We start from the raw sequence: 115,343 nt of genomic DNA, 5'->3' as shown, positions 1-115,343 counted from the left end.
GTGCATTTCTGCAGGAAAGCGATTATATTCCAACACAGATGGAGACGCAGAATTCTATTATGAAGAAAAGGACCGGAGAAGTGAGACTGCCATCAGATCATAAGATGAAAAAATAAATTCTTAAAAAACAAATCATGATAATAATGTGATGATATCACAGAAAACAAATAAAATTCAGATTATAATAAAGCCATAAAAGAAAAAACGAGGAGGACTGTAAAATGTCTGCTATTAATATCAATAAAAATAATTTTCAGAATGAAATAATGGATTCCGAGAAAACCGTTCTTTTAGACTTTTGGGCTCCTTGGTGTGCTCCTTGCCGCATGGTAGTACCTATTGTAGAGGAGATTGCAAGTGAGCGTAGAGATATTAAAGTTGGAAAGATTAATGTAGATGAAGAGCCTGAACTGGCAAATAAGTTCAGTATTATGAGCATTCCGACTTTAGTGGTTATGAAGAATGGGAAGATTGTACAGCAGGTTTCAGGGGCGAGACCTAAGAATGCGATTTTAGAAATGCTTTAAGGAGGTGCGCTAATGGGCTTTTTTGATTTCTTTAAACAGGCGAATATTAATCAAGGAATAGAGGAATATAAAAGGACTGCCGGTGCAGTTCTGCTGGATGTACGTACTCCGCAGGAATATCAGGAAGGGCATATACCAGAAAGTAAAAATGTGCCGTTACAACAACTTAACAATATTGTTTCAGTAGTGAAGAATACAGAAATACCGCTGTTTGTATACTGTTATTCCGGAGCCCGAAGTCGTCAAGCAACTGGGATGTTGCAACGAATGGGATATTCTAAAGTAAATAATATTGGTGGCATTGCTGCTTATTCAGGAAAGGTGGAAAAATAAGATGAAGGTAATAATCGTAGGCGGTGTAGCCGGAGGAGCTACAGCTGCAGCAAGAATACGAAGATTGGATGAACATGCAGAAATTACTGTGTTTGAAAGATCTGGATACATATCCTATGCGAATTGTGGGCTTCCATATTATATTGGAGACGTGATCACAGACCCGGAAGAACTTACACTACAGACACCAGAGAGTTTTTTTAAACGCTTCCGTATTAACATGAAAATTCATCATGAAGTTATTTCCATACATCCGGAACGTAAAACGGTTTCAGTGAAAAATTTAGAGAATGATGAGATATTTGAAGAAAACTATGATAAGCTGATCCTCTCTCCGGGGGCAAAGCCAACACAGCCAAGACTTCCCGGAGTAGGTATTGATAAACTTTTTACACTTCGTACTGTAGAAGACACTTTTCGGATAAAGGAATATATAAATAAGAATCATCCAAAATCGGCTGTATTGGCAGGTGGCGGTTTTATTGGTCTGGAACTGGCAGAAAATTTGAGGGAGCTTGGCATGGATGTTACGATTGTCCAGCGGCCTAAGCAGCTGATGAACCCTTTTGACCCGGATATGGCATCCATGATCCATAATGAAATGAGAAAGTATGGGATAAAACTGGTACTGGGCTATACAGTAGAAGGATTTAAAGAAAAAGACAACGGAGTGGAGGTTCTGTTGAAAGATAATCCATCCCTTCAGGCTGATATGGTGGTGCTGGCAATCGGAGTTACACCAGACACAGCATTAGCAAAAGAAGCTGGTCTGGAACTTGGCATCAAGGGAAGTATTGTAGTGAATGACAGAATGGAAACTTCTGTACCGGATATTTATGCAGCAGGTGATGCCGTTCAGGTAAAACATTATGTTACGGGTGATGATGCGCTGATCTCTTTGGCCGGACCAGCCAATAAACAGGGAAGGATCATTGCTGATAATATTTGCGGCGGTGATAGCCGTTATCTGGGCAGTCAGGGAAGCTCCGTTATCAAAGTATTTGATATAACAGCAGCCACTACAGGTATCAATGAAACAAATGCTAAAAAGTCAGGATTAGAGGTAGATACAGTAATTCTTTCTCCTATGAGTCATGCCGGTTACTATCCAGGTGGAAAAGTGATGACCATGAAGGTGGTTTTTGAAAAGGATACGTATCGCTTGCTTGGTGCTCAGATTATAGGATATGAAGGCGTTGATAAACGTATCGATGTGCTTGCAACAGCAATCCATGCAGGGCTGAAGGCAACTCAGCTGAAAGATCTGGATCTTGCATATGCACCGCCATACTCCTCTGCCAAGGATCCTGTAAATATGGCAGGATTCATGATAGACAATATAGCAAAAGGTACCTTAAAACAATGGCATCTGGAAGATATGGATAAGATTTCTAAAGATAAAAGTGTTGTATTGCTGGATGTGAGAACTGTAGGTGAATTTAACAGGGGGCATATGGATGGATTCAAAAATATTCCTGTAGATGAACTGAGGGAACGCATCAATGAAATTGAGAAAGGAAAGCCTGTTTATCTGATATGCCAGAGTGGGCTGCGAAGTTATATTGCCAGTCGTATTCTGGAAGGAAATGGATATGAAACATACAACTTCTCCGGCGGATTCCGCTTCTATGATGTAGTGGTTAATGACCGTGTACTGATCGAAAGGTCATATGTATGTGGTATGGATTATTAGAAATAAACAAAATATTTTACGATTTTCACGTAGTATAAAAGGATTCCCCCATTTATTAGAATGACTTTCATAATTCTGATAAATGGAGGATTCTTTAGATGTTATAGAAAAACAGGTTTATGATCTTTGTAGTGTTTCCAGTTTTTTCGAATCAAGGATGGTGATTTTGCCGCGTGAGAGTTTGACGAGACCTTCGCCTTGAAAGTATCGAAGCATTCGAGTGATAACTTCCCTGTGGGAACCAAGATGGTTGGCGATAGTTTCGTGAGTAATTTTTAATTCATTTGTTTCTTCGATAGAGGTCTCTTCTAAAAGAAATGAAGCAACTCGCTTATCCAAACTCTTCCACATGATCTGTTCAATCAGCCACATGACATCAGAAAAACGGGTAGCCATTAACTCATTGGTATAGTTTGCGACGGGAGCCGATTCCTTCATGATGTCCTTATAGATTTCAGCAGGGATGATCCAAAGATCAGTATCTTTTTCTGCTTCAATGGTTACTTCAAATTGAATGGACTGCATGATACATGAGGCGGATAAAAGACACATATCCATATCGAACAAACGGTAAAGTGTAATTTCCCGTCCTTCATCTGAAAGTATGTAAGTTCGAAGCTGCCCGGATTTAACCAGTAATAATCCAGTACAATCCAGGTTTCCGTTGTGAATGATCGTTCCTTTTTTTACATCCCGTGTAATCAAATTGTCTGAAATTACTTTTTTCTGTACTGTATTTAAGTCATTCCATAGTGGAAAATAATTTTCGAAGCTCATAACAGTTATCTCCTTTACGAACATAGTATACTTACTTTTTTAAGATGCGTCAATTACATAATTGACATATGCCATAAATAAAAATATACTGACTATAGTACATGACTGTTGTGAATATGAGGGAGGGATAAATAATGCAGGGAGATGTCAGTTTTACATTTTTGGACCGAATCGAAGAAGTAGAACTGAATATTGTAGATAGACGATGGCAGTCTGCACTGGCATTGGCATTGACTTTGCCAGATATTTGCGGAGGTATTGCTTTCCCGGAAATTGTTAAACATTATCGAGATGGCCGGGTTATGCTGGATCGGAAAAAGAATCCGACCCGTGATGTGGGAACCCAGTATATTCGCTGGTTTGATGAATATGCAGGGGACTACTTTAAACTATCTCAATTCGATGAAAAGCCATATATTTGCGGAGAACGCTGTTGGCAGCTTCGATGTGAATATCTTCATCAAAATAAAGGATTTTTGAATGATGAAAATAATATACGCTTTCATCTTGGACTAAACTGTGGAATGTCAGTTTGTCAGTTGGACAGTATGAACATACAGGAGAACGGAAACGATATTCGTATAGACATAGAACAGTTTTGTCTGAGGATGTGCAAGGCAGCAAAGAGTTATTATGATAAAGTTCATTTGGAAAAAGACTTTAGTCTCTATAATACACCAGTTTTGGATTTTATTCAGGTAACACAAAAAAAGAAAGCTGCTTCTATTATTGCGCTGGTCTGTGGCAGTGAACGTTATGCAAAAGGATTAAAAGAAGCATTGCAGTTTATTTCAGAGCAGATCATGCTGTTTTATACACCGGAAAGCGCTAAAACAAAATTAGACAGACATAAGCCGGATCTTTGGATTGTTACCGAAGATATGACGAGCCAACCGAATCAGCCATGGCGTGCGGACAGGACAACACCTGTAATTTTAATCACAGGCAATCCTGATGCTGTTGAAATTAAAAAGAATTCAGGAAAACTAACTGTTCTTTCTATGCCATTATCAATAGTTGATTTGCGGAAAACCGTCGAAATATATGTGTCGTGAGGAGAAGTTTATGCTGTACATAATACTATTATTTGTAATTGTATATTTGATGATGCTTATGCGGAGACAGAAAGAAAAGATGAGTGAAATTAAAATACAAATAGATCAACTGCAAGCACAACATGATCGATTGCAGAAAGAAAGGGATCAGTTACAAGAACGGATGAATCATCTGGAAGAGCAACGAGAACACTTGCAAATGCAAACAGACCAGGCATTTCGGAGTGCTGATGAAATCGAGAAAATTTGCGATGAGATATGGCATCATGCTAATACCATTCACCTTTACTCTTCGTTAGCTGAAGAAGAAAGCAAATCTATAACAATGAAAGAAAAACAAAAAGAAATTATTCGAACAACTGAGGAAATTCTAAACATCATATATAAATATAAAGGTAATGTATAATAAAAATATGTCATTGTAATGATTAGCGTTCAAGGTAAATTCTTATGTAATAATATCACAGAAGGATTTACCTTTTTCAGGTACAATAGAGATACAAAATTTGAAAGGGGAACAAAGCATTGGCAAAAAGAGTGGCAAGTGTCGATAAAAAAAGATGTGTTGCCTGCGGAGTATGTGAAAATACTTGTCCGCTGGCAGCGGCCAAGGTTTACCATGGATGTTATGCTGTGGTAGAAGAAACAGTGTGTGTAGGATGTGGAAAATGTGCAAAGTCCTGTCCGGCAGGTTGTATTGAAATGAAAGAGAGGACAGCGATGTGAAGAAAAAGAAACATTGGTATGATTATTTATGGATATGGGCAATCCTTTATTTTGCTCTCGGTTTTTTTAGTATTTTGTTCGCTTGGTTTGGGATGATTGATTTCCTGTTGCCGTTAGGAATAGCAATATTCGGTGGAAATAAATTTTTCTGTAATCATTTGTGTGGACGTGGCCAGCTTTTTAGTAAGCTTGGTGGAGATTTAAAATGCTCAAGAAATAAACCAACCCCGCGATGGATGAGTTCAAAATGGTTCCGATACGGCTTTTTGATATTTTTCCTTACAATGTTTGGAAATATGGTATTTCAGACATATTTAGTTGGTGCCGGAGCATCATCCTTGCGTGAAATCATCAAATTATTCTGGACCTTCCGTGTTCCGTGGGGATGGACATACACTGCCGGAACAGTAGCTGATTGGGTGGCACAGTTTAGTTTTGGACTTTATAGTTTGATGCTTACATCTTTGTTGTTAGGGTTGATCGTAATGGTGTTATATAAGCCACGAACCTGGTGTACATTTTGTCCAATGGGAACAATGACGCAGGGTATCTGTAAATTAAAAAATAATGAAAAGAAGTAATACTATAAGGCGATTTATAAAAGGCATATGTCAAAAACATTATTGACATATGCCTTTTATAGGACTATTATATAAGAAAAGCGAGAAAGGAGCAGTTTATGCCGAGACCAGTAAAATGCAGAAAAGTCTGTCATTTCCCCAATGTTTTAGAATTTCTTCCGGCAGACGATACTGACAAAAAAACACCCATTGTTCTGACGGTAGATGAGTACGAGACAATCCGTCTTTTGGACAAGAAAGGTTATAGTCAGGAGCAGTGTGCAGTATCTATGCAGATTGCAAGAACAACAGTTCAACGGATTTACGAGATTGCTAGGAAGAAAATAGCAGATGCACTCATTGATGGGCATCCGCTTAGAATCGAGGGCGGGGATTTCAGAATTTGTGACGGTCAGAGTAGCGACTGCAGCTTTGGAGGATGTTACAACCAGGAAATTTACAAAAAATATGCAGCAGAAAAAGGAGAAGGTATCATGAGAATAGCAGTAACATATGAAAATGGACAGATTTTCCAGCACTTTGGACACACAGAGACATTTAAGATTTACGATGTAGAGGAAGGAAAAGTAGTACATTCAGAAGTAGTAGATACGAATGGAAGCGGACATGGTGCGTTGGCAGGAGTTCTTAATGCCTTAAATGCCGATGTCTTGATCTGCGGCGGAATCGGAGGAGGTGCCCAGACCGCATTAGCGGCAGCAGGCATCAAGCTTTTCGGAGGAGTTTCCGGAGATGCGGATGAAGCAGTAGAAGCTTTTATCAATGAAACACTTGAGTATAATCCGGATGTGAAATGTTCTCATCACGAGCACAACAACGGGGAAGGACATACATGTGGCGAGCATGGATGTGGAAGCCACAGTTGTCATTAAGAAGTGAGATTGCCATCGGATCATAAGATGAAAAAATAAAAGGTATTGATCTATAAAGAGGGAAGGGAACCCGCATCATCAAATTTGCTTGTGATGTCGGGTTCTCTTTTTATTTGCATAATGATATACTTTTATTGTGGTTAGAAAAATAAAGCATGTACAAAACTCATAGGAGAAAGATGTATACTTATGACAACATTTGGTGATAAAATTAGGAAGTTGCGAAAAGAGAAAAAAATGACTCAACAAAAGCTGGGTGATATGGTGGGCGTTTCTCATAGAACAATTCGATCTTGGGAAGTTGAAGGACGATATCCGAAGCAGAGTAGTTTATATCAAAAACTGGCAGATGCATTTCAGTGTCAGGTTTCTTATCTTATGAATGATAATGAAACCGTGTGCTTGGGTAATGATGAGCCAAGTGAATATGCTGGTGCTAAACAGGCAAGGCAGATTCTTGAACAGGTAGCTGCTTTATTTGCCAGTGGAACTATGACCAATGAGGACAAAACTATTTTCATGGATGAGATGACGAGACTTTATCTGGCATCAAAAAAGAACAGAAGAAAATGGTAAGAAGAAATGAACTGTTTTGTTTTCTTGCTTGATAGAAAAGAAGAATAGAACGTATAATAGTGTTAATGATCCAGAGAAGATTGCTCTGGAAATAGAATTATTCGTACCAGTGGTGCGAGTATAGAGTAGGAGTGAAAGAATGGTAGAAGATACTATGTTTTCCGGGGAATCGAAAAATATTGAGTACAAGGTATCCTTACCTGATAAAAGTGAAAAGTACATGAAGACAATCGTAGCTTTTGCCAATACACAAGGTGGCAAGCTGATTGTTGGAGTAGATGATAAAACACACCAGATTGTTGGTGTGGAAAATGATGTGTTGTTTCAGCTGATGGATGGAATTGCCAATGCAGTTTCTGATTCCTGTGTGCCACAGATCATTCCTGATATTGAGCCACAGACAGTAGACGGGAAAACGGTCATTGTTGTATCAGTAGAAGCTGGAAAGAACAGACCGTATTATCTAAAATCAAAGGGAAAAGATAATGGCACTTATATCCGTGTAGCAGGTACATCAAGACAGGCATTTCCGGAGAAGATAAAAGAACTGGAAATGGAAGGGGCCAGAATCTCATGGGATGAGCTTACTTGTGTGGGTTATCCTGTTTCAGAGGAAGCAACAGAGAAACTTTGTCAGGATATTGAAAAGTTCCGGAAGAAAGCAGGAATGTCAGAACATTCTGTAAAGAAAGAGCAGCTGATAAACTGGAAAATTTTGAAGCAGAGCGAGGGACAGCTTCTGGCAACGAATGCCTATGCGTTGCTGACATCAGATTATTTTTCATTCTCCAAAACACAATGTGCGGTATTCAAGGGAACAGATCGTGCAATGTTTCTGGATAAGAGAGAATTTACAGGACCAATCTATACACAAATCGAAGAAGCAGTAGATTTTGTATTGAGAAATATTCGGCTTGGAGCAACAATTGACGGATTGGTGCGAAAAGAGAAATATGAGTTACCACCGGAAGCAATCAGGGAAATGATTATTAATGCCCATTGTCACCGCAACCTATTAGATGAATCCTGTATTCAGGTCGCAGTTTATGATGACAGATTGGAGGTGACATCTCCGGGTGGATTATATAACGGATTAACTTATGAGGAAGTCATGAATGGTCATTCGAAGATCAGGAATAAAGGCATTGCCAATATATTCAGTCAGATGGGACTTGTAGAGGCATGGGGAAGCGGAATAAAAAGAATCCTTAATGCTGCAGAAGAGTATGGACTTCCAAAGCCGAGATTTCAGGAATTTGATAATATGTTTCGGGTAGAGTTGTTCCGAGTCAATCCAATAACTGACCAAGCTAACCAAGCTACTAACCAAGCTAACCAAGATTTAGAGAGATTAGACCAAGTGGAAGATGAAAATGTACTGAGTGAGAAAGAAATAGAAATTCTGAATCTTGTACGTATGCAACCTTCAATCACGCAGAAAGAAATGGCTAATGCGTTAGATTGGAATCTTGCTAGTGTGAAGTATTATATAACCAAATTGAAGGAAAAGAATTATCTGAAGAGGCAGGGAAGTAGCCAAAAAGGGAAATGGGTGATATTAACAAAACGAGATTGACACTTGTATCAATTCGTGTTAAACTATGAAATGTAAGGAGGAGAGAAAGATGCCTAGAAAACCATCATTAGACGGCAAAGATTCTAGTCTGAGAATTAGGATGTCACCAGAGCAAAAAGAAAAGCTAGTATCTTATGCAGAGAGACATTATCAGACTATGAGTAATGTAATATTCCAGGCGTTGGACATTCTTTACGCAAGAGAAGAACAACAAAATAATAAAGAGTAAAATGGAGTTATTTTGGAGTTTATTTCTTCATAAGCGGTGCGAAAAACACAAAAACAGAACGCACGTTCGAAATATAAACCTCTAATAACAGCCTTTGCGTGTCATGAAACGCAGTCCGCAAAGGAGTTTGAGTAAACCGAAATGCTTTAAGAATCCAGTATTTATGCGGGCTTGCGGCACTTCAAGAAGTCTTTTGATAACAAATTGATAACAGTTGCATGTGAGCCATTGTTCTTGTAATCCAGTGGTTTTAGGGTTAGAGAATGATTGACAGGTGGTTGTGCAACTAATAAATCCATATTTATCTAAAAAGCCCTTAGCTGTGGGTAAAAATTCATAGCTAAGGGCTTTTTGACGTCTTTATTTATCCGGCTTGAGGTGGTCTTGGAACATTTCGACCAGAGGGTCGCTAAGTGCCTGTGACGGAACTTTTGCCCATGTTTGCGAGGTATCAAACTCTGGGTAATGGTAACGCCACTTATCATATTCGTCCTTGCTGATTTCTTCAGAAGATAGCTTGTCGGCCTGCTCTTTCCAGGCATACAGCATTTTCCGGAGTTCGTGAGCGTCTTTGCCTTTGGAAGTATCGACTTTCAGACAGATTGCTCTGTCTGATGATTCACTGACAGTCAGACCGTACAAATCTTCAAGGGTAAACAAAGTGTGCATCAGTCCAATATAACTGTCAATGTCAGGCACATCGAGGGCATGAGGGAAAACATCAAGAGCCTGTGCCAGTGCGGCAGTAAGTTCCGCTTTCGGTTTTCTTGTTCCTGTTTCGTATTGTGCTAAACGTACATCGGCACTTCGCTCAGGAAAGCCGACAATTGTACCAAGATATTTTTGTGCCATTCCACGCAAAATGCGGAAAAAATGTTTTCTCTCTCCAATATTTAAAAGGATTGTGTTTGGAGCGGGGGATTGAGGTAGAAACAAGTGTCGGAGACACTTTTTTATATCGGTAATATTGAACAACAGTGATGAAGGTTTGCCCTGATTCGCAGGTTTGATGCCAATCTACTTGCTTTAGAAATTGTTGCACCGGTAACAGTGATGATAGAGATTGCAGACAGGGAGCCTGACAGGACGGACGAAATGTGGACGCAGATAGGTGCGCATCTGCGATCACCTTTGACGGCAGCAGAGTAAAGAATGAGGATTCCTATCAGTTGGACATCAAAACCATGAACTGCACAGACACCCACACTCTGGAGTTGGGACAGGGCGACACGATCAAAATTCAATTTGAGACGGTGAAGGGCAATCTGTCCATGAAGATTACGGCGCCGGACGGAACTGTGCTTTACCAGGGAGACGGAACAGTGAAGGAATTTACCGTGGAGGCTCCTATGGACGGCGCCTATCCCATCGTCATTGTGGGGCAGAAGGCAAAGGGCAGCATACATATTGATGTGGAAAGAGTCCCAGAAGCTGTGGAGCCGGAGGTGACACAGGAACTGGAGCTTGAGCCTGAGCCGGATTCTGTGACTTTGACAGCGGATGATCTGGTGGGCCCATGGCATTTGGCAGATGATGAAAAAGACAATGCCACCGCTATTGAAGCAATCTCCAGTGCTATAGAGTAAACCGGAAAACTCCGTCTCCAATGCCTCAGTTATCATACATATTTCGAAATTCTGTAGGTGTGCACTGGTTCATTTGTTTGAACATCCTGAGAAATGCAGACAGACTGGAGAAACCGGACTGAAGTGCCACATCTGTTACAGCCATCTGAGGATCCAGCAGAAGTGTCTTAGCGTAGGCAATACGTTTCTGATTCAGATATTTATAAAAAGAAGTATCGGTATACTGCTTGAACAGCCTGGAAAAATGAAACTTACTGAATCCGGCCAGATTTGCTGCATCCTCCAGAGTCAGATTTTCTGCAAAATGTTCATTGATATAATCTGTGATAAAAATAAATTTTTCTACATATTCTTTTTGACGGGAACTGGTCAGATCTTTCTGCTTCTGGGTGAAGGTTTTATGGCTTCTGCCTATACACACCAGTATTTCCAGAAATTTGGAAAAGATGGCGGCTTCTGCATAGTGCGAAGCATTAAAATATTCTTCTTTAATATCCAGCATAAGCTGATGAACTCTTTCATGAATCAGAGGATATTCCTCCGGCGTAATAAGCAGGGCCGGGCTTATGATAGAGGTAAGAAGATTCAGCTCTTTAATGGAAATTTTATTTAATCCCGGCTGGAAAATAATACGTTCCCCTGTTTCCGGAGCAAAAAGCTCATGAATCATGCAGGGACAGATGACCAGGATATCTTTTTCACGCAGATGATAGTCCTTTTCGCCGCATACAACCCGGTAAGAATTGACAGTGGGCATGATGATTTCAAAGGAAGTATGCCAGTGGGGCGGATAATTTTCATATTCATCATTATAGTAGAGGCAGATCTGGGTATCTGTGCGATAATCTACGGTCTCGTGAATACCGGTCAGATTTTTAATCATGAAGCATTCTCCTTTTTGAAAATGATGTACGATTATGGTGTGTCGAATTATTGCTTTTTGAGTGTAAAAAATTGCTTCTTGTTCTACTTTTAATATATCAAGAAAATATGCGATATGCAAGGAATAACTGGTGAAAAATACATCGTTGCGTCTATGAGAATATGATGCGATGAGAAAAAGTGCATAAAAATGTATAATATTTATTGTGAAAATTGAACATATTGTTCTTGAGACGATAAAAAAATAGCAAGAATTGATAGTTACAAGGCAATAATTACAGAGAAAAAAAGAATAGTCTTTGATATAGTTAAATTATCAGATAACAAGCAAATAAAATAAAAGAAGGAGGTTCATTATGAACAAAAAAAGATTACTTTCTGTATTATTGTCAGCAGCTATGGTGGCCGGAACTATGACCATGGCTGTACCGGTAGCAGCAGAAGAAACAGAAGAAATTACATGGATGTTCTGGGATGATCTGGAAGCTACAGAGGATCTTATTTCCAAGGGCTATAAAGAGGTCATTGATCGTTTTAACACTGAGTATGAAGGACAGTATCATGTAACTCCGATCACAACCAATCTGGAAGAATATGATGGAAAACTGAATGCGCTGATCGCAGCCGGACAGACACCGGATGTTTATATCTGTAATCCTGGCCCGAATATGGACGTATATGTAAATGCAGGAGCAGCAGCAGATCTGACCGATATTCTTCAGAATCAGGAAGCAGACTGGTATGCAAGCTTCACAGATGGCATTTTTGAGAGAATGACATATGATGGAAAGATTATGGCGGTTCCGACCAACTTTGCAGCAGCCTGTGTTTACTATAATACAGAAATGTTTGCAGCAGCAGGTGTGGAAGTTCCTGCAACCTATGATGAACTGCTTGAAGTGTGCCAGAAACTCCAGGAGGCAGGTTATACTCCGATTTCCTGCTCCGCAGGTACTGCATGGTGTCTCTCTATGATCGCAGGTTATCTGTGCGACCGTCAGGGTGTTGATTTACAGGCAATTGCAGATCATACAGCAAACTGGACAGATGAGAATTGTATAGCAGCAGGCGAAAAATTAAAAGAGCTTTCCCAGTATTTCCAGCCGACAGCAGCAGGTGATTCCAATGATCAGGCTACAGCAGCTTTCTATAATGGTGAAGCAGCAATGCTTGTTCAGGGTTCCTGGGCTATTGCACAGATTAACGGCAACAATCCTGAATTTGAGGAAAAATGTGGTGTATTCCAGTTCCCTGGAATCGAAGGCGCAAACGATCCGAACCGTATGATCGTTAAGACAGACAACCTGTTAATGAGCTCCACAACAGAACATCAGGATGCAGCGATTGCATTAATGAAGATGTTTACAGATGAGACAGCTCAGAAATACACTGCAGAGGTTGGAGGTAAATTCCCGATCATCAAAGATCTGGAAATCAACTATGACAAAGCTCCGGCACAGTTAAAATATGTTCAGGATATTATGGCAAATGCTACAGGCACATTTGGATTCTATAATGAATCTCTTGTATCTGTAGAGGCAGGCGACTGCTTTGACAATGCTATGGTAGATATTTTCCTTGGAAATCAGACTCCAGAGGAAGCCTTCCAGACTGTTCAGACATTCTATGAAGATAATGTCTGGGAATAACAGAAATTAATTGATTCAGGACGGCTGCTGTGGAACAGGCATGTTCTGCAGCAGCTGTATTATATTTTGTCATAGTACATTGCTCGGCATTTTTCTATGGCAAAATAAAAAGAAAGATGTACAACAATAGACGGAAGGAGAGATTGTTATGGATAAAATTTTACGAGACAAAAAAGCCATATGTATTTTTGTAGCGCCAGCTTTGGCTATGTTTGTTCTGGTGCTGGTCATCCCCGTTATCCAGATGCTTTATTATTCATTATGCGATTATGCGGCTTTGACACCGCCTTCATTTGTGGGCCTGGCAAATTATAAAAAATTGTTTTTTAAAGATTCTACATTTAGAATTGCTCTGAAAAACTCGATTTTCTTTATGATTTTTTCAGCAGTTACGCAGCAGGTAATCGGACTTTTGCTGGCAGTTATGCTGACCAATATTCCCAAAGGACGAAATCTGTTTAAAAATATTTATTATTTGCCCTGTGTGCTGTCTTCTGCAGCATTAGGTCTTCTGTGGGCATTTTTGTTTAATCCTAAAATCGGTATCAACAATCTTCTTGCAAAATTTGGTATTGAAGGACCTTTATGGTTAATGGAATCCAAAGGATTTATTGTACTTCCTATGTGGGTTATCGCATTTGTGGCTCTCTGGCAGTATGTAGGACAGAATATGATGCTTTATATGGCACAGATTACAGGAATTTCCCGTGATGTGTATGAAGCTTCTTATATAGATGGTGCATCCAAGGTAAAAGCGTTTCGTTATATTACCCTGCCTCTTATTAAACCGATGGTGATTACTTCTCTTTCCCTGAATTGTATCGGTTCTCTGAAGTTCTTCGATCTGGTTTATAATATGACTCAGGGCGGACCGAACCACCGTACCGAGGTGCTTGCAACAGAACTTTACGCAGAAGGCTTTAATTACTTTAAATATGGTTACGCCAGTGCCATTTCTGTTGTGCTTCTGGTAATGTGCCTTGTGGTTACGCTTCTTGTGAAAAAAGTAATTAAAGTAGAAACATACGAAAGTTAGGAGGGGAGAAGATGAGTAAGACTGTGGTAAAATCGAATAAAAATAATATCAAACCCATTACTATGGTAATCTACATTTTTCTGATCATACTGGCAGTGATTTATCTGGCTCCGCTTCTCTGGATGTTGTCTGTATCTTTAAAAGATAATGCAGGAGTGATGGCCGCTCCGTTTGCTCTGCCGGAAGTATTTCATTTTGAAAACTATGTACAGGCATGGACACTTGGAAAACTGGGACAGGCTCTGATAAACTCTGTGCTGGTCTGTGGTGTTACATTGATCGTCAGCATGTTTTTTGGAGCAATGGCAGCTTTTGCAATTGCGAGAATGCGTTGGAAATTTTCAGAAGCAATGCATACGTTTTTCCTGATCGGTATGATGGTGCCTGTACATTGTATTCTGATTCCGCTTTTTGTGCGTTTTGCAAAACTGGGGTTAACAAATTCAAGATTTGGATTAATGATACCCTATATTACTTTTTCACTTCCGATGACTATTTTCCTGCTTACCGGATTTTTTAAGAGTATGCCGGGAGAACTTTTTGAGGCGGCTGCCATTGACGGCTGCGGAATTTACGGATGCTTTTTCAGGATTGCGCTTCCTTTGTGCAGAACCGGATTTTTCGTATCAGGTCTGATGACTTTCATTGGAAACTGGAATGAACTTCTTCTTGCAATGGTATTTATTTCCGACCCTATGAAAAAGACATTGCCTGTTACTCTGACTTACTTTGTTGGCCCTTACGCAACAAACTATGTACAGATGTTTGCAGCGATTATTATCGCTATTGCGCCTACGGTCATCGTGTATTGTATGTTCAGCAACCAGATTGTAGAAGGTCTGACTACAGGAGCAGTAAAAGGATGATAAAAGACTTCTGAGAAAATATAATGAGGGAGGTTTCAACTATGAATCGGGAAGCTGCAAGAAAAAAAGCACAGGAGCTGGTCAGCCAAATGACTGTGGAAGAAAAGGCAAGTCAGCTTCGTTATGACGCACCGGCGATCAGGCGTCTGAATATTCCTGCCTATAACTGGTGGAATGAAGGGCTTCATGGAGTGGCCAGAGCCGGACAGGCAACGGTTTTTCCTCAGGCAATCGGACTTGGAGCAACCTTTGATCCTGATTTGTTATATGAGATGGCAGATGTAGTTGCTACAGAAGGCCGGGCGAAATACAATGCATATTCCGCAAAAGAGGACAGGGATATTTATAAAGGACTGACCTTCTGGTCTCCCAATGTAAATATTTTCCGTGATCCCCGATGGGGAAGAGGACATGAGACATACGGGGAAGATCCGTATCTGACTAAATGTCTGGGCGTTTCTTTTGTCAAGGGACTGCAGGGCCAGGGGGAAACCATGAAAGCGGCAGCCTGCGCGAAACATTTTGCCGTGCATTCAGGTCCTGAGGCGCTTCGCCACGAATTTGATGCAGAAGTTTCCAAAAAAGATATGGAGGAAACTTATCTTCCTGCATTTGAAGGCCTTGTGAAGGAAGCGGACGTAGAGGCAGTGATGGGAGCGTATAACCGTACCAACGGAGAGCCCTGCTGCGCAAGTCCGTCTCTTCAGAAAATTCTTCGTGAAAAATGGGGATTCCAGGGACATTTTGTTTCGGATTGTTGGGCAATCCGCGATTTTCATGAAAATCACATGGTTACCAATACAGCACAGGAATCCGCAGCTCTGGCAATTAACAATGGATGTGATCTGAATTGCGGAAATACCTATCTTCATATCCTGAAGGCCTATCATAATGGTCTGGTGTCAGAGAAAGTCATTACTGAGGCTGCAGTGCGTCTCTTTACTACTCGTTATATGTTAGGGTTGTTTGGTGAAAGTGAATATGACAGCATTCCCTATACAGAAGTGGAGTCTCCTGCCCATCTGGCGCTGGCTGAGCATGCTGCAGAAGAAAGTTTTGTACTTCTGAAAAATAACGGAATTCTTCCTTTGAAGAAAGAAAATCTGAAAACCGTAGGCGTGATCGGCCCTAATGCGGACAGCCGTAAGGCTCTGATTGGAAATTATCACGGAACAGCCTCCAGATATGTGACTGTACTGGAAGGGATTCAGGATTATCTGGGTGAGGATGTGCGTGTGCTGACTTCTGCAGGCTGTGATCTGTACAGAGATAAGACAGAGGCTCTTGCTTTTACACAGGACAGGCTTGCAGAGGCCAAAATCGTAGCGGATAACAGTGATGTGGTAATTCTCTGTGTGGGTCTGGATGAGACCCTGGAAGGAGAAGAGGGAGATACAGGAAACAGCTATGCTTCCGGTGACAAAGAAACTCTGGAGCTTCCGAAAGTGCAGAGAGAGCTTATGGAAGCAATGGCAGAATCAGGGAAACCGGTGATTCTTTGCCTGATGGCAGGCAGCGATATTGATATGAGCTATGCAGCAGAGCATTTTGATGCTGTAATGGTTCTGTGGTATCCTGGAGCACAGGGCGGGAAGGCAGCAGCAAAAGTGCTGTTTGGAGAAACTTCACCTTCCGGAAAACTTCCGGTTACTTTCTATGAATCACTGGAAGAACTGCCGGATTTTACAGACTATTCCATGAAGGGAAGAACTTATCGTTATCTTGAAGGAAAAGCACAGTTCCCATTTGGATATGGACTGACTTATTCTCATGTTGAGGTGACAGCAGCGAAGGTTGTTATAACTGAAGATGGACCAGCAGTAGAGGCAGAAGTGGAAAACAAAGGAACTTTTGATACCAGAGAGGTTGTTCAGGTTTATATGAAGAATCTGGATTCTCCTTACGCAGTGAAAAATCCGGAACTCGCAGCATTTACCGGAGTATTCCTGAAAGCAGGAGAGAAAAAGACCGTGACACTTCCCCTTTCTTCCAGAGCATTTACAGTGGTAGATGAAGATGGAGTAAGAAAAGAAGACGGAAACCGTTTTGCCATTTATGTAGGATGCAGTCAGCCGGATGAAAGAAGTATAGAGCTTACCGGTGTACGTCCTGTGGAAATCGTGTACCAAAGAGAAGAGGCGAAGGTCTGATGAAATTTGAATTATGTTATCCTGACTGGAAAGAAAAAGCAGTGACCTTCAGTTACGATGACGGACAGATTTATGACAGGCGTCTGGTCGGCATTTTTGACAGATATCGTCTGAAAGCAACTTTTCATTTAAATTCGGGTACTTTGGATGAGGAAGGATATGTTACTTCTTCGGAACTGAAGGAATTATATAAAAATCATGAGGTTGCCTGTCACGGAGTTCATCATGAATATCCGACACATCTGGCCAGAGAAATGCAGATCGGCGAGTTCTGGGAGGACCGTCTTTTTCTGGAAGAGAAATGTGGCAGGATTATCAAAGGATGCTCCTATGCTTTCGGGGAATATGATAAAAGTGTGATTGAGACTTTGAAAACACTTGGATTTATATACTGCAGAACAGTGGAATCTACCGGAAATTTCAGAGTTCCGGAGGATTTTATGAGATGGACGCCATCCTGCCACCATAATGACGCTTTTGATGGTATGGCAGAGAGATTTTTGAATACGCCGGAATATATGAAGCTTCCTTTATTGTACGTATGGGGGCACAGCTTTGAATTTGAACGGGAGCAGACCTGGGATAAGATGGAGGAATTCTGTCAGCAGATTTCCGGAAAAAAAGATGTGTGGTACGCCACAAATATGGAATATGTGAATTACATGACGGCAGCAAGGCAGCTTATGTTTCGTGCGGATCGAAGCCAGGTGGAAAATTTATCGAAAATACCGGTTTATGTGAAACTGGATGGAGAACGCCGGATATTGTAATCCGGCGTTTTCGCTATTCTGAAATATGGCAGTTATGAAGGTGCGGAACAGTTATGGAATTTTTGTGATGGAGGATGTAATTATGGCTAAATATAAAAATCCTGTCCTTCGTGGGTTTTACCCGGACCCTTCTATTTGCAGAGTCGGGGATACATTTTATATGGTAAATTCTACATTTGCATATTTTCCGGGGGTTCCTGTTTTTTTCAGTAAAAATCTGGGGGATTGGAAACAAATTGGAAATGTGTTGGATAGAAAGTCACAGCTTCCTCTGGAGAATTGCGGGCATTCGGAGGGAATCTATGCGCCTTCGATTCGTTATTCTGGTGGAAAGTATTATCTGATCACTACAAATGTAGGGGCCGGGGGGAATTTTGTTGTTGCGGCTGAACATCCGGAAGGCCCCTGGTCTGAGCCCCACTATCTGGGAGAGGAAGCGAAGGGAATTGACCCAAGTTTATTTTTCGATGAGGATGGTACCTGTTGGTATATCGGACAAAGGCAGAATTCCCGTGGAAGTGCCTATTTCGGGGACTGTGAGATCTGGATACGGAGGATGAATACGGAGAAGTTTGTACTGGAGGGGGAAGAGTATGTGGTGCTCTATGGATTCCAGAAAAAAGCCGTTTGGCCTGAGGGACCCCATCTGTATAAAAAAGACGGATATTATTATATTTTACATGCAGAAGGCGGAACGGAAGAAAACCATTGTGTGGTTGCAGCCCGCAGCAGAAAGGTGACGGGACCTTATGAGTATTGTCCCTTTAATCCGATTCTGACGCATCGTCATCTGGGAAAAAAGGCGGCTGTTACCTGTGTAGGTCATGGGGATCTGGTAGATGACGGTCATGGAAACTGGTATATGGTGGTCCTTGGATGCCGTCCGCAGAACGGATATACCCTTCTTGGCAGAGAAACATTTCTTGCCAGGGTAGAGTGGGAGAATGACTGGCCTGTGGTAAATCCTGGAGTAGGAATGCTGGAGGAACTGGTAGAGATTCCGGGAGAGTTGGAAAATGAGCCAAAGAAACCTGATGGCTCAGAAAAGATATATCATTTCCGGGAAAAGAAGCTTCCATTGGAATTTGTTATGCTCAGAAATCATTCAGACGGGGCGATTACTCTGGATGAAAGAGAGGGATATCTGCGCCTGAACATGGAACAGGCAACTTTAAAAGAGAAAAAGGCTCCTTCATATGTGGGAATACGTCAGCAATCCAGAGATTTTTGTGTGAAAACAGAAATGGAACTGCATTGCAGCAAAGAAAAAGACTGTGCAGGGCTTGTATATTTGCAGGATAATGAGAATCATATTCGCTTTGAGATTTCTGAGAGAAATGGGAAAAAGTATTTTTGTGTAATATCCTGTCAGAAAGGAGCAGACAGGGTGTCTGGAGAGATGATTTCTGAGGGGGATACTGGCAACAGGATTTTCCTTTGTATAAAGGTGAATGGACTGCAGGCATCCTTTTACTGGAAAAAGGCGCAGAACAGGGAAAAAGGAAGCTGCCTGAAGGACTGGAACTGTGTTGCCGAAAATGTGGATATTCGTCATATGAGTACAGAAATAGCCGGTGGGTTTACCGGATGTACGGCAGGAATGTATGCTTCTTCTAATGGGGAAAAAAGTGACGGGTATGCAGATTATGATAGCTTTACCATTTGGAAGGATGTCCGATAACATCGACGGCCTGTAAAATGACATATTGCATAAAAAACAGAACGATAAATGATGAAATATCTACAAAAAATATCTTGCGTTTTTGGGGAAATGGGTGTAAAACATATACATCCTTTAAATAGTTAAAGCATTGAAAGGGACACATCACGAGAAGATACCTGATTTCAGAGAACCGCTGTATGGTGTGAAGCGGCAGAAAGCCTTTTGGTGACATCACCCCGGAGCTTCCTTTTGAACGCAGATATGCCAGTAGATGAGGACGTATTCTCCACGTTACAGGAGAAACCGTTACATAAGATTGTACAGGATATGTATTCTTTATGACGGTAATGAGAGGCTGCAGCTGCCTGTAGCAAGCAGAGTGGTACCACGGAAAATTCCGCCTTTGCAATCCCGGGATGGGACTGTAAGGGCGTTTTTTATATATATTTTTACTTGAAGAAAGGAAGAGACATCATGAGTGGAATTTTGATGATGGTAATCGCCATCGTAGTTCTTGGAGGAGCATATCTTCTGTATGGACGTTATCTTCAGAACAAATGGGGAATTGATCCCAAGGCAAAAACTCCTGCCTATGAACTGGAGGACGGAGTGGATTATGTACCTGCTGATACCAATGTGGTATTTGGTCATCAGTTTGCATCTATCGCGGGCGCAGGCCCGATCAACGGACCGATCCAGGCAGCAATTTTTGGCTGGCTTCCGGTTATGTTATGGATCCTGATCGGTGGTGTATTTTTTGGAGCAGTGCAGGATTTTGCTAGTATGTATGCATCTGTAAAAAACAAAGGACGTACCATTGGATACATCATTGAAGAATATATTGGTAAGCTGGGAAAGAAACTGTTCCTGCTGTTCTGCTGGCTGTTTTGTATTCTGGTAATCGCTGCATTTGCAGATGTTGTTGCCGGTACTTTTAACGGATTTACTGCAGACGAAGCTGGCGTAGTATCCAAAATAACCGCAAACGGTGCTGTTGCAACGACTTCTATGCTTTTTATTCTTGAGGCAGTGGCACTGGGAATGATTTTGAAATATGCAAAACTGAATAAATGGGTTAATACGGCGATTGCAATTGTTATGCTGGTGGCTGCAGTTGCACTGGGTCTGAAATTTCCGGTATATCTGGAGCGCGGAACATGGCATATCATTATTTTTGCGTACATACTGATTGCATGCGTTGTCCCTGTATGGGCTCTGCTTCAGCCGCGTGACTACCTGAACAGTTATCTGCTGATTTTTATGATCGTTGGCGCTGTAATTGGTGTATTTGTTGCAAATCCTTCCTGTAATCTGGAAGCTTTCAATGGATTTAATGTAGATGGACAGTACCTGTTCCCGATTCTGTTTGTAACCATCGCATGCGGTGCAGTTTCCGGTTTCCATTCACTGGTATCTTCCGGTACTGCTTCCAAGCAGGTAAAAAATGAAAAGAGTATGCTGCCGGTATCTTTCGGTGCCATGCTGATGGAAAGTATGCTGGCAATTATTGCTCTGATCGCTGTCGCATCTTTCGGAAAGGGAGAAGCTGCTGCTCAGGGACTGACTACGCAGCCACAGATTTTTGCCGGAGCTATCGCAAATTTCCTGTCAGTTGCAGGACTTCCTCATGATCTGGTATTTACTCTGATCAACCTGGCAGTTTCCGCATTTGCGCTGACTTCTCTGGACTCTGTAGCACGTGTCGGACGTTTGTCTTTCCAGGAATTTTTCCTCGATGATGATGTGGACGAAAGCGATATGAGCCCATTCCTGAAAGTTGTAACCAATAAATATTTTGCAACAGTAATTACTCTGGTACTGGCATATCTGCTGGCAAAAGTGGGATATGCGGAAATCTGGCCGCTGTTCGGTTCCGCAAACCAGCTGTTATCTGTTCTGGCACTGGTTGCCTGTGCAGTATTCCTGAAAAAGACCAAACGTCAGGGATGCATGCTGTGGATTCCAATGGCATTCATGATGGCAGTTACTTTTACAGCATTGTCCATGACTATTGTGAAACTGTCCAGGGCATTCATGACTACCGGTCTCAGTCTTGGAAATACCCTGCAGCTGATCTTTGCTGTACTGCTTCTGATCCTCGGTGTGATCGTTGCTGTACAGGGTGTTAAAAAACTGCTGGAAAAAAAGGATAGCAAAAAAGCTGTCGCATAAAAACTGACTTTTATTCGCGAAGCCGGTACAGCACCCGAAATTCTTTCGGGGTTGTGCCGGTCTTTTTTTTGAACATGGCAATGAAATGGCTGGCATCTTCAAAGCCTGTCTGATGGGCAATGGTCTGGATTTCCATCCGCGGGTGCGTGATCAGCAGTTCTCTGGCCTTGCTGATGCGGAAAGAAGTCAGATATTCATAGGCGGAACAGCCCAGAAAACGTCCAAAAAGGCGTGACAGATACTGGGGAGTCACATAAACTTTCCGGCTGAGTTCCTGCACGGTCAGCCGGGAATGATAATTCGTTTCGATTTCTTTTATTGATGGGAGAATATATTGTTCATACAAAGGGTCGTTTTTCGGATCACTGGAATAAAAGCCATCCACGAACTGCATGAGGAGACTGTAGCAGTCAATAGACAGAGAACGGTCATTCAGTCCGGGAGCTGTATATTTCCTGACAGCATCATTGATGATCAGACTGATCTGACGCCCCTGGTCACTGTCTGTGGAGATTACCGCTCTATTTTTCAGAAGCTGTGGTATGGTGCTCTCTGCAGTTCCTGTAATGGTGGCAAAGGATGTGATCCATTCCTCCGTTTCGCCGGAGTAGGAGTGGCTGATAAACGGGGCAATGAGAATGCCTTCCCCTTCATGCAGGATATAGGTCTGATTTTTGATCTCAATTCTGCCGCAGCCCTGTTCTGTCTGCAGAAAATGGTAGAGCGGATATCCTTTGGGGCGGGATACCTGTTCCTGTTTCCACTGATTTCCGATAGAATCAAACGCAAAAGGCTCATGGACGGGTGTGCTGCGAAAATAAATGGGCATAAGTTCACCTTGTTTCGAAATGTTATATTATTTAGTTTAACATATTATACATCCGATTGTCCAGACATTGTATAATGGGGAATAAAAAACGGTATCTGTGAGAACAACATGCTGCAAAATTTAAAAACAGCTTATTTCAAAGTATCATGATTTCGAATATCGATGAAATATCGAAAAAATACAGAAGTATACGAATGCAGTACCAGAAACGAAAGGGGAACTTATCATGAAAGGAAAATTTAAACGAATTTTATACGGTGGAGATTACAATCCGAACCAGTGGACGAAGGATGTCTGGGATGAGGATATGAGAATTTTCAGAGATGCCAGAATCAACTCAGCAACCATCAATGTATTTTCCTGGGCGAAGATTCAGCCATCGGAAGAAGAATATAATTTCAGTGAACTGGATGAAATCGTGGATATGCTGAGCAGAGAAAATTACGATATTGTTCTTGCAACATCCACAGCTGCGCTTCCTGCCTGGATGGTAAAAAAATATCCGGAAGTGGCAAGAACGGATTACGAGGGAAGACATCATAAATTCGGTCAGCGCCACAATGCCTGCCCCAATTCCCCTGTATATCAGAAATATGCCGGCGCTCTGGTGAAGAAGCTTGCTGAGCGTTATGCAGCCAATCCGCATGTGACCTGCTGGCATGTGAATAACGAATATGGCGGCGAATGTTACTGTGAAAATTGTGAAAAAGCCTTCCGTGTATGGCTGAAAAAGAAATACAAAACCATTGAGGCTGTGAATCAGGCATGGAACCTGGAATTCTGGGGCCATACTGTTTACGATTGGGATGAGATTGTACTTCCCAATGTACTGGGCGACGGGATGGAGAAGAAGTCTGTGTATGCTGCCAGAGTAGATACTGCATTTGCCGGACTGTCCATTGACTACCGAAGATTTATTTCCGACAGTATTCTGGAAAACTATAAAATGGAGCGTGATATCATCCATTCTTATGCTCCGGATACCGTGGTCACCACCAATCTGATGGGTACCTACAAAGGTCTCGACTATTTTAAATGGGCAAAAGAGATGGACATCGTTTCCTGGGATAATTACCCGAGCTATGATACTCCGTGGAGTTTTATCGCAATGAGCCATGACCTGATGCGCGGACTGAAGGACGAACCGTTCATGCTGATGGAACAGACTCCGAGCCAGCAGAACTGGCAGATGTACAATTCTCTGAAAAAACCTGGTCAGATGCGTGCCCAGAGTTACCAGACCATGGCACATGGTGCAGATACGATTCAGTTTTTCCAGCTTCGCCGCAGTGTGGGAGGATGCGAAAAATTCCATGGTGCGGTCATTGCGCATGCGGGAACGGAAAATACCCGTGTTTTCCGTGAAGTAAAGCAGCTGGGAGAGGAACTGGAGCATCTTAGTGATACAACACTTGGATCTGTCAATGAAACAGAGGTCGGAATTATTTTTGACTGGGATAATTACTGGGCTCTGGAATACACCAGCGGACCGAATGTAGATCTGATGTACGTGGATCAGATTCATCAGTATTATCAGTATTTTTATAACAAAAACATCGGTGTCAGCATGATTCCGTTTGATGCGGATTTCAGTAAATATAAGATGATTGTTGCACCTGTTCTTTATATGGTCAAAGAAGGAATGAAGGAAGCACTTGAGAATTATGTGAAAAACGGCGGGGTGCTTGTGACAACTTATATGAGTGGAATTGTTGGAGAATCGGACAATGTATATCTCGGTGGTTATCCCGGACCGCTGAAAGATCTGGCCGGCGTATGGGTGGAAGAAGTGGATGCCCTCGCTCCGGAACAGTTTAATAAAGTAGTGTTTGATGACGGAAGTGAAGCGAAATCCAGAATCGTGAGTGATTTGATGCATCTGGAAGGTGCAGAGTGCCTGGCGAAATATGAAAGTAATTTTTATGCAGGAACACCTGCAGTGACCAGAAATCATTTCGGCAATGGGCAGGTTTACTACATCGGAACAGACATGGAAGAAGCGGGCGTTGCCAGGGTGCTTGGAATGGCTGCCGCAGATGCAGGAGTAACTCCTGTGATTGGCGAAGAAACGGAACTTGAGGTGACCTGCAGAAAAGCAGATGATTGTAAATTCTACTTTGTCATGAATTTCAGAGATGAGGAAATAGAGATTCCGTCCTGTCTGGCAGGAAACACAGATGCCCTGACAGGGGAAACAGTCAAAACTGGTGAAATACTGAAGAAGTATGATGTGCGGATTATCCGTGCTGTTGGGGACGGGAAATAGTGGAATTTTGTTTGTCCCCAGTGGCCTCTCCTTGTTGAATTTCGCATGCAAATCCGATATACTGCATTCATAAAACGGATGACAGACCAAATGCATACTGCACAATGGTGAAAAGCATCAAAACATCCGGCACGTCAGAAGGGAGATTTTTTATGAATGATAAAACAAGATATGAAATCCTGAAACACAGAGAAATGATGAAAGGATATTCGCCTGCAGACGCTGGTCTGGAACCTACTGACCAGGAGCAGAAACTGCCTTTTCCGGCACCTGTGAAAGAGGGAAAGGGGAGCAGTGTGCTGGAACTCCCGTTGGATTTTGAGGACATTGTGCAGGAGAAAAACCTGTTTGAACTGATACAGGAGAGAGAAAGCTGCCGTACATATAAAGATGAGAACCTGACTCAGAAAGAACTGTCATTTCTTCTGTGGGCGACACAGGGAATTCGTCATTTTGCCGGAAAAATGAAGCAGGTAACATTACGGAATGTACCGTCAGCAGGCTCCAGGCATGCTATGGAAACATATCTGTTTATTCATCAGATAGAGGGGATTCCGGCCGGAATCTATCACTATCTTCCATCCGGACATAGTCTGGAATTATGGGAGGACAGACCGGATTATATGGAAGAACTGACGGAAGCACTGGCAGGTCAGAAATTTGCCGGAACTGCTCCGGTAACCTTTGTCTGGAGTGTGATTCCCTATCGGACAGAATGGCGTTATGGGATGAAAGCACACAGATATATGCTGATGGATGCAGGACATGTTTGTGAGAATCTGTATCTTGCCTGTGAAGCAATTGGATGCGGAACCTGTGCAGTGGGAGCGTATAATCAGGATCTTCTGGATGATTTGCTTGGTTTCCCGGGAGGACCTTCCGGTGAAATGGATGATGAATTTGCAATCTATGTTGCTCCGGTTGGAAGAAAATAAATAGTATTTGACATATCCCCACGGACTTTTTTGGACCGATGCAGAGTATTAACACATTTTCTCTGGAAAATTGTGCTAATGTCAAGAAAATTGTTGAACATTAGCACAATGTGTAGAATCCGGAGGAAATATGAAGATTTACGATTATCAGGGAAAGAAGAATGTGAGTGGAGAACAGATCCGGAAATTTCGCAGAAAAAACAGACTATCCCAGAGTGAACTTGCAGCGAGACTGCAGGTGAAGGGAGTTGTAATGGAACGGGACAGCATCAGCAGAATTGAAAGCGGAATGCGTTTCGTGGCAGATTATGAACTGTATATTTTTGCAGAGGTTCTTGGAGTGGAAGTCGGAGAACTTCTGGAAATACAGGATAAGGAAAAATAGAAAAGCTGCAGGATAATATACGATGATGTATGTTATTCTGCATTTTTTATTTCCATGAAGAGATGAACCGCAATCGTTTTATTGCTTTTTTCATTATCTGGATTGGTATTGGATTTACGGTATATGAAAAAATCATGCTGATGCGTACAGCCGTATGCGGCGATTAGAAAGGAATATTGACTTGCCGCAGGGGGAGTGCTAAAATAGAAATAATTAAAAAAGGGGAGCTTGTGGAAGCAGGCTGAGAGTAAGCTGTATCGCTTTGACCCGTAACCTGATTTGGATAATGCCAACGTAGGGAGTTAATAAAGATTTCATTAACTGCAGTGTGTGATTTGGCATACTGCAGTTTTTTTTATATTACAGGAAAGCGCTCCGCATTTTCGTGTAATATAAAAAAACTCCGGGCGGGAGTGCACTGCAACGAAGAGGAAATATCATGATAAAAATTCCGGATAACCGGCAGTGATCAGAGCATGACTGCAGGCAATGATTGGTGAGTACCGGATTTTTATATAAAAATGAAGAATACAGAAATGTAAAAGGCAGATTGGGGGCACCACCTTCTGTCAGAAAAAAGGAGGACAAAACAATGTCAGATTACACAACACAGATGGGCGCCGCAAAACAGGGAATCATTACTCCACAGATGAAAATTGTAGCAGAGAAAGAACACTGGGATGCGGAAGAATTAAGAAAACTGATTGCAAAAGGAGAAGTCATCATTCCGTGCAATAAGAATCACAAAAGCCTGAGCCCCAGCGGCGTAGGCGCAAAACTGACGACAAAGATCAATGTAAATCTGGGTGTTTCCCGTGACTGGAAAGACGTCGATATGGAATATGAAAAAGTTCGTTCCGCAGTGGAAATGGGCGCAGAAGCGATTATGGATCTGAGCTCCTACGGTGATACCAGAAGTTTTCGCCGCAAGCTGACAGAAGAATGTCCGGCGATGATCGGAACCGTTCCTATTTATGATGCAGTTGTGTATTACCACAAAGCACTGGGCAAAATTACTTCAGAAGAGTGGATCGACATTGTGCGCATGCATGCGGAAGACGGCGTGGATTTTATGACTATCCACTGCGGTATGAACCGCGCTACTGCAGAGCGCTTTAAGAAAAACAAGAGACTGATGAATATTGTTTCCAGAGGCGGGTCCATTATGTTTGCATGGATGGAAATGACCGGAAAAGAGAATCCGTTCTATGAACATTATGATGAGATTCTGGATATCTGCAGAGAGTATGATATCACAATGAGCCTTGGAGATGCCTGCCGTCCGGGATGTCTTGCAGATGCCACAGATACTGCCCAGATTGAGGAGCTGATTACTCTTGGAGAACTGACAAAACGCGCATGGGAAAAAGATGTTCAGGTGATGATCGAAGGACCGGGACATATGCCGATGAACCAGATCGCAGCCAATATGGAAATCCAGAAGACACTCTGTCATGGTGCGCCGTTCTATGTACTTGGGCCTCTTGTAACAGATGTGGCACCGGGCTATGATCATATTACATCAGCCATCGGCGGAGCCATTGCGGCAGCTTCCGGTGCAGCATTTCTGTGCTATGTGACTCCTGCGGAACATCTTCGTCTGCCAAACGCAGCTGATGTAAAAGAAGGAATCATTGCAGCCAAGATTGCAGCTCATGCTGCAGATATTGCCAAGGGAATTCCGGGTGCAGCAGACTGGGACTATCAGATGAGTGAAGCCAGAAAACGTCTTGACTGGGAAGAAATGTTCCGTCTCAGTATGGATCCGGAGAAAGCAAGACGCTACCGTGCGGAGGCAAAACCGGAAAAAGAAGATACCTGCAGTATGTGCGGTAATTTCTGTGCTGTAAAGAATACCAACCGTATTCTGGATGGAGAAATCGTCACGATTTTTGATGAATGATATATAAGGAAGGAATCTGCTATGGAAATTGCGGAAATGCTGGATGAGATCAAACAAAAAGCTCTGTCTGATAAAAATCTGAGAAATGAATTTCTTGCTACCAGGGAGGATGCACATCCGGTTGCAGCATTTTGCAGAAAATGTCGGGAACTTGGGTATCCGGTCTATGATATGGATCTGATCAATGCCGGGGAGGAATTTTATGCGGCAATGAAGAGGAGCACTAACGGCGGCGGAGAGAATTCCCCTATGCTGGAAGGTGAAGATGATTTTTACGAATTGTTCTTTGCCGGCTTGGAAGACTGACGATTTCTTCTGTCATACATATAAGGGTAACTGCTTAAAAGGTCATGATTTTCCTGTTATTGTGGAAAATATGACCTTTTTTCGCGAAAATCAAATAAGAATATGTCCGATATTTTTCTGTATAAAATAAAAAAGTACATTTCATGTTCTTGAATTTTTTACACGTTTCTTGATTTTTTACTATGGAGAAAAAGTCTGCTGAAAACTAAAATAAAAGAATCAGGAACGATAACAAGTTATTATCAAATGTAAAGGAGAGGTAGAACATGAAAATGAGAAAACTTACAGCAATGGGATTAGCAGCAGTAATGGCAGCTTCCATGGTTCCGGCAATTCCGGTAATGGCTGATGATGCGGCAGGAAAAGTTTACTATCTGAACTTCAAACCGGAACAGGATGAAGCATGGCAGAATCTGTCAAAGGCTTACACTGAGGAAACAGGCGTAGAGGTAACCGTAGTTACTGCAGCTTCCGGTCAATATGAGACAACACTTCAGTCTGAAATGGCTAAGAGCGATGCTCCGACTCTTTTCCAGGTAAATGGTCCGGTGGGCTTGAAAAACTGGAAAGATTACTGCTATGATCTGAAAGATTCCGATATTTATTCTCAGCTTACATCTGATTCTTTTACTGTAAAAGACGGAGATGCAGTTGACGGAATCGCATATGTAATCGAGTCCTATGGTCTGATTGTAAATAAGACTCTTCTTGAAAAAGCAGGATATTCTCTGGATGACATCAAGAGCTTTGACCAGTTGAAAACTGTTGCAGATGACATTCAGGCAAGAAAAGATGAACTGGGAATCAAAGGTGCATTTACATCCGCAGGTATGGACGGATCCTCTGACTGGAGATTTAAGACCCATCTTGCAAACCTTCCGATCTACTATGAATACAAAGCAGACGGAGTGGAAGATACAGATGCAATCAAAGGCACCTATCTTGATAACTATAAGAATGTGTTTGATCTGTACATCACAGATTCCACCTGTGATCCTGCAGAACTTTCTGCAAAAACAGCTGACGACTCCAGAAATGAGTTCGTAAACAGTGAAGCAGTCTTCTATCAGAATGGTTCCTGGGAATACGGTGAACTTTCCAAGACATTTGCAGATGACGAACTGGCTATGATTCCGATCTACTTCGGTGTTGATGATGAAAACGAAGGCCTTGCAACCGGTACAGAAAACTTCTGGTGCGTAAACAAAAATGCAGCTGAAGAAGATATCCAGGCTACACTTGATTTCATAAACTGGTGTGTAACTTCCGAAGCAGGAACAAAAGCTATGGCAGAAGACATGGGATTCACAATTCCTTTCAAAACCGCACAGGCTTCCAGCAACATTTTTGTAACACAGGATGCTGAGTATACAGCAGCAGGACTTACTCCTGTATCATGGAATTTCACAACTATGCCGTCTGAAGAGTGGAAAAACGCTCTTGGCACTGCTCTTACCGGATATGCAGCAGGAACCGGTGACTGGGATGCTGTTGTAAGTGCATTTGTTGACAACTGGGCAACAGAAAAAGCTCTGTCTGAATAATTAATTTCGTCATACCTCAGTTTCAAAGGTGAATCACAAAGGGGAGGCAGAAAATCCTGCCTTCCCCTTTTATTGGAAAAGGAAAGAAGAGGAAAACTATTATGGTAGGAAAAACAATAAAAAAATGGTGGCCAATATTTATCCTTCCGACACTGGCTGCATTTATTATCGGCTTCCTCTGGCCGTTTATATGGGGAATTTACCTTTCATTCTGTAAGTTTACAACGGTGCAGGATGTAACATTTGTCGGATTATCCAATTATCAGAAAATCCTGCTTGATTCCACATTCAGTCACTCTTTCTGGCTGACAGTTGCCTTTGCGTTCCTTAGCAGTCTTACGATCAATGTTCTGGCATTTGCCATTGCACTGGCTCTGACCAAAGGATTCAAAGGGACTAACGTATTTCGTACTGTATTCTTTATGCCGAATCTGATCGGCGGTATTGTACTGGGTTATATCTGGCAGACATTGATCAATGGTCTGCTTTCCAAATGGGGACAGCCGCTTCTGGCTCTTTCCGCGAGAAACGGATTTATCGGTATGCTGATTCTGCTTATGTGGCAGCAGATCGGTTATATGATGATTATTTATGTGGCAGGTCTGAATAATGTATCTCCTGATCTGATCGAAGCCGCTCAGATCGATGGAGCAACTTCCGGTCAGATCTTGTTTAAAATCAAAATTCCGATGATTATGCCGTCTGTTACAATCTGTACATTCCTGACGCTTACTAACGGATTCAAGATGTTCGACCAGAACCTTTCTCTGACCGGCGGTGATCCGGGCAAACAGTCTCAGCTGCTTGCGCTGAATATTTATGATACGTTCTATGCACGAAGCGGCGCACAGTGGAAGGGTATCGGACAGGCAAAAGCAGTCGTATTCTTCATTCTTGTTGTGGCAATTGCCCTGATTCAGCTCAAAGCAACATCATCTAAGGAGGTGCAGCAGTAATGGAAGCAAATAATAAGAAAAAAAGCATTATTCCAACCATTATATTATCCATTATTTCCATTTTCTGGATGTATCCGATTTTTCTGATTCTGATCAATGCACTGAAAAAAGAAGCTGCGATTACGACATCAGGCGTATTTTCACTGCCAGACAGTGAAACATGGAACGGATTTGCAAACTTTGTAGCCAGCGTTACCCAGATGGATTTCCTGAAATCATTCTGGTACAGCCTTATAATTTCCGTAACATCTGTAGTGCTGATCCTTCTTTGCTGTTCTATGTGTGCATGGTATATCGTCCGTGTAAATGGCGCGCTTTCAAAGGCTTTTTATTACCTCTGTGTGTTTAGTATGGTAGTTCCTTTCCAGATGGTTATGTTTACACTTGCAAAAACAGCAGATACCTTGAAACTCAATAATCCATACAATATCTGCATTATTTACCTTGGATTTGGTGCAGGTCTTGCAGTTTTCATGTTTACCGGTTTTGTAAAAGGTATTCCGCTGGAAATCGAAGAAGCAGCGCTGATCGATGGCTGCAATCCGGTTCAGGTATATTTCCAGATTTTGATTCCGATTCTGAAACCAACTATTATTTCCACAGCGATTCTGGAACTGATGTGGGTATGGAACGATTATCTTCTGCCGACTCTGGTACTGGATATCAAGAAATATCGTACCATTCCGATGGCAATCCAGTATTTCCGCGGAAGCTTTGGCCATGTACAGATGGGACCGATGATGGCAAGTATTATGATCGATATTATTCCGATTATTATCATCTATCTGGTATGTCAGAAATATATTATTGAAGGTGTTGTTGCAGGTGCGGTAAAAGGCTGATCTGCATACATATTATACGGCTGTCTGTTCTTTGTGAACGGCAGCCGTATCTTGCTTTATTTTCCAAATAATATGAAGATTATCTTCACAAAGAGTGAAAAAAATGGTAAACTGAAGACAGTTATCTGAGGATATTTTGTGAGAATGAATGATGGGAAACAGGAGATAGAATGATAAAGATTTTAGTGGTGGATGATGAAAAAATCGAGCGGGAAGGCCTGAAATATCTTCTCTCTCAGGAGGACGGAATCAGTGAGATCAGTGAAGCTGCCAATGGCAAACAGGCTCTTCAGATTCTGAATACGCAGGATGTAGATCTTCTTTTGACAGATATCAAAATGCCTCATATGGATGGCCTGGAACTTGTCAGAAGAGTCCGGGAAACGAACGATCACCTTCAGGTGGTGATCTTCAGCGGATATAATGACTTCAGTTTTGCACAGGAAGCGATTCGTTACGGAGTAAAGGATTATGTATTGAAGCCGGTGGATCCGGATACATTCCATAAGGTAATCTGTAAGGCAAAAAATGAGATTATGAAGATGAAAGAAAAGGAGTCTCAGGACCTTCAGGGACAAAATTTCCTGCAGCAGTATTTTCTGCAGAATTATCTCTATACCGGGCAGAAAGAACTCTTAAAACGTGCGGAAAAGATGATTGATATTGAGAAATGGAACAGATGGCATTGTGCGATTCTGATCGAAACCGGTCAATCATTTTTTGATTCAGCGGAAGAAACGTTCCCGGAGAAAATTCAGAAGGAGCTTCGGAGAGTTTTTTTTTATCTCAACCTGAATGCACGTCAGTCTCTGCTCCTTTTTCAGGATCTGTACTGTGATTATCAGTTGATAGCAAATCATATTTATCAGCAATTAAAGAGAACTTATACGATGAGTTTTCATCTGGCAGTGAGCAGAAAATTTGAGGGATGTGAATGTCTTCCTGATGTGCTCAACCAGTTGGAACGGCAGATGGAAGAGAAATTTTATCATCCGGAGAAGCATGTTTTTTCCTGTGAAGAGGATGACTGGAAGACAGCAGGAAAGGAAGTGCAGGATGCACATCTGATGCAGATGATTTCCGAAGATATTACTCGTAAGGATATTGATCAACTGTGGAAACACTTCCAGTGTCTGAAAGGAAAATATCAGGAGAATACCCAGTATTCTGCCATGTATATTAAATTTGTTTTTTCCAATGTGATTCAGGAATTGTATCAGGAGAATCAGTTTGCCGGAGAAAAACGTCTGGAAAAAGAGGTGGAGCGACTTTATAACTGCCAGGATATTTTGGAAATACTGACTGTAACAGAGGAGAATATCCGGGAATATGAGGAGTTTGTAAAACGGTCACTGAGAGACTCCAGAGATGAAGTGTCTGCAGTGAAAAATTACATTTATCAGCATTATGACGAGGATCTGAATCTGGAAATGCTGGCAGAAAAAGTGTATCTTTCTTCCGGTTATCTCAGCTTTATTTTCAAGAAAGAAACAGGAATGAATCTGAATCGTTTTATCCGTGTATTTCGAATGGAAAAAGCCAAAGAGCTTTTGAGCAAAACCGGCATGAAAGTAGCACAGATCAGTGAAAAAGTCGGCTTTGCCAATGTGTCTTATTTCTGCAGGAGTTTCCGGGAATACTATGGAACAAGTCCGGAATCATACCGGAAAGGAACAGGTGAGGATGAAGAACATCTGGCTGAAAATTAAAAATATGAAATACCGTTATAAGCTGACGATCATATTGGTGGTTGTCAGCTTAGTTCCTATGACGGTACTTGCCATGTACAGTTATCTGCGGATGAGTACGCTTGTCCGGGAAAACGAAGTGGATGGTATGAATTCGATACTGGTGCAGACAAGAAATACGATTGACAGCGAAGTGCAGGTATATACCAGCCTGATCAATTATCTGACATATTCTCCGGATATTGAGGAAATCATCCGGAATAAAAATATGGATCCTTATGAGTGTTATGAGCTGTATACACAGGTGGCGGATCCTCTTTTGTCGGTGCCGAAGTCCTATCATGAGGCAATTCTGCAGATTCAGCTGTATGCGGATAATTTACCGGTGCAGCATGATTATACACTGATTCCCATGAGTGACGCAGCCGGGGCATGGTGGTATGGGGAACTGACAGAACGGGTGACTGTGCAGTGGATGGTAAATCGGGAAAAAAAAGAGATCGCTGCAGTGAGAAGAATTTATCTGGATCAGGAATTCTGCGCAATGCTGTGTGTGATTCTGAATTATGATAAGGTGTTTCAGCCGTTCCGGAATATTACGGGAAACGGATCGGACGGACTGGTTCTGGACGGCAGCGGACGCATCCTGTTTTGTTCAGAAGAATCAGAAGTCAGTGCAGAATTTTATGAAAACGGCGAAATGCTCCTGGAGGAAATCTGTGAGAAATGTGCATGTGTAGACAGTAAAAGTCAGGAGAATAGCTGGGTTTATTATCTTTACCGTCCGCATGTGGATATTACGAAATCGGTATCTGAGGTATTGATGGGGGAAATTCCCCTGATCGTTCTTTGTCTTGTCATTATCCTTGTTCTTGGGCCGGTTCTGTCGAAGATGCTTACCAGAGGAATTGAACTGCTTACGGAAAATATGAACCGGGTAAAAAATGGCAGCCGGGAGGTTACGGTAACCAGTGATTCAGAGGATGAGATCGGAGTACTGATTGGCAGTTTCCGCAGCATGATGGAAGAAATCAACCGCCTGATCAAGGAAGTATATAAAAATAAGATTGCGCTTAAGGAATTTGAGCTGAAAGCACTGCAGGCACAGATCAATCCTCACTTTTTATACAATTCGCTTTCTATCATTAACTGGATGGCAATCCGCAGCAATCAGAAGGAAATCAGCAGGGTAACGCTGGCGCTTTCCACGTTTTACCGGACTGCTTTGAGCCGCGGTGAAGATATGGTCACTGTGGAAAACTGTATCAAAAATATTGAAGCTTATCTGGAAATTCAGCTTGTGATGCATGACAATGATTTTCAGGTGGAATGGAAAATAGATGAAGGAATCAAGATAGAAAAAGTGCCTAAACTCATTCTTCAGCCGGTGGTGGAAAATGCACTGGAACACGGGCTGGATCTGAAAGAAGAGGGAGAAAAAGTGCTTTGTCTTTCTTTCCTCGAAGAGAAAGAAGATGTTCTCATTATTGTGGAAGATAATGGAGAAGGTATGGAGCAGGAAAAGGCGGAATCTCTTGTGACTTATCAGGCAAAAGGATATGGATTAAAGAATGTAAATGACCGTATCTGTCTGCTTTATGGAGAAGAATATGCCATCCGGATCTTCAGTGAGCCGGGAAAAGGAACCCGCGTAGAAATCAGGACACCAAGGGAAGGACATTGTGATGTGCAGAAAGAAAAGAGTTATTAAAAAAAGGGTATTTTTGTGGCTGTGTGTGGCTATTGTATTCATGATGGCCGGCTGCGGACTGTTTCGTACTTCCGGCGATCCGGAGGCGTTACAGGAAGCAGACAGTGGAGCGAATTCCGGGAGCTGGGAAGAGGCGAAAACCACGCCTTACGGGAAATATCCGGAGCTTGTGACCTATACTCTGGGACAGATGAGCGGGACAAATCGTTCCAATCTGCCGGACGGGGATACCTATGAGAATAATGCCTATACCAGATACCTGAAAAACATGCTGAATATTCAGAATAAGAATATTTATATGGAGACAGAAGATAAGTACAATCAGTTTATCAATGTGATGGTAAAGGATCAGACCATTCCGGATATTCTGGTGCTGTCCGAACGTCAGATGCTGAAAGAGCTGGTGGAAAATGACCTGGTAGAAGATCTGACAGATGTTTATGAAAATTGTGCGACAGACCGGATCAAGGAAATGTATGACAGTTATGGCGGGCAGCTCCTTGAGGCATGTACGTTTGACGGACAGCTTATGGCGATACCGGAAACAGTCATCGACCATGGACCGAGACTTTTATGGCTTCGTAAAGACTGGATGGATGCACTTGGTCTGGAAGCTCCGGAAACTCTGGAAGATGCATTTGAGATTATAGAAGCATTTGTCCGGAATCGTATGGGTGCAGGAGAAGGAGAAGAACCCATAGGACTGGTATGCGACACGTCGCTGATCGGAACGACCAGCAGCAATTATTCGGTGGAACCGATTTTTGAATTGTTTGGTGCAGAGCCGCAGAAATGGATAGAAAAAGACGGGAGAATTATTTACGGATCACTGACAGAGGAAACCAGACAGGGTCTTGCGCAGCTTCGAAAGCTTTATGAAGATGGAATTCTGGATCAGAATTTTGCACTGCGCACACAGAATAATATTCGGGATCTGGTTGTGGATGGAAGGTGCGGCGCCTTTTTTGGACTGTGGTGGGCTCCGAACAACCCTCTGATGGATCAGATTGAAAATGATCCGGATGCGGAATGGGAACCCTATTATTTCAAAAGCAGCAAAACGGTACATACTTATGCATCCTTCCGTGATAACAAATATGTGGTTGTTCGCAAAGGATATGAGCATCCGGAAATCGTGATGAAGATTATCAGCGTTTTGTTTGATTATACCAGGTATGAGGCAAAGGATGCGGATGAGGTAAATGGATATTTTGCACTGAATGTGGATCCGACGGCAAGACCGCTGGTAATTAATGTGGACTACAATGAAGCTTCTTATACTGTAACAAGAAATATCCGAAAGACGCTTGCAGGAGAGATTACCGCCAGCAGTCTGAGCGCAATTGAACAGTCGTATTATAAAGCGTGCAGGAACTATATCGCAGGGAAAGAAATCAGCAAGCAGGACTGGGCTGCTTATAAATCAAGGCTGTCAGCAGTCGGACTTCTGGTAGACAGCAACTATCAGACGCCAAAGCGGGAATATCTGGCAGAAACTGATAATGAGATTCCACAGGGCCTGAAAACACTGGAAAAAAATACGTTTCTTCAGATGATACTTGGAAAACAGCCCATGAGTTATTTTGACACATTTGTAGAGGAATGGTACAGCCAGGGCGGGGAAGAACTGGAAAAACGGATACAGATTGTCTATGAATCGCAGTAAAACAGTTTTAAGACGGAATAGGGGTATACAGACTGTTTTTGGGTAAGCAGTTGAAATTCCGGCGCCATTCTGCTATGATTTACATTACAGTAAGCGAATAATCTGCATATGCAGACATCCGTATTTATAAATAAGAAAAATGGAATAAGGAGAATAAAACGATGAAATTTTCGATTTTGGCACCGGGCGGTATTGCACGGAAAATGGCAGAGGCTGTGTCCGGGTTAGATAGTGTGGAACGTTATGCGGTTGCATCCAGAACATATGAAAAAGCCAAAGCTTTTGCAGACGAATGGGGATTTGAGAAGGCATATGGATCCTATGAAGAGATGCTGGAAGACCCGGAAGTTGAGCTGGTCTATGTGGCATCTCCGCATTCTCATCACTATCAGTATGCAAAAATGTGTCTGGAACATGGCAAACATGTTCTTGTAGAAAAGGCGTTTACCGTAAATGCAGCTCAGGCGGAAGAACTGATTCGTCTTTCGGAAGAAAAGGGGCTGCTTCTGACAGAAGCAATCTGGACCCGCTATATGCCGAGCCGGAGAATGATCGATGAACTGGTGGAGAGCGGAGTGATAGGAGAAGTGACCTCTCTTACGGCAAATCTGGGCTATGTACTGGATCATGTGGAGCGTATGCAGAATCCGGAACTGGCAGGCGGAGCCCTGCTGGATCTTGGGGTTTATCCGATCAATTTTGCCATGATGGTATTTCACAGTGAGATCAGAGATGTCACTTCTGCTGCTGTGATGTCTCCAAAAGGCATAGACTGGATGAACAGTATCACACTTACTTTTGAAGATGGAAAAATGGCTGTTCTTCACAGCAATATGCTTGCCCAGACAGACCGGGAGGGTGTGATCAACGGAAGTAAAGGATATATTGAAATTCAGAATATTAATAACTGTGAAGAGATCCGTGTCTTTGACCTGGACAGAAAAATGACAGCCCGTTATCAGGTCCCGGAGCAGATCAACGGCTATGAATATGAAGTGACCGCATGTCAGAAAGCAATCGAATCCGGCAGGGTGGAATGTGATGAAATGCCTCATTCTGAAACTTTGAAAGTAATGAAACTGATGGATAAGATCCGTGGCCAGTGGGGTATGAAATATCCCTGCGAATAGGAGAAGAGATGACAAAAGAAGAACTTGCTCTGGAGGTGATCCGGAGGTTAAAAGAGGATTATCCGGACGCGGGATGCACACTGGATTATGACCAGGCATGGAAGCTGCTGGTCAGCGTCCGGCTGGCTGCTCAGTGTACGGATGCGAGAGTAAATGTAGTGGTAGAAGATCTGTATGCGAAATATCCTGACATAAAATCTCTTGCTGAGGCACCGGTGGATGAGATTGAAGCAATTGTACGGCCATGCGGTCTTGGAAGAAGTAAGGCGCGGGATATCAGCGCATGCATGAAGATGCTTATGGAGGATTATGGAGGTAAAGTACCGGATGATTTTCAGGCACTTCTGAAGCTTCCGGGAGTAGGAAGAAAGAGTGCGAATCTGATTATGGGAGATGTGTTTGGGAAACCTGCAATCGTTACAGACACGCATTGTATCCGTCTGACCAACCGTATCGGTCTTGTGGACAATATAAAAGAACCGAAAAAAGTTGAGATGGCGCTCTGGAAGATCATCCCTCCTGAGGAAGGCAGTGATTTTTGTCACAGACTGGTGTTCCATGGCAGAGAGATATGTACCGCACGTACCAGACCCCATTGTGACCGCTGCTGTCTGAAGGATATCTGCCGGAAAAACGGCGTGGAAGAACAGGGGACGAAACGATGAAAAACGGCGTGGAAGAATAGAGGACGAACGATGAAAATACGGATGTATAATATGGGATTTGGAGATTGTTTTTGTCTCAGAGACAGAAGAAAAAACCTGCTGGTGGATTTTGGGACGAGCAATAACCGGATTGGAGGACTGCGCCGCAGCGAGGTTTTCGATGCGGTAATGTCAGATTTGTCGACGATTTCCCATAAAAATCTTCTCCTGACCCATTTCCATCTGGATCATTTGTCAGGACTTCTGTATATGATGAAAAAACGGAAAAATTCTTTTGAATTTGTCAGGATTTATCTTCCGGATGTGTTTTCCCGGCCGGAAATGAGCAGGACTCTGGCACTGATGCTTCTGGCGGATCTGGCAAAAGATTCCTGCCTTCCAAGTCATCAGGTGAGTCTTTTTGCTCTTGCGGGTGTGCTTGGCAAATATCCCCAGAATCTGGAACTGTTGTCCCGGGGAACGGTATTTGAGGGCAGATATCAGGCACTCTGGCCGGATACGGGAGTGATCGCAGAGGAAACAGAGAAGTTCCTGAAAAGGATAGAAGACTGCGACAGAGATGTCTGGGAGAAAATCGTAGGGATTGCGGAAAAACTTCGCCGGATTATCTGGGAGATGATAAATGATGCGGAAAAATGTATGCGAAAAACAGAAAAAATTTCTTTCAGGGAAGTGGAAAAGGAGTTTCGTATACTGAGAAATACGCCGGAATTCATACAGTTTCTTTCCGGTATGGAAACGCAGGAAATGGAACTGAGACAGTTCAAGAATAAGGTCAGTATTGTATTTCAGAATGCAGAAGACGGGGAATGGAATCTCCTGTTTACCGGAGATGTACAGCCAGCGCATATGCGTATGATTGCAGATAATTATGATGGGAAAATACCTTTGTTTGAGCATTACTGGTGTATCAAAGTACCCCATCACGGCACAGAATCTCATTATTTTAACTTCAGTCCGTATATGCCGGAAAATCTGTTGATCTCCAATGGTGTTTATCATGCCAACAGTAAGAAAAGAGCCAGATCTTACAGAACATCCATGCAGTATACCGGTTTATTTCAGATTGGAGATGGAGATACTTATATGTGTTGTTCCAGCAGTGAGTGCTGTGACGGATGTCAGGATGGATGTTCCTGCAGAGAGCAGCATATTATTGCTCCGAATTTCTATCTTGATATATAATGAAGCAGCGGATGAACCTGCCGGGACATCCGCTTTTACTGTTTGGATAAGGAGATGTTGAAGAAATGGAGAAGTATATGGCAGAAACAATAAAGACAAAGGGTGTACAGAAGAGACAGAATCTGATGGGAACGAGAGGAGTATCGCAGTGAAAAAAATAGGAATTATTTCAGATACGCATGGAGTATTGAGGCAGGAAGTGATGGAGATTCTGGAAACCTGTGACTGTATTTTGCATGCAGGGGATATGGGAAAAACGGAAATTCTGGACAGGATAAGACCCCTTGCATCTATCTATGCAGTCCGTGGAAATAATGACAGAGGATGGACGGATACTCTTGCAGAAAAACTGCATTTTTCCATTGAAGGTGTGGAATTTTTCATGGTACATAATAAAAAAGATGTGGCTTGGAACCTTGGAAATGTTCAGATTGTGGTGTTTGGACATACCCATCAGTATTATGAAAAAATGATCGATGGCCGTTTGTGGCTGAACCCGGGAAGCTGTGGAAATAATCGTTTTGGGAAGGAACCGACGATGGCAGTCGTGACCGTTGATAACGGAAGTTATCACGTGGAAAAAGTGGCATTGCCGGTGTGAAACGGGGAATATTTCCGGCGGGGATGAATAAGAGAGAATTGTATGTTGTATGAGGCAGAAAAGAGGAGATTATTATGAAATATGTAAGACAGTTTTGCATTATTCTGCTGGTATCGTTTGTTGGAGAAGTGCTGTATAAATTACTGCCTTTTCCGGTACCGGCAAGTGTTTATGGATTAATTCTGATGCTGGCAGCTCTTATGAGCGGGCTTTTAAAAACAGAGCAGGTGAAAGAAACTGCGGCATTTCTTGTGGAGATTATGCCGGTTATGTTTATTCCGGCAGGGGTAGGCCTGATGTCCTCCTGGGGTGTGTTAAGGCCGGTGTTTGTGCCTTTTGCGATTATTACAATTCTGACAACTGTAATTGTCATGGCAGTTACCGGACGTGTGACGCAGGCTGTGATCAGATATGAAGAAAGGAGACGCAGAAAATGAATGAATTTTTAAATCTTTCGGTATTCTGGGGAGCTCTGGTCAGTCTGGCAGCCTATGAATTGGGACTGATTCTGAAAAAGAAATTCAGACTTGCCATTTTTAATCCGCTTCTGATTGCCATACTGTGCGTGATTGGTGTTCTGGCGGTTCTGGGTGTTGACTATGACAGCTATTATGAGGGCGGGAAATACATCAGTTATCTTCTGACACCGGCAACTGTGTGTCTGGCAGTACCTCTTTATGAACAGCTGACTTTGCTGAAAAAGAATATCAAAGCAGTTGCTGCAGGCATTTTTTCCGGCGTGTTCGCAAGCCTTTTCAGTGTATTTCTTCTGGCAAAGCTTTTTAGTCTTTCTCATGAGCAATATGTTACTCTTCTGCCGAAATCCATTACAACTGCAATTGGAATGGGCGTATCGGAAGAACTTGGAGGAATTGTGACTATTACTGTGGCAGTGATCATTATTACCGGAGTTCTTGGCAATATGACCGGTGAAGTAGTCTGCCGCCTTTTTGGGATTCACGAACCTATTGCGAAAGGATTGGCACTGGGTACTTCTGCCCATGCCATCGGTACGGCAAAGGCCATGGAGCTTGGTGAGATCGAAGGGGCAATGAGCAGTCTGGCAATTGCAGTGGCCGGACTTCTGACAGTAATAGCTGCATCTTTTTTTGCCGGATTGATGTAGAAGATTCCAGTTATCGGTTTTGGAAAGAACAGTACATTGAAAAAAACGAACAAAAGTTCTGAAAAAACAAGTTCATACCGTTTTATTGGACTCAATATGTGAGATACTATCCATATACAGAAAACATGTTCGGAAAATGTGTTCGGAAAATATGTTCGAATGAAATTCCTGAATACATTTGATCAGACATATGATATGTGAGGAGGAATATTTTATGTTGAGTTCAAAGAAAGAAATCAGGGACAGAAAGATTATTGCATTTGCAGACAACGGCTATTATCCGCATACAGGTAAGAAACAGGAAGGGAAACTTTCCAGATCCATGGCGATGTTTCTCGGTCTGTTTGTAACGATTGAGATCATGATTGGAGGAGCGATGATCCTGAATATTGATTTTCATACGGCGGATATGATTGCCGTTGTGTTTGCGTTTGCTGTATTATATTTTGGAGTAGTAGCGGGATTGACAGACAAATAATTACGAGGATACATGATATGCCGAAATCTTTTCGTCAGAAACTGAAAGTCATATATTTGATGGAAGCACTCCGTAAAAAGAGTGATGAACAGCATCCGCTTACAGTTAATGATCTGATCGCGTATCTGGGAGATTATGGAATTTCAGCAGAGCGCAAGACTGTTTATGATGATATTGAGATGCTTCGCATTTATGGAATGGATATTGTGAACCGAAGAGAGAAACCGTCCGGCTTTTTTCTTGCCAGCCGGGAATTTCAGATGGCTGAACTGAAGCTTCTGGTAGATGCAGTTCAGTCATCGAAATTTATCACGCAAAAAAAATCACGTCAGCTGATTCGTAAACTGGAAAGTCTGACAAGTGAATACGAGGCTAAGAAACTTCAGCGGCAGGTGTATGTGGGAAGCCGTGTGAAGACGATGAATGAGAGTGTTTATTATAATATTGACTGCATACATGAGGCAATTTCCGAAAACCGCCAGATCAGCTTTCAGTATTATGAGTGGACAGTATCCAAAGAGATGCGTCTGAAGAAAGACGGGGAGAGATACCGGATCAGTCCATGGGAACTGATCTGGAAGGATGAAAATTATTATCTTGTGGGACTTGATGAGAACAGTGGAATTGTCAAGCATTATCGTGTGGATAAAATGCTCAGCATTTCTGTTGAGAAAGAATTGCGCAGCGGAGAAGAATTTTTCCGGAATTTTGATCCGGCGAAATTTACGTCCGGCACGTTCGGAATGTTTGGCGGAAGAGAAGAGTCGGTCCGGCTGGTGTTTGAGAATCCTCTTATAGGAGTGGTCATTGACCGGTTTGGGCATGATGTGATGATTCATAAACAGGACGAAGAACACTTTGCAGTTCAGGTACGTGTGAATGTGAGCAGTCAGTTTTTTGGCTGGCTGGCGGGACTTGGAGCAGGGGTAGTGATCTCCTCTCCGGAGAATGTCAGGAAGGAATATAAAGAGTTTCTTGAACACGCTCTGGAACAGTACAGAGAACAGAAATGAGAATACTGAGATAAGAAAACAAGAATAAGAAAACAGAAATAGAAATACAGGAGGAAAAGGTATTTTTATGACGGTAAAATCCAGGCTCTTGGAACTTTTGGAACAGCATAAAGGAGAAATATTATCGGGCGAAGCTCTTGCGGGAGAACTCCAGTGTACCAGAGCAGCTGTGTGGAAGGCGGTGAAAGCTCTTCGCGAGGAGGGATATGCGATTGAGGCGGGAACTAATAAAGGATATATGCTGAGCCGAGACAGTAACCGACTGTCTGTGGAAGGGATTCGGCTTTATCTGAATCGGCCGGATGTATATCTGAAATTATACAGGGAAGCCGGATCTACCAATCAGCTTGCCAAGCAGGCGGCAGTCAGCGGCGAGGCAGGGCATGGATCTTTTGTGATCGCACAGCAGCAGACGGCAGGTCGCGGCAGGCGGGGCAGAAGCTTTTATTCTCCGGAAGATGCCGGACTCTACCTGAGTGTTGTTCTGGAACCAAAGGGAGAAACGCTTCAGGAAAGTCTGCTTCTGACTACAGCAGCGGCTGTTGCAGTGTATAAGGCTGTACAGAAGGTTTGCGGCATCAGTCTGGATATCAAATGGGTAAATGATCTCTATTTCCATGGACGGAAAGTCTGCGGTATTTTAACAGAAGCGATTACGGATTTTGAGAGCGGCAATATTGAATATGCAATCGTTGGAATCGGTCTGAACCTGTATTGTGCGGCTGTGGGATATCCGGAGGAATTGCAGGGGATTGCCGGCGCACTTTATCCGGATGAGACATCTGCATCCGGAATTGACCGGAATTTGCTGACCGCTGAAATAGTTAATTTTCTCTTGGAGGAAACTGCGCATCTGAAACTTTCCAGTGTATATGTTGAACATAATATGATACCCGGAAGAGAAATTACGATTATGGACGGCAGTCGGAGCCGTCATGCCAGAGCTTTGGATATTTGTCCGGACGGATGCCTGCGGGTAGAGGAAGAGGACGGGACGATTTCTGTTTTGTCATATGGGGAAGTTTCGGTGCTTATGAAGGATTGATTAGTTGCGAAAGAATGGGAAGCCGTCTTTTCCGGTGAACAGCAGATGGCAGAAGATGCAGGAGTTGTGAAGGATACAAAAGATACTAAAGAAGCCCGCCAGGCCGTGAATGATGACCTGGGCGGGCTGTTTGATTCTGGCGTTATCCACGCCTGGAAGCAGGTATTTCCGAATTCTCAGATACTGTTTCGGATAGAGCAGTTGCTGGTACAGCTGCTGCAGGTTCGGTGCTGTCTGCTGTAGCTGCTGAATGTTCCGGATAGTTGCCGGTGGCAGCAGCGGTATTGGAATCCGCAGACTGCTGGAAGGGACGATAAGGCTCCCAGTAGTGCTCTTCCGGCTGTGAATCTTTATAGTCATTGTCCAGCTGTTCTTTTTTGTGAGAAAGGATGTAGCATCCTGCGATGATAATAGCTACAGCAATGACAATTTCCGGAAGCCGGTAGGTGATATTGCTGATGAAATCTGCCAGTCGTGATGGGAGAATCCAGTATAAAAGCTCTGTAAAATTGGACCAGAGAATAGAAACTCCGAAAAAAATCAGCAAAACAGCTACAATCGTACGGTATTTACTTACAAAAAGATCAGCATCTCCGATAACCTGATCCAGATGAAGAACATAATTATCTTCAATTGCGTAAAATTCATCTTCAGAAAGTGACTTCAGGTTGTGTACATTGAAAAAACTGTAGAACCAGAGAATGGGAAGGAGCATGATGATCCAGTTCAGACTTGTTCCGGATGCAACTGCGATAATGCCCCAGAACAGCAGCATGATACTGATACCCTGTTTACGAAATCCCATATACATTTCTCCGGCTCCGGGAATCAGTGAAAAGATGAAAGTCCAAAAACCTTTTTTTTGTTTTGTCATGTTATCTGCCTCCATTGATGATTTTGTTGGAAAATTCGGTTAAATACCCAGCCAGTGTATCGGAACCTTCATTCAGATTCTGATTGATCTTCCGGGAGAAATCCTGGAGATAATTTTGAGATTTCTGTGTGCCGGAAGGGATAACCGGGAGTTCTTTTTGTGTGGTAATTTCGGGTGTAATGCTGGCAAAATCTACTTTTGTTACACTGAACAGAAGGAATAGTGCCATAAGTACTCCGGCGGCGGTTTTCAGTCCGCAATAGAACAGCTGCATACGGTACGAAACCGTATGAATGGTTTTGTCTGCCTGTACGGAAGGGGTGGATGCTTTTGTAAGAATTTGCTCCTTAAGGTATGCCGGTGCCTGTGCTGCCTGAAATGTTTTTTCATGATCAAGCATATGCTGCAGACAGTAATCGCAATGCTCCATATGTTCCAGAAAAGCAATCGTTTCTTCTGTACTCATAGAATCAGAAAGCTGTTGAAAGCTGTTTAATTCTTCCTGCGAGATATGCATGTTTTATCCACTCCTTTCTTTCTGATTATGCAGCGGGTAATCAGCTCTTTTGTGTGGTCTGTTCTGCCCGTGTGGTGAATGTTCATCTTCCAGAAGTTGTTTCAGCATTGCCTTTGCACGGTATAGCTGGGTCTGGATTGTTTTGGGATTCTTGCCGTTGCGTCTGGCAATCTCGACAACAGAAAGTTCATCACAGAAATGCAAGACTGCAACTTCGCGGTAGGGACTGCGAAGCTGGCTGCAAAGATGACGGATATGGCAATTGGCGTCATTGGCAAGACATGTATCCTCAGGAGAAGGATTCTTATCCGGAAGCTGAGAAAAACAGGTATCATCTGCCGGCATGGTTCTTCTTCCGGATGACTTCAGAAAATCGAGACATTTTCGGACAGCAATTTTACCAAGCCATGCTTTTTCATAAGTGCCGTCGAAGCGGGAAAGATTTTTATAGGCTGACAAAAATACTTCCTGTGTCAAATCTTCTGCGTCAAATGGATTGCCTACAGATTTTAAACATATGGAATACACAAGATTCTGATAATGATCTATCAGATATTCCAGATACTGTTCGGATGTAATAGAATCAGCCCCCTTTCGTTCCCCGTTCATATATTATAACGCAGAGGTTTGGTGATTCCCTTCAAAAAATAAATTTTATTTGGCTTTTTTTTCAGGATGGTCTATACTGTTACCAGAAAAAAGGAAAAATCCCGACAGGATATCGGGAGGAATGACTGCAGAGGGAGAAAAACATGACAGAGACAAGACGTTTGTATTATGAAGATGTATATAGGAAAGAATTTCATGCCACAGTAACGGAATGCCGTGAGGCCAAAAAAGGATATCATATCCTTTTGGACCAGAGTGCATTTTATCCGGAAGGAGGCGGTCAGCCGAGTGATACAGGATACCTGAATGAAGCAGAGGTAAAAGAAGTTCATGAAAAAGATGGAGAACTTCTGCATTATACGGATATTCCGCTTCAGCCAGGCACGGAAGTAACGGGCAGGATCTGCTGGGAGCGCCGGTTTGATCTGATGCAGCAGCATTCCGGGGAGCATATCGTCAGCGGACTGGTTCACGAAGCTTTTGGTTATGACAATGTTGGTTTTCATATGGGAAGCGATGTGATCACAATCGATTTTAATGGAATGCTGGATGAAGAACAGATGGCAGAGATTGAGGCGAAGGCCAATGAGAAAATATGGGAAGACAGTCAGGTGGAAATTACCTATCCATCGCCGGAAGAACTGAAGGAACTTCCATACAGAAGTAAGAAGGAACTGACAGGAAAAATACGGATTGTACGGTTTCCCGGTTCCGATCTCTGTGCATGCTGCGGCACTCATGTTACGCATACCGGAGAGATTGGAATGGTGAAGCTTCTTTCTGTTGTGAAATTCCGGGAAGGTGTCAGAATGGAAATGATTTCCGGACGGAGAGTTCTGGATTATCTGAATATGGTAAACGAACAGAATCATCGTGTTTCTGTCTGCCTGTCTGCTAAACCTACACAGACAGCAGCGGCGGTAGAACGCCTTGCGGAAGAGAATTTCCGTTTGAAAGGGCAGGTGAACCGCATGGAGGAGAAAGTATTTGCAGGCGAAGCAGCCAGATGTGCAGGTGCTGGTGATGTACTTCTGTTTCAGGAAGGGCTGGAGGCAGACAGTGTGCGAAGACTGGCAGATGCAGTAATGCAGAGCTGCGGAGGAAGATGTGCGGTCTTTTCCAGAAATCCTGACGGAAGCTATAAATATGCTATGGGGCAGACCGATGGAGATCTTCGTCAGCTGACGAAAGATATGAATCAGGCTCTTCAGGGAAGAGGCGGCGGTAAGCCGAACTTTGTGCAGGGCTCCGTGCAGGCGGGAGAAAAAGAAATCAGAAATTTTTTTGGAAACCAGGTGAGTGAAGCGTGAAGAAAATGTTTGGAGAATGTCATGCACACATCATTATGGATGGGAAAAATTACAGAAAAGCAGTAGAACTTCATGCAGAACAGGTACAGGACGACGTGATACGGAGGCATCTGAAAGCATATCAGGATGTGGGAGTAAGCTTTGTGAGAGATGGCGGTGACTCTTATGGAGTATCACGGCGTGCGAAAGAACTTGCCCCGGAATATGGGATTGACTATCGTACGCCTGTTTTTGCCATTCATAAAGAAGGACATTATGGTTCGATTGTGGGGAGAAGTTTCAGAAATCTGAGAGAGTATTATCAGAGAGTACTGGAAGCGCGTGAAGAAGGGGCTGATTTTATCAAAATCATGACCACGGGGCTTTTGGATTTTGATAACCATGGAAAAGTGACTGGAACACCTTTGGAAGCCGCTGAAGTCAGAGAGATGGCACATATTGCCCATGAAGAAGGTTTTGCTGTCATGAGCCATACAAATGGTGTATATGGGGTGCAGGCTGCGCTGGAGGCAGGTGTCGACAGTGTGGAGCATGGAAATTATATGGATGAAGAGACCGTTTTGATGCTTGCACAGAGCAGAACGGTATGGGTTCCCACGCTGGTGACTGTGAGAAATCTGATGGGGTGCGGCAGATACGAAGATCGTGTGATCCGTCCAATTATGGATCATGCTGCTGCAAATCTTCGTCTGGCATATGAAAAAGGTGCCATGATCGCGCCTGGAAGCGATGCCGGTGCTTATCAGGTACCTCATGGTAAGGGCATTGAGGATGAATTGTCTGCATTTTTACAGATCCTTGGTGACACAGCAGAAGTTCGGACACGGCTGGAAAATGGGGAATATGAGATATACCGGAGATTTTGCAGAAATTGAGATGGCATATTGTGCATGACATAATTTGGTATGTTCAGAGCAATGTAATTATGTATATCATGTTCAAAGAAACATAAAAAGGGACTCATACATATCATTTTTCCTGATTTTATGAAGGAAAAATTCATCCGTATAGAGTCCCATTGTTTTCTGAACACTGTTTTATGCATCTTCAATTTTGAGACAGGAATAAATATTGGTCTGGGCAGAAGCGGCGGGATTGTAAGTGATACGTACTCTGCATCCAATTGCCAGATCTCCGGTGGATGCGTTCTGTGCCTGGTCGGTACGGAACGTGATCATTGCATTGTCATAGGTCTGGATGGTGACCGTATTGGAGGTTGATCCAATAATGCTTCCTGTTATCCGAAAAGAAATCCTGGAATCTTTTTCGGATGCAGGATTTTCGCCTGTGATTCCGAGAATCGTCAGTCCGTCGAGGGTCGTTCCATTAAATTCTCCTGTATAAATAACGGAAACATGAGATCCCTCTGCAATTCCGCCTGGAAAATAACAGGGAAGAGCTGTCATATCCAGTGCCAGAGAAGTATCTGTTCCCTCCAGGATGGTATGAAGGGTATTCTGGCTTACATTCTGGATAATACAGAAAAGCTTTTGTTCCTTTGGCGCATTCTCTTCAGGGGCTGGAGTTGGCGTGGGTTTTGGAACATTCAGTGGATCAATATCAGAAATACTCAGTACCTTCAGGTGATTTGCATTGTATCCGGTATCGTCGGTGGAGAGGATTTTTCCCTTATAGTGGAGATAAACAGGAGTTCCTTTTTTGATTCCGTTTTCGTAGTATTGTCTGGTACCTGCGGAGGGGAACATTACTGTGTTTCCCTTTTCGGATTTGATGGTGATGGTATTGAGAGTCAGATCAAGAACTGTTCCCTTGATTGTGCGGTCTTCCAGATCTGTCTTTTTGTGATACTCATCCACGACTTTCAGAGCCTTTACATTGCTGGTATCGGAATCCTCCAGCTGTCCTTCATAAATGATGCTGACTTCGTCTCCGGTGATCATACCTCCCTGACATTCCAGAGAAGCCTGAGAGACATCGAAGGTGTATAGGGTTTTGTCAGAAAGAATGGTGACTTGACTTCCGGTAAAGTCCTGCAAAATTCCCCGGATTTCATCCATATACACACGCGGCTTGTCCTGGACTGTTTCCTGAACAGAAGAATCTTCAGTGGAAACAAAGCGGTCAATGACTGCTCCGGGACTGCATCCGGATAAAGAAAGAAGAAGTATTAAGCAGCTGCATGAAGCGAAAAATTTTTTCATGATATCCTCCGGTATCTTGCATGTCAGTTTCTGTCCTGATCTTTTGGCGGGATGGGAAGGAAATCATATATTTCCAGATAAGAATCCCATTCTTTTTGCCCGTCCGGTGCTTTGGGCATCAGTCCGGTGCATTCTGTACATGCGTTCGTATTCAGATAATTTTCGTAAGAAACATGATAAAGATTGTCTGAATTCTGGCCTTTTTCGTTGCTGTGATTTTTTTCCATCCGATATCTCCTTTCGTTGATTGGCTGAATAAAAATATATTTTTATTTCTGTTCCTATGTTTGGAAAAATTCGGTCAACATAGCCTGCTATGCTTCTCTCATTTGAGGCGAATTTCCCACAAATTGTGACGCATATCTGTCGGAAAGCAATTTTCAGACACACTCTAGTATGCGGAAAAAGAAGCAGGATATACCTTTTATATCTAGTACATCGAAAAATAAATGACTGGCTATATCACGCAGAATGATTTTTTCATATGCAAGGCGGAGGAATGAGGCGATGCGGTGGCATCGTCGATTGACGACAACGCAGCAGATGAGAAATCAGGCAAGTGATATAGCTGGTTATTTATTATTCGATGTACTAGACATTTTTAGCATACAGTTGTCATTGGAAATGCCATGAACAGCAAACAAATTCGTTTGGATGATATACAGGATGGAAAATACTGTTTTGAGTGTTTTTATTATAACAAAGTTTAGAGGGAATTTCATCGTCTGACGCAAAAAAATACATATATTTGTTTAAACGATTTCTCTTCTGAAAAAAAACAAGGAAATATATGGAAGATATTGATAAAAAGATATTGTAATTTCTAATAATTGTGCTATAATCGGCTTAAATAAATAATAGCGAAGTAGGAATTTATGCGTTAAGTGTTCATAGGCTGGGGAGTCGCCATGAAACGAAAAGCCCGCAAATCTGAGAGGCGGCTTACGATATATTTTCCGCACCCGTTGCTACATGTGAGAACATCTCATAATGTGGAGGGATTATTATTTATCGGTAACTACTCTATTATTTTAAAACATTATGGAGGTGTTTTTATTATGCAAAAAAATAGTTACAAAACCTATTGGAACGTAAAAACCTTAGTATTTATGGCACTTCTGGTAGCCATGCATCTGGTACTGACAAGAGTTCTTGTTGTAGAACTTGGCGCTTACCGTATTTCGGTAGGAAGTGTCTGTACTATTCTTGCAGGTCTGTGGCTTGGACCTGTTGCAGGCGGTGTCTGCGGATTCTGTGCAGATATTATCGGCTGTTTTATGAAAGGTTATGCAGTGAATCCTCTGATTACGGTAGCAGCAGTTCTCTGGGGTGTGCTTCCGGCCCTGCTCAAGCCTTTATTTGCAAATAAGGGAAGAACTGGAAAAACTGTCGGCATCTGTATTTCCGTTGCTGTTACCGGATTTTTCAGTTCTCTGGTGTTTACAACTGCAGGACTGGTTCTGTTCCTTGGATATAATTTCTATGCAATCATGCCGGGAAGACTTGTTCAGTTTGTAATTATGATTCCGATTTATTGTGTACTTACTGTGCTGCTGTATTTCAGCCCGGTGACCAGTATGGTTGTTGGGACAGTAGCACCGGTTCTTTCAAAAAAGACTGTATAATTTGAGAGTTTATACATAAAACAAAATCGATTCCCCAAAGAAAAAAGGCGCAGCCGGATAGTGGCTGCGCCTTAATTTGTGGGTTGAACACGGAACCAGTATGTATAAAATTGACAGAATCCCAGAGATTCGTAAAGCTTTCGAGCGGGGGTATTTCCCTCTACAACCTGAAGGTAGGCGTTTTCTGCACCTTTTTTTCGGCCTTCTTTGAGAAGCCCGGTGCAGATCTGACGGGCGAGGCCCTGTCCCCGATAGTCTTCACGGACATGGATCGCATAGAGACCAATATAATCGCGATCGAGAATTCCAAGTCCGGTTGCGATAATCTGTTCGTTTTTTTGGACAGATGCACAGATGGTTTCTTTGGGAATTGCCCGGTACATAGAAGGTACAACAGCCCGGTGAATAGGATTGGTAGTCCCCTTCAGGGTAAAAAGGCTCTCAATCCATTCATCGGGAATGCTGTCCGTGAAACATACTTCGTCATATGGAGCATCCAGACGAGCAGCCGGGAGACGGACAGTCATAACATTGGTGGTATGCTGAATCTCATAACCGCGGTTTTCCAGAGTATAATCAAAGTCCTGAGAAACCAGAGGGCTGATTTTGAAAATAGCAGGTGTTCCCAGACGTTTGTAAACATTTTCGCAGTAGGAAACTTTTTCTCTCCATGGAAGAGTGGAAGTTCCAAACTGCTCCACACTGTTGGTTCGATGTGTATAAAAGTAGGAAAAACGCAGGATCCATCCGTCATAAAGTTCCATTTTGTGGGATGGCCAGGCATTCAGAGACATGTCTTCGATTTTTTTGATATTCATTTCCATAGTGTAACTCCTCATCTGTCGCACAGGATTTCTTTGCTCTTTACGTTATAATATACAAATATTTTACATAATTATACATGTATATAGACAACATGGCAAGGTTTGATTGAAGAACAATCAACCGGTCAATATAGCCCGCTATGCTTCCTCATTTGGTACAAATCTCCTGAAAATGAATTTTCAGACACGCTCTGGCACATCGGAAAATACGGATATTTCCCGGAAAAGAAGCTCTGACAGAAGTTTGTGGCCGTCAGAGGTGAGGTGAATGCCATCAGTGGTGATCGTTTCCATTCCTCTGGAGCGGGCAGCTGTATTCAGTGTATCATGCAGTCGGATATAGGGGAAATGGAATTCTTCGGAGAGTGTTTTGATACCCTGAGAGAAAATTTTGACAAAAGGGATCCAGTTCCCGTATTCCTGCGGCCATGGAAAAATAAAAGGTTCCATAAGTATCACTGGGCATTGTGCGCCGGAAAGAATCCGGAGGAGTTCCCTGTATCTGGAAAGGCTGTTTTCCATCATGGTTTCCTGCTGGGCAGGTGTTCGGTTGGTATTCATCATCAGACCAATGTCATTAATACCAGCCAGTAGTGTAATCATATCCGGTTTTAAAGGGAGATAAAACGCAGGGGCAAGGTCGAGAATGCGGCTTATGGTGAAGCCATCCGTACCAAGATTATAAATCTCCCAGTTTCTTCCGCTTTCAGACAGTTTCTGGGAAAGCATCTGTACATAGCCATTGCCGAGCGGCGGATGGTCAAAAAGTCTTCCGCAGTCAGTGATACTGTCACCGAGGCAGAGTAATCGAGTCATAAGTTACCTCCTGTTTCCATGCAGGTTAATGGCAGTTTGTGAAATAGAAGAGCAGATTAAATATAATATGGTCTGTTTACGGATGATCATAAACTGCTGGTTTGCAATGTGTTTGAAAAAGCTGGTATTACATCATGTAAAGTAAGATTTAGCATACTTTATCACTGCTGGGGAGATTGGTCAAGAAGAATATTTAAGAAAAATGTATATATGCGCATTTTTATGCAGCAAACAACTATAAAACATCCATGGAAAATATTTGTAGATACAACTATAAAAACATCTCCAGAAACAAACATTGGCAGAAATATCCGTAAGAATATCAGCAAAAGCATCAGGAAAAGATCAGCAAAATATCAGCAAAAGCATCAAGGAAATATCAGTAAAAGCATCAGTAAAAGCCTCAATAAAAGTAGTTGTAAAATCAGATAAATTGGAGAAAGATAGATAAATTTTATAAAAATTTTCGAAAAAAGAAATAAAAAAGCTCTGGACAAACGGAAACATTTGTCCTATAATGAGCCTCACCAGAAATCTTCTGGTGTTCAAACCGTCTAGTTCAGACGGGAAATCCCATTTTATACGAATGATAAAATTTAATAAAAAGAAATGTCAGGAGAAATTTCACTGTTGTATATGCTGCAGCGGAATCGCTGAAAATATCAGGAAAACACTCTGATGCTGTACAATGATAAAGGAGAGGCGGTGAAGAAATGCTTCTGAACATCGGTCTTCCGCTGGTGATTGCGGGGACTGCTGCAGTAATGGATCTGGCTGTTTCGCGGGTGACAAATGAATGGATTTTGTTTTCTGTGATAGTCACTTTTTTCTGGAGGATTCTGCAGGATGGAATAAACGGAATTCCAATGTTTGCGGCGGGAGTGATCATACCGGCACTGATATTGGGCGGTCTGTTTTATTTCCGTATGCTGGGTGCAGGGGATATTAAATTGTTTTGTGTACTTGGCGGAGTTATGGGTCCTGAAACAGTGGTGAAATGTATCATCAGTTCTTTTTTACTGGGAGCAGTCATTTCTTTGGCAATTCTGATCTTCTGCGGAAGTTTCTTAACAAGGATTCAATATCTGATCCGTTATTTCCAGAGATTTTTCCAGACAGGAGAAGTCACGCCGTATCGCAGAAAAGGCATGACTTTGGAAAATTTTCACTTTACAATACCTGTTTTTATGAGTGTCGTGCTTTATGCAGGAGGTGTCTATTGAGAAAAAACATTTTTGCAGTCTGTGATCTGGAGGTGGATTACGCTTACAATTTCATGGATTATCTGAATCAGAAGAAGAATATTCCTTTTGAAATCCAGGCATTTACCAGTGTACAGAATCTGATTGCTTACGGAAAAGAAAATCATATTGAGTTGCTGCTGATTTCCGGGAAAGCAATGTGCCGGGAAGTTCAGGAACTGGATATCGGGAAAATTGTGATTCTTTCGGAGGGGGTACATGCTCCGGGACTTGATCAGTATCCCAGTGTTTATAAATATCAGTCTTCTTCGGATGTGATAAGAGAAGTTATGGCGTGTTACGGGGAAGAGAAGGCCGTTCTTCCGGTCCAGTTTCCGGTATTGAAGAAGACTACGGAAATACTGGGGGTGTATTCCCCGTTGGGGCGCTGCCTGAAAACATCTTTTGCATTGACCCTGGGACAGGTGCTTGCAAGGGAGAGAGCTGTGCTTTATCTGAACCTGGAAGAATATTCCGGATTTGAGGAACTGATGGGAAGAGGATTCAATCATAATCTGAGTGATCTTCTGTATTATGTCCGTCAGGAAAATCAGAATCTGATGGTAAAGATGAACAGTATGATACAGACCATTAATAATCTGGATTACATACCGCCGGTGCAGGCACCTGCGGATATTCTCGGAACCTCGTGGAAAGACTGGGAAAGGTTGCTTTCGGAGCTTGTGATGCACAGTTCCTATGAAGTGGTCGTGCTGGATATCGGGAATGGGATTGAGGAATTATTCCAGCTGCTGGACCAGTGTAAAAGAATTTATATGCCGGTTTTGACAGATGTGATCTCCACATGCAAAATTTCGCAGTTTGAAAATCTTCTGCGAATCTGGGATTATCCGCAGGTATTGTCAAAAACAGTGAAAGTCAGGCTTCCGTTTCATGCCGGTCCTTCTGCTCCGGAAACATATGTAGAGCAGCTTCCATGGAGTGAACTTGGTGACTATGTAAGAGAATTGCTGAGAAAGGATATGGAATGAGCAGGGATCATTTTTGCAGAATCAGAGGACTTCTGATGGAAAAACTGGATTTATCCAGAGAACTGAGTGATGAAGAAATTCTGGAAACCATTGATGAGCTGATATTGAATAACGTGAGAGAGGAACGCCTTCCGCTGAAAGAAAAAGTGGAATTGAGACAGGAACTTTTTTATTCAGTGAGAAAATTGGATGTGCTTCAGGAACTTCTGGAAGATAATTCTGTGACGGAGATCATGGTGAATGGTCCGGATGCGATTTTTGTTGAGCGCGGCGGCAGACTGAGCCGTTGGAACAAGAGTTTTACATGCAGAGAAAAACTGGAGGATGTGATTCAGCAGATTGTCGGACGCTGCAACCGGGTGGTAAATGAATCTATGCCGATTGTGGATGCCAGACTGGAAGGCGGTGCCAGAGTGAATGCAGTTGTTGCGCCGGTAGCACTGAATGGACCAATTCTCACGATTCGAAGATTTCCGGATGAACCCATTACCATGGAGAAGCTGATTTCTCTCGGCAGTCTGCCCGGAGAATGTGCGGAATTTCTGGCGGCTCTTGTACGTGCCAGATACAGCATGGTAATCGGAGGTGGAACCGGAAGCGGCAAAACCACGTTTCTTGGAGCACTTTCTGACTTTATACCAAAGGATGAGCGCCTGATCACGATTGAGGATAATGCAGAACTGAAAATTCAGGGGATTGCCAATCTTGTACGCCTGGAAGCAAAAATGGCGAACATGGAAGGAGCAGCGTCTGTCACAATCCGTGATCTGATCAGGTCAGCTTTGAGAATGAGGCCGGACAGGTTGATTATAGGAGAGGTGCGGGGCGGTGAAGCAGTGGATATGCTGCAGGCGTTAAATACCGGTCACGACGGGAGTTTAAGCACAGCTCACGCAAATTCAGCCAGAGATATGCTTTCCAGACTGGAGACGATGACTCTGATGGGAGTAGACCTGCCGCTGGAAGCGATCAGGCGGCAGATCGCCTCAGGCGTGGATATTCTGATCCATCTTGGCAGGATGCGGGATAAATCAAGAAAAGTACTGGAAATTGCAGAAATATGTGGATTTGAGAACAATGAAATCATCATTCATCCGCTTTACCGGTGGCAGGAAGGAGAAGGACTTGTCCGGATGGAACCACTGCTTAACCGGGAAAAGCTGGAACGGGCGGGGGTTACCATATGAAACAGAATTATGGAGAATATCATTTTACGGTACGGGAAATTGTGAAGTATCTGACACAGAGTATTTTGTTGTGTGCGGCAGTGGATTATCTCTTTTATAAGAGCTGGTGGGTGATGATCAGTGCAGTGCCGGCAGCGTTTTTTTATCTGAAATGGAAACGGGCGCAGATGATACGGGAACGGAGAAAAAAATTGAATTATCAGTTCAAAGATGCGCTGAATTCTCTGAGTGTTGCTGTGCAGGCCGGATATTCCGTGGAAAATGCGGTTTCTGCATGCGCAAGGGATCTGGAACGGCTTTATACCGGAAATGAAGATATTTTGAAGGAATTTCATTATATTGAAAGCCAGCAGAGAGTCAGTGTACCTGTAGAAGAACTTTTTCTCGATCTTGGAGCTCGTTCACAGGTGGAAGATATCGAAAATTTTGCATCCGTTTTTTATACGGCAAAGCGTACAGGCGGAGATATGGACAAAGTGATTCAGAAAGTAGCCAGAATGCTGGGGGATAAAATTGATGTAAAAAAAGAGATTGAAACGACTTTGGCAGCAAAAAAGTCAGAACAGGCAATTATGAGTCTTATGCCTGCGGGGATTATTCTTTATCTGCAGGTCAGTTCTCCCGGTTTTCTCAGTGTATTGTATGGAAACCCGTTTGGAATCTGTGCCATGACTGTCTGTCTGGGAATTTATGCTGCTGCATATTGGATGGGCAGGAAAATTGTAGATATTGAAGTATAAAGGAGCTGACAGAATGGGAGTACATATCATTCTCTTTGTGATCGTTTCCGGTGTATTTGCTGTCTGGAAAGTCGGATGGTTTCGTCTGGAACTTCTGGATGACAAAAAAGGGCGTCGGCTCTTTCTGGCAGTGGCATTAGCCGGAAATTTTCTTGGACTGGTTGTGACCTGGCAGAGCGGCAGCGGGACTGTATATTCCAATGGGTGTCAGTTAGAAAAAAATATAGATGATACCTATGACGAAAAATTCATGGTTTCTGTGGACGGAGAACAGGCGGGAAGCATTCATGTGCAGGTTCCGGAAAAAGAGAGCGAAGATGATGAGCAGAAACGTGCAGAGGAAAACGCAGAGGAATCTCTGGAACAGAGGTTATCAGATGCGGTGGTTCTCTATAATGAAGAAAAGAATGATCCGGATTATTATTACCTTCCGGCAGAATGGGAAGGAAAACATTTGGAATGGGAAATTCCAGGAGATCATTCCGGAACACTTCTGGCAGCATTGAGTTTCTTTGCAGCACTGACAGTTCTGGTGAAACAGGTGCAGGATGAGCAGGAAGCGAGAAAAAAACGGACAGAACAGCTTCTAATGGACTATCCCGGACTTGTGATGAAATTTACTCTTCTTGTTCAGGCAGGAATGCCGGTGCGGAGAGCATTTCAGAAGATGGCACTGGATTACAGAAAAAAATCACCGGAGCAGAAACGGTATGCTTATGAAGAAATTGTAAGAGTGTGCCGGGAAATGGAAAGTGGGGTTTCTGAGGCAGAAGCCTATCGAAAGTTTGGCGAGCGCTGCGGTCAGATCAAGTATAAGACATTTTCGGTACTGTTGATTCAAAACCTGCAGAAAGGAAGCAGACGAATGTCGGAACTTCTGGAAAAAGAGTCGATGGAAGCCTGGGATGAAAGAAAACGAAAGGCGAGAGTGATGGGAGAGGCGGCAGCAACAAAGCTTCTGCTGCCTATGATGATGATGCTTGCTGTGGTCATGGCAATTATTATGGTACCGGCTTTCCTCTCGTTTTATGGATGAAGATAAAATTTCTGATATTTTTATGGAGGGTGAGAAATATGAGCAGATTCTGGAAACTGGCGAAGAGTTTTGCAAGAGAAGAAGATGCAGTGGGTGTTGTGGAAATTATCCTGATTACGGTTGTACTGATTGGACTTGTTGTAATCTTCAGAGATCAGCTTACCAGCCTTGTCAATAAATTGTTATCCAAGATCACAAAGCAGAGTAATGCAGTTTGATCTTCGGCAATGATTGGTAAGCAAAGACTTTCAGGTATTATTTACAGGTAAAGATTTGCAGAGAAAATTTGCAGACGAAAATTTGTAAGTGAAAATTTATAAGTAAAGATTTGTAAGCAGAGGTTTTACAGAAGGAGGTGTATTTCATTGACGAAAAAAGGAAGTGTGACGGTATTTCTGGCGCTTGTACTGAGCCTGATGCTTTCTCTGATCTGTACCAGTGTGGAGTCTGTTCGTATGGCTGCTGCCAGGACACAGATTCTGGGAAGTCTTGATATTGGATTGTATTCTCTGTTCGGTCAGTATGACAGCAGTCTTCTGAAGGAATATGATCTGTTTTTTCTGGATGGTTCCTGCGGAGGAGGAATGCTGCATATGGCTGGACTGTACGATAATATGAAGTCTTATATGGAACCCGTATTGAAGCAGAACAGTCAGAAGCTTTCGATTGTTCAGGGTGGTTTTACCGGATACCGGCTGGCAACAGACGAAGAAGGGGAAGCTTTCTATCACCAGATTGTGCAGTACATGAAAGAAACTCTGGGAAGTCAGGGGATACAGCTCCTTCTGAAACAAACGAAAGAACGTCAGAAGAAAACAAAGGAAGCGGAAGAAAGCGGTAATCAGGCTGAGAATGGAAAGATGCTGGAGTCGTATGAGTCAGAGATGAACTCTGCAGCGCAGAGCAGTCAGGCCGCGCAGGAAGCACAGCAGCAGAACCAGAATGGCGGAAATAATGCAGATGTATTTGGGAGTGGGCCGGGGGATGCCGGAGCTCCTTCGTTTTCCAGTAATGCGGACCAGAACGTTGTAAATCCTGTGACTGTGATTCAGAGAATCCGTAAAATGGGGCTTCTCCAGTTGGTTCTGCCTCCGGGAAGGAGTGTTTCTGATAAGAAAATTTCCAGAAAAACTCTGGTTTCCGGAAGAACACTACAGAAGGGATTTGGGTTCACAGAGACTCTGAAAAAAGACACATCGTATACATCAGGACTTTTGTATCAGCAATATCTGATGGAGAAACTCGGGAATTTCCGCCGTCCGTCTTCCAAAGGTCTGGGATATCAGGTGGAATATATTCTGGAAGGAAAGGATAATGATCTGGATAATCTAAAAGCAGTGGCAGGAAAGCTTCTGATTATCAGGGAGGGTGTGAATTTTGCGCACCTACTTTCGGAACCGGGGAAGCGTTCTCAGGCAGCAGCACTGGCAGCAGGTATAGCAGCCACATTTTTGATTCCGCCTGCAGTATCTGTGATCGAAAAGGCACTGCTTTTATGCTGGGCATTTGGAGAGAGCATTCTGGATGTACGGGAGCTTCTGGACGGTGGGAAAGTGCCGCTTGTAAAATCAGCAGCAGACTGGCAGCTTTCACTTGGAAATTTGTCCAATTTAATGGACAGTCTGGACACCCGAAGACACAGCGTAAAAGATGGAATGTCTTATGAGGATTATCTGCAGGTACTTTTACTGTCAAAAAGCAGGAATGTGAAATTGAAACGGGGAATGGATATGGTGGAACTTGGAATTCGTTCAATGCCGCAAAGAGATCAGTTTCTTCTGGATTCCTGCATTACAGCCATCGAAGCGTCTGTGGATGTCCAGGCAAACAGGAGGAAGGTATTTACTGTGACGAAACAATATGGTTATGAATAACCAACACAGAAAAGGGGTGTGAAAAGATGCTTTTTCGAAAAGAAACAACCAGGTACTGGTGGAAAAAGAACAGACATGAGATAGACAGTACTGAGAAAAAAGAACGGAAAAAGAATAAGGAAATATGCTTAAAAAAATATATCAAAGAAAGGAAACGCTCTCATAAAAGCCTTCGGTTTCTGTTTGCCCCGATGAACAGAAATTTTAGTATTCTTTTTGAAAAGGCATCTTTTGGCACCTCTTTTCAAGGTCTCAGAAAAGCAAGCCTTGCGGTGGAAACGGCACTGATACTTCCCCTGTTTTTTCTGGGAATGGTAACGATGATTTCCTTTATGAATGTATATAAACAACAGACAGAACATCTCATGAAAGCATGTGAGACAGCAAAACAGTCAGGGATGTATGCATATGCGCTGGATGGGAGTGGTGTGGAGGAAATTACGATACCTGATGTATATTCCTATAAACCGGTCGGAGGAATTGTGCCTCTTCCCAGAGTGTGGATGCATAATGCGATAAAAGTACATGCATGGACAGGCAAAACATATGAAACATTTGGCGATAACAGTACAGAAGAGGAAGAGATGGTTTTTGTAACAGAATCCGGCGGAGTGTATCACAGAAATCCGGGGTGCAGTTATCTGAATGTATCAATCAGTCAGGCGAGCGGAAGCAAAATTTCTTCTATGAAAAATGCATATGGCGAAAAGTATACAGCGTGTGAAAAATGCAGCCGGAATCAAAAGCCGGACGGGACTGTTTATATTACACAGAAAAGTAACCGTTATCATAATCAGGCTTCCTGCAGCGGTCTGAAAAGGACAGTACGTATGGTAAAATTATCAGAGGCAGGTACAGAGCATGCATGCAGCCGCTGCGGCTGACGGAAATGATGAAAGAGGAAACGTACAAAATGATCAGAGAAGTAAGTGTTTTGGTGTTTCTGGCTGTTAATGCCTGGACAGACAGTCAGAAGAGAGAGATTTCCCTGCTTGCAGTTCTGTTGTTTGCTGCAGGCGGATTATTCTGGTCACTGCAGAGTGGGAGAAGTATTTTTCACGCTTTGATTCCACTTGGGACAGGGATGGTGGTGCTGGTTCTGGCTGTCCTTACGAGAGGGGCAGTGGGAATGGGAGATGCGTGGGTATTACTGGATCTTGGAATTGTTCTGGAAACAGGAGAATTTCTTATAACAGTGTGTCTGGGTGTTTTATTGTCCGGTGGATGCGCCATGATATTACTGGCATTAAAAAAAGCAGGAAGGAGAACAGAAATTCCTTTTGTTCCGTTCCTTCTGGCAGGATATGTGGGAGGATTACTGTTATGCTGAACAGGAATGGAAAGCGAGAGTAGAAAAAATGAGGATAAAAAAAGATATAGAAGAAAAGTTAAAACAAAAATCAAAACAAAAATCAAAACAAAGCTCAGAATCAGATATAAAACAGGGAAGTTTTACTGTGGAGGCTGCCTGTATAATGCCGATGGTCTTTCTGGTTGTTTTCGGGCTTTTGTATCTGTGTTTTTTTGTGCACAACCGGGCATGGCTGACAGCGGCTGCATATGAGTCTGCATTGGTTGGAAGCATGGAAGCGGTAAAAGAGAATGGACAGGTTTATGATGCTGCCTCAGCGCGCAGCAGGGAACTTGGGAATGTGGGATTTTTTGGAGCGGAAAACCTGCAGGTGCAGACAAATACAGGTAAGAAAGTACAGGTAATATACAGCCTGGATACGATTGCTTCCTATGGGGGATTTCGCTGGAGCCAGAAGGTGAGCGGGAGTTCCCTGATTATCCGTCCGGTCAAAAGAATCCGGACGATCAAGGCTGTTTCAGATCTGGCACGGAACTGATCAATACATGGTCTGGTAAATGAGCTGTGCTGCCAGGGAGATGGATAAGCCGGATGTATCAGTTATTTAGTATACGATGTATTGGTACATCGTATACCTGTATGAGCAGCAGGAGGGGAAGTCACATGCGTGCGGAATATAAACGTGATATGAATCATAATTATCTGATTTTGCAGGGAGATCAGGAGGTGGATACGTCTTCGTATCAAGTAAGGATGCTGGCAGGAAATGTACTGCCATCTATTCTCAGATGCAGACTGCAGGGGCTGGATGGGAAAATTCTGTTTTATTATGAGATTACTTCCAGACAGTCACTGGTGTCTCTGTATGAACAGAAAAAGTTTGGGATTGAGGATCTGAGACTGATATTTGGCGGTTTTCTTCAGGTAATGGAGGAGATGGGAGAATATCTTCTGAATCCCGGTCAGCTGGTATTTGATCCGGAATATGTCTTTCTGGATGTGGAAAAGAAAAATCTGCAGTTTTGCTACCTTCCGGGATATGCGAGAGAAGTGCAGGAACAGCTTCAGTCTTTCACGGAATATATTCTGCCAAAGCTTGATCATGAGGATGCACAGGCAGTTATGCTGGGATACAGTGTGTACCGCAGTGCTCTGGAAGATTGTTTTCATCTGGAGCATATCAAACAGGTGATGTATCAGGAAAAAGAAGCAAAACTCCCGGAAATTCCTTTGCAGGATATTTCATTTTCCAGAAAGGAAACTGTTGGAGAAACGGAAGCATCAGAAGATGTTTCATGGAGCAGGGAAGAATCTGTATCAGGAAAATACGATGCAGAAAAGAGAAAAGATGTGACCGGAGATAAGAAGAAAACAAACACAGGAAAAATAACAATGGTGATAACCGTTGTTCTGTGCGGTCTGGGGCTTGTAGGAGTTTTGGCGGCAAATCTACTGGGATATCTTCCGTGGCTTTGTGTGGAAGCCGCAATGGGAGCGGGTCTGGTATTTTTGGGAATTGGAGTATCTGTTTATCTTGTTTCTCAAAAAAAGAAACGAAAAGAAGAGAAAAACTGGAGAAAGGAAGTGCAGGAAAAAAGAAGGCAGAAAATGGCAGGAGATGAGACGGAAAAAACGTGCTCGGAGAGTCGGGAGAAACGATGGGAGAATAATGGTCCTATACAAAGAAGTCAGGAGTATCCGCTGAATGAAACTTTCCTACAGGAGAAATCAGAATATACAGGGAATGGAAGGAACGGAGCAAAAGAAAAGAAGAATACAGAGATTAGTCAGACAGATAAAAACGTTACCGATAATCGTGCATCTGTTGACTTTGGAGAGACCGTCGTTCTGTCATCAAATACGATGTCCGGCCCTTCCAGTCTGGTAAGCAGGGAACCAGGGGAACTGGCAACCATTTATCTGAAAGAGGACATTACAATCATTGGAAAACTGGAAACGGCCTGTGATGCCGTGATTCCGCTGCCGACAGTAAGCAGAATTCATTGTAAGATCAGAAAAAGAGATGATGGGTATTATCTTACTGATCTGAATTCCAGAAATGGCACGTCCATTAATGGAAAAATGCTGAAAGGTGCGGAGGAATACCTTTTGCATAATGAAGATGAAGTGGATTTTGCACAGGCAAGATATATTTTTCTATCATAGGAAAGTGTTTTGTCAATAGAAATAAATCATGCTGCGGCGGAGAGGAATTATATTTCTATATTGCTAAAGCAATCCTCCGCAGGTGGAGAATCCTGCGGAGCAGGATTTTTCTCAAGGAATAACCAGATGAATGTTCGGGAAAGGAAATTTATAAAACAGAGAGTTTGGCGGAAGATTTCCACAATTACTGCCGGACAATGTGGTAAAGTATATATGGATATTCAGTAACATGTTTTTTGCCGGAAGTTCATTCTGATGTAAAAAGAAAGCCCATTCCGATACAAAAATGTATAAAAATACAGATTAGCCTGAACCAAAAATGAAATTTGTGTTGGTACAATAGTTTACATAATCCTTTGAATCTGCTACAATAATCCCGATTCCAATATGTGATGTATAAAATATGGACAGGAAGAGCCGGATCCTGTAATGCAAAGGAGATATTGTGAACGAAATAAAAAACGAACTAAAAAAAGAACCGATGACTGCAGTGATGCTGATTCTGAATTTACTGGTTTTTCTCGTGGTAGAAATTACCGGGGGCAGTCAGGATATCGGGCATATGCTGGAATGCGGTGCTGCTTATACTCCGCTTATTCTTGAGCAGGGACAATGGTACCGGATTTTTACCTGTATGTTTCTGCATTTTGGTATGGAGCATCTTGCCAATAATATGCTGGTACTGTTTGTACTTGGAGGAAGACTGGAACGTACAGTGGGGAAAATAAAATTCCTGCTCATCTATCTTATTGGAGGCATGGCAGGAAATGTTCTGTCATTGATACTGGATATGAAATCTATGGATTTTGCAGTTTCTGCCGGAGCTTCCGGAGCGGTCTTTGCGGTGATGGGAGCCATGATCTATGTACTTCTGCGCAGTAAAGGGCGTGTAGAAGATATTACTGTCCGTCAGATGGTGATCATGGCTGCCTTTTCCTTATACTTTGGCTTAACCAGCAGCGGTGTGGACAATGCTGCCCACATTGGAGGTATGTTCAGCGGTTTTGTACTCGCTGTTATCCTGTATCATCCAAGAAAAATACGAACTTCAGTGCCCTGATCGGGGACACTGCTGATTTCCAGATGACCGCCATGTGCTTCGATGATCTGTCGTGTGATTGGGAGCCCAAGCCCTGTGCCGCCGGATTTGAATGTAACAAAGGGGGTAAAGATGTCCGGCTGCTGCGAGTGAGTGATTCCACAGCCGTTATCACATATGGAGATACGTATGCCATCCGGCAGTATATTTGCCTGTACTTTGATCTTTCCCTGGGGATGAGAAATTGCTTCCTGAGCATTGCGCAGGAGATTCAGCAGCGCCTGGCGCATTTTTGTCCGGTCAAGAGGAATCGTGGGCAGATGAGAAGGGATGTCTGTTTCCAGTGTGATTCCCAGATATTCCAGAGCCGGTCTGCAGGAAGCCAGAAAGGAACTCAGAAAAGAGTACAGTTCTGTCGGACACAGAGTCAGTTTTCCGGCATTATTGTAATCAGACAATTCATTTAGCAGTTCTTTGATATATTCCAGATTATCCATAATATCATCCCAGCCTTCGTAGGTTGAAATCTCCGGGTGAGAGGAAACCATAAGCTGCAGCTCGCTGCTGACGAGTGCAAGAGGGTTACGGAGTTCGTGGGAAAGTTTGGAAAGGGTAAAACGGAATTCTTTTTCCTGTTGTTCTGCTGTGGTATTAGCCTGCATATCATCACCTCATGAGGAAGTGTATCACTGCTGTTTTGTGTAATCAATGAATTTCGTATTGAAAAAATCGACAAAATACGAGAAAATAAAGGAAATATCCCATAAAACAAAGGGAGTATTCCATAAAACAAAGGAGGAGAAAAACTATGGAAAATTGTATTTTTTGTAAAATCGCGAATGGAGAAATTCCTGCTGCAACTTTATATGAGGACGAGGATTTTCGTGTAATTCTGGATCTTGGCCCTGCAAGCAAGGGACATGCGTTGATTCTTCCGAAGAGTCATGCTGCGAATATTTATGAACTGTCGGATGAGCTGGCTGCGAAAGCAATGATCCTTGCAAAAAAAATGGCGGTAAAAATGACAGAAGCTTTGAAATGTGATGGATTTAATATTGTACAGAACAATGGAGAAACTGCAGGCCAGACGGTATTTCATTTCCATATGCATCTGATTCCAAGATATACGGGAGATGGTGTTGGTCTGACCTGGACGCCGGGAACGCTGACCGACGAAATAAAAGAAGAAATTCTTACTAAAATGAATGCATAGAGTCTGTTAAGGGACGGAGATTGTACGAATGATGAATCATAATGAGAATTTTGATGATATTTATCTGAAATACTGGAAATTCTCAGTGAAAGTTGCGATGAAAATTGTAAAAAACAAAGCAGTAGCGGAGGATATCAGCCAGGAAACATTTTGTAAATTGTTCAGGCTTGGTGATAAACTGGATATGAGTAATGATGGCAAACTGGAATCGCTGATTTTTACCGCTACTGTCAATACTGCCAAGGATTACTATAAAAAAGCATATGTGAAACGGGAACAGTTTCCATTGGAAAAGGAAAATGCGGACGCAAAAAGCCGCGATGAAAAATATAACCCGGAGGAGAGGATCCTTCGCATGGAGAAAAAAGAGTACCAGAAGCTGGTATTGCAGAGACTTCGGGATAAGAATCCGATCAATTATGAAATCCTGATTAAAATAAAAGTGATGGGAATGTCGCCGGAATCGGTTGCTGAGGAATACGGTCTCACACGTAACGGTGTGAATAACCGTATTCTCAGAATGAAAGAGTGGATGAATAGCGAATTAGAGAAATTGTATCGTAAGAAACGATAAGTTTATCTGTTTGCGCATTCTTCAATCAGGGCAGTAATCTGCCGGATGGAATCCATCTGGCTGCTTCCTGTCATGGTATCGATATAAGTCTGACGTTTTGCATATAATTCTCTGATTGCCTTCAGCAGAGAGTCTTCTGTGATTTCCTCTTCTTCCAGGACCATACTGTAACCCTGACGCTCGAAAGAACGGGCATTAAGGATCTGGTCACCCCGGCTGGCTTTTGCAGAGAGAGGAATCAGAAGATTGGGTTTATGGAGGGCATGAATTTCACAGATTGCATTGGCACCGGCACGGGAAATTACGATATCGGCGAGAGCAAACAAGTCAGGAAGTTCCTGCTTGATATATTCATACTGTACGTAGCCTTCCGTACCAGTAAGGCTTTCATCTGTTTTGCCTTTTCCGCAGAGATGGATGACCTGAAATTCTTTCAGTAATTCCGGAAGGATTTTACGTATGTTTTCATTGACAGATGCCGCACCAAGGCTTCCGCCGATTACCATGAGAACAGGCTTCTGGTCGTTGAAACCACAGAATTTACGGGCCGTTTCTTTGTTGCCGTTCATAAGTTCCTGACGAATTGGGGTACCGGTAAGCACTGCCTTGTTTTCCGGGAGACTTTTGACTGTTTCCGGGAAATTGCAGCAGACCTTGGCAGCAGATGGAATACACAATTTATTAGCAAGACCGGGGGTCATGTCTGATTCGTGGATGATGGCTGGAATTTTACAGCGTTTGGCCGCAATGACTACGGGAACAGTGACAAAACCTCCTTTTGAGAATACAACGTCAGGTTTCAGTTGCTTGAGAAGTTTTTTTGCTTCTCCAAAACCTTTTAAAACACGGAAAGGATCTGAAAAGTTTTTCAGATCAAAGTAACGTCTTAATTTACCGGAAGAAATTCCATAATAGGGAATTCCCATTTCTTCAATGAGTTTTTTTTCGATTCCTTCGTAGGAACCGATATAGGAAATGGTGTAGCCTTTTTCCTGAAGGGTGGGAATCAGTGCGATATTGGGGGTAACATGCCCGGCAGTACCTCCACCGGTAAGTACGATATGTTTCATAGGGGTACCTCCTGAAAAATCATTGTTTTATGGTAACTGTTCAGTATCCTGCGGGATCACAGTTGCTGAATAGTTGTGTTTATTACAATTACTATGAACCCCTGTGGCAAAATTGTCAAGGAAAGATAAATTTTTGGGAGAAAAACATGGAGAAAAAATACGAAGAGGATGAGTTTGATCAATTAATCAATGATCAGTTTATCAGGGAAGCGGAAATCATGAAAGAGGCTCTTTTCTCCGGCGATGAGGATACGGAGGAGTATGAAGTTTCAGAAGAGGAAATGAAGGAATCTTATCAGAAACTGATGCGGCGTCTGAAAGAGGAAGAAGCTTTCCGGGAAGATAGACAAATCAGGAATGGTCAGCCGGAAAAGGAGAAAAACCCCGAAGCTGAGTTGAGGAACCGTGTGATTCCGATGAGGAAGAAGGCGGGTATTAGGTGCAGTACAGTGAAAGTTGCAGGAATTGCGGCGATTGTTGGAATGTGTGTATTCGGAGCGGGTATGACCAGAGAATCAAATATGGGTGAGGCTGCAGAACGCATGGAACATCTGATAGAAGGTGACAGTGTGGCAGTTTATGCTCATAATGCGGAGTCACTTTCTGCATATGAGAAAGAGGTGGAAAGATAAAAATTAAGCGAGATATTCATGAGGCTGCTTCGTATTATAAGTTGTAAGGGTGAGTTTGCGATGAAGAAGCGAGGTGATAGATTACACCGTAAAAAGGTTGGATAAAGAACGATTCTTAAGCAAACAATAATCTTCTTCTGCTACTCCGGGACGACAAACGGAAAGGCAGAGATTTACAACTGAATAGCGGGGCATGATATCGTGTGAAGGATGAAATAGAAAAGTTTTTTAATACCTGCAAACTGCCTTTGCCATCTGCAGCAGTAGAATGTCCGCATGATTTATCAGCAAACGACAAAAATTGTCATTTCAGTTAAGATTTGTGAAGATAAACTTCAGGAAGTAATAATATCTTCATCAGGTCTGCTGTTTTCTGTACAACTGCCACTGTACAGGGAAAATGGCTGATTTTGTCAGACGTGGATCAATATATGGAACTGCATTTATGAAATTGCGGAATTCTGCCACAATTCCGGGAAGGATGGATGCAGGGAATTGATCTGTGAAATGTAATACCAAAAGGAAAGAAAACAAATCGAACCAAAGCAAAAGCGAAAAAGGAAGTCCTCTGTCAGTCAGGGTGTACTTCCTTTTTTTATTATCGAATCCCGGGGAGATAATTTCCGGGAAAATTGAAAAAATGTTGTGAATGCAATGAAAAAGAGATAACAGAAATAAGCAATAACAGAAAAACAATAAAAGAAAAAATAATAAAAGAAAAAGCAATAACAGAAAAAACAGTAAAAGAAAAAGAAATAAAAGAAAAACAGCACAATATTTTCAGAAAAAAAGCTGTTAAACAGGGAAATTGTTGTGTATAATAAGGTTATACAGGAAAAACGTGAGGGGGATGTTTTACGGAAAAAAAGGGGGTTTGTGTAATGAAAATAACCTTTATCGGGGCAACCCACGAAGTGACGGGAAGCTGCTATTATCTGGAGGCAGCAGGCAGGAAATTTCTTGTGGATTATGGAATGGAGCAGGGACCGAATTATTACGAGAATAAAGACATTCCGGTAAGTCCCGGGGAACTGGACTTTGTGCTTCTGACACATGCTCACATGGATCATTCCGGAAATTTGCCGGCTCTTTACGCAAAGGGATTCCAGGGTCCAATCTATGCAACGGATGCAACCTGTCATCTGTGCGATATTATGCTTCGGGACAGCGCTCATATCCAGATGTTTGAGGCAGAGTGGCGCAATCGGAAAGGACGCCGCCAGGGAAAACCGGAGTTTATTCCGGCATATACCATGGAAGATGCCCTGGGTGTTCTGCGGAATTTTGTACCGTGTCCGTATCACAAAGTAATCCGGCCGGCAGAGGGAATTGAAGTACGGTTTGCAGATGCAGGACATCTGCTTGGTTCTGCCAGCATTGAGGTGAAAATTACAGAAGATGGTCAGAAAAGAACGATCGTATTTTCCGGTGATATCGGAAATCTGGATCAGCCTTTGATCAAAAATCCGGAATATCTTCACGAAGCGGATTATGTTGTAATGGAATCCACCTATGGAGACCGAAGCCATGGGGAACGGCCGGATTATCCGACACTTCTGGCAGATGTGATTCAGCGTACATTTGACAGAGGTGGAAATCTGGTGATTCCGTCTTTTGCCGTAGGACGTACCCAGGAGATGCTTTATTTCATCCGGCAGATCAAGGCAGAGGGACTGGTTCATGGTCATGACGGTTTTAAAGTATATGTAGACAGCCCGCTTGCCAATGAGGCGACAATGATTTTTGGAGAACATCGCTATGACTGCTTTGATGAGGAAGCGTTGGAACTGATTCAAAAAGGAACCAATCCTATCAGCTTTCCGGGATTGAGGATTTCGGTTACCAGTGATGATTCCAAAGCAATTAATTTTGATGAAGACTGCAAAGTGATTATTTCTGCCAGCGGTATGTGTGATGCAGGAAGGATAAAACACCATCTGAAGCATAATCTCTGGAATGAGAAGAGTACGATTCTGTTTGTCGGCTATCAGGCGGTGGGAACGCTCGGGCGTTCTTTGCTGGAAGGTGCCGGAGAGGTGAAATTGTTTGGCGAGTCTGTGCATGTAGCAGCGGAAATCTGCCAGATGCCCGGTATCAGTGGGCATGCGGATGTGAACGGATTGCTTACCTGGGCGAAAGCTTTTGAAAAAAAGCCGAAAAAAGTGTTTGTTACTCATGGAGAAGACAGTGTGACGGAAGTTTTTGCCAAGCGGCTGAGTGATGAATTGGGATATGATGCAATGGCACCGTTCAGCGGTACGGTTTATGATCTGGCAGCAGATGCCTTTGTTTATGAGACCCAGGGAATCCGGATTCAGAAGAAATCTGCTTCGCCGAAAGCAGCCAGAGCTGCCCGTGCATTTGAGAAATTGGTTGCTCTTGGACACAGACTTATGTCTGTTATCCGTAAGAACGAAGGATGTCCGAACAAGGATCTGGAGCGCTTTTCGAGAGAACTGCAGTCATTGTGTGATAAATGGGACAGAACAGATCTGTAATGGGATAGGACGGATCTATCATATAAAAAAGCACTTGCCCTGTCAGGCGAGTGCTTCTTTGATTGCTTTGGAAAGCTGATCCGGGCAGGATGTGGGACGCGGTCCGCAGTGAATGCCTTCCAGACGTCGGATGACTTCTTCTGCATCCATGCCTTCTACGAGTTTTGCAACGCCCTGTGTGTTGCCGGAACAGCCTCCGATGAATTTTACATTGTGAACTTTTTTGTCATCTGTTATTTCGAATTCGATGGCCTGTGAACAGACTCCGCTTGTTCTGTATCTCATAATGCTTCCTCCTGAGAATATAAAATGAAAATAGAAATAAAACAGTAAGTGTTCGTCTCTGCCCGTTTTGCGGATGAATACGCTTGTCCGGACAAGGAGATACGAATACTTTGAAACTTTTATATTATACCAGATACAGCATAAAGTTTCCACAGTATATGAAGGTCTTTTAAAAAATCAATGATTCTGAATTTTCAAACACGCTCCAGGACCAATCATCACAGAATAAAAGGAAATGATAAATTCCAACATTTCTAAAGAGTAGTGATAAATTACAGTTGGATTAAAATTAAAGATTTGCTATAATATCGTTAGATATCTGGATCTCTGTAAATGAAACTGCAGCGATCCGGTATTTCAGATATCTGGAAAGAGAGGAAATTCAGATGAGATGTATTGGAATTATAGGTGCCATGGAGCAGGAAGTGCTCGGGCTTAAGGAACAGATGCAGGAAGTGAAGATTTCACGCATGGCATCCATGGAATTTTTTGAGGGAATTCTGGAAGGAAAAAAAGTTGTTGTAGTTAAATCCGGTATCGGTAAAGTGAATGCGGCTGTCTGTACGCAGATCCTTGTGGATGTTTTCCATGTGGAAGTGGTGATCAACACTGGTGTTGCGGGAAGTCTGAATAATCAGATCAATATCGGAGATATTGTGGTTTCTACAGACGTGATCCAGCATGATATGGATGTGACGCCGCTTGGTTATCCGAAAGGACAGATTCCGGATATGGAAGTGATGTCTTTTGAGGCAGATGAAGCGCTGCGCAAGCTGGCTCTGCAGTCCTGCAGAGAAGTTAATCCGGATATTGAAGTATTTGAGGGAAGAATTGCATCCGGAGACCAGTTTATTTCCAGCCAGGAAGTAAAAGATTCCATTGTGGAACATTTTGGCGCATATGCGGCAGAGATGGAAGGTGCGTCGATCGGACAGGCAGCCTATCTGAATCATGTGCCGTTTCTGGTAATCCGTGCGATTTCTGATAAAGCAGATGGAAGCGCAAATGTGGATTATCCTGTTTTTGAAGCAGAAGCAATCCGTCACAGTGTAAAACTTACCAGCCGCATGATCCGTGACCTTCAGGGATGATTATGACGCCGTTGGAGAAAATCTTCATAGCGGACTGCGGCATGATTGCTGAGTGATACCGATATGACCGATTTTTCTGCCCCTGCATATACTGAAATAGATGATTCTGAAAGGACACAGGGGCCTTTGTATGTATTATGATAAATTTTATCCGTTTTATATGACCTATGCAAACCCCATGCTTTTGAGCGGGGAGAGAATGCAGGAAAAAGAATTTGAAATGATGAAGTCGTATTATCCGGAAACTGCCAGACGAATTCAGGAGAAAGTGGAAGAAGAATGCGATCGACTGGATTACGAGGGAAGCAGACTTTATGATGAATATCCGGATAAATTTATGCTTTATCAGATGTGCCGCCGTATTCGGGAAGAAGTAGAGCCGGAAATGTCGGTGCAGGAACTTCCGGGAAGATTTCTGGATGATCTGATCCAGGTGCTTTTGTTTCAGGAAATTTCCAGAAGGAGATGCCGCAGGCACCGGTGCAGAGATTTTTATACCGGAAGAAGAGGAAGATTATGAGAAAATTTATGACGGTTCAGCAGAAAGCTTCCATCTGGCTGCTGAACAGATTTGAGAATATAGAGGCATAATGAAAACACAAAATGATTTTTTTGATAAACTGATCAATGAACAGCTGATTCAGGCTGTTCTGAGCGGACCCCGCCGGAAAGACGGGGCTTCCCGGGTGAAGATTCGTCCGGTAGAGCTGAAGGGTGAAATCTATTATCAGGCTTCTGCTTTTGTGGGAAATCAGGTGCTTCATTCCAACTATACGCGGGAAGAAGTCTGTGAGTATCTGGAAAAAGCCATGGACGGAAGTTTTTCTCAGCTTCAGGTTCAGGGATTGGAACTGGACGGAACCATACTGGTGAGCAAAAAAGGCAAAGTAACGATCAGGACAAAGCAAAAAGCAGATACACAGAAGACCGGATTGAAGGGCGAAGGCGACCGCAAGAATGGTTCGAAGGGCGAAGACAGCCGAAAAAATGACACGAACGGCGAAGACGGCTGGAGAACTGGGGAACGCCCTGCAAGAATCCTTTCCCATAACCGTGTGAAGCAGTATATTTTGAAAGAAGGTATTCCGGTACCGTTTCTGGTGGATCTGGGAGTGATGACTGCAGGAGGCAAAATTGTGGCCTCGCGGTATGATAAATTCCGCCAGATCAACCGTTTTCTGGAGTATATCGAGGACATTCTCCCGCAGCTTCCGAGAGACCGGGAAATCACCATTCTGGATTTCGGCTGCGGCAAATCCTATCTGACATTTGCCATGTATTATTATCTTCGGGAACTTCGTGGATACGATGTGAATATTATCGGACTGGACCTGAAGACCGATGTGATTCGAAAGTGCAGTCACCTGGCTGAAACATACGGCTATGAAAAGCTGCATTTTTATCAGGGTGATATTGCGGATTATGAGGGCGTCAGTTCTGTGGATATGGTCGTAACTCTGCATGCGTGTGATACGGCAACAGATTATGCCCATGCCAAAGCTGTGGAATGGGGAGCAGAAGTAATTCTTTCCGTTCCGTGCTGCCAGCATGAACTGAATCGCCAGATCAGAAACGAGATGCTCTCTCCGGTTCTGCATTACGGCATTCTTAAGGAACGTATGGCAGCTCTTATGACAGACGGAATCCGTGCACAGCTTCTGGAGGAACAGGGATATGATACGCAGATTCTGGAATTTATTGATATGGAACATACCCCGAAAAATCTGCTGATTCGTGCAGTCAGAAAAGAAAAGGTACGTCATGCGCATACTCCGGCACTGGAAGACATGATGAGAAAACTTCATGTTTCCCCGACGCTGGCTGCGCTTCTGAAGCCCCGTCCGGAAACGGAAAGAAAGGGGGAATAAGCGTACATGAAAAAAATTCTGGGCAGATTTTTGCTGCTGTTTGTGGTGTTTGTATTTGGTGTGGCAGGAACTGCAATTTTACTGAATAGTGAGACCACAGATGACCGTTCTGATATGAATGATTCCTCTCTGCCGGAAGTCATGGTAGATTATAATGGAACACTCTGCAACCGGATGTACGGATATGTGCAGCAGATGCAGGCAGATTTTACCAGGGACAGTGTGACGCCTCTGGATACCACGAAACAGCTTACTTTTGCAGTGAATCCTTATTCTGCCAAGGTAACGAGTCTTTCTTATGAAATCCGGACCTCAGACGGAAGTAAGGTTCTGGAAAACAAAAAAGTGAAGAATCTTACTGCTTCTGACTCGGACAGTTATTTGAGAGCCAGTGTGGAAATCGGAAGCTCACTTCGGATGAATCAGGAATATTCTATGCAGATCACGCTGGATACCAGCCGCGGAGAAGTGTATTATTATACGAGAATCGTTTCCAGATCCAATCTCAATACAGAGAGTTACATAAAATTTGTGAAGAGTTTCTGTGAAAAATGCATGGACAAGGCTACAGCTGAAGATCTGGTGAGTTATCTGGAATCAGATAGTTCCTCATCGACCACGAATTTTAACAGTGTCTCTATTAAGTCCAAATTTACCCAGGTGAGCTGGGGATCGCTGAGCCCGAAGATTTACCGAAAGGGAATTCCTGTGATCAAAGATATCAATGAAACAACGGCAAGTGTTTCGATGGAATATCAAATCTCTGCGAAAGATGAGAATGGAAATACGGAAATTTACGACGTGACAGAGTTTTACCGGATGCGTTATGCAGAATCCCGGATCCTTCTCCTGAATTTTGAGCGGTCAGCTGCACAGGTGTTTGAACCGTCCCTTTCGGTAATTTCCTCAGATGGTCTTCTTTTGGGGGTGCGGGACAAAAACGTGTCTTATTTGGCAAATGAGGATAACAGTGTTGTTGCATTTGTTCAGCAGGGAGATCTTTGGTCCTATTCTCCGGACAATGGTAAATTTGTCAAAATATTCAGCTTTCGCAAGGAAGAAAATGGAGATTATCGGGATTCCCGTGTGAAACATGACATGAAGATTATTCGTGTGGATGATAATGGAGATGTGGATTTTGTACTGTACGGGTATATGAACCGGGGAAGCCGTGAAGGTTACAGCGGAATTTGTGTATATCATTACAACAATGACCAGAATGTGGTGGAAGAGAAAGTATTTATTCCAAGTACCGAGTCCTATGAATTCCTGAAAGAAGAACTGGGGACGCTTTCGTATGTAAATCAGGGAAATGATCTGTTTCTTCTTCTTGCGGGAAAGTTGTATCTGGTTGACATTGACGGCGGTACTTATAAGATTCTGGAAGAGGGAATTGACGGAGATCATTTTGTGGTGTCCGATACCAATGCGCACGCAGCCTGGATGGTACAGAGCGGAGATTATGCGGGTCAGATTAAAGAAATTGATTTTGAAACGCTGGATACGAGGATGCTGATGCCGTCAGAAGGGCAGTCACTGCGGGAACTGGGCTTTATGAATGAGGATCTGGTCTATGGCATCATTCTGGACGGAGATATCCTGACGGATTCCAATAACCGTGCGATAGAGGGAATCACTACTCTGAAGATTGAGGATTTTGAAGGCAATGTCAAAAAAGAATACCATGAGGACGGACTGTATATCACCAGTGTGAAGGTAGGAAGTACGATCATGGAATTTGAGCTTTCCGCCAAAAAGGACAATACTTACCAGGTGCAGAAAAAAGATAATATTATGAACAATAAAAAAGCTTCGGTAAATCGCATTTCTGTAGAACTGACTTCTTCAGACCGGACAGGTGTCAGAATCCGTCTGGCCTTTGAGGATTCGCCGGAAACAGACGAGCCTCTGATCATGTATGCTAAAATGCGCAGTGTGGAGGAAAGAACAGTTTCCCTGGATACGCAGGTGCCGAAAGATATTGTTTATTATGTGTACGCCAAAGGCGGACTGGACAGTATCTATTCAGAACCCGCAGAAGCAATCCAGAGAGCGGACGAGCAGACGGGTGTGGTTTTGAATCGCAGTCAGCAATATGTCTGGGAGCGAGGGAATAAAAAAACAAAGATACAGCTGAACGTGGAGGATATTCCGGAAATCATGAGAAGTGCAACGATGGATATTCAGAAACTGACGGAGGGAATCGGGGGATCCGGAACAGTTCTGGATCTGACCGGCTGCAGCCTGGACAGCGTGCTTTATGAAGTGAGCTGCCAGAGAGCTGTGATCGCCAAGACAGGAGCGAATACCAGTGTTCTGATTGTAGGATATGATGAATATAATACGTATCTTTATGATCCGGCAACCGGAGAGACGGCGCCGTATGGTATGAATGACAGTACCGACCTGTTTGAAAAAGCCGGAAATGTATTCTTTACCTATATAGAAAATATAGAATATTAAAATCATATGCTAAGGAGGAAAAGACTTATGCTGAGCAGCAGTATCCGAAAACTGGTGCAGTACGGAATCGAAACCGGACTGACACCAGCCTGCGAAAAGAATTATACGATCAATCTTCTTCTGGATGTATTTAAGGAAGAAGAATATGTGGAGCCAGAGGAAACTTTTGCAGATGTAGAGCTTGAAGAGACACTGAAAGAGCTTCTGGACGAGGCCGTTGCAAGAGGGCTGATCGAGGACAGCATTGTTTACCGTGATCTTTTTGATACCCGTCTGATGAATTGCCTGATGCCCCGTCCGGCCCAGGTTCAGAAAGAATTCTGGGACAGATATGAGGAAAATCCGGAAAAGGCAACAGATTATTTTTACAAATTAAGTCAGGACAGTGACTATATCCGTCGCTACCGTGTAAAAAAGGATCAGAAATGGACTGTAAAAAGCGAATATGGTGATATTGATATTACCATTAATCTTTCGAAACCGGAGAAAGACCCAAAAGCCATTGCTGCCGCAAAAAATGCCAAAGCAAGCAGTTATCCCAAATGCCTTCTCTGTCCGGAGAATGAAGGTTATGCAGGGCGAGTGAATCATCCGGCAAGAGAAAATCACCGGATTATCCCGATCACGATCAACGACTGTCCGTGGGGCTTCCAGTATTCTCCGTATGTATATTACAATGAGCACTGCATTGTTTTTAACAGCCAGCATACACCGATGAAGATCGAGCGGAATACATTTGTGAAACTGTTTGATTTTGTGAAACTTTTCCCGCATTATTTCCTGGGTTCCAATGCAGATCTTCCGATTGTTGGCGGTTCTATCCTGAGCCATGATCATTTCCAGGGCGGTCATTATACGTTCGCCATGGCAAAGGCTCCGATTGAGAAACCTGTGACTATTCCGGGATTTGAGGATGTAGAGGCTGGAATTGTGAAATGGCCGCTGTCTGTGCTTCGTATCCGTCACAGGGATGAGAAACGCCTGATTGATCTGGCATCTCATGTACTGGAAGTCTGGAGAGGATATACCGATGAAGACGCTTTTGTTTTCGCTGAGACAGACGGAGAACCGCATAATACCATTACCCCGATCGCACGCAAGGTGGGAGATACCTTTGAACTGGATCTGACTCTGAGGAATAATATTACCACAGATGAGCATCCTCTCGGTGTATATCATCCGCATGCGCAGTACCATCATATCAAGAAAGAAAATATCGGACTGATTGAGGTTATGGGACTTGCCGTGCTTCCGGCGCGTCTGAAAGAGGAGCTGGAGCTTCTTGAGGAATATATTCTGGAAGGCAGGGATATCGCTTCCAATGAGAAGATTGAGAAACATGCCGCATGGGTGGCAGAATTCCTGCCGAAATATGATTCTGTGACAAAAGAAAACATCCATGAGATTCTGCAGAAAGAAGTGGGCATTGTCTTTACTCACGTTCTGGAAGATGCCGGTGTTTATAAATGTACACCGGAGGGCAGAGAAGCATTTATGAGATTTATTGAAAAATTATGATTGTTTTCCGGCAGCAGGCGATGGTAAGAAAAGAAAGCATCCATGCAGTAAAATAGAAGAAAGGTTATTCCTGCGGAAGTGATTCCGATCAGGAATGACGGAATCCCTCCAGGCAGAGCAGGGTACGGTACGGACACATTGATTTTCCGGTGTACTATGTTTTATTTATGAAAATCTGCTCAGGAGGGATTTTTCTGTTTTAGAATATAGATGGTGTTGTTGAAAAATTCAGCATTGGAAAGTTATTTTTACAGAATCGGAAAGTTCATGGAATAAAATACTTTTGTGATAATTTCGTGATAAAATTGTAAAAAATTCTCAATCGGCTTGAAAGAAAAGGAAAAATCCATTATACTGAGTTTATATATTGGGGTTTTATGTATAGTTGATAAGGAGCGATGGAATGAATCAGAAAGAAAAAGGAAGAAGGAAAAAGTATCTGTTTGGCTGGATCCTGCTTACGGTGATGCTGCTGTTCGGGGTAAACGTGCAGGCTGCTGAATCGAATGATTCTTCGGCGGGAATCTGTACGGTGAAATTTTACAACAATTCCGGAACCGGAAGTCCTCTGAAAACGATAAAAACAGAAGTTGGAACAGTGATCAGGATTCCGGATATCCCCAGCAGCAGATATGTGAATTTCGGCTGGACGACAACAGCACGGAGTTCATCGGTGAAATATAAGATTGGCGCTTCCTTCACTGTGACGAAGAATACAAATTTTTACATCGTACGTTATGTTAAATCCAGAGTAAAAACAGTGACATTTCTGGAATCGACCGGTACTTCCAGCTCGGCTTTTCAGGCGCTGACCACCAGGGTGGCAGTGCTCAGTTCCAGCGGTACCAGGATTAAGCTTCCTTCGGTTCCATCGAAGAATGGATACAGCAGTCTTGGATGGAGTACAAAGAAAAATGCTTCAACAGCTGCTTATTCCGCCGGCAAGACTATCACAGTCAAAGGTAATCTTACTCTGTATGCGGTGCGCAAAAAACTGCCGTCATACACCGTGAAATTTAACAACAACAGCGGCACAAGCACCAGTAAGGCCTATACAGCTCTGGCGAAAAAAATCTACAGAGGTTCTTATGTGACTCTTCCTGAGGTTCCGAAAGCATCCGGCTATCAGAACCTGGGATGGACGACGGTGAAAAAAGGAAAGACTGCTCAGTACAAAGCCGGCGATAAGGTAAAAGTAACGGCAAATATGACCTTTTATGCCGTTCGTCAAAAAAATGTATATTATACGGTATCGTTTTATTCTGCGACAGGCACGGCAAGCAGTGCATTTAAGGCATTAAACAAAAAAGCAATTTCCGGAAACAGCATTACGCTGCCTTCCCTGCCATCCAAAAGCGGATATGTGGGAGTCGGCTGGAGTACCAAAAAGAATGCTTCTTCCGCTTCCTATAAAGTTGGTACGAAGCTGAAAGTCACCAAAAATGTAAATCTGTACGCAGTGTATACAAAAGCAGCGACCGTCATTCTTCATAAGAAGAGCGGAGCGGTTTATAAGACTTATACACTGGCAGAAGGGGCATCTTTTACCTTCCCGGGTGTGAAGAATGCCACAAATTATACGATGATGGGATGGTCGAAGTCTTCCGGACAGAGTGTCAATCCGGAATATGAAGTGGGAGAAACCATATCCAATGTCCGGGGTACGATGAAATTTTATGCAGTGGTTTTCGACCGCAGAACAGAACCGGATTATTCCTGTGCAGAACTTCCTCAGGCGAACCTGCAGGCATATGATCAGGTGATTTTTGTGGGTGATTCCAGAACGAACCGTATGAAAAATACGCTGGATAAACCGGGAAATAACAATCTGCTGAATGGTATCCGTTTCATTTGTAAAGAAGGCGAGGGTCTTACCTGGCTGCAGAATGAAGGATATGAAGAACTTCTCAGACAGGTGGGAAATGGCAGTGCCGATCTTCTTTCCCCAAAAACGCTTGTCATCTTTAATCTGGGAGTCAATGATCTCGGTAATGCGTACAGCTATGTGACTTATCTGCGGAGCATTGCACCGGAACTGAAGAACCGAGGATGTGTTCTGTATTATATGTCTGTAAATCCGATCAATAATGAGATGATCAAGGCTCTTGGGCAGAATAAAGCAAGACTGGAAGCCGATGTGCGGAATTTTAACAATATCATTCGGACAAATCTCTGCAGTGGTTCTTCAGCAGTATGCAGTTACATGGATACCTATCACTATTTGCTGCAGACCGGTTTTGGTACGGACAGAAACCGATATGGTGCGGACGAGGGTATTGATGATGGTCTGCATTATACCACGAAGACTTATAAGAGGATTTATAAATACTGCATGGATGTAATCAACGGCTGATAAATGGCGGAAACAGGGCTGCGGCTTCCTGAAAGTGAGATAAGCACAGTCACTGTAACCTGTAACAGAAGGGATTTTTTAACCAGAATATGGATTACGCCTTGCACTGAGGACGTGAATCGTCTATACTATAAGGCGAGACAGTTTTTTGCATATTGCGGACTGTTTCGCCTTATGTGATTATTAAGAGAAAGAGGAATAGATTATGAAACTTACTACAGTAAAAGAAATTTACAGAGAGCGGGAGAAATTCCTGGATAAAGAGGTTACCGTCGGTGGATGGGTGCGCAGCGTCAGAGATTCCAAGACATTCGGGTTTATCGTGCTTCATGACGGATCTTTTTTTGAAACACTGCAGATTGTATACCATGATACGATGGAGAATTTTGCAGAGATCTGCAAGCTGAATGTTGGCTCTGCCATTATCGTAAAGGGAACCCTGGTAGCAACCCCTCAGGCGAAACAGCCGTTTGAAATCCAGGCACAGGAGATTTCCGTAGAAGGTGCTTCCGCATCGGATTATCCGCTTCAGAAGAAACGCCACAGCATGGAATTTTTGAGAACAATGACGCATCTTCGTCCGAGAACCAATACATTCCAGGCTGTGTTCCGCGTACGTTCTCTCTGTGCGTATGCGATCCATCAGTTTTTCCAGGAGAGAGGCTTTGTATATGTGCACACTCCGCTGATCACCGGAAGTGACTGTGAAGGTGCAGGTGAGATGTTCCAGGTCACCACTTTGGATATGAAAAACCCGCCATTGGATGACCAGGGCAATGTAGATTACAGTAAGGATTTCTTTGGCAAAGAGACGAATCTTACAGTAAGCGGACAGCTGAATGCAGAAACTTTTGCGCAGGCATTCCGCAATGTTTATACCTTCGGACCGACGTTCCGTGCCGAGAATTCCAATACCACACGTCATGCGGCAGAATTCTGGATGATTGAGCCGGAATGTGCATTCGCAGATCTTCAGGACAATATGGATCTTGCAGAATCCATGCTGAAATATGTGATCCGCTATGTGCTGGAGAATGCTCCGGAAGAAATGAACTTCTTCAATTCTTTTGTGGACAAGGGACTTCTGGATCGTCTGAATCATGTGGTAAATTCTGAATTCGGACATGTTACCTATACAGAAGCGATTGAACTTCTTGAGAAGAATAATGATAAATTTGATTACAAAGTATTCTGGGGATGTGACCTGCAGACAGAGCATGAGCGCTATCTGACCGAGCAGATCTTCAAGAGACCGGTATTTGTTACAGATTATCCGAAGGAAATTAAAGCATTCTATATGAAGATGAACGATGACAATAAGACAGTTGCAGCAATGGACTGCCTTGTTCCGGGCATCGGTGAGATCATCGGCGGAAGCCAGAGAGAAGATGATTACACCAAGCTGAAAAACCGTATGGATGAGCTTGGACTGAAAGCAGAGGATTATGAATTCTACACAGATCTTCGCAAATATGGTTCTACCCGTCATTCCGGATTCGGTCTTGGTTTTGAACGCTGCGTAATGTATCTTACAGGAATGGGCAACATCCGTGACGTGGTTCCATTTCCGAGAACAGTGAAGAATTGTGATTTATAAGGAGTTATTTTGAATGATTAGATTTATTCATCTTGCAGATGTGCATTTGGGGGCGGTTCCGGACAGGGGCTGCCCGTGGAGCAGGGAGCGGGAGGAAGAGATCTGGGAAACGTTCCGCCGGGTGATTGCTTCGATCAGCAAGAATCCGGTGGATTTGTTATTTATAGCCGGAGATCTGTTCCACCGTCAGCCTCTTTTGCGGGAACTGAAGGAAGTCAATTATCTGTTTTCTACAATTCCGGACACACAGATTTTTATGATGGCGGGTAATCACGATTATCTGGCACAGGATTCTTTTTACCGCGGATTTCCGTGGGAACCAAACGTGGTATTTTTTGAACGGGAATCTCCGATGGTGGTAAAAGCCGGAGAACTGGATGTTTATGTGACCGGACTCAGCTATGAACATCGGGAAATCCGGGAACCCCTGTATGATTCGCTGAAACCGGAAATGCAGGATGGATTTCATGTACTTCTGGCCCACGGCGGAGATGAAACGCATATTCCGATGGATAGGACAGCTCTTGGCGCATCAGGATTTGATTATATTGCCATGGGACATATTCATAAGCCGCAGTCTCTGATCCGGGACAGAATGGCTTACAGCGGGGCGCTGGAGCCCATCGACAGAAATGATATGGGAGAGCACGGATATATAGAAGGACGGTTTGAAAACGGACAGGTGCGTACAAGATTTGTACCTTTTGCGTGCCGTTCTTATCAGAAACTGGTGCTTACCGTACGGGAGGATTCTACCCAGTACTCTCTGGAAGAGATGATGAAAATGGATATTATGAAGCGCGGAGGGAAGAACATTTACAAAGTAGTCCTGCAGGGCTGGCATGCTCCGGAAACGCTTCTTTTTCCGGAAAAATTAAGAGCTTTAGGGAATGTGGCGGAAATTCTGGATGAGACCCGTCCGGCCTATGATCTGGAAGCTCTTTCCAGGAGGTACAGCGGTACGCTGGTAGGCGATTACATCGCGTATTTTCTCAAAAAGGACATGACACTGGTGGAGGAGAAAGCGCTTTATTACGGACTTCAGGCATTATTGGAAACCGGTATGAATCTGAAATAAAAGGGCATCAGTGGTGCAGATCATTGATGTACCAGAGTATGTTTGAAAATTGTTTTTGACAGATTCTAAGAAGGAATTTTCACATACTCCGGCACTGATGAGATGATGCAATGAAACAAAAAGATGCTTGATGCAGATATTTATGTAAAAGATTGTTTTGTATGTAAAATATAGATTGTGGCAGAGATAATATGAAAAAAGATATGATCATTAAACGCTTTACAATAAAAAACTTTGGAAAAATCCATGACAGAACCATGGAACTTTCTCCTGGTATCAATGTGCTTTACGGTGAAAATGAGAGCGGAAAAACAACGGTGCATACGTTTCTGAAAAGCATGTTTTACGGTATTCAGAGACAGCGCGGAAAAGCCGCCAGAACAGATATTTACAGTATGTATGAGCCATGGGAAAATCCTGCTGTTTTTGGAGGAACTCTGTGGTTTGAAAATGGAGGAAAGAATTTCCGGCTCACCAGAAATTTTTATAAAACAGATCAATCATGGGAGTTTCTCTGTGAGGATGATGGAGAAGTTCTTGATCTGGAAAAGGGAGATCTGGATGCGGTTCTTGGAGGCGTCAGCGAGGTGGTATATGAGAATACCGTTTCCGTGGCGCAGCTGAAGAGCGTGACCGGCCAGGATCTTGTCCGGGAGCTGCAGAATTATATGGCCAGCTACCAGGGAACCGGAGACAGCGAACTGGATATTGGACGCGCCATGCAGATGCTGAAAATGAATCGAAAAGGCTTTCAGGTGCAGGCACAGAAGCGGCAGAAGGAAACAGAAAAAGAACAGGAAAAGCTTGTCGCAAAAATGGATTATATCCGCAGTGAGATGCAGAATCTGAATGATCAGAGGGAAGATCTTCGTGCCCGTGAAACTTCTCTGCATATGACAGAAGAGGAGAACGGCGAGGCGATTCTGGATGCCAGAATTGAGAAAATCCGGAAGAATCAGAAGTCATTTTATGCTACGCTGCTTGCGACCGTTATCGTGGCTCTGGCTGGAATTTTTGTACTTGGCCAGGTGCTCTCCGGGTCTGTTCTGCCGCGTATAGTTGTGGGGATTCTGGGAATTCTGGCGCTGGGATGGGAGGGTATCCATATCAGAAATCTGTCAGAGGAACTGGAGCGGAGGCAGAGGATGAAAGCCCGCTGGACACAGAAGCAGGAAAAAATGAGGTGGAACCGGGAAAACCTGGATGAGGCACTGAAGGAAAAAGAAAAAGCACTGGAAAATCTTCAGACAGATTATCAGGAGATGCAGGACAATGTGTATCTGCCTCTGGCTCAGGAGATGGAAATTGAAGCATTGAACCTGGCCATGGACACGATCACCAGACTTTCGTCAAATATCCACAAATATGTGGGAGAGGGACTGAGAAGGCGAACTTCCCAGATTTTAAGCGAGATTACAGGAGGCAGATATACAGAAGTCCTTATGGATGAAGGTCTGCATATGATGGTAAATACACAGGAGCGGACCGTTCCTCTGGCGAATCTCAGCAGAGGGACCATGGAGCAGATTTATTTTGCTCTTCGTATGGCTGCAGGAGAGGTTCTGTGTGGCCGTGAACGCTTTCCTGTGATACTGGACGATGTCTTTGGCATGTACGATGAAGAACGGCTTGCAGCTGTACTTGGATGGCTTCACAAAGAACAGCGTCAGGTGATCATCAGTACCTGCCACAAGCGGGAAATGGAAATCCTGGAAAAAGAGGGAATTCCGTATAATCGTCTGGTATTATGAAAAAGAGGGAATTCCGTATCGTCGATATTGTGTAAAACGAATAATGAAAAAAGATTCGGCAGGAAACATGGGATCTGACATGTATCAGGGAATTTAGTTTCGATAGAAAGGATAAGAAATATATGAAAGAAAAACTGAGAATTGCTCTGATGGTTCTGCTTGTTCTGGCTCTTCTGGCTATGGCCGGTGGATTCTGGACTTTTGTTGCCGCACAGGCAAAGAAAGAGCAGGCGCAGGAGGAACAGCAGAGAGCAGAGGAATTGGAGAGCGAAGCAGGCGGTCTGGAAGTGATGTATGTAGCTCTTGGAGCCAAGGGCGAGGATTATGTGTTTGTAGATGCCGGCGGCGGTCTTGTTACCATGGAACTTCCGGAAAATGCTCTTTATAATACCAGCGGAAAAGAAATCTCGCAAGATCAGTTATATACAGGGGATACGCTGAAGCTTTATGGAGATATTCTGGTGGCAGAAAGTTATCCTGCACAGTATCAGGGCGTTGAGAAGGCAGTTCTAGTCCGTAAAGGAAAAGTAGAAGATGCCAAATCCTATGCGTCTGAAATTCAGGAATACTGCGGACAGCCCATCAATGCACGGGAACGTACCAGTGAGAGCCTGATGGATGTTGCTGGGTGAATTTTCAAACACACTCTATCATGCGATAAAGAAACAGCATGAATGCGAGGAGAGTGTGACACTAATTGGATGACCCGTTTTGTGTGGGTTTAAATTCAAAAGACTATATTTTGCAATATCATAAAAAAATTTCCTGTAGAAAACCAGATGTTGAAAATGAAACATCGGATTCTGCAGGAAATTTTTATTTTATCATAGGAAAGTGCTTTGCATTTCCTATGATAAAATAAAGTCCTCCGGGCAGGATTCTTTCTTATGGGATAAAAAATTAAAAAACATCAGTTGTCAACCAAACGTGTTTTGACGGATTTTTATTTGTCGTATTGTGACATATATTCGCTGACACAGCGTTTGATTCTGTCGACCGGATTCAGCAGGTGGCTGACAGAAAGGTCATGGTTCAGTGTATCGATGATCAGGGCGATATATTTGCTCATATCACAGGAAATATAGTAATCCTTCTGCAGCAATTCCGGAGTCTGGTAAACCAGATTAGTCGTAAGAAGTTTGTCAAAAACACCATTCTTATGAGCTTCATCAAACTTCTCCAGTCCGTCGGTGAAAAGTCCGAATGTGGAGCAGATATAAATCCTGCCGGCACCGCGTTCTTTCAGAAGAGAAGAAATCTTCAGAATGGTATCACCGGAAGAAATCATATCATCAATCAGGATCATATCCTTGCCCTGAAGCTTCGGACCGAGGAATTCATAGGCAGCAATCGGGTGACGGCCGTTCACGCGGCGGGAATAATCCAGACGTTTGTAATACATACCCATATCCACACCAAGAATGTTGGCGAGATAGATCGCACGGCTCATACTTCCTTCATCCGGGCTGATGATCATGAAGTGGTCATTATCGATGTGAAGTCCTTCCTCATGGTGAAGGAGCGCCTTGATAAACTGGTAGGAAGGCTGAACAGTCTCAAATCCATGGAGAGGAGTTGCATTCTGTACACGGGCATCATGCGCGTCAAAAGTAATGATGTTTTCCACGCCCATACCAGTCAGTTCCTGAAGTGCGGTGGCGCAGTCCAGGGACTCTCTGCCCACACGTTTGCTCTGTCGGCTTTCGTAGAGATATGGCATGATCACATTGACTCTGCGGGCTTTGCCTCCAATAGCTCCGATCACACGTTTCAGATCCTGGAAATGGTCATCCGGGGACATCAGATTGGTATATGGACCCATGCGGTAGGTCATGCTGTAATTGCAGACATCTACCATAATATAAATATCATCGCCGCGGACAGATTCTGATACGACGCATTTGCCCTCTCCTGAACCAAAACGGGGAGTCTGTACGGAAATCATATAATTGTCTCTCTGATATCCATCAAAAGCAAAAGGATCGGTATGCTGCTGTGTTCTTTCCTTTCTCCACTGAACCAGCCAGTCGTTTACCTTCTCTCCTAATTGGCTGCAGCTTTTCAGCGGAATCAGTCCGAGTCTTCCTACAGGAAGGGTAGTCAAATCTTTTGTGCTTAACTGTGCCATTTGCTATTTTCCTCCTAAAAATATTTTCTCAATGCGGATGTCTTTCCCGATTAGTTTCACCATCTGGTAATTGCTGGCAATACGGGAAAATGTTCTTTCGGAATAGGTGTCGGAAAAATCCTCCAGTTTCAGGTTTGTGGAAATAATGGTAGATTTCCTGCGCATAATCCGTTCGTTGATACACAAAAACAACTGGGATGACACAAAACTATTGGTAAGTTCCGTTCCCAGATCGTCAATAATCAGCAGATCGCAGTCAAAAATAAAGTGTTCCTCATCGGTATGTTCCGCTTTTCGTGAAAATGTGGACTGTGCGAGCAGATCGAACAGATCAAAAGCGGAAAAATACAAAACGCAGTGTGCGCTCTTAAGAAGCTCGGCGGCAATGCAATGGGAGAGAAACGTCTTCCCGACACCGGTATTTCCATAAAAAAACAGATTCTGGAACCGGTCGTCAAAGTCCCGTACAAAGCTTCTTGCAGTATTATATGCGCGGAGAGCAGTTTCCCTTGCGGAAAGTCCCGTCGCATCATTTGTTATTGTATCAGAATAATAGTCAAATGAAAAGTGGTCAAAATTTTCTTTTTCAAGAATTTCTCTGAGATTGGACTGTGCATAGAGCAGTTCAATCTCGGCTTTTTTGAAACAGGTACATTTCTGGCTGCCGATGTAGCCGGTGTCCTGACAGAGCGGACAGACATAGTGAGGCTCCAGATAATCCTCCGGATAGCCATTGGCATCCAGAAGATCCATCCGTTCTCTGGAAAGCAGTGTAATAGAAGCCTTCAGGTCGTCCAGCCCGCAGTCCTGACCGCCGAGGAGAGCACGGGCTTTGTCTGCACTCAGGGAAGCAACTTCCCGGTCAATCTCTTTGAGCCGCGGAATTTCTTCATAAACAGCAGTACGCCGCTGTTCCAGATCGTACCGGCTCTGAGCCTGTCTGCGGCTGTATTCCCTCATAATCGTGTCATATTGATAATTCTGTAACGGCACGGCATTCTCCTTCTTCTATAATCATCATGATTGATTCAGCAGTCTTTTTTCGTATTCATCGAAATTATATTCTCTTTGCTGGAAATTGTTGAAACGGTTGGGCGTGGATGACTGGGCCGGTTTGGCGGCAGTTTCACGGCTGAGTTTGCGCTTCTTGTGTTCCGCATCCAGAACTTTGATGTCATCCTCTGTACGGACATTTTTTTTCTTCCAGCCGGAGAGGATCTTATCGGCATACTGAAAGCTTGGCTGGCCGGTCTGCATGATCGTACGGCTGCATGCTTCCTGAATGATATCCATGCTGAAATCGTAATCTTTCAGCCATTTATCCATCAGTGCCACTTCACTGTCCACCGGATTCCGGTTATTGATACCGAGCGCCTTCAAAATAGTAAAATAATCTTTGCCAAAACGGGAACCGGCATCTTTGGCCATCTGCACGGTGGTGATGCCTGCTTCTGCCCATGCGAGGGCTACCGTTTCGATATAGCGGATACTCTTATGGTTGCGGCTGACACAGTATTCGATCAGATATTCGATCAGGTCTGCAGACAGCTTCAGTCCGTCGTAGAAAAAGAGAATCTTCTGCATTTCTGTCGCTGTCAGTGTTTTGCCGAGATACTGTTCTGCAATATACAGAAGCTGGATAATATCCTCGCTCTGCTTGAGTTCTTTGATGCGGTCCGGAGTAAGTGCTGCTGTATCCGGAACATGGACGGAATTCCCGGATTCTGACGGCATATTTCCGTATTGAGGAGTGTTTTCTCTTAATATACCGGCGGAAGCGGAATTGTCATGGGAAGTTCTGTAAAAATTGTCCTGAGAACCTTCGGGTGTTTCGGAGATGGAAACAGATTCTGTTTCGGTTTTTGGCATTTTTTTGGCTGAAACAGAATGGCCGGAAAGGTTTTCAGAATTTGTCTTTACAGGAAGAATACTGATTCCGCAGAGAGTTCTGCTGTTATCATAATCCAGGAAAATGAGTTCCTGTTTGGACCAGTATTTCAGCGCGCGGATAATATCCCGCTCTGTACAGAGCAGGCGGTCTGCCATTTCTTCCAGGCTGAAAGAAACCGGGGCATTGGAAAGCATTCTTACCAGATAGATATATACTTTGACAAATTCCCCGTTGGCTTCCGGCATGTATTGATCGATGAAATAATTGGATATAACAGTAACCTCCGTGCGGGAGGGGCTGTTCAGTGTGATCATACCCATGAATGTCACTCACTTTCTTGGATGGAAAAACGTTGTTTATGAATCTGTGATACCTGTTTCGGCAGTTCTGCCGGCACGGTATCTTTTTGGTACTTCTGGATTATAGCACAACCATTTTCAAAAGAGAACCTCTTTTTTTCAGGGGCAATTCATCCACATTTCGGATGTGGATAATGTGGATAATGTGGATAGTGTAAAGATGCGTTTTATTATTGCAAACCGCCAGAAAGTGCGGAAATACAAGGGATTTGTAAAGTTTTAGGGTATTTTGTAAGCGAAAAATGTCGAATTATGTCAATCAATTAATACACATAAAAATCCACATTCTAAGGTGGGAGAAAATGTGTATAAATATGTGGATAATGTGGATAACTTGCATCAAGCCTTATAAATCAAGGGTTTTCAGATGTGTATAAAATTTATGAAAAAATATTTCTGATTTGCCGCAGTACGGTCCTGCCCGGAGAGGAATTATATTGCGAAAGCAATCCGCCGCAGGCGGAGAATCCTGCAGAGCAGGGTGCTTTCTCCTATCATAGAAAAATACAAAGCATTTTCTTATGATTAATATAAGAAAATGCCATTACCGGCTGAAACCGGTAATGGCTGGTGAAGTTTATGCGGACAACCTGTGTGAAGGCGGAAAGTCTGTATACAGGGATTGCGCTTATTGCCCGAGCAGATGTTCTCCGATATTGACAACATCTCCGGCTCCCATAGTGATCAGAAGATCGCCTTCTGTACAGTTCTCGAGAAGATAAGTCTCGATTTCATCAAAGGTAGGGAAGTATTCACAGGGAGTCCCCAGCTCCTGAATCTGCTTCTGAATATCTTCTGAAGAAATGCCGAGGTTATCGGTTTCTCTGGCTGCATAGATATCTGCAAGCACCACATGGTCTGCAAGTGTGAGTGCCCGGGCAAATTCCGGCAGGAGAGCTTTGGTGCGGGAATATGTATGAGGCTGGAATACACACCAGATGGTTTTGTGCGGATAATTCCCTGCAGCATGGAGTGTGGCTTCGATTTCGGTAGGATGATGGGCATAGTCATCAATAATGGTGACTCCGCCTACTTTGCCTTTCAGCTGGAAACGGCGGTCTGTTCCGGTAAAACCATTCAGTCCTTCTGTGATGGCAATGTCCGCAAGACCGAGCAGATGTCCGACGGCAACGGAAGCCAGTGCATTGGATACGTTGTGAATACCCGGAACCTTCAGACTGTAGGTGCCTGCATTCTGTCCGTCCTTCAGAACGGTGAAGGTGGCATGTCCGAATTCGTCATAGGTAATATCCTGTGCAGTGTACTGCGCGTCATGCTCAAGACCGTAAGTGATCACATGACAGGGAAGATCGCGGATGATTTCCTCGTAAGCAGGAGTATCGGCATTGATGATCAGTGTGCCGTCTGCCGGAAGAAGTTCTGCAAATCTGCGGAAAGAATGACGGATATCCTGGATGTCTTTGAAAAAATCCAGATGGTCTGCATCCATATTCAGGATAATGCTGATTTTCGGGAAAAAGCTCAAAAAACTGTTGGTGTATTCACATGCTTCGGTCAGGAACATTTCAGACTGTCCCACACGGATGTTGCCGCCGATAGCAGGAAGAATGCCTCCTACACTGATGGTGGGGTCGCAGTTTCCCGCAAGAAGCATGTGGGAAATCATAGAAGTAGTGGTTGTTTTGCCGTGTGTACCGGAAACAGCAATCGGTGTGTCATAATTACGCATGATCTGTCCGAGAAGCTGGGCCCGGGTAAGCATGGGAATGCCTTTCGATGCTGCGCAGGCAAATTCCGGATTATCCGGATGAATGGCTGCGGTATATACGACAACCTGGACGGAATCTTCGATGTTGGAAGCGCGCTGTCCGTAAAAAATCTTTGCTCCTCGTTCTTCCAGCGTTCTGGTGAGCGGGCTTTCTTTGGCATCAGAGCCGGAAACTGTGAAATTCTCTTCCAGCAGAATCTCTGCAAGGCCGCTCATACTGATACCGCCGATACCGATGAAATGAATATGCAGCGGTTTGTGAAAGTCTATCTGATACATAATATAATCTCCTAATATCATATTCTCTTATTTTTAATTATTTCATTATACTCCCAATGAGGAAAAATGAAAAGCTTTATTTCGGGACAGAAAATGCGGACAGCTTTATTTTTGGATAGAAAATATGGACTGTTCGGGATAAAAAATAGGAGCGTGTTCCGATGACTTTTATGTAAAAAACAGACAAAAAGATGAATGAAAAAATTTCGCCTGCTCATGATTTCTATACAATAATCATAAAAAATACAAAAAATGAACAAAATAATTGTAAAAAATGTTCACTAATTCCGGGAAGTATGGTATAATGTTACAACCATAACAGAATATGCGGACTCGGGAAGAAACAGGAGTCCGCATAATTTCTGAGGCATTTTTGGCCTAATATTACATCATAAGAGGTGATTGCATGATCAAGAAAGAAATGATTGCCATGCTTCTTGCCGGCGGACAGGGCAGCCGGCTGGGGGTTCTGACAGAAAAAGTTGCAAAACCGGCAGTCGCTTTCGGCGGAAAATATCGTATTATTGACTTCCCCTTAAGTAATTGCATCAATTCAGGTATTGATACGGTAGGTGTTTTAACGCAGTATCAGCCATTGCGCCTCAACACACATATTGGAATAGGCATTCCGTGGGATCTGGACAGGAACGAAGGCGGTGTGACTGTGCTTCCTCCTTATGAGAAGAGTTCCAGCAGTGAGTGGTATACCGGAACTGCCAATGCTATTTTCCAGAACCTGGATTATATGGAGCAGTATAATCCGGATTATGTTCTGATTCTTTCCGGCGACCACATATATAAGATGGATTACGAAGTGATGCTGGATTTCCACAAGGCGAATAAGGCGGATATCACCATTGCGTGCATGCCGGTGCCGATGGAAGAAGCCAGCCGTTTCGGTATTATGGTAACAGATGAGGTCAGCCGTATCCTGGAGTTTGAGGAGAAGCCGGAGAAGCCAAGCAGCAATCTGGCATCCATGGGGATTTATATATTCAGCTGGCCGGTGCTCAAGGAAGCACTGATCGCTCTGAAAGACCAGAGCAACTGCGATTTTGGAAAGCATATCCTTCCATACTGCAAAGATAAAGGACAGCGTCTGTTTGCCTACGAGTATAACGGATACTGGAAAGACGTAGGAACACTGGGCTCTTACTGGGAAGCCAATATGGAGCTGATCGATATTATTCCGGAATTTAATTTATACGAAGAGTTCTGGAAAATCTATACAAAAGGCGATATCATTCCTCCTCAGTACATTTCTTCCGATGCGGTGGTTGACCGGTGTCTGATCGGAGAGGGTTCTGAGATTTACGGGGAAGTACATAATTCTGTGATCGGACCGAATGTTATGATCGGTAAAGGCAGTGTGATCCGGGATTCGATCATTATGAGAAATTCCACGATCGGGGAGAATGTTGTCATGGACAAATCCATCGTGGCTGAAGATGTTGTCATTGGCAGCAGAGTGGTGCTTGGATGCGGCGAGGAGGTGCCGAACGTACTGAAACCGGCGGTTTATGCATTCGGAATTGCCACGATCGGAGAGAAGAGTGTCATTCCGGATAATGTAAGAATCGGCAAGAATACAGCTGTTTCCGGAATAACCACACCGGCAGATTATCCGGATGGACTGCTGGCAAGCGGACAGGTAATTGCAGCAAAGGATGGTGACAGGGCATGAGAGCAATCGGTATTATTTTGGCGGGCGGCAATAACAACCGCATGAGAGAATTATCCAACAAAAGAGCAATCGCAGCAATGCCTATTGCCGGAAGCTACAGAAGTATCGACTTTGCGCTGAGCAATATGGCCAATTCACATATTCAGAAAGTTGCAGTGCTGACACAGTACAATGCACGTTCTCTGAATGAGCATCTGAGTTCTTCTAAGTGGTGGGATTTCGGCAGAAAGCAGGGAGGACTTTTTGTATTTACTCCTACGATCACCAAGGAAAACAGTCTCTGGTATCAGGGAACTGCAGATGCAATCTATCAGAATCTGTCATTTTTGAAAAACAGTCACGAGCCTTATGTAGTGATTGCGTCCGGTGACTGTATTTACAAACTGGATTATAATAAAGTGCTGGAATATCACATTGCGAAACGTGCAGATATCACAGTGGTATGCACTACCTGCAAGGATCCGAATGAGGTGGAGCGATTTGGCGTGCTCCGTATGAATGAGGACTGCAGGATTGAAGAATTTGAGGAAAAACCGATGGTTTCTTCCTATAATACGATTTCTACAGGGATTTATGTCATCCGCAGAAGACAGCTGATCGAACTGATTGAGAAAGCTGCCCAGGAAGGACGAAATGATTTTGTAAGAGATATTCTGATCCGTTATAAAAATCTGAAACGGATCTACGGTTATAAAATTGACAGCTACTGGAGCAATATTTCCACGGCAGAATCCTACTACAAAACCAATATGGAATTTCTGCAGCCGGAGATCCGAAATTATTTCTTTAAACAGGATCCGCCGGTCAAAACAAAAATCGACGATCTTCCGCCTGCGAAATACAATCCGGGCGCTGTCGTGAAGAACAGCCTTGTTGCAAGCGGCTGTATCATTAACGGAACCGTGGAGGATTCCGTGCTGTTTAAAGATGTATTTGTGGGTAATAATTGCGTGATCAAAAATTCTGTGATTCTCAGTAATGTATATCTGGGGGATAATACACATATTGAAAACTGTATTGTGGAGAGCAGAGATACGATCAGGGCTAATTCGTATTACTGCGGCGAGGGAGAAGTGAAGATTGTCGTAGAGAAAAATGAACGCTATGTGCTGTGATTCTATGGGAGAAGAAAGAATTCAGCACTTGTAAAAGGAAAGGGGAAAGCAAAATGAACATTACTGATGTACGCGTGAGAAAAGTTGCAAAAGAAGGAAAGATGAAAGCGGTTGTTTCTGTCACGATCGATGATGAGTTTGTAGTACATGACATCAAAGTGATCGAAGGAGAGAAGGGACTTTTTATTGCAATGCCAAGCCGCAAGGCCACAGATGGTGAATATCGTGATATTGCTCATCCGATCAATTCTGTCACCAGAGACCGGATTCAGAAGATTATCCTTGAGAAATATGAGGAAGTAATGGCTGAAGAACCGGAAGAACTCGCGGAATGAGACAGGTCAAGACGTTTTCTGGTCTGATTTTGAGATAATTGAATAAGAGAAGAAGGGCGGTGCTTTGTGGAAAGGCACCGCTTTTTTCTGTAAGCTTCACATTTTCCTGTAATATGAAAAAGCCCTCCGGATGGGATCACAATTGTAAAATTGGTTAAGATTTTCAAAAATGTGAAGAAAATGTGAAAATATTACACGAATGTTACAAAAAATAAGCAGTAACATTGATTTTCTTAAAAAACGTGTTATAATTAACCTGCGGAAAAGATAACAGACCTGCATCATGCTGGCTGTTAAAACTTTAAAGTAGATTTCTGGAGGTTATTTATGAAAAATAAACGAGTTTTTGCATTACTGCTTGCCGGCTTTCTGACAGTTTCTATGGGAAACAGTGTATGGGCTGATACAGAGGACGAGATCGCTTACGCGATGGAACAGAAAGAGGCAGCTCAGAGCGGGCTTGCGCAGACCGAAGCGACAATCATCAGCCTCGAGAGCAAGAAGCAGGAGTTGGAAAACTATTTGGCAGAGTTGAATGCACAATATGAAGAACTGAGCAGCAGTCTTGCAGTACTGGAGAAAGAAGCGGCTGACAAGGAAGAGGAACTGATCCGGATTAAGGAAGAATTGAAAGAAGCAAAAATTGCTGCCAGCGAACAGTATGAAGCAATGAAGATTCGTATCGTGTATATGTACGAACACGGCGGAAGCTCCATGCTGGGGGCTATGCTTTCTTCAGACAGTATTGCAGATTTTCTGAATCAGGCGGAGAATGTTTCACAGATTTCTCAGTATGACAGAGATATGCTCAAAAAATATGAAGAGACCAGAGAAAGTATTAAAGAACAGGAGCAGCAGATAGAAGAGGAAAATGAAGCAATTCTTCAGCTTCAGAATGAAAAAGCCGGCAAGCAGCAGGAAGTGGAGACTATGGCGGCGAATACCAGCGCAACTATTTCTTCATACATCAGCCAGATCAGTGCCACAGAAGAAGAGGCAAACGCGTTGATGGCACAAATCAGCAGTGCGGACAGTAACATTGCTGCTCTGCTCGAACAGGCGGAAGAAGAAGCAGCAGCACAGGCAGCGGAAGAGGCTTCAGATTCCTATGACTATGATGCAGAGATGGATGTGTCAGAGTCTTCTGACAGTTCTGTAAATGATACGGGTTCTGCGGGAGATGACGGAAGTGATCTGTATGAGGAATCAGATGATACTTATGAAGAAGAAACAGGAAATACGGAGGACTCTTCCTATACAGAAGAAAGTTCTTCAAATTCCGGGTCCGGTACTTATCTGGGAAACTTCCGACTGACAGGTTACTGTAACTGCGCACAGTGCTGCGGAACTGCGGGAAATGCCACAGCAAGCGGGGCAATGCCGGTTGCAGGACATACAGTTGCCATGGCGGGTGTACCGTTTGGAACACAGCTTCTGATTAATGGAACGGTATATACAGTAGAAGATCTGGGAACACCTTATGGGCATGTGGATATTTATTTTAACAGTCATGAGGAAGCTCTGAGCTTTGGGTCTCAGTATGCGGATGTGTATCAGGTGAACTGAGGCAGAATGACGGAAGAAAGTACAGAATAAAGCAAAGTATAGAAAGAACGTACAATATATACAGAAAAAGCTCCTCTGGAGCTTTTTCTGTATATATTTGACTTAAATTTCAAACACGCTCTGTTTCAGAATGGATGATATATTTTATAAATAAGGCGTTCCGGGGATTTCCGGATAGGTGCCCATGGCAATGAGAAGCTCCAGGCCAATCTGCCTGGCTTCCAGAACCGCCTCTTTGACAGCACTGGCATCTCCGGAAAGTGCGAGAATGACTTCGTTGGAATGGCTTGTTCCGATGCTTGGTGTCATATAACGGACAATTTTTACAGCGGAAGCTTTCATTGCAGTATCAGCCATGACAAGACCGATGGCTGCAGGAGAACCTGCCATAAAGCCGAATGCTTCACCTGCAGGTGCACCGAAAGCTTTGGAAAGAGCCGGGCCTGCATTGGCGGAGAATGCGAATTCCAGATGTCCGGACTGACTGATATATAATTCGCCTGCATATTTGTTGGTTAATTCCAGAGCGCGCTCAATGGCATGACGGACATCAGACACATCGGCCCCTCCGATTACGATATAATTGCCGTGCCCGCCCCATCCTTTGGTATCACGGGGCAGATCGATAGAAAGGACTTCTGTATTGGTTGCTTTGACCGCATCGTCGATGGCAGTAATCTGACCGGCGGCTCCTGTACGGGAACTGAGCAGTCCGAGCGCATGATAGTTGGTGCCGATTTTCATTTCCCGGAGAAGGGTATCGTCAATACCGGAAATGACAAGACCGATGGTATCAAGAACTGCGGTACCCACGAATTCTGTTCTTTTGCAATGCGTGCTGATATTGTGTACGTCCATAGAGAGTCTCCTTTTGCATGGATTGATGCGCCTGTTCCGGGCGGAAAGGCGGTTTTCCAATACGCTCCGGAACATTTTCATTATCTTTACTATAGCATGATTTACAGTTGAGAGACAAGATAGTTATGAGAAAAACATCAGAAGAGCATAAGCTGGTTATGAAAAATATCGTCAGAGTTGAGAATGGGGAAAATTAAAAGGAAAAAAATGAAATGACCTCTTGGCTGTGGAAAAAGGATGTATTATAATGTATTATAATAAAACTGGCAAAGACATTTTTGCCGGAGGTCATCTTTGAAATACAGGAGATTCAGACAGCCGGTATAAAATAAATAAGGGGTTAACGACGATGAGAGGAGATTACAGATGAAAACAGATTTGGAAAAGTCAAAAGACAATGTAAGGGAAAGATCAGGCGGCTTTTTAAGCGATTCCAGTGCCGAAGAAGTGATAACACCAAGAAAAAGAGAAAGTGATACCCAGAGAAAAAGGACTGAGAGGAATCGGACTGTTGCTGCCAGAAATAAACAGGACAGAGACCGGAAGATTCTGATTATCGGAGCAGTGTCGATTCTTCTGGTGGTGATTCTTATTTTTTCTGCCGGTAAGAGCTGGCAGCGCAGAGTGGATAAGAAAGAGATTACCAGACTGAACCAGTCTAACGCAGATCTTCAGACACAGATTCAGGATCTGCAGAAAAGCAATTCAGATCTTCAGGCTACTATTTCTTCTTTGAAGACACAGCAGACAACCACAACGACTTCATCAGCAGATTCTTCAGCAAATGGAACCACACATGTGCTGCAGACCGGTTATAATTTCCGTGCAGAAGCGAATACAGATTCCGATATTGTAATGGAACTGGAAGAAGGAACCAGCGTAACAATCATCAAAGTACTGAGCGATGGATGGGTTCAGGCTGAATACGAAGGAGAGACAGGATATCTGAAGTGCGGTGATGAGTTGAGCAGTAAGAGCAGTTCAGGTACAGCATCAGGCAGTACTTCTTCTGAAGAAGATACTTCTGAGGAGGATGAAGAAGCCTAAAGGAACAACCACTCACAAAGGATTGAACGTATAAAACAGAAGAATATATCATACAGATTCTGTAATAGCATCGAGGGATTTTTCGAATATTTTCATGACTGTGGAAGAAATATTTGAGAATATAGCAAATGCAGAACAGAATCAGGAATAGACCCAGCCGTCACGATGAATAGTTGTGGCGGTTGGGTCTATTGTGGTTTAACAGTAATTATTTGATTTCATCAAAAAGTCGTGCCAACGAAGTATGAACGGATTTTAAAGATTTGTTTCCATGCTTTTTGAAACACAGGTATTTGCAGAGGTTTTTTAATAAAAAAGAAGATACCTTATGGTATCTTCTTTTTAGTCGAAGCGACAGGATTCGAACCTGCGGCCTCTGCGTCCCGAACGCAGCGCTCTACCAAACTGAGCCACGCTTCGTCAACTGCAAGAGCTATTATATAAAAGAGTGACGAGTTTGTCAATACAAAAATTGAAAAAAATTCATTTTTTTTTATTTTGGTCATATATATTAGAGAAATTGAATTTTCTGGAGGAAACTGCGTGGCTGGATACCGCCGCTTTATTGCGTATGTATATGAATATCGCAAAGGGAAAAAGGGGAATAACTGTGGATTTATCAAGGTGGAAGTGAGAGATGGACAGTGCAGGCTGGAAGTTCATCTGCAGTGTCCCGGACTTTCGGCACAGATGGAATGCAGGATTTACGGGTTTGTCAGAAATGGCGGACTGATAGATGGGAATTTGCTGAATGTCTGCAGGACGAATGATGGAATTGTAGAGTGTCTGATTGAAACAGATGCATTGAATATGAGTGATACGGGCGTAGGAATCGGCAAAATGGGAGGATTGATTCTGAAAACAGAAAGCGGAGCATTTTTTGGAACAGAGTGGGATGATATTCCCATCAGACCGGAGAATTTCCGTGAAATAAAAGCGAACCGTTTATCGGACGCGGAACGTTCCGAAGACCGGATGGAAAAAAACAGACAGGAAATAAAATCGTATGACTCTGACGAAGAAACAGGAAATCTGAAAAAAATAATGACGGGTGATACAGAGCAAAAGATGAGGTTGGAAGTGGGAATAAAACCGACAACAGAAAACCTTACGGAATCAGAAAAAAACGTGTCAGCAGAAAACCAATCGGAAACAGAAAGCAGGATAAAATCATTGGCAGCAGAAAACCTATCGGAACCAAAAACCAGAATGCAAACAGTAAGAACACTGGAAGCAGAAAATTGGATAGAGCCAGAGAAAATGGTAACAGCAGAAAACCGGGTGGAGCCAGAAAGCAATGGAGAGTTTCAGAACCGGTCGGCAGAAGAGACACATACGGAACCAGAAAACCAGATGACACCAGATAAGACAGTGCATGCGAAAAATACAGAGAAAATGCAGACAAAAGCCGATAAGACAGGAGAAAAACGTGAAGAAGATCATGCAAAAGAACAACAGGAAGAATGGCGAAAAGAGCAACAAAAAGAGCAACAAAAATCGGAATGTCCCTTTGGGGACGGAGAACTGGCAGAATGCCGGAGAATCCAGCTGAAGGACCTGGTGCATCTGAACCGCCGGGATGCGGCTTTGCGGAATAACCGGTTCCTTCAGTATGGATACTATAATTTCGGACATCTTCTGATTGGAAAAAGACAGGATGGGCGTTACATCCTTGGAGTTCCCGGCGGTTACGATCAGCAGGAACGCTTCATGGCCGGAATGTTTGGTTTCCCTTATTTCAGGGAAAGCCGTCATATTCAGCTGCCAAAGGGAAGAGGCGGATACTGGTATCGCTTAATCAATACCCCGGATTTCCACTAAGTGGATGGTCTCCAGAAGAATATTGCGGAAATTTTGCAGTTCTTTCAGAGAATAACTGCTGAATCCAGGCTGCAGGACTTCTTCGGAGTCTTTGTAAGCCTGGAGATAGTAAGCTTTGGCGCCTTTGATCCACTGACCGATCTTTCTGAAATCTTTTTCTGTATGCAATTCTCTGACGACAGTTGTGCGAAATTCATAATCCACATGCCCTTCCATCAGAAAATCTACACTTTCCCGGATGGAATCCAGATCCGGATAAAGAAGGCCGGAAACATTTCCGTAATTTTCCGGACAGGCTTTGATATCCATAGCTATTTTGTCCAGAAGATTTTTTCTGACAAGATCTTTCAGAATATATGGACGGGAACCGTTGGTATCCAGCTTGACTGCATATCCGAGAGAACGGATTTTCCGGATAAACTCCTCCAGATTATCATTCAGAGAGGGTTCCCCGCCTGTGATGCAGACACCTTCCAGAATCCCCCGGCGTTTTTCCAAAAAAGAAAAGATTTCATCCTGTGAAAGTTCTGGTTCCCGGTCTGCGTGGAGTACAAGAGAACTGTTCTGGCAGAACGGACAGCGGAAATTGCAGCCGCCCAGAAAAATGGTTGCCGCAACTTTGCCGGGATAATCCAGTAAAGTCGTTTTGTTTAACCCGCATATTTTCATGTGCAATCACCTCGTTATGGTTTACTTCAGATTGCTGATAAGCAGTACTGAGAAGGTTACGGTTCATTCCGTTTACAGTAACCTGAGAATGAACAGCAACATTATTTTAGTTCTGATTCATTGATTTTGCAAGTTGGATTCTATATAATGGTCTAGTATAATCCACAATAAATAACCATATGTTTCGCTGGTCTGCTTTCCCGATAGCACAGTTGTAAAAGCCTCAGCGTAGCCCGCTACGCCTGCGTTTTTACAACTGCACTCTCGAAAAAGAATCCTCACCGAAACAGTAAGGTATTTATTGTGGCTTATACTGGATATCTGCAGTAACCATTATCAAAGTTTCCGTAATCGACTTTATAATGGTATGATGTCTGCGTTGGAAGCCATTTTTGTTTAGATGAAAAAGGAGATACTTTGTGACTGATCAGGAACGTTTTATGAAAGAAGCAATCCGTCAGGCAAGAAAGGCGCTTGCCCTCAAAGAGGTGCCGATCGGCTGCGTGATTGTATGTGACGGAAAAATTATTGCCAGAGGTTATAACAGGAGAAATACCGACAAAAATACATTGTCTCATGCGGAATTGAATGCCATCCGCAAAGCCAGCAAAAAACTCGGCGACTGGCGGCTGGAAGGGTGCACGATGTATGTGACGCTGGAGCCCTGCCAGATGTGTGCCGGGGCACTGGTGCAGTCCAGAATTGATGAAGTAGTCATTGGCAGCATGAATCCCAAGGCAGGATGTGCCGGATCTGTGTTGAATCTTCTGGAGATGGAAGGATTTAATCATCAGGTAAAAGTGACCAGAGGAGTACTGGAAGAGGAGTGTTCTTCCATGCTGTCGAACTTTTTTAAGGAACTGCGTGAAACAAAGAAACGCGAAAAAGAAGCCAGAAAGGCTGCGGAAGATGTGGAGAATATAAAATAAAAAAGGATACTGCCATCTGACAGTATCCGGAAAAATCTTTTTACGCGCGCCGCACTTCGAGATGCACTCACAGACGTTACCTCTACAGTTAACTCGGCCCAGGCACCCTCACGTCACACAAGAGCTTCTGCTTAGTGCTGCTGCATTCCTGCCCTGACACGGTTCACAGATTCCTGTTGCGTAAGACCCAGACGTCAACGCCACTTATAAAGGGCAGCTCCACAAGGAACACCCCTCGGATTGGCATCACCCCTGCTGTAGCGGATTGCAGGTACAGGGCACCGCTATCTCCCCGGCTGCGCGGAGTTAATTATATAGGCTTTCGGAAATTTTGTCAAGTCTACAGTAGAAATAAGCAAAGTCCTGTGCTAAAATAATGGCGCGTATAAAGAAAAATCAAAGTTGAGGGAAGAAAGAGTGTTTCATCTGAAAAAAGAAACAAGAAGCAAGCAGAATAATAAAGAAAACAACATAAGCAGTGTAAGCAGTAATCCGGGCCGGAAAACATATCTTTTTACCAACCAGGATCTGAAGCGCCTGATCATTCCATTGATTGTGGAACAGATTCTGGCAGTGACCGTTGGAATGGTAGATACCATGATGGTATCCAGCGTAGGGGAGGCGGCTACATCCGGTGTTTCCCTGGTGGATATGATCAATACACTTCTGATCAATCTTTTTGCGGCAGTCTCTACAGGCGGTGCGGTGATCTCTTCGCAGTTTCTCGGACAGAAAAACCGTGAAAAAGCATGCGAAGCAGCCAATCAGCTGTTGGTGGTGACCGGGCTGATCGCCGTCGGCGTGATGACGCTGGCGATTATGTTCCGCCGTGGACTTCTTGGTCTTCTTTATGGCTCAATCGAAGCGGATGTTATGAAAAACGCGCTGATCTATCTGGTGATTTCAGCAGTATCTTACCCATTCCTTGCCGTATATAATTCCTGTGCGGCTTTGTTTCGCTCCATGGGAAATTCCAGAATATCCATGCAGGCATCGATCATTATGAATGTGCTGAATGTAGTGGGAGATGCAGTCTGTATTTTTGGTCTGCATATGGGTGTGGCAGGAGCTGCCGCTGCATCTCTGATTTCCAGAATGACCGCCTGTGTGATTCTGACATGCAGGCTTCGGGATAAAAAACTGGAAATCCATATTATGCCGGAGCATTTTGGATGGAATCTCCCTCTGGTCAAAAAAATACTGCATATCGGGATTCCAAGCGGAATCGAAAACAGCGTTTTTCAGCTTGGACGTGTTCTTGTGGTAGGAATGATCGCTCTGTTTGGAACAACACAGATTGCTGCCAATGCAGTGGCCAATAATCTGGACAGTCTCGGAGTGCTTCCGGGACAGGCCATGAGCCTTGCAATCATCACAGTGATCGGACAATGTGTCGGTGCCGGAGACTTTAAACAGGCAGAATACTATACGAAAAAGATGATGAAACTGACCTATCTGATCAACGGACTTTGCTGTACTTTGGTGATCGTGACCATGCCGCTGACCCTGAAACTTTACGGACTTTCTGCGGAAACGCTGAAACTGGCGGCAATTCTGGTAATGATTCATGATGGATGTGCGATTCTGCTGTGGCCGTCTTCGTTTACTCTGACCAATGTTCTGAGAGCGGCAAATGATGTGAAATTTCCAATGGTCGCTTCCATTGCCTCCATGGTGATTATGCGCCTTGGAGGCGGATATATTCTGGCTGTAGTGCTGGGATATGGAGCCATCGGAATCTGGTGTGCGATGGTCATGGACTGGATCGTGCGTGTGCTCTGTTTTGTGAGCAGATACCGGAGCGGAAAATGGAAAACATTTTATTCAGTATAAATTCATTTCCTATTGCGGTAAGAGGACAAAATATTATATAATAAACCATAATCGTTTTATCAATACTCAAAGAAACGGGGTGTACACTATGACTAAAAGAATAGGTTTATTAACAAGCGGCGGTGACTGCCAGGCTCTGAATGCTACCATGCGAGGCGTTGTAAAGGGACTTTCCAATGCAATCGATGATCTGGAAGTTTACGGATTTGATGATGGTTATAAGGGGCTGATCTATGGCAAATACCGTATGCTGACATCTAAAGATTTTTCCGGTATTCTGACCCAGGGCGGAACGATTCTCGGAACTTCCAGACAGCCGTTCAAGATGATGCGCGTTCCGGATGAGAAGGGACTGGATAAGGTAGAGGCGATGAAACAGACATATTATAAGCTCTGCCTGGACTGCCTGGTCATTCTGGGAGGTAATGGTACACAGAAGACAGCTAATCTCCTGAGAGAAGAAGGACTGAATATCATTCATCTTCCGAAGACCATTGACAACGATATTTACGGAACGGATATGACCTTTGGATTCCAGAGTGCGGTCAATATTGCAACCAACGCAATCGACTGCATTCACACCACAGCAGCATCCCACGGACGTGTATTTATTGTAGAAATTATGGGACATAAAGTAGGCTCGCTGACACTTCATGCAGGACTCGCCGGCGGTGCCGATATTATTCTGATTCCTGAGATTCCGTATGACATCAAGAAGGTTGGAGATGCCATCCGCAAACGTAACAAAGCAGGCAAGAGATTTACCATCCTTGCAGTTGCAGAAGGTGCAATTTCCAAAGAAGATGCAGAGCTTCCGAAGAAAAAACTGAAAGAAAAACTGGAAGCAAGAGCCAAGAAATATCCGTCTGTTTCCTACGAGATCGCAGATCAGATTTTCAAAGAAACAGGAAGCGAAGTTCGTGTAACTGTTCCGGGACACACACAGCGCGGCGGTGAGCCATGCGCATATGACCGTGTGCTTTCCACCAGAATCGGTGCGGGTGCAGCAGAAGCCATTCTGGATGAAGAATATGGCGTAATGATCGGTATCGTGAACGGCAAGATCAAACGAGTACCTCTTGCGGAGTGCGCAGGCAAGCTGAAGATGGTATCGCCAAAAGATCAGACAGTCAAAGCAGCCAAACAGATCGGAATCAGTTTCGGAGATTGATTTTTCGGGTAAAATTATATAAAATGCAAAAGTATACCATTTCGCCGCGGGCTTTACCTCCTGCGGCGAATTCGTGAAACAGGAGGAAAGTCTGTCCATGAGCTATACAGCCTTATACAGAAAGTTCCGGCCCGATAACTTTGCAGATGTGAAGGGGCAGGATCATATTGTGACTACTTTGACCAACCAGATTAAGGCGAATCGTATCGGTCATGCATATCTGTTCTGCGGAACCCGCGGTACCGGTAAGACAACCGTGGCAAAAATCCTGGCAAAAGCTGTAAACTGCCAGCATCCGGTGAATGGTAGCCCCTGTAATGAATGCGAGATGTGCAGAGCGATTCAGGCTGGTACTTCCATGAATGTCATTGAGATCGATGCTGCTTCCAATAACGGTGTGGATAATATCCGTGAGATCCGCGAGGAGGTTTCCTACCGCCCTACAGAGGGAAATTACAAGGTCTACATCATCGATGAGGTCCATATGCTTTCTACGGGAGCATTCAATGCTCTGCTGAAAACTCTGGAGGAGCCGCCTTCCTATGTCATTTTTATTCTGGCTACTACGGAGGCGCATAAGATTCCCATTACGATTCTGTCGCGGTGTCAGCGATACGATTTTCACAGAATCTCCATTGATACGATCGCAGCCCGGCTGGATGAACTCCTGAAGGCGGAAGGAGTGGAAGCAGAAGGAAAAGCGGTAAGGTATGTGGCAAAAGCCGGAGACGGTTCCATGCGAGATGCATTGAGCCTTCTTGACCAGTGTATCGCTTTTTATCTGGGAGAAACACTGACGTACGATAAGGTTCTGGATGTTCTTGGTGCTGTGGATACGGAAGTGTTCAGCCAGCTTCTGCGCAGAGTCCTGGAGGGAGATGTGACCGGAGCAATCCGGGTGCTGGAGGAGCTGATCGTGGGCGGACGTGAACTGGGACAGTTTGTATCAGATTTTACCTGGTACATGCGGAACCTTCTTCTGGTCAAAACATCCGACAATCCGGAGGAGGCGATTGATGTATCCTCCGAAAATCTGAAGCTTCTTCAGGAAGAGAGCGATATGGTGGATGTGGAAACACTGATGCGTTATATCCGTATTTTTTCCGATTTGTCCAATCAGATCCGGTTTGCCGCGCAGAAGCGTGTGCTGGTGGAGATTGCGCTGATCAAGCTTTGCCGTCCTGCGATGGAAACCAATCTGGATTCCGTTCTGGACAGAATCCGGGTGCTGGAGCAAAAGATAGAGGAGCGCCCGGTACAGCAGGTGATCGTGCAGCAGTCAGGTACAGATCTGGTTTCAGCGAAAGGGCAGGAGACTGTACAGCAGAAGAAACCGCAGAAAGCAGCGCCGGAAGATCTGCAGAAAATTGTGGCCAACTGGAAAGTGATTGTGAATCAGACAACGGCAGTGTTCAAACAGGCTTTGCTGAAATCCATTCCCAAATATAACGGGGAGACGGGAGAACCGGTTCTTTTTGTGGAGTTTCAGACGCCTCTCGGCCGTAATTATCCAGATGATTCCGAGGCAAAACAGGAACTGCAGCAGATTATCGAGCAGCATCTGGGAAAATCCATAGAACTGCATATGCTGGTAGCTGAAGAGCATCAGCATACGAATCTGACGCAGATTACAGTGGATCAGGCCATCCGTGAAAACATTCATATGGATGTAGTAGTGGAGGAAGATCCAAAAGAACTGGAACAGCAGGACTGAAGCGGCAGACAGGAGACGCCTGAGAAGGTTCCGGACGAGCAGCAGGATGATAAACAAAACAGAAATGTCTGCATGAGCAGATATCAGCATATTTAAAGGAGGATTTATTACATGGCAAAACGTGGAGGATTTCCTGGCATGGGCATGCCGGGCAATATGAATAACTTAATGAAACAGGCGCAGAAAATGCAGCGCCAGATGGAAGAAAATCAGAAAGCACTGGAAGAAAAAGAATTTACTGCAGCTGCAGGCGGCGGAGCAGTAGAAGTGACCATTTCCGGTAAGCGTGAAGTGACTAAGGTGAAGCTTGCAGAAGAAGTGGTGGATCCGGATGATATTGAAATGCTGGAAGATCTGATCGTGGCAGCGACCAATGAGGCCCTGCGCAAAGTTGAAGAAGAAACTGCAGCTGTTATGTCCAAACTGACCGGCGGTCTCGGCGGTCTTGGCGGAGGCTTACCGTTCTGATGGAATACTACAGTACGCATATCAATAAACTGATCGAGCAGCTGTCTCATCTTCCGGGAATCGGTGCCAAGTCTGCCCAGCGCCTTGCTTTTCATATTATGAATATGCCGAAGGATCAGGTGCAGCAGCTGACGGCGGCGATTTCTGATGCGAGAGAAAATGTTCAGTACTGCAGGCAGTGTTATACCCTTACGGACAAAGAAATCTGTCCCATCTGCAGCAATCCCAACCGTGATTCCGGAACCATCATGGTAGTGGAAAATACGAGGGATCTGGCAGCATATGAAAAAACAGGGAAATATGACGGCGTTTATCATGTCCTTCACGGGGCTATTTCCCCTATGTTGGGAATCGGTCCGGACGATATTAAGCTGAAAGAACTGATGCAGCGCCTGCAGAATGATGTAAAAGAAGTCATCATTGCCACCAATTCCAGTCTTGAAGGGGAAACCACGGCAATGTACATCAGTAAACTGATCAAGCCTAGCGGAATTAAGGTGAGCAGAATCGCCAGCGGTGTTCCGGTGGGAGGAGACCTGGAATATATTGATGAGGTGACACTGCTTCGTGCATTAGAGGGCAGGGTGGAACTGACGTGACGAAAAAAAAGGCAACTTCTTCGGACGTGGCGAAACGTGCCGGTGTTTCTCAGGCAACGGTATCCATGGTCCTGAATCATAAATACAATGTGTCTTTTTCCAGAGAAACTGTGCAGAAGGTGGAACAGGCCGCGCTTGAGTTAGGTTATGAACTGCCCAGGCACAGGGCAAGAAAAGAAAATAAAAAAGAAAAGCTCATCGTAGTTTTCTGCCCGACCATTACCAGTCCCTATTATGTGCTGCTTCTGCAGGGGATTGAATCGGTGGCCAATGAAGAAGGCTACGGTGTTTTTATCTGTAATACGCAGCGTGATGCGCATTTGGAGGAAAAATATCTGAGAATGATGAAAACAGTCCGCCCGCAGGGAATCATTTATGCCTGCAATCCCAATCCGGATTTTCAGAAACAGGTGGAGGAGATGGCGGAAGAAATTCCTCTTGTAATCATCAGCAACAAAGAAAAAACCACGACAGTAGACGCAATTAATCAGGACAATACGCAGGTAGGCAGGCTGATGGCGCGTCATCTGCTGGATCTTGGACACCGGGATGTGGCATTTATCACCCCGCCTCTGACCAGAAGGCAGTGGCAGAGGTCCCGCCGCGTGGATGGTTTTGTAAAAGAATTTGAAAAAGAAGGGCTGAAAGATCATGTGATCATAAAAGCGGCGGATGAAGCGGTAGACCGCCGAAGCCCGCGTACAGATTCCGAATATTCCATGGGGTATCAGCTTACCATGGAACTGCTGAAAGAAGGCAGGAAATTTACTGCTGTTGCCGGACAGAATGATATGATGGCTTATGGGGCGGTCGATGCACTTCAGGCTTCCAGACTTCATGTTCCGAAGGATGTTTCGGTGATCGGCTGTGACAATATTTTTTATTCCAGCATCCGCAGGATTTCCCTGACTACCATTGATCATTACGTTGCGCTGAAGGGCAGAGATGCCTGCGATATTATTATCCGCAAAATCAGCATGAACGACCAGTTTAACGGAGTAAGCCGGCCTACAAGCCTGTATAATATTGAGTATACCCCGAAACTGATCGTACGCAAGACGACCTCATATGCCAAAATTAAATAAATTTCCCGCCGAAAATTATTATTAATAATTTCGCGGGATACCATATAAATGTCAAATAAAAACTGTGAAATAATCATCTTTTACCCTTGTTTTCCATGGAATGGTATTAATAAAAATAGAAAATATTAATTGATTATTTATTAATAAAACAAACCCCTTCTTGACCGGGGCGTAGATTCTGTTATAATGAAATTACCAAAAAACGAGAAAAAACAGGAGGAAAAAAACATGAAATTTTTTATTGACACAGCTAAAGTAGAGGACATCAGAAAAGCCAACGATATGGGAATCATCTGTGGTGTAACTACCAATCCTTCTCTGATCGCAAAAGAGGGAAGAGATTTCACAGAAGTCATCAAAGAGATCACAAGCATTGTTGACGGACCGATCAGCGGTGAAGTAAAAGCTACGACTACTGATGCAGAAGGAATGATCGCTGAGGGACGTGAGATTGCCAAAATCCATCCGAACATGGTAGTTAAGATCCCGATGACCGGCGAAGGCTTAAAAGCAGTGAAAGTATTATCCAAAGAAGGAATCAAAACAAATGTTACTCTGATCTTTACTGCAAACCAGGCACTTCTGGCTGCAAGAGCAGGCGCAACTTATGTTTCCCCGTTCCTTGGAAGACTGGATGACATTTCTACAGATGGACTTCCGCTGATCCGTCAGATCGCAGAAATGTTTGCTATCGCTGATATCAAAACAGAAATCATCGCAGCAAGTGTCCGTCATCCGGTTCATGTAACCGAATGTGCTCTTGCAGGCGCTGACATTGCTACTGTACCATATAAAGTACTTGAGCAGATGCTGCATCATCCGCTGACAGATGCAGGAATTGTTAAATTCCAGCAGGATTACAAAGCTGTATTCGGCGAATAATAGCAGTAGTATACCGTATCGGTGTGAGGATGACAGAAGATTTTCTGTATCCGTTTTCCCGGTACTGCTCGCAGCATTATGAAACTATGAAGGAGAATAAATGAACATGGAGAAATTAGAGCTTCAGAAAATTGCGAACGAAGTCCGCAAAGGCATCGTAACAGCAGTTCATGCAGCCAAAGCCGGACATCCGGGCGGTTCTTTATCCGCGGCTGATTTATTTACTTACCTTTATTTTGAGGAAATGAACATTGATCCGAAGGATCCGCAGAAACCAGATCGTGACCGTTTTGTATTATCCAAAGGTCATACAGCACCGGGACTTTATTCTGCTCTTGCCAACAGAGGATATTTTCCGGTAGAAGACCTGAAGACACTGCGCCACCTTGGCTCTTATCTGCAGGGACATCCGGATATGAAACACATTCCGGGCGTAGACATGTCCAGCGGTTCTCTCGGACAGGGAATCTCTGCAGCGGTCGGAATGGCACTTTCTGCAAAACTGAGCAATGATTCCTACAGAGTTTATACATTGCTCGGTGACGGTGAGATTGAAGAAGGCCAGGTATGGGAGGCTGCAATGTTTGCAGGCCACAGAAAACTGGACAACCTTGTTGTGATCGTGGATAATAATGGACTTCAGATCGACGGACCGATCGAGGAAGTCTGCTCTCCGTATCCGATCGATAAAAAATTCGAGGCATTTAATTTCCATGTAATCAATGTGGCTGACGGAAATGACATGGATCAGCTGAAAGCTGCTTTTGATGAAGCAAGAGCAACCAAGGGAATGCCGACTGCTATTGTTATGAAGACGGTAAAAGGCAAAGGCGTTTCTTTCATGGAAAACTCTGTGGGCTGGCATGGAAAAGCTCCGAATGACGAACAGTATGCACAGGCAATGGAAGATCTGGAAAAGGCAGGTGAAGCATTATGTCAGAAGTAAAGAAAATCGCTACAAGAGCCAGCTATGGCAATGCCCTGGTAGAACTGGGCAAAAAACATGAGGATGTGATCGTTCTGGATGCTGACCTTGCTGCAGCTACCCAGACAGGTGTTTTTAAGAAAGAATTCCCGGAACGTCATATTGACTGCGGAATTGCAGAGTGCAATATGGTCGGAATCGGCGCAGGACTTGCAACCACAGGCAAAGTACCTTTTGTCAGCACATTTGCCATGTTTGCGGCAGGACGTGCGTTTGAACAGGTACGTAACTCTGTTGGATATCCGAAACTGAACGTGAAGATCGGAGCTACTCATGGCGGAATTTCTGTTGGTGAGGATGGAGCTACCCATCAGTGCTGTGAAGATTTTGCGCTTATGAGAAGCATTCCTGGTATGGTCGTTGCATGCCCGTCTGATGATATTGAAGCAAAAGCGCTGGTAGAAGCCGCTTACGAGCATAAAGGTCCGGTATATATGAGATTCGGACGTCTGGCTGTTCCGGTGATCAATGACAGACCTGACTACAAGTTTGAGCTTGGCAAAGGTATTGTTTTAAGAGAAGGTAAGGATCTTACCATCGTTGCAAACGGTCTTTGTGTAGCTCCTGCACTGGAGGCAGCAGAGAAACTGGCAGCAGACGGAATTGATGCAAAAGTGATCAATATCCATACCATCAAACCTCTGGATGAGGATCTGATCGTGGCAGCAGCCAAAGAAACAGGCAAGGTTGTAACAGTAGAAGAGCATTCCATTATCGGCGGTCTTGGCGGAGCAGTCTGCGAATGTCTGTCTGAAAAAGCTCCGGTACCTGTAAAACGTATCGGTATCAATGATGTATTCGGTGAATCCGGACCTGCAGCAGCTCTTCTTGAGAAATACGGTCTTGATGCAGATGGCATTTACAAACAGATCAAAGCGTTTGCATAAGGCACTCTGAGGGAATCAGGCGTACGATTCCCTCAGTGATCGTTTCTGCCAGAGAAATGACAGTTGACAGCCGTGTGGTCTGAAGGGTGAGCTGTTCCAGCATTCCTCCGATATTGACCACACCTGTAATATGAATATCTCCGACAGGAGGCAGTTCCTTGCGAACACCCGCACCTGGGTAAAGTGAACCATTTCCGATGGTCACATACCCCAGGTGCTTTTTTTGTCCAAGGGAAGCGTCGATTGCAATGATCAGAGCAGTGGGATGGCGGATTTTGATCAGGGCGTATATATGGTTCAGATTCATGGCATGAACCGGATTTGTGAGTGTTCCGTAGACAAAAAATCCCTGTTTTGTGTAACGGGTGAGCTGCTGCCCGATATAGGGACCGAGACAGTCTCCGGTCATGCGGTCACTGCCTATGCAGAGGAATACGAGTTCTGTCCAGCTTTTGGGGTGATTTCGAATACATTTCCTGAGAAGACGGGCAATTTCACGGGAAGAGTTCTGATTTTTGGCATCAACATAAAAGGTCATGATGTTTCCTCATTTTTTATTTTATTGTTACTGTTCACTTCGTTTTCAGTAACACTTTATTTTTCATCATATCCAGAATATCTGTGGATTATGCGTGGTGCAAAATATGTCGTCAAATTCTTGGAAAAGCCTCTTTGGTTCCGTCAAAATCCGCATTCTACCTATGATATTCTGATAGCCGAAGGGGTGATATGACATGATAGAGGTCATTTATAAAGAGGAGAAACAGGAGGCGAAAGGAAATGAGGGGATGTTCGCTGTTCCGAGAAATATACGTCAGATTGGACTTCCGGGTCAGAATTACCGGATTTATGTGGAAGACTATGTGTATACATTCCTGGTGAGGCTGGCCGGGATGGATACGGAAGGAGAAAAAGGAAGGCTTGCGGTGCTTACCGGGGAGTCCAAATGGCAGGCAGGAGTGACATACGTGTTTGTAAAAGGTGCGATCACTGTAGAAAAAACAGAAGCAGCGGCGGAACATATTGATTTTACAGAAAATGCATGGAAAAAGATTCATGATGAGCAGGAATTATATTTTCCCGGACAGGAAATTGTGGGCTGGTTTTTTGCCCAGCCGGAACTGCCGCTGGAGGTTACGGAAGTCTTTAAAAGAGTACATCTGAAGTATTTCGGAGGCTGGGAAAAAGTATTGATGCTAATGGATACAGCGGAACGTGAAGATGCTTTTTTTCATTACGAAAATAACTTTCTGGTAAAACTGCCTGGATATTATCTTTTTTACGAGAAAAACCCCCAGATGCAGAATTATATGGTGGCGAAAAATGAGGAAGTGCATCTGGAAAAAACTGAGGAAGTTCCGGACGAAGCTGTGATTGCTTTTCGTAAAATTATCCATGCGAAGAAAAAAACAAAAAGGTTGGAAAAGAAAAAGGAGGCAGAAGGTTTGGCGGATACCGGGCAGGAGGGAGACATTCCCGTATTTTCTTATGCGGCTACGGCTTGTCTGGCAATTGCACTTCTGGCAGTTGGCGTAAATTTTTACAGGGATTACAGGGACGGATATGGAGTGTATGAAGAAGTGAGTACAACGACTGCTTCGGCAGAGAAAAACGGAATAAATAGTTTGGATGATGAAGAGCAAACGACACAAAGTACAGGAAAGGCAGCAGCCAATCAGGGTGAGAGTACTGGGAATCAAAGTGAAAAGAGTGCGGATGCCGAAAGCCAAAGTATCAAAGACGGAGATACAGCAAATGAATCTGCAAGTGTGGGAAGTAAATCTGCGGATGAAGAGAGTGAATCTTCGAATGCAGAAAATGCAGATGAAACAGATATGACAGGCACCGCCGGAAAAGATACGGTGACCGGGAATGAGCAGAATACAGCCGCAGATAATGGAAATAAACAGGAAACAGATACGGAAGAAAAGAATGCAAATGTACAAAACAGGAGTACTTCGAATACGGAAAATACAACAGAAAATACAACAGAAAATATAAAAGAAAATACAAGTAGAGAAACTGCAAAAACCAGTCTGGAGAATTCGGGTGAAACAGGTTTGAAGCAGAACGATTCACAGCAGCAGAAAACAGCAGAAGATGGAACTTTGGAAGGGGAATCGGCAGCATATCAGGAAGAATCGGATGTTCGAAAGGCAGCAAGAAAGGAAGCGCTTGCCGGACAGGAAACATCTTCAGAGACAGAAAGTACGGATGCGGACAAAACAGCTTCGGGAAGTGAAGTTCATGCAACCTACGTAATAAGGCCCGGGGATACTCTTTATCAGATCAGTATAGAAAAATACGGAAGTATGAATGCCATATCCCGTATTTGTGAATTAAATGGTATATCTCCGGAAGAAATTATTTATCCGGGACAAGTGATTGTCTTACCATAGAAAAGTATGCTATAATGAACCGGTAAGCAGCTGACCGGCAGAAGAAAACTGTAAAATTGCCGGACAGCTGCCGGAAAAATACATAAGGTAAGGTTGGAATATGGCAAATACATTCAAAAAACTGAGAAAGAAGTTCAGGCGCCGTAAAATGATGGCAGAGAAAGCTTTGCTGGAGCGGAAGCAGAATACTGCATCAGGAACGGATCATCATCAGTCGAGGCTTCTGCGCCGCCGGATTGAAGCGTTGAAGCGCATATTGACCATGACTGCGATTGCGGTACTTGCTGTTCTGGCACTTGTTCTTTATTTTCAGAAACACTGTTATTATGATTATAAAATATTAAAAACAAGTGAGCAGGAGGATGTGGTCTCTACACAGTATGTGGAGCTGAATGGAAAGATTCTTCGCTATACTCCGGATGGTGTTTCGCTTGTGAACAGAAGCCTGGAGACTGTATGGAGTGATATTTATAAAATGCAGAATCCGATGGCAGATGTACGCGGTGAACGTGCTGTGATCGCGGACCGGGATGGCACATCGATGCGGATTTATGGAAAAGATGGTCTGGAAGGAAGTGTGACTACTTCTTACAGTATTGTAAAGGCCCGTATTTCCAGTAATGGTCTTGTTGCCGCAATCCTTGACGGGGGCGGTGATACATGGATCAATTTTTATGCATCTGATGGGAGTCTGATTGCAGAAAATCAGACGAAGATTGATGATCCCGGTTTTCCGCTGGATGTTGCAGTTTCGGATGACGGACAGATCATGATGGTTGCTTATCAGTTTGTGGACGGTGGAGATACGACAAGTTATGTGGCTTTTTATAATTTCGGAGACGTAGGGCAGAATGAAGATGACAGAATTGTCAGCGGCTATCACTATGAAGGAGTTGTGATTCCGCAGATTCAGTATCTCAGCAATTCCCGTTCAGTTGCTTTGCGAGACAATGGTTTTACTCTTTACCGCGGCAAGCAGATTCCTAAGGAAACCAAAACAATAGAAGTTGAGAAAGAGATTGTCAGCACATTTTATGATGATGACACGATTGGAATGGTTTTCAAAAATGACGATTCCGAGAATCTTTACAGTATGGAAGTCTACAGTGCAGACGGAAAGCTGAAATTCCGCAGAGAATTTGATGTTCCTTACACAACAATCAGAATGAGCGATGGTTACATTATCATGTATAACAGTTCACAGGTGGCAGTGCTGGAAGATGATGGAACCGAGAAATATAATGGAACCGTAGAAGGAACTCTGAATGATTTCTTTAAGATTGGCTGGAACAGATATTTCATGGTACTGGATACCGGCGTGAACATTATGAAATTCAGCTAGGAGGCATCTATGAATATAACGTGGCTTGGAATTGCGGCGGTCGGAATCGTGCTGCTGTTTGGCTGGATGGGATTTCGCAGAGGTTTTGTGCGGGAAGTAGTGACGATGTTTTTCTGGGCATTGTCTATTGCGCTGGTATGGTTTATCAATCCCTATATGAATGATTTTCTGAAAGAGAATACGCCTTTGTATGAAACGGTGCAGAACAGCAGCCGGGATTATGTAGAAGAGAAAATGGGTGAAAACATTACGGCCGGGAGTCAGGAACAGAGTACACTGATCGATCGTCTTGGACTGCCGTCTTTTCTAACAGAGAATCTGGAGGAGAATAATAATGCTTCGGTATATCAGTACCTTGCAGTGGATACGTTTACGGATTATATTACCGATTCTCTTGCGGTAGCGGTGGTGAACGGCGTATCTTTTTTGCTGTCGCTGATTCTTGCAACGCTTCTGATTCGAATGCTTACTTATGCGTTGAATATTATTGCCAGACTTCCTGTTATTCATGGAATCAACAAAAGTGCCGGAGCAGTGGTCGGGGTGGTAAAGGGACTTCTCGTGATCTGGATCGCACTTTTGATACTTACGATTTTCTGCAATACAGAAATCGGCTGCCGTGGACTGGAGATTGTGGAACAGGATACTGTACTGAAATATTTTTATGAGCAGGATGTCTTTGTGAAGATATTTATGAGTATATTTTATTGATGAAATTCAGTAATGGGTCAGGGTGTGCTGGAAAATTCATTCCCGCCATCGGCACGCCCTGCTTTGCGGGAAATTTGCCTCGCATTCGGTCAACATAGCCCGCTATGCCTCACTCATTTGAGTCAAATTTCCCACAAATTGTGACGCACATCTGTCGGAAAAACTCCGGGCAGGATTCTTGCCTGTAAAAAAATGAAAAACAAATAAAAAAATCCTTGACTAATAGTATACAAGGTGATAGAATGAGATTCGCTTCTTAGGAAGCGGATTTTTTCAATTAAATATAAAATTGAAAAAATAAAAAAGTTGTTGACAAGCAGATTGATACATGATATAGTAAACGAGTTGCTGAAAACAACAAAAGAAATTGCATCGAAAAAACTTTTGAAAAAACTTAAAAAGTTCTTGACAAAGAAAAGAAGATGTGATAAAATATAAAAGCTGTCGCGAGACAGAGACCTTGATAACTAAACAGTGAAACACATACGATTCTCGAAAATTCTTTACATTCAAAAGAACGGTTCGATGAACCAAAAACAGTAAAAACGA

Annotated in this window: 112 protein-coding genes, 1 tRNA gene, 1 other RNA gene, 3 pseudogenes and 2 riboswitches (1 of these 119 running past the window's edge); of the genes and pseudogenes, 92 read left to right on the top strand and 25 right to left on the bottom strand. The window is 43.5% G+C overall.

The features are described 5' to 3' along the window. The 4 genes from ACTNEW_RS08940 to ACTNEW_RS08925 all read left to right on the top strand — a co-directional run. Nucleotides 1-116 carry the end of a sigma factor-like helix-turn-helix DNA-binding protein gene (locus tag ACTNEW_RS08940; protein ID WP_165484114.1) on the top strand. It extends 445 nt beyond the left edge of the window, so 116 of the gene's 561 nt are visible here — the last part of the coding sequence; its start codon lies off the left edge, out of view; the stop codon is at nucleotides 114-116. Between the two features lie 105 nt (nucleotides 117-221). After that, complete coding sequence (gene trxA, locus ACTNEW_RS08935) at nucleotides 222-527, top strand: thioredoxin (RefSeq protein WP_055054210.1); 306 nt, start codon at nucleotides 222-224, stop codon at nucleotides 525-527. Between the two features lie 12 nt (nucleotides 528-539). Then, entirely contained in the window at nucleotides 540-860 is a 321-nt protein-coding gene (locus tag ACTNEW_RS08930) for a rhodanese-like domain-containing protein (protein ID WP_055054209.1), read from the top strand. 1 nt (nucleotide 861) lies between these two features. Further along, nucleotides 862-2,553, top strand: a complete 1,692-nt coding sequence (locus ACTNEW_RS08925; RefSeq protein ID WP_055054208.1) for an FAD-dependent oxidoreductase — start codon at nucleotides 862-864, stop codon at nucleotides 2,551-2,553. A gap of 117 nt (nucleotides 2,554-2,670) precedes the next feature. Here the strand turns inward: ACTNEW_RS08925 and ACTNEW_RS08920 are convergent, their stop codons facing one another. Then, nucleotides 2,671-3,330 carry a Crp/Fnr family transcriptional regulator gene (locus ACTNEW_RS08920; protein WP_227036148.1) on the bottom strand — a complete coding sequence of 220 codons (660 nt, stop codon included), beginning with the start codon at nucleotides 3,328-3,330 and terminating at the stop codon, nucleotides 2,671-2,673. Between the two features lie 134 nt (nucleotides 3,331-3,464). Here ACTNEW_RS08920 and ACTNEW_RS08915 point away from each other — a divergent pair, with 134 nt between their 5' ends. From ACTNEW_RS08915 to ACTNEW_RS08880, 8 genes are all read left to right on the top strand, one after another. Continuing rightward, nucleotides 3,465-4,385, top strand: coding sequence for a hypothetical protein (locus ACTNEW_RS08915; RefSeq protein ID WP_055257524.1), 921 nt, complete (start codon nucleotides 3,465-3,467; stop codon nucleotides 4,383-4,385). Nucleotides 4,386-4,464: 79 nt separating this feature from the next. After that, nucleotides 4,465-4,791 carry a hypothetical protein gene (locus ACTNEW_RS08910; RefSeq protein WP_227036149.1) on the top strand — a complete coding sequence of 109 codons (327 nt, stop codon included), beginning with the start codon at nucleotides 4,465-4,467 and terminating at the stop codon, nucleotides 4,789-4,791. A 119-nt stretch (nucleotides 4,792-4,910) separates the two neighbouring features. Beyond that, nucleotides 4,911-5,111 carry a 4Fe-4S binding protein gene (locus ACTNEW_RS08905; RefSeq protein WP_028086469.1) on the top strand — a complete coding sequence of 67 codons (201 nt, stop codon included), beginning with the start codon at nucleotides 4,911-4,913 and terminating at the stop codon, nucleotides 5,109-5,111. Continuing rightward, complete coding sequence (locus ACTNEW_RS08900) at nucleotides 5,108-5,692, top strand: 4Fe-4S binding protein (RefSeq protein WP_055257528.1); 585 nt, start codon at nucleotides 5,108-5,110, stop codon at nucleotides 5,690-5,692. Before ACTNEW_RS08905 ends, ACTNEW_RS08900 begins: the two co-directional genes overlap by 4 nt. 98 nt (nucleotides 5,693-5,790) lie before the next feature. Further along, nucleotides 5,791-6,564, top strand: coding sequence for a NifB/NifX family molybdenum-iron cluster-binding protein (locus tag ACTNEW_RS08895; RefSeq protein WP_441060084.1), 774 nt, complete (start codon nucleotides 5,791-5,793; stop codon nucleotides 6,562-6,564). Between the two features lie 189 nt (nucleotides 6,565-6,753). Beyond that, a complete protein-coding gene (locus ACTNEW_RS08890) occupies nucleotides 6,754-7,140 on the top strand; it encodes a helix-turn-helix domain-containing protein (protein ID WP_044924454.1) in 387 nt (128 codons plus the stop codon). 139 nt (nucleotides 7,141-7,279) lie between these two features. After that, nucleotides 7,280-8,716 (top strand): AlbA family DNA-binding domain-containing protein, encoded by a 1,437-nt coding sequence (locus ACTNEW_RS08885; protein WP_073106959.1) that lies wholly within the window; start codon nucleotides 7,280-7,282, stop codon nucleotides 8,714-8,716. A gap of 49 nt (nucleotides 8,717-8,765) precedes the next feature. Beyond that, nucleotides 8,766-8,945, top strand: a complete 180-nt coding sequence (locus ACTNEW_RS08880) for a hypothetical protein (RefSeq protein ID WP_008705291.1) — start codon at nucleotides 8,766-8,768, stop codon at nucleotides 8,943-8,945. 360 nt (nucleotides 8,946-9,305) lie between these two features. Here ACTNEW_RS08880 and ACTNEW_RS08875 read toward each other — a convergent pair whose 3' ends face one another. Further along, nucleotides 9,306-9,797, bottom strand: coding sequence for a helix-turn-helix domain-containing protein (locus ACTNEW_RS08875; protein WP_441060082.1), 492 nt, complete (start codon nucleotides 9,795-9,797; stop codon nucleotides 9,306-9,308). 245 nt (nucleotides 9,798-10,042) lie between these two features. On the opposite strand from ACTNEW_RS08875, the gene ACTNEW_RS08870 reads away from it, so the two are divergent. Beyond that, nucleotides 10,043-10,531: a hypothetical protein gene (locus tag ACTNEW_RS08870; RefSeq protein ID WP_441060080.1), complete on the top strand. Its 489-nt coding sequence runs from the start codon at nucleotides 10,043-10,045 to the stop codon at nucleotides 10,529-10,531. A 25-nt stretch (nucleotides 10,532-10,556) separates the two neighbouring features. On the opposite strand, the gene ACTNEW_RS08865 is transcribed toward ACTNEW_RS08870, so the two are convergent. Further along, entirely contained in the window at nucleotides 10,557-11,414 is an 858-nt protein-coding gene (locus tag ACTNEW_RS08865; RefSeq protein WP_441060078.1) for an AraC family transcriptional regulator, read from the bottom strand. A gap of 355 nt (nucleotides 11,415-11,769) precedes the next feature. On the opposite strand from ACTNEW_RS08865, the gene ACTNEW_RS08860 reads away from it, so the two are divergent. From ACTNEW_RS08860 to ACTNEW_RS08830, 7 genes are all read left to right on the top strand, one after another. Continuing rightward, nucleotides 11,770-13,062, top strand: coding sequence for an ABC transporter substrate-binding protein (locus tag ACTNEW_RS08860; RefSeq protein WP_441060076.1), 1,293 nt, complete (start codon nucleotides 11,770-11,772; stop codon nucleotides 13,060-13,062). A gap of 148 nt (nucleotides 13,063-13,210) precedes the next feature. Beyond that, nucleotides 13,211-14,098, top strand: a complete 888-nt coding sequence (locus ACTNEW_RS08855) for a carbohydrate ABC transporter permease (protein ID WP_441060074.1) — start codon at nucleotides 13,211-13,213, stop codon at nucleotides 14,096-14,098. 11 nt (nucleotides 14,099-14,109) lie between these two features. Continuing rightward, nucleotides 14,110-14,964 (top strand): carbohydrate ABC transporter permease, encoded by an 855-nt coding sequence (locus ACTNEW_RS08850; RefSeq protein ID WP_441060072.1) that lies wholly within the window; start codon nucleotides 14,110-14,112, stop codon nucleotides 14,962-14,964. A gap of 41 nt (nucleotides 14,965-15,005) precedes the next feature. Continuing rightward, entirely contained in the window at nucleotides 15,006-17,114 is a 2,109-nt protein-coding gene (locus ACTNEW_RS08845; RefSeq protein ID WP_441060070.1) for a glycoside hydrolase family 3 C-terminal domain-containing protein, read from the top strand. Then, complete coding sequence (locus ACTNEW_RS08840; protein ID WP_441060068.1) at nucleotides 17,114-17,884, top strand: polysaccharide deacetylase family protein; 771 nt, start codon at nucleotides 17,114-17,116, stop codon at nucleotides 17,882-17,884. The genes ACTNEW_RS08845 and ACTNEW_RS08840 overlap by 1 nt, the downstream gene beginning before the upstream one ends. Nucleotides 17,885-17,966: 82 nt before the next feature. Further along, the gene (locus tag ACTNEW_RS08835) at nucleotides 17,967-19,565 is read left to right on the top strand and encodes a glycoside hydrolase family 43 protein (RefSeq protein WP_441060066.1); all 1,599 of its coding nucleotides are present in this window, start codon (nucleotides 17,967-17,969) and stop codon (nucleotides 19,563-19,565) included. 456 nt (nucleotides 19,566-20,021) lie between these two features. Then, nucleotides 20,022-21,719: a carbon starvation CstA family protein gene (locus tag ACTNEW_RS08830; protein ID WP_441060064.1), complete on the top strand. Its 1,698-nt coding sequence runs from the start codon at nucleotides 20,022-20,024 to the stop codon at nucleotides 21,717-21,719. Nucleotides 21,720-21,729: 10 nt separating this feature from the next. Here the strand turns inward: ACTNEW_RS08830 and ACTNEW_RS08825 are convergent, their stop codons facing one another. After that, nucleotides 21,730-22,548, bottom strand: coding sequence for an AraC family transcriptional regulator (locus ACTNEW_RS08825; RefSeq protein WP_441060062.1), 819 nt, complete (start codon nucleotides 22,546-22,548; stop codon nucleotides 21,730-21,732). A 226-nt stretch (nucleotides 22,549-22,774) separates the two neighbouring features. On the opposite strand from ACTNEW_RS08825, the gene ACTNEW_RS08820 reads away from it, so the two are divergent. The 20 genes from ACTNEW_RS08820 to ACTNEW_RS08725 all read left to right on the top strand — a co-directional run bounded on the left by ACTNEW_RS08820 (nucleotide 22,775) and on the right by ACTNEW_RS08725 (nucleotide 43,993). Then, on the top strand, nucleotides 22,775-24,814 hold the full coding sequence (locus ACTNEW_RS08820; protein ID WP_441060060.1) for a beta-galactosidase: 2,040 nt from the start codon (nucleotides 22,775-22,777) through the stop codon (nucleotides 24,812-24,814). 152 nt (nucleotides 24,815-24,966) lie between these two features. Next, entirely contained in the window at nucleotides 24,967-25,749 is a 783-nt protein-coding gene (locus ACTNEW_RS08815) for a SagB/ThcOx family dehydrogenase (protein ID WP_441060058.1), read from the top strand. 130 nt (nucleotides 25,750-25,879) lie between these two features. Beyond that, nucleotides 25,880-26,134 carry a helix-turn-helix domain-containing protein gene (locus tag ACTNEW_RS08810; protein ID WP_441060056.1) on the top strand — a complete coding sequence of 85 codons (255 nt, stop codon included), beginning with the start codon at nucleotides 25,880-25,882 and terminating at the stop codon, nucleotides 26,132-26,134. Between the two features lie 210 nt (nucleotides 26,135-26,344). Continuing rightward, nucleotides 26,345-26,452: riboswitch (TPP riboswitch) on the top strand. 274 nt (nucleotides 26,453-26,726) lie between these two features. After that, nucleotides 26,727-28,037, top strand: a complete 1,311-nt coding sequence (gene thiC / locus ACTNEW_RS08805) for a phosphomethylpyrimidine synthase ThiC (protein ID WP_441060054.1) — start codon at nucleotides 26,727-26,729, stop codon at nucleotides 28,035-28,037. A gap of 21 nt (nucleotides 28,038-28,058) precedes the next feature. Then, entirely contained in the window at nucleotides 28,059-28,343 is a 285-nt protein-coding gene (locus ACTNEW_RS08800) for a hypothetical protein (protein WP_441060052.1), read from the top strand. A 266-nt stretch (nucleotides 28,344-28,609) separates the two neighbouring features. Further along, nucleotides 28,610-29,887, top strand: coding sequence for an ABC transporter substrate-binding protein (locus tag ACTNEW_RS08795; RefSeq protein ID WP_441060050.1), 1,278 nt, complete (start codon nucleotides 28,610-28,612; stop codon nucleotides 29,885-29,887). A 101-nt stretch (nucleotides 29,888-29,988) separates the two neighbouring features. Beyond that, entirely contained in the window at nucleotides 29,989-30,843 is an 855-nt protein-coding gene (locus tag ACTNEW_RS08790; RefSeq protein WP_441060048.1) for a carbohydrate ABC transporter permease, read from the top strand. Next, a complete protein-coding gene (locus ACTNEW_RS08785; protein ID WP_441060046.1) occupies nucleotides 30,843-31,685 on the top strand; it encodes a carbohydrate ABC transporter permease in 843 nt (280 codons plus the stop codon). The genes ACTNEW_RS08790 and ACTNEW_RS08785 overlap by 1 nt, the downstream gene beginning before the upstream one ends. A 170-nt stretch (nucleotides 31,686-31,855) precedes the next feature. Beyond that, a complete protein-coding gene (locus ACTNEW_RS08780) occupies nucleotides 31,856-33,394 on the top strand; it encodes a response regulator transcription factor (RefSeq protein WP_441060044.1) in 1,539 nt (512 codons plus the stop codon). Then, nucleotides 33,327-35,084, top strand: coding sequence for a sensor histidine kinase (locus ACTNEW_RS08775; protein ID WP_441060042.1), 1,758 nt, complete (start codon nucleotides 33,327-33,329; stop codon nucleotides 35,082-35,084). The genes ACTNEW_RS08780 and ACTNEW_RS08775 overlap by 68 nt, the downstream gene beginning before the upstream one ends. Further along, on the top strand, nucleotides 35,059-36,750 hold the full coding sequence (locus ACTNEW_RS08770) for an extracellular solute-binding protein (protein ID WP_441060040.1): 1,692 nt from the start codon (nucleotides 35,059-35,061) through the stop codon (nucleotides 36,748-36,750). Before ACTNEW_RS08775 ends, ACTNEW_RS08770 begins: the two co-directional genes overlap by 26 nt. Nucleotides 36,751-36,911: 161 nt before the next feature. Continuing rightward, nucleotides 36,912-37,880, top strand: a complete 969-nt coding sequence (locus tag ACTNEW_RS08765) for a Gfo/Idh/MocA family protein (protein WP_441060038.1) — start codon at nucleotides 36,912-36,914, stop codon at nucleotides 37,878-37,880. 8 nt (nucleotides 37,881-37,888) lie between these two features. Then, nucleotides 37,889-38,545 (top strand): endonuclease III domain-containing protein, encoded by a 657-nt coding sequence (locus tag ACTNEW_RS08760; protein ID WP_441060036.1) that lies wholly within the window; start codon nucleotides 37,889-37,891, stop codon nucleotides 38,543-38,545. 30 nt (nucleotides 38,546-38,575) lie between these two features. Further along, a complete protein-coding gene (locus tag ACTNEW_RS08755) occupies nucleotides 38,576-39,730 on the top strand; it encodes an MBL fold metallo-hydrolase (RefSeq protein ID WP_441060034.1) in 1,155 nt (384 codons plus the stop codon). A 148-nt stretch (nucleotides 39,731-39,878) separates the two neighbouring features. Beyond that, complete coding sequence (locus tag ACTNEW_RS08750; RefSeq protein WP_441060032.1) at nucleotides 39,879-40,331, top strand: metallophosphoesterase family protein; 453 nt, start codon at nucleotides 39,879-39,881, stop codon at nucleotides 40,329-40,331. A 74-nt stretch (nucleotides 40,332-40,405) separates the two neighbouring features. Beyond that, the gene (locus ACTNEW_RS08745; RefSeq protein WP_441060030.1) at nucleotides 40,406-40,768 is read left to right on the top strand and encodes a CidA/LrgA family protein; all 363 of its coding nucleotides are present in this window, start codon (nucleotides 40,406-40,408) and stop codon (nucleotides 40,766-40,768) included. After that, nucleotides 40,765-41,457, top strand: coding sequence for an LrgB family protein (locus tag ACTNEW_RS08740; protein ID WP_441060028.1), 693 nt, complete (start codon nucleotides 40,765-40,767; stop codon nucleotides 41,455-41,457). The genes ACTNEW_RS08745 and ACTNEW_RS08740 overlap by 4 nt, the downstream gene beginning before the upstream one ends. Nucleotides 41,458-41,671: 214 nt before the next feature. Continuing rightward, nucleotides 41,672-41,935, top strand: a complete 264-nt coding sequence (locus ACTNEW_RS08735; RefSeq protein WP_441060026.1) for a hypothetical protein — start codon at nucleotides 41,672-41,674, stop codon at nucleotides 41,933-41,935. Between the two features lie 17 nt (nucleotides 41,936-41,952). Next, nucleotides 41,953-42,948 carry a helix-turn-helix transcriptional regulator gene (locus ACTNEW_RS08730; RefSeq protein WP_441060024.1) on the top strand — a complete coding sequence of 332 codons (996 nt, stop codon included), beginning with the start codon at nucleotides 41,953-41,955 and terminating at the stop codon, nucleotides 42,946-42,948. A gap of 67 nt (nucleotides 42,949-43,015) precedes the next feature. Beyond that, nucleotides 43,016-43,993 (top strand): biotin--[acetyl-CoA-carboxylase] ligase, encoded by a 978-nt coding sequence (locus ACTNEW_RS08725; RefSeq protein ID WP_441060022.1) that lies wholly within the window; start codon nucleotides 43,016-43,018, stop codon nucleotides 43,991-43,993. Nucleotides 43,994-44,135: 142 nt separating this feature from the next. Here the strand turns inward: ACTNEW_RS08725 and ACTNEW_RS08720 are convergent, their stop codons facing one another. Genes ACTNEW_RS08720 through ACTNEW_RS08710 form a run of 3 tightly spaced genes read right to left on the bottom strand, consistent with a single transcriptional unit; the run spans nucleotide 44,136 to nucleotide 45,993 of the window. Next, the gene (locus ACTNEW_RS08720) at nucleotides 44,136-44,867 is read right to left on the bottom strand and encodes a hypothetical protein (RefSeq protein ID WP_441060020.1); all 732 of its coding nucleotides are present in this window, start codon (nucleotides 44,865-44,867) and stop codon (nucleotides 44,136-44,138) included. A gap of 1 nt (nucleotide 44,868) precedes the next feature. Further along, nucleotides 44,869-45,384, bottom strand: coding sequence for a hypothetical protein (locus ACTNEW_RS08715; protein WP_441060018.1), 516 nt, complete (start codon nucleotides 45,382-45,384; stop codon nucleotides 44,869-44,871). Between the two features lie 3 nt (nucleotides 45,385-45,387). Continuing rightward, on the bottom strand, nucleotides 45,388-45,993 hold the full coding sequence (locus ACTNEW_RS08710; RefSeq protein WP_441060016.1) for an RNA polymerase sigma factor: 606 nt from the start codon (nucleotides 45,991-45,993) through the stop codon (nucleotides 45,388-45,390). A gap of 143 nt (nucleotides 45,994-46,136) precedes the next feature. Between ACTNEW_RS08710 and ACTNEW_RS08705 the strand changes: the two genes are divergently transcribed. Further along, nucleotides 46,137-47,303, top strand: coding sequence for an alanyl-tRNA editing protein (locus ACTNEW_RS08705; RefSeq protein ID WP_441060014.1), 1,167 nt, complete (start codon nucleotides 46,137-46,139; stop codon nucleotides 47,301-47,303). A 5-nt stretch (nucleotides 47,304-47,308) separates the two neighbouring features. Then, entirely contained in the window at nucleotides 47,309-48,178 is an 870-nt protein-coding gene (locus tag ACTNEW_RS08700; RefSeq protein ID WP_441060099.1) for a Xaa-Pro dipeptidase, read from the top strand. Between the two features lie 162 nt (nucleotides 48,179-48,340). On the opposite strand, the gene ACTNEW_RS08695 is transcribed toward ACTNEW_RS08700, so the two are convergent. From ACTNEW_RS08695 to ACTNEW_RS08685, 3 genes and pseudogenes are all read right to left on the bottom strand, one after another. Beyond that, nucleotides 48,341-49,465: a hypothetical protein gene (locus tag ACTNEW_RS08695; RefSeq protein WP_441060012.1), complete on the bottom strand. Its 1,125-nt coding sequence runs from the start codon at nucleotides 49,463-49,465 to the stop codon at nucleotides 48,341-48,343. 23 nt (nucleotides 49,466-49,488) lie between these two features. Further along, nucleotides 49,489-49,692, bottom strand: a complete 204-nt coding sequence (locus tag ACTNEW_RS08690; RefSeq protein WP_441060101.1) for a hypothetical protein — start codon at nucleotides 49,690-49,692, stop codon at nucleotides 49,489-49,491. Between the two features lie 79 nt (nucleotides 49,693-49,771). Further along, nucleotides 49,772-49,855 (bottom strand): annotated as a pseudogene (locus ACTNEW_RS08685) (DUF6783 domain-containing protein); the annotation flags it as partial. On the opposite strand from ACTNEW_RS08685, the pseudogene ACTNEW_RS08680 reads away from it, so the two are divergent. Next, nucleotides 49,817-49,918 (top strand): annotated as a pseudogene (locus ACTNEW_RS08680) (hypothetical protein); the annotation flags it as partial. The pseudogenes ACTNEW_RS08685 and ACTNEW_RS08680 overlap by 39 nt on opposite strands. A gap of 406 nt (nucleotides 49,919-50,324) precedes the next feature. Next, a riboswitch (THF riboswitch) is annotated at nucleotides 50,325-50,435 on the top strand. 88 nt (nucleotides 50,436-50,523) lie between these two features. Continuing rightward, nucleotides 50,524-51,090, top strand: a complete 567-nt coding sequence (locus tag ACTNEW_RS08675; RefSeq protein ID WP_441060010.1) for a folate family ECF transporter S component — start codon at nucleotides 50,524-50,526, stop codon at nucleotides 51,088-51,090. Nucleotides 51,091-51,161: 71 nt separating this feature from the next. Here ACTNEW_RS08675 and ACTNEW_RS08670 read toward each other — a convergent pair whose 3' ends face one another. Together ACTNEW_RS08670 and ACTNEW_RS08665 are read right to left on the bottom strand one after the other, a co-directional pair. Next, on the bottom strand, nucleotides 51,162-51,914 hold the full coding sequence (locus tag ACTNEW_RS08670; RefSeq protein ID WP_441060008.1) for a GNAT family N-acetyltransferase: 753 nt from the start codon (nucleotides 51,912-51,914) through the stop codon (nucleotides 51,162-51,164). Nucleotides 51,915-52,094: 180 nt separating this feature from the next. Beyond that, a complete protein-coding gene (locus ACTNEW_RS08665) occupies nucleotides 52,095-52,730 on the bottom strand; it encodes an SGNH/GDSL hydrolase family protein (RefSeq protein ID WP_441060006.1) in 636 nt (211 codons plus the stop codon). A gap of 108 nt (nucleotides 52,731-52,838) precedes the next feature. Here ACTNEW_RS08665 and ACTNEW_RS08660 point away from each other — a divergent pair, with 108 nt between their 5' ends. The 13 genes from ACTNEW_RS08660 (at nucleotide 52,839) to ACTNEW_RS08600 (ending at nucleotide 64,338) form a co-directional block, all read left to right on the top strand. Further along, on the top strand, nucleotides 52,839-53,162 hold the full coding sequence (locus ACTNEW_RS08660; RefSeq protein WP_441060004.1) for a hypothetical protein: 324 nt from the start codon (nucleotides 52,839-52,841) through the stop codon (nucleotides 53,160-53,162). 281 nt (nucleotides 53,163-53,443) lie between these two features. Next, nucleotides 53,444-53,953, top strand: a complete 510-nt coding sequence (locus ACTNEW_RS08655; protein ID WP_441060002.1) for a prepilin peptidase — start codon at nucleotides 53,444-53,446, stop codon at nucleotides 53,951-53,953. Next, the gene (locus ACTNEW_RS08650; protein WP_441060000.1) at nucleotides 53,950-54,963 is read left to right on the top strand and encodes a hypothetical protein; all 1,014 of its coding nucleotides are present in this window, start codon (nucleotides 53,950-53,952) and stop codon (nucleotides 54,961-54,963) included. Before ACTNEW_RS08655 ends, ACTNEW_RS08650 begins: the two co-directional genes overlap by 4 nt. Then, entirely contained in the window at nucleotides 54,960-56,150 is a 1,191-nt protein-coding gene (locus ACTNEW_RS08645; RefSeq protein ID WP_441059998.1) for a CpaF family protein, read from the top strand. The genes ACTNEW_RS08650 and ACTNEW_RS08645 overlap by 4 nt, the downstream gene beginning before the upstream one ends. After that, the gene (locus tag ACTNEW_RS08640) at nucleotides 56,147-56,890 is read left to right on the top strand and encodes a type II secretion system F family protein (RefSeq protein ID WP_441059996.1); all 744 of its coding nucleotides are present in this window, start codon (nucleotides 56,147-56,149) and stop codon (nucleotides 56,888-56,890) included. Before ACTNEW_RS08645 ends, ACTNEW_RS08640 begins: the two co-directional genes overlap by 4 nt. Before the next feature lie 13 nt (nucleotides 56,891-56,903). Further along, nucleotides 56,904-57,926 (top strand): type II secretion system F family protein, encoded by a 1,023-nt coding sequence (locus tag ACTNEW_RS08635; RefSeq protein WP_441059994.1) that lies wholly within the window; start codon nucleotides 56,904-56,906, stop codon nucleotides 57,924-57,926. A gap of 38 nt (nucleotides 57,927-57,964) precedes the next feature. Then, a complete protein-coding gene (locus ACTNEW_RS08630; RefSeq protein WP_441059992.1) occupies nucleotides 57,965-58,144 on the top strand; it encodes a Flp1 family type IVb pilin in 180 nt (59 codons plus the stop codon). A gap of 147 nt (nucleotides 58,145-58,291) precedes the next feature. Beyond that, nucleotides 58,292-59,800: a DUF5702 domain-containing protein gene (locus tag ACTNEW_RS08625; RefSeq protein ID WP_441059990.1), complete on the top strand. Its 1,509-nt coding sequence runs from the start codon at nucleotides 58,292-58,294 to the stop codon at nucleotides 59,798-59,800. Between the two features lie 26 nt (nucleotides 59,801-59,826). Then, nucleotides 59,827-60,684: a TadE/TadG family type IV pilus assembly protein gene (locus tag ACTNEW_RS08620; RefSeq protein ID WP_441059988.1), complete on the top strand. Its 858-nt coding sequence runs from the start codon at nucleotides 59,827-59,829 to the stop codon at nucleotides 60,682-60,684. A 29-nt stretch (nucleotides 60,685-60,713) separates the two neighbouring features. Next, a complete protein-coding gene (locus ACTNEW_RS08615) occupies nucleotides 60,714-61,130 on the top strand; it encodes a prepilin peptidase (RefSeq protein ID WP_441059986.1) in 417 nt (138 codons plus the stop codon). Between the two features lie 127 nt (nucleotides 61,131-61,257). Further along, nucleotides 61,258-61,650: a TadE family protein gene (locus ACTNEW_RS08610; protein WP_441059984.1), complete on the top strand. Its 393-nt coding sequence runs from the start codon at nucleotides 61,258-61,260 to the stop codon at nucleotides 61,648-61,650. A gap of 125 nt (nucleotides 61,651-61,775) precedes the next feature. Then, nucleotides 61,776-63,278, top strand: a complete 1,503-nt coding sequence (locus ACTNEW_RS08605) for a DUF6382 domain-containing protein (protein ID WP_441059982.1) — start codon at nucleotides 61,776-61,778, stop codon at nucleotides 63,276-63,278. A 445-nt stretch (nucleotides 63,279-63,723) separates the two neighbouring features. Further along, nucleotides 63,724-64,338, top strand: coding sequence for a rhomboid family intramembrane serine protease (locus ACTNEW_RS08600; RefSeq protein ID WP_441059980.1), 615 nt, complete (start codon nucleotides 63,724-63,726; stop codon nucleotides 64,336-64,338). Here the strand turns inward: ACTNEW_RS08600 and ACTNEW_RS08595 are convergent. After that, nucleotides 64,305-64,979 carry a sensor histidine kinase gene (locus ACTNEW_RS08595; protein WP_441059978.1) on the bottom strand — a complete coding sequence of 225 codons (675 nt, stop codon included), beginning with the start codon at nucleotides 64,977-64,979 and terminating at the stop codon, nucleotides 64,305-64,307. The two genes, ACTNEW_RS08600 and ACTNEW_RS08595, sit on opposite strands and share 34 nt — an antisense overlap. 146 nt (nucleotides 64,980-65,125) lie before the next feature. Here ACTNEW_RS08595 and ACTNEW_RS08590 point away from each other — a divergent pair, with 146 nt between their 5' ends. Both ACTNEW_RS08590 and ACTNEW_RS08585 read left to right on the top strand, forming a co-directional pair. After that, complete coding sequence (locus tag ACTNEW_RS08590) at nucleotides 65,126-65,530, top strand: HIT family protein (protein ID WP_441059975.1); 405 nt, start codon at nucleotides 65,126-65,128, stop codon at nucleotides 65,528-65,530. 28 nt (nucleotides 65,531-65,558) lie between these two features. Then, entirely contained in the window at nucleotides 65,559-66,104 is a 546-nt protein-coding gene (locus tag ACTNEW_RS08585; RefSeq protein WP_441059973.1) for an RNA polymerase sigma factor, read from the top strand. Between the two features lie 2 nt (nucleotides 66,105-66,106). Here ACTNEW_RS08585 and ACTNEW_RS08580 read toward each other — a convergent pair whose 3' ends face one another. Next, on the bottom strand, nucleotides 66,107-67,174 hold the full coding sequence (locus ACTNEW_RS08580; protein ID WP_441059971.1) for an undecaprenyldiphospho-muramoylpentapeptide beta-N-acetylglucosaminyltransferase: 1,068 nt from the start codon (nucleotides 67,172-67,174) through the stop codon (nucleotides 66,107-66,109). Nucleotides 67,175-67,320: 146 nt separating this feature from the next. On the opposite strand from ACTNEW_RS08580, the gene ACTNEW_RS08575 reads away from it, so the two are divergent. The 3 genes from ACTNEW_RS08575 (at nucleotide 67,321) to ACTNEW_RS08565 (ending at nucleotide 70,304) form a co-directional block, all read left to right on the top strand. Continuing rightward, nucleotides 67,321-67,806, top strand: coding sequence for a hypothetical protein (locus tag ACTNEW_RS08575; protein ID WP_441059969.1), 486 nt, complete (start codon nucleotides 67,321-67,323; stop codon nucleotides 67,804-67,806). A gap of 632 nt (nucleotides 67,807-68,438) precedes the next feature. Continuing rightward, a complete protein-coding gene (locus ACTNEW_RS08570; RefSeq protein ID WP_441059967.1) occupies nucleotides 68,439-68,627 on the top strand; it encodes a hypothetical protein in 189 nt (62 codons plus the stop codon). A 60-nt stretch (nucleotides 68,628-68,687) separates the two neighbouring features. After that, a complete protein-coding gene (locus tag ACTNEW_RS08565; RefSeq protein WP_441059965.1) occupies nucleotides 68,688-70,304 on the top strand; it encodes an MBL fold metallo-hydrolase RNA specificity domain-containing protein in 1,617 nt (538 codons plus the stop codon). A gap of 42 nt (nucleotides 70,305-70,346) precedes the next feature. Here ACTNEW_RS08565 and ACTNEW_RS08560 read toward each other — a convergent pair whose 3' ends face one another. Next, the gene (locus tag ACTNEW_RS08560; RefSeq protein WP_441059963.1) at nucleotides 70,347-70,589 is read right to left on the bottom strand and encodes a TIGR03905 family TSCPD domain-containing protein; all 243 of its coding nucleotides are present in this window, start codon (nucleotides 70,587-70,589) and stop codon (nucleotides 70,347-70,349) included. A gap of 386 nt (nucleotides 70,590-70,975) precedes the next feature. On the opposite strand from ACTNEW_RS08560, the gene ACTNEW_RS08555 reads away from it, so the two are divergent. The 10 genes from ACTNEW_RS08555 (at nucleotide 70,976) to ACTNEW_RS08510 (ending at nucleotide 84,940) form a co-directional block, all read left to right on the top strand. Further along, a complete protein-coding gene (locus tag ACTNEW_RS08555) occupies nucleotides 70,976-71,680 on the top strand; it encodes a 5'-methylthioadenosine/adenosylhomocysteine nucleosidase (protein ID WP_441059961.1) in 705 nt (234 codons plus the stop codon). A 130-nt stretch (nucleotides 71,681-71,810) separates the two neighbouring features. Next, a complete protein-coding gene (locus ACTNEW_RS08550; protein WP_441059959.1) occupies nucleotides 71,811-72,200 on the top strand; it encodes a hypothetical protein in 390 nt (129 codons plus the stop codon). Between the two features lie 70 nt (nucleotides 72,201-72,270). Further along, complete coding sequence (locus ACTNEW_RS08545; protein WP_441059957.1) at nucleotides 72,271-73,548, top strand: class I SAM-dependent methyltransferase; 1,278 nt, start codon at nucleotides 72,271-72,273, stop codon at nucleotides 73,546-73,548. A 6-nt stretch (nucleotides 73,549-73,554) separates the two neighbouring features. Further along, complete coding sequence (locus ACTNEW_RS08540; protein WP_441059955.1) at nucleotides 73,555-76,011, top strand: hypothetical protein; 2,457 nt, start codon at nucleotides 73,555-73,557, stop codon at nucleotides 76,009-76,011. A gap of 27 nt (nucleotides 76,012-76,038) precedes the next feature. Then, the gene (gene galT, locus ACTNEW_RS08535) at nucleotides 76,039-77,529 is read left to right on the top strand and encodes a UDP-glucose--hexose-1-phosphate uridylyltransferase (protein WP_441059953.1); all 1,491 of its coding nucleotides are present in this window, start codon (nucleotides 76,039-76,041) and stop codon (nucleotides 77,527-77,529) included. A 403-nt stretch (nucleotides 77,530-77,932) separates the two neighbouring features. After that, nucleotides 77,933-79,882 carry an InlB B-repeat-containing protein gene (locus ACTNEW_RS08530; RefSeq protein WP_441059951.1) on the top strand — a complete coding sequence of 650 codons (1,950 nt, stop codon included), beginning with the start codon at nucleotides 77,933-77,935 and terminating at the stop codon, nucleotides 79,880-79,882. A gap of 205 nt (nucleotides 79,883-80,087) precedes the next feature. Beyond that, nucleotides 80,088-81,479 carry an asparagine--tRNA ligase gene (gene asnS / locus ACTNEW_RS08525; protein ID WP_441059949.1) on the top strand — a complete coding sequence of 464 codons (1,392 nt, stop codon included), beginning with the start codon at nucleotides 80,088-80,090 and terminating at the stop codon, nucleotides 81,477-81,479. Between the two features lie 13 nt (nucleotides 81,480-81,492). Then, nucleotides 81,493-82,557 carry a metallophosphoesterase family protein gene (locus ACTNEW_RS08520; RefSeq protein WP_441059947.1) on the top strand — a complete coding sequence of 355 codons (1,065 nt, stop codon included), beginning with the start codon at nucleotides 81,493-81,495 and terminating at the stop codon, nucleotides 82,555-82,557. Nucleotides 82,558-82,748: 191 nt separating this feature from the next. After that, a complete protein-coding gene (locus ACTNEW_RS08515; protein WP_441059945.1) occupies nucleotides 82,749-84,308 on the top strand; it encodes an ATP-binding protein in 1,560 nt (519 codons plus the stop codon). A gap of 122 nt (nucleotides 84,309-84,430) precedes the next feature. Continuing rightward, nucleotides 84,431-84,940: a hypothetical protein gene (locus ACTNEW_RS08510; RefSeq protein WP_441059943.1), complete on the top strand. Its 510-nt coding sequence runs from the start codon at nucleotides 84,431-84,433 to the stop codon at nucleotides 84,938-84,940. A gap of 311 nt (nucleotides 84,941-85,251) precedes the next feature. Here the strand turns inward: ACTNEW_RS08510 and ACTNEW_RS08505 are convergent, their stop codons facing one another. From ACTNEW_RS08505 to murC, 4 genes are all read right to left on the bottom strand, one after another. Continuing rightward, nucleotides 85,252-86,436, bottom strand: a complete 1,185-nt coding sequence (locus ACTNEW_RS08505) for a ribose-phosphate pyrophosphokinase (protein ID WP_441059941.1) — start codon at nucleotides 86,434-86,436, stop codon at nucleotides 85,252-85,254. Between the two features lie 3 nt (nucleotides 86,437-86,439). Then, nucleotides 86,440-87,429, bottom strand: a complete 990-nt coding sequence (locus tag ACTNEW_RS08500; protein ID WP_441059939.1) for an ATP-binding protein — start codon at nucleotides 87,427-87,429, stop codon at nucleotides 86,440-86,442. A 24-nt stretch (nucleotides 87,430-87,453) separates the two neighbouring features. Next, nucleotides 87,454-88,647, bottom strand: a complete 1,194-nt coding sequence (locus tag ACTNEW_RS08495; RefSeq protein ID WP_441059937.1) for a DnaD domain protein — start codon at nucleotides 88,645-88,647, stop codon at nucleotides 87,454-87,456. Between the two features lie 667 nt (nucleotides 88,648-89,314). After that, entirely contained in the window at nucleotides 89,315-90,694 is a 1,380-nt protein-coding gene (gene murC / locus ACTNEW_RS08490) for a UDP-N-acetylmuramate--L-alanine ligase (RefSeq protein WP_441059935.1), read from the bottom strand. Between the two features lie 406 nt (nucleotides 90,695-91,100). Between murC and ACTNEW_RS08485 the strand changes: the two genes are divergently transcribed. From ACTNEW_RS08485 to ACTNEW_RS08470, 4 genes are all read left to right on the top strand, one after another. Then, nucleotides 91,101-92,378 (top strand): glucose-1-phosphate adenylyltransferase, encoded by a 1,278-nt coding sequence (locus ACTNEW_RS08485; RefSeq protein WP_441059933.1) that lies wholly within the window; start codon nucleotides 91,101-91,103, stop codon nucleotides 92,376-92,378. Further along, on the top strand, nucleotides 92,375-93,493 hold the full coding sequence (glgD, locus tag ACTNEW_RS08480; RefSeq protein WP_441059931.1) for a glucose-1-phosphate adenylyltransferase subunit GlgD: 1,119 nt from the start codon (nucleotides 92,375-92,377) through the stop codon (nucleotides 93,491-93,493). Before ACTNEW_RS08485 ends, glgD begins: the two co-directional genes overlap by 4 nt. Nucleotides 93,494-93,546: 53 nt before the next feature. Beyond that, nucleotides 93,547-93,828 (top strand): septation regulator SpoVG, encoded by a 282-nt coding sequence (gene spoVG / locus ACTNEW_RS08475; protein WP_441059929.1) that lies wholly within the window; start codon nucleotides 93,547-93,549, stop codon nucleotides 93,826-93,828. 327 nt (nucleotides 93,829-94,155) lie between these two features. Beyond that, a complete protein-coding gene (locus ACTNEW_RS08470) occupies nucleotides 94,156-95,394 on the top strand; it encodes a PcsB-like coiled-coil domain-containing protein (protein ID WP_441059927.1) in 1,239 nt (412 codons plus the stop codon). A gap of 144 nt (nucleotides 95,395-95,538) precedes the next feature. On the opposite strand, the gene pduB is transcribed toward ACTNEW_RS08470, so the two are convergent. Continuing rightward, entirely contained in the window at nucleotides 95,539-96,327 is a 789-nt protein-coding gene (gene pduB / locus ACTNEW_RS08465; protein WP_441059925.1) for a microcompartment protein PduB, read from the bottom strand. 291 nt (nucleotides 96,328-96,618) lie between these two features. Here pduB and ACTNEW_RS08460 point away from each other — a divergent pair, with 291 nt between their 5' ends. Continuing rightward, a complete protein-coding gene (locus ACTNEW_RS08460; protein WP_441059923.1) occupies nucleotides 96,619-97,299 on the top strand; it encodes an SH3 domain-containing protein in 681 nt (226 codons plus the stop codon). Nucleotides 97,300-97,645: 346 nt separating this feature from the next. Here the strand turns inward: ACTNEW_RS08460 and ACTNEW_RS08455 are convergent. Continuing rightward, nucleotides 97,646-97,719, bottom strand: a tRNA-Pro gene (locus tag ACTNEW_RS08455). 123 nt (nucleotides 97,720-97,842) lie between these two features. Between ACTNEW_RS08455 and ACTNEW_RS08450 the strand changes: the two genes are divergently transcribed. Then, nucleotides 97,843-99,120 (top strand): DUF6128 domain-containing protein, encoded by a 1,278-nt coding sequence (locus tag ACTNEW_RS08450; RefSeq protein WP_441059921.1) that lies wholly within the window; start codon nucleotides 97,843-97,845, stop codon nucleotides 99,118-99,120. On the opposite strand, the gene ACTNEW_RS08445 is transcribed toward ACTNEW_RS08450, so the two are convergent. Further along, nucleotides 99,094-99,789 (bottom strand): anaerobic ribonucleoside-triphosphate reductase activating protein, encoded by a 696-nt coding sequence (locus ACTNEW_RS08445; RefSeq protein ID WP_441059919.1) that lies wholly within the window; start codon nucleotides 99,787-99,789, stop codon nucleotides 99,094-99,096. The two genes, ACTNEW_RS08450 and ACTNEW_RS08445, sit on opposite strands and share 27 nt — an antisense overlap. Nucleotides 99,790-100,208: 419 nt before the next feature. On the opposite strand from ACTNEW_RS08445, the gene tadA reads away from it, so the two are divergent. Next, nucleotides 100,209-100,718, top strand: a complete 510-nt coding sequence (tadA, locus tag ACTNEW_RS08440) for a tRNA adenosine(34) deaminase TadA (protein ID WP_441059917.1) — start codon at nucleotides 100,209-100,211, stop codon at nucleotides 100,716-100,718. Between the two features lie 42 nt (nucleotides 100,719-100,760). Here the strand turns inward: tadA and ffs are convergent. Continuing rightward, nucleotides 100,761-101,022, bottom strand: an RNA gene (ffs, locus tag ACTNEW_RS08435) — signal recognition particle sRNA large type. 167 nt (nucleotides 101,023-101,189) lie between these two features. Here ffs and ACTNEW_RS08430 point away from each other — a divergent pair. From ACTNEW_RS08430 to ACTNEW_RS08390, 9 genes are all read left to right on the top strand, one after another. Continuing rightward, nucleotides 101,190-102,551, top strand: a complete 1,362-nt coding sequence (locus ACTNEW_RS08430) for an MATE family efflux transporter (protein WP_441060097.1) — start codon at nucleotides 101,190-101,192, stop codon at nucleotides 102,549-102,551. A gap of 88 nt (nucleotides 102,552-102,639) precedes the next feature. Beyond that, complete coding sequence (locus tag ACTNEW_RS08425) at nucleotides 102,640-103,722, top strand: 6-phosphofructokinase (protein ID WP_441059915.1); 1,083 nt, start codon at nucleotides 102,640-102,642, stop codon at nucleotides 103,720-103,722. Between the two features lie 97 nt (nucleotides 103,723-103,819). Next, on the top strand, nucleotides 103,820-105,436 hold the full coding sequence (dnaX, locus tag ACTNEW_RS08420; protein WP_441059913.1) for a DNA polymerase III subunit gamma/tau: 1,617 nt from the start codon (nucleotides 103,820-103,822) through the stop codon (nucleotides 105,434-105,436). 111 nt (nucleotides 105,437-105,547) lie between these two features. Continuing rightward, on the top strand, nucleotides 105,548-105,904 hold the full coding sequence (locus ACTNEW_RS08415) for a YbaB/EbfC family nucleoid-associated protein (protein ID WP_441059911.1): 357 nt from the start codon (nucleotides 105,548-105,550) through the stop codon (nucleotides 105,902-105,904). Further along, the gene (gene recR, locus ACTNEW_RS08410) at nucleotides 105,904-106,503 is read left to right on the top strand and encodes a recombination mediator RecR (protein ID WP_441059909.1); all 600 of its coding nucleotides are present in this window, start codon (nucleotides 105,904-105,906) and stop codon (nucleotides 106,501-106,503) included. The genes ACTNEW_RS08415 and recR overlap by 1 nt, the downstream gene beginning before the upstream one ends. Beyond that, nucleotides 106,500-107,588 (top strand): LacI family DNA-binding transcriptional regulator, encoded by a 1,089-nt coding sequence (locus tag ACTNEW_RS08405; protein ID WP_441059907.1) that lies wholly within the window; start codon nucleotides 106,500-106,502, stop codon nucleotides 107,586-107,588. Before recR ends, ACTNEW_RS08405 begins: the two co-directional genes overlap by 4 nt. Nucleotides 107,589-107,816: 228 nt before the next feature. Next, nucleotides 107,817-108,470, top strand: coding sequence for a fructose-6-phosphate aldolase (gene fsa / locus ACTNEW_RS08400; protein WP_441059905.1), 654 nt, complete (start codon nucleotides 107,817-107,819; stop codon nucleotides 108,468-108,470). 106 nt (nucleotides 108,471-108,576) lie between these two features. Further along, the gene (locus tag ACTNEW_RS08395) at nucleotides 108,577-109,416 is read left to right on the top strand and encodes a transketolase (RefSeq protein ID WP_441059903.1); all 840 of its coding nucleotides are present in this window, start codon (nucleotides 108,577-108,579) and stop codon (nucleotides 109,414-109,416) included. Further along, entirely contained in the window at nucleotides 109,404-110,342 is a 939-nt protein-coding gene (locus ACTNEW_RS08390) for a transketolase family protein (protein ID WP_441059901.1), read from the top strand. Before ACTNEW_RS08395 ends, ACTNEW_RS08390 begins: the two co-directional genes overlap by 13 nt. Here ACTNEW_RS08390 and yyaC read toward each other — a convergent pair. After that, nucleotides 110,326-110,880, bottom strand: a complete 555-nt coding sequence (yyaC, locus tag ACTNEW_RS08385; RefSeq protein WP_441059899.1) for a spore protease YyaC — start codon at nucleotides 110,878-110,880, stop codon at nucleotides 110,326-110,328. The two genes, ACTNEW_RS08390 and yyaC, sit on opposite strands and share 17 nt — an antisense overlap. 196 nt (nucleotides 110,881-111,076) lie before the next feature. Here yyaC and ACTNEW_RS08380 point away from each other — a divergent pair, with 196 nt between their 5' ends. The 3 genes from ACTNEW_RS08380 to ACTNEW_RS08370 all read left to right on the top strand — a co-directional run bounded on the left by ACTNEW_RS08380 (nucleotide 111,077) and on the right by ACTNEW_RS08370 (nucleotide 114,794). Beyond that, nucleotides 111,077-112,741: a LysM peptidoglycan-binding domain-containing protein gene (locus tag ACTNEW_RS08380; protein WP_441059897.1), complete on the top strand. Its 1,665-nt coding sequence runs from the start codon at nucleotides 111,077-111,079 to the stop codon at nucleotides 112,739-112,741. A gap of 100 nt (nucleotides 112,742-112,841) precedes the next feature. Further along, a complete protein-coding gene (locus ACTNEW_RS08375; protein WP_441059895.1) occupies nucleotides 112,842-114,083 on the top strand; it encodes a DUF5711 family protein in 1,242 nt (413 codons plus the stop codon). Between the two features lie 9 nt (nucleotides 114,084-114,092). Then, complete coding sequence (locus tag ACTNEW_RS08370; protein WP_441059893.1) at nucleotides 114,093-114,794, top strand: CvpA family protein; 702 nt, start codon at nucleotides 114,093-114,095, stop codon at nucleotides 114,792-114,794. On the opposite strand, the pseudogene ACTNEW_RS08365 reads toward ACTNEW_RS08370, so the two are convergent. After that, nucleotides 114,775-114,861 (bottom strand): annotated as a pseudogene (locus ACTNEW_RS08365) (hypothetical protein); the annotation flags it as partial. The gene ACTNEW_RS08370 and the pseudogene ACTNEW_RS08365 sit on opposite strands and share 20 nt — an antisense overlap. Between ACTNEW_RS08365 and ACTNEW_RS08360 the strand changes: the two are divergent. After that, entirely contained in the window at nucleotides 114,829-114,915 is an 87-nt protein-coding gene (locus ACTNEW_RS08360; protein WP_441060095.1) for a DUF6783 domain-containing protein, read from the top strand. The pseudogene ACTNEW_RS08365 and the gene ACTNEW_RS08360 overlap by 33 nt on opposite strands. The last annotated feature ends 428 nt before the right edge of the window (nucleotides 114,916-115,343 follow it).

It is taken from the genome of Blautia sp. HCP3S3_G3 (genome assembly GCF_052063365.1).
In the GTDB taxonomy this organism is placed as follows: Bacteria; Bacillota; Clostridia; order Lachnospirales; family Lachnospiraceae; genus Blautia_A.
The sequence above is the reverse complement of the archived record's forward strand: the minus strand, read 5'-3'. Positions and strand labels throughout refer to the sequence as shown.

Excerpts from the sequence above, each read along its gene's own strand:
- fsa (WP_441059905.1), top strand. The coding sequence starts at position 107,817 with ATGAAATTTTTTATTGACACAGCTAAAGTAGAGGACATCAGAAAAGCC.
- ACTNEW_RS08920 (WP_227036148.1), bottom strand. The coding sequence starts at position 3,330 with ATGAGCTTCGAAAATTATTTTCCACTATGGAATGACTTAAATACAGTA.
- ACTNEW_RS08910 (WP_227036149.1), top strand. The coding sequence starts at position 4,465 with ATGAGTGAAATTAAAATACAAATAGATCAACTGCAAGCACAACATGAT.
- ACTNEW_RS08700 (WP_441060099.1), top strand. The coding sequence starts at position 47,309 with ATGTTTGGAGAATGTCATGCACACATCATTATGGATGGGAAAAATTAC.
- asnS (WP_441059949.1), top strand. The coding sequence starts at position 80,088 with ATGAAACTTACTACAGTAAAAGAAATTTACAGAGAGCGGGAGAAATTC.
- ACTNEW_RS08715 (WP_441060018.1), bottom strand. The coding sequence starts at position 45,384 with ATGCATATCTCGCAGGAAGAATTAAACAGCTTTCAACAGCTTTCTGAT.
- ACTNEW_RS08375 (WP_441059895.1), top strand. The coding sequence starts at position 112,842 with ATGGCAAATACATTCAAAAAACTGAGAAAGAAGTTCAGGCGCCGTAAA.
- galT (WP_441059953.1), top strand. The coding sequence starts at position 76,039 with ATGCTGAGCAGCAGTATCCGAAAACTGGTGCAGTACGGAATCGAAACC.
- ACTNEW_RS08725 (WP_441060022.1), top strand. The coding sequence starts at position 43,016 with ATGACGGTAAAATCCAGGCTCTTGGAACTTTTGGAACAGCATAAAGGA.
- ACTNEW_RS08695 (WP_441060012.1), bottom strand. The coding sequence starts at position 49,465 with ATGAAAAAATTTTTCGCTTCATGCAGCTGCTTAATACTTCTTCTTTCT.
- ACTNEW_RS08565 (WP_441059965.1), top strand. The coding sequence starts at position 68,688 with ATGAAAATAACCTTTATCGGGGCAACCCACGAAGTGACGGGAAGCTGC.
- ACTNEW_RS08845 (WP_441060070.1), top strand. The coding sequence starts at position 15,006 with ATGAATCGGGAAGCTGCAAGAAAAAAAGCACAGGAGCTGGTCAGCCAA.
- ACTNEW_RS08735 (WP_441060026.1), top strand. The coding sequence starts at position 41,672 with ATGTTGAGTTCAAAGAAAGAAATCAGGGACAGAAAGATTATTGCATTT.
- yyaC (WP_441059899.1), bottom strand. The coding sequence starts at position 110,880 with ATGACCTTTTATGTTGATGCCAAAAATCAGAACTCTTCCCGTGAAATT.
- ACTNEW_RS08790 (WP_441060048.1), top strand. The coding sequence starts at position 29,989 with ATGGTAGGAAAAACAATAAAAAAATGGTGGCCAATATTTATCCTTCCG.
- glgD (WP_441059931.1), top strand. The coding sequence starts at position 92,375 with ATGAGAGCAATCGGTATTATTTTGGCGGGCGGCAATAACAACCGCATG.
- ACTNEW_RS08560 (WP_441059963.1), bottom strand. The coding sequence starts at position 70,589 with ATGAGATACAGAACAAGCGGAGTCTGTTCACAGGCCATCGAATTCGAA.
- ACTNEW_RS08540 (WP_441059955.1), top strand. The coding sequence starts at position 73,555 with ATGAAAAAAATTCTGGGCAGATTTTTGCTGCTGTTTGTGGTGTTTGTA.
- ACTNEW_RS08370 (WP_441059893.1), top strand. The coding sequence starts at position 114,093 with ATGAATATAACGTGGCTTGGAATTGCGGCGGTCGGAATCGTGCTGCTG.
- ACTNEW_RS08885 (WP_073106959.1), top strand. The coding sequence starts at position 7,280 with ATGGTAGAAGATACTATGTTTTCCGGGGAATCGAAAAATATTGAGTAC.
- ACTNEW_RS08830 (WP_441060064.1), top strand. The coding sequence starts at position 20,022 with ATGAGTGGAATTTTGATGATGGTAATCGCCATCGTAGTTCTTGGAGGA.
- ACTNEW_RS08720 (WP_441060020.1), bottom strand. The coding sequence starts at position 44,867 with ATGACAAAACAAAAAAAAGGTTTTTGGACTTTCATCTTTTCACTGATT.
- ACTNEW_RS08835 (WP_441060066.1), top strand. The coding sequence starts at position 17,967 with ATGGCTAAATATAAAAATCCTGTCCTTCGTGGGTTTTACCCGGACCCT.
- ACTNEW_RS08485 (WP_441059933.1), top strand. The coding sequence starts at position 91,101 with ATGATCAAGAAAGAAATGATTGCCATGCTTCTTGCCGGCGGACAGGGC.
- trxA (WP_055054210.1), top strand. The coding sequence starts at position 222 with ATGTCTGCTATTAATATCAATAAAAATAATTTTCAGAATGAAATAATG.
- ACTNEW_RS08655 (WP_441060002.1), top strand. The coding sequence starts at position 53,444 with ATGCTTCTGAACATCGGTCTTCCGCTGGTGATTGCGGGGACTGCTGCA.
- ACTNEW_RS08785 (WP_441060046.1), top strand. The coding sequence starts at position 30,843 with ATGGAAGCAAATAATAAGAAAAAAAGCATTATTCCAACCATTATATTA.
- ACTNEW_RS08710 (WP_441060016.1), bottom strand. The coding sequence starts at position 45,993 with ATGAACGGGGAACGAAAGGGGGCTGATTCTATTACATCCGAACAGTAT.
- thiC (WP_441060054.1), top strand. The coding sequence starts at position 26,727 with ATGTCAGATTACACAACACAGATGGGCGCCGCAAAACAGGGAATCATT.
- ACTNEW_RS08780 (WP_441060044.1), top strand. The coding sequence starts at position 31,856 with ATGATAAAGATTTTAGTGGTGGATGATGAAAAAATCGAGCGGGAAGGC.
- ACTNEW_RS08550 (WP_441059959.1), top strand. The coding sequence starts at position 71,811 with ATGTATTATGATAAATTTTATCCGTTTTATATGACCTATGCAAACCCC.
- ACTNEW_RS08745 (WP_441060030.1), top strand. The coding sequence starts at position 40,406 with ATGAAATATGTAAGACAGTTTTGCATTATTCTGCTGGTATCGTTTGTT.
- pduB (WP_441059925.1), bottom strand. The coding sequence starts at position 96,327 with ATGTTCCGGAGCGTATTGGAAAACCGCCTTTCCGCCCGGAACAGGCGC.
- ACTNEW_RS08510 (WP_441059943.1), top strand. The coding sequence starts at position 84,431 with ATGAAAGAAAAACTGAGAATTGCTCTGATGGTTCTGCTTGTTCTGGCT.
- ACTNEW_RS08755 (WP_441060034.1), top strand. The coding sequence starts at position 38,576 with ATGAAAATACGGATGTATAATATGGGATTTGGAGATTGTTTTTGTCTC.
- ACTNEW_RS08505 (WP_441059941.1), bottom strand. The coding sequence starts at position 86,436 with ATGGCACAGTTAAGCACAAAAGATTTGACTACCCTTCCTGTAGGAAGA.
- ACTNEW_RS08425 (WP_441059915.1), top strand. The coding sequence starts at position 102,640 with ATGACTAAAAGAATAGGTTTATTAACAAGCGGCGGTGACTGCCAGGCT.
- ACTNEW_RS08545 (WP_441059957.1), top strand. The coding sequence starts at position 72,271 with ATGAAAACACAAAATGATTTTTTTGATAAACTGATCAATGAACAGCTG.
- ACTNEW_RS08445 (WP_441059919.1), bottom strand. The coding sequence starts at position 99,789 with ATGAAAATATGCGGGTTAAACAAAACGACTTTACTGGATTATCCCGGC.
- ACTNEW_RS08690 (WP_441060101.1), bottom strand. The coding sequence starts at position 49,692 with ATGGAAAAAAATCACAGCAACGAAAAAGGCCAGAATTCAGACAATCTT.
- ACTNEW_RS08640 (WP_441059996.1), top strand. The coding sequence starts at position 56,147 with ATGAAACAGAATTATGGAGAATATCATTTTACGGTACGGGAAATTGTG.
- murC (WP_441059935.1), bottom strand. The coding sequence starts at position 90,694 with ATGTATCAGATAGACTTTCACAAACCGCTGCATATTCATTTCATCGGT.
- ACTNEW_RS08875 (WP_441060082.1), bottom strand. The coding sequence starts at position 9,797 with ATGGCACAAAAATATCTTGGTACAATTGTCGGCTTTCCTGAGCGAAGT.
- ACTNEW_RS08890 (WP_044924454.1), top strand. The coding sequence starts at position 6,754 with ATGACAACATTTGGTGATAAAATTAGGAAGTTGCGAAAAGAGAAAAAA.
- ACTNEW_RS08460 (WP_441059923.1), top strand. The coding sequence starts at position 96,619 with ATGAAAACAGATTTGGAAAAGTCAAAAGACAATGTAAGGGAAAGATCA.
- ACTNEW_RS08915 (WP_055257524.1), top strand. The coding sequence starts at position 3,465 with ATGCAGGGAGATGTCAGTTTTACATTTTTGGACCGAATCGAAGAAGTA.
- ACTNEW_RS08575 (WP_441059969.1), top strand. The coding sequence starts at position 67,321 with ATGGAGAAAAAATACGAAGAGGATGAGTTTGATCAATTAATCAATGAT.
- ACTNEW_RS08555 (WP_441059961.1), top strand. The coding sequence starts at position 70,976 with ATGAGATGTATTGGAATTATAGGTGCCATGGAGCAGGAAGTGCTCGGG.
- ACTNEW_RS08880 (WP_008705291.1), top strand. The coding sequence starts at position 8,766 with ATGCCTAGAAAACCATCATTAGACGGCAAAGATTCTAGTCTGAGAATT.
- ACTNEW_RS08415 (WP_441059911.1), top strand. The coding sequence starts at position 105,548 with ATGGCAAAACGTGGAGGATTTCCTGGCATGGGCATGCCGGGCAATATG.
- ACTNEW_RS08865 (WP_441060078.1), bottom strand. The coding sequence starts at position 11,414 with ATGATTAAAAATCTGACCGGTATTCACGAGACCGTAGATTATCGCACA.
- recR (WP_441059909.1), top strand. The coding sequence starts at position 105,904 with ATGGAATACTACAGTACGCATATCAATAAACTGATCGAGCAGCTGTCT.
- ACTNEW_RS08470 (WP_441059927.1), top strand. The coding sequence starts at position 94,156 with ATGAAAAATAAACGAGTTTTTGCATTACTGCTTGCCGGCTTTCTGACA.
- ACTNEW_RS08390 (WP_441059901.1), top strand. The coding sequence starts at position 109,404 with ATGTCAGAAGTAAAGAAAATCGCTACAAGAGCCAGCTATGGCAATGCC.
- ACTNEW_RS08765 (WP_441060038.1), top strand. The coding sequence starts at position 36,912 with ATGAAATTTTCGATTTTGGCACCGGGCGGTATTGCACGGAAAATGGCA.
- ACTNEW_RS08775 (WP_441060042.1), top strand. The coding sequence starts at position 33,327 with ATGGAACAAGTCCGGAATCATACCGGAAAGGAACAGGTGAGGATGAAG.
- ACTNEW_RS08810 (WP_441060056.1), top strand. The coding sequence starts at position 25,880 with ATGAAGATTTACGATTATCAGGGAAAGAAGAATGTGAGTGGAGAACAG.
- ACTNEW_RS08520 (WP_441059947.1), top strand. The coding sequence starts at position 81,493 with ATGATTAGATTTATTCATCTTGCAGATGTGCATTTGGGGGCGGTTCCG.
- ACTNEW_RS08595 (WP_441059978.1), bottom strand. The coding sequence starts at position 64,979 with ATGCAGGCTAATACCACAGCAGAACAACAGGAAAAAGAATTCCGTTTT.
- ACTNEW_RS08590 (WP_441059975.1), top strand. The coding sequence starts at position 65,126 with ATGGAAAATTGTATTTTTTGTAAAATCGCGAATGGAGAAATTCCTGCT.
- ACTNEW_RS08800 (WP_441060052.1), top strand. The coding sequence starts at position 28,059 with ATGGAAATTGCGGAAATGCTGGATGAGATCAAACAAAAAGCTCTGTCT.
- ACTNEW_RS08635 (WP_441059994.1), top strand. The coding sequence starts at position 56,904 with ATGGGAGTACATATCATTCTCTTTGTGATCGTTTCCGGTGTATTTGCT.
- ACTNEW_RS08840 (WP_441060068.1), top strand. The coding sequence starts at position 17,114 with ATGAAATTTGAATTATGTTATCCTGACTGGAAAGAAAAAGCAGTGACC.
- ACTNEW_RS08530 (WP_441059951.1), top strand. The coding sequence starts at position 77,933 with ATGAATCAGAAAGAAAAAGGAAGAAGGAAAAAGTATCTGTTTGGCTGG.
- ACTNEW_RS08615 (WP_441059986.1), top strand. The coding sequence starts at position 60,714 with ATGATCAGAGAAGTAAGTGTTTTGGTGTTTCTGGCTGTTAATGCCTGG.
- ACTNEW_RS08585 (WP_441059973.1), top strand. The coding sequence starts at position 65,559 with ATGATGAATCATAATGAGAATTTTGATGATATTTATCTGAAATACTGG.
- ACTNEW_RS08605 (WP_441059982.1), top strand. The coding sequence starts at position 61,776 with ATGCGTGCGGAATATAAACGTGATATGAATCATAATTATCTGATTTTG.
- ACTNEW_RS08850 (WP_441060072.1), top strand. The coding sequence starts at position 14,110 with ATGAGTAAGACTGTGGTAAAATCGAATAAAAATAATATCAAACCCATT.
- ACTNEW_RS08515 (WP_441059945.1), top strand. The coding sequence starts at position 82,749 with ATGAAAAAAGATATGATCATTAAACGCTTTACAATAAAAAACTTTGGA.
- ACTNEW_RS08820 (WP_441060060.1), top strand. The coding sequence starts at position 22,775 with ATGAAAGGAAAATTTAAACGAATTTTATACGGTGGAGATTACAATCCG.
- spoVG (WP_441059929.1), top strand. The coding sequence starts at position 93,547 with ATGAACATTACTGATGTACGCGTGAGAAAAGTTGCAAAAGAAGGAAAG.
- ACTNEW_RS08740 (WP_441060028.1), top strand. The coding sequence starts at position 40,765 with ATGAATGAATTTTTAAATCTTTCGGTATTCTGGGGAGCTCTGGTCAGT.
- ACTNEW_RS08815 (WP_441060058.1), top strand. The coding sequence starts at position 24,967 with ATGAATGATAAAACAAGATATGAAATCCTGAAACACAGAGAAATGATG.
- ACTNEW_RS08895 (WP_441060084.1), top strand. The coding sequence starts at position 5,791 with ATGCCGAGACCAGTAAAATGCAGAAAAGTCTGTCATTTCCCCAATGTT.
- ACTNEW_RS08705 (WP_441060014.1), top strand. The coding sequence starts at position 46,137 with ATGACAGAGACAAGACGTTTGTATTATGAAGATGTATATAGGAAAGAA.
- ACTNEW_RS08930 (WP_055054209.1), top strand. The coding sequence starts at position 540 with ATGGGCTTTTTTGATTTCTTTAAACAGGCGAATATTAATCAAGGAATA.
- ACTNEW_RS08770 (WP_441060040.1), top strand. The coding sequence starts at position 35,059 with ATGTGCAGAAAGAAAAGAGTTATTAAAAAAAGGGTATTTTTGTGGCTG.
- ACTNEW_RS08395 (WP_441059903.1), top strand. The coding sequence starts at position 108,577 with ATGGAGAAATTAGAGCTTCAGAAAATTGCGAACGAAGTCCGCAAAGGC.
- ACTNEW_RS08860 (WP_441060076.1), top strand. The coding sequence starts at position 11,770 with ATGAACAAAAAAAGATTACTTTCTGTATTATTGTCAGCAGCTATGGTG.
- ACTNEW_RS08760 (WP_441060036.1), top strand. The coding sequence starts at position 37,889 with ATGACAAAAGAAGAACTTGCTCTGGAGGTGATCCGGAGGTTAAAAGAG.
- ACTNEW_RS08665 (WP_441060006.1), bottom strand. The coding sequence starts at position 52,730 with ATGACTCGATTACTCTGCCTCGGTGACAGTATCACTGACTGCGGAAGA.
- ACTNEW_RS08495 (WP_441059937.1), bottom strand. The coding sequence starts at position 88,647 with ATGGGTATGATCACACTGAACAGCCCCTCCCGCACGGAGGTTACTGTT.
- ACTNEW_RS08825 (WP_441060062.1), bottom strand. The coding sequence starts at position 22,548 with ATGCCCATTTATTTTCGCAGCACACCCGTCCATGAGCCTTTTGCGTTT.
- dnaX (WP_441059913.1), top strand. The coding sequence starts at position 103,820 with ATGAGCTATACAGCCTTATACAGAAAGTTCCGGCCCGATAACTTTGCA.
- ACTNEW_RS08630 (WP_441059992.1), top strand. The coding sequence starts at position 57,965 with ATGAGCAGATTCTGGAAACTGGCGAAGAGTTTTGCAAGAGAAGAAGAT.
- ACTNEW_RS08675 (WP_441060010.1), top strand. The coding sequence starts at position 50,524 with ATGCAAAAAAATAGTTACAAAACCTATTGGAACGTAAAAACCTTAGTA.
- ACTNEW_RS08670 (WP_441060008.1), bottom strand. The coding sequence starts at position 51,914 with ATGGAAATGAATATCAAAAAAATCGAAGACATGTCTCTGAATGCCTGG.
- ACTNEW_RS08645 (WP_441059998.1), top strand. The coding sequence starts at position 54,960 with ATGAGCAGGGATCATTTTTGCAGAATCAGAGGACTTCTGATGGAAAAA.
- ACTNEW_RS08580 (WP_441059971.1), bottom strand. The coding sequence starts at position 67,174 with ATGAAACATATCGTACTTACCGGTGGAGGTACTGCCGGGCATGTTACC.
- ACTNEW_RS08380 (WP_441059897.1), top strand. The coding sequence starts at position 111,077 with ATGATAGAGGTCATTTATAAAGAGGAGAAACAGGAGGCGAAAGGAAAT.
- ACTNEW_RS08730 (WP_441060024.1), top strand. The coding sequence starts at position 41,953 with ATGCCGAAATCTTTTCGTCAGAAACTGAAAGTCATATATTTGATGGAA.
- ACTNEW_RS08855 (WP_441060074.1), top strand. The coding sequence starts at position 13,211 with ATGGATAAAATTTTACGAGACAAAAAAGCCATATGTATTTTTGTAGCG.
- ACTNEW_RS08620 (WP_441059988.1), top strand. The coding sequence starts at position 59,827 with ATGCTTTTTCGAAAAGAAACAACCAGGTACTGGTGGAAAAAGAACAGA.
- ACTNEW_RS08925 (WP_055054208.1), top strand. The coding sequence starts at position 862 with ATGAAGGTAATAATCGTAGGCGGTGTAGCCGGAGGAGCTACAGCTGCA.
- ACTNEW_RS08795 (WP_441060050.1), top strand. The coding sequence starts at position 28,610 with ATGAAAATGAGAAAACTTACAGCAATGGGATTAGCAGCAGTAATGGCA.